The sequence below is a fragment of the Qipengyuania sp. SM2512 genome (genome assembly GCF_054954005.1).
The window spans coordinates 723,877-832,557 of the sequence record NZ_CM143134.1 but is presented as its reverse complement, the minus strand read 5'-3'; the positions used below and the strand labels follow the sequence as shown (position 1 = coordinate 832,557).

Here is a 108,681-nt window from a genome sequence, read left to right as displayed (position 1 = left end):
GCGACCGCGATCTCGGGCAGCACGGTGAAGTTCGAGAAGGTCGAGCAGCCCATGTAGTGATGGATCGTCCGGCCCTTGTAGGAAAAGCGGCTGGTCCCGTCGGGCATCAGCCCCTTGCCCTGCGTCTCGCGGATCGCGCTGCACAGATTGGTCTTGCCCGAGAGGCACATTTTGCACTGGCGGCATTCGGGGGTGTAGAGCGGGATGACGTGATCGCCTTCCTTGACGCTGGTCACCCCGGGGCCGATTTCGCGCACGATCCCGGCGCCTTCGTGGCCCAGGATCGAGGGGAACAGCCCTTCGGAATCCAGCCCGTCGAGCGTGTAGGCATCGGTGTGGCAGATCCCGCTGGCCTTGATTTCGACCAACACCTCGCCCGCCTTGGGTCCCTCGAGGTCGAGTTCGACCACTTCGAGCGGCTGCTTGGCTTCGAAAGCGACGGCGGCGCGGGTCTTCATACGGGGGGTCTCCAAGGCTTCGGTCGTGCCGAGGCCTAGGCGAGGCCCGCTGTGCTCGCAAGTCGGTAGCTTGCGGTTCAGGCTGCGGCGGCTACCACGGCGGGCATGACAGCTCTTCTTTCCGCAACGCTCCTGCTCGCGCTCCAAACCGCACCGGCACCGGCACCGATGCAAGCTCAAGCTCCGGCCCTCTCGCTCGAACAGCAGAGCGGGCTGCGCTGCGCCGCTGCTTTCGCGCTGGTCGCGCAGGCGCAGTCAGCCGGCAATGCCGAGGCGCTGAAATATCCGGCGCTGGGCCAGCGCGGGCGCGAGTTCTTCGTGCGGACCGCCGCGCGGCTGATCGACGAGACCGCGCTGGACCGCGACGGCGTGGCGCGGCTGCTGGCGCAGGAAGCGAACCGGCTGGCGCAGGAGGAAGGCGCGCTCGACCGCGCGATGCCGCCCTGCCTGATGCTGCTCGAGGCCTCGGGTCTCTAGCGGGCTGTCAGCGCCGGTTCACGGCCGACGCAGCAAAACGCGCTTCGCATTTCGCTGACGAGGTTACGATTCGCATGCGCCGCATCATCCTGGCTACGATGGCCTTCCCGCTCGCCGTTCTTGCCATGCCCGCGATGGCGCAGGACAGCGTCTCCGCTTCTCCCGCCGAGGCCGAGGCGCTCGACCGCATGGCGCCGAGCCTGTCCGATCCCGCGCGCCAGGCGCAGCTTGCCGGCACTCTCGCCGCCCTCACCGAAATCGTGCTCGACATCCCGCTGGCACCGCTGGTCGAGCCGCTCGCCGAGGCGGCGGGCGAGCCCGCCGGACGGGTCGATCCCGACCTGACCCTGCGGCGGATGACACCGCGCAGCGACGATCTTTCGCGCACCATTCAGGAGCGCCTGCCGCAGGCGATGGACCGCATTGCCGGCCTCTCGGGCAGCCTCGCCGCGCTGGTCCCGGCGCTGCGCGACATGGCCGATCAGCTCGAGATCGCGCTGCCGCGTGAAATCGGCGCGCCAACGCGCTGATCCGCAGCGTAAACTTGCATCGGCAAGGCTGGCATTCGCCGGCCCCATGCTTCATGGACGCTCCCCACCATGTGGCAATTGCACCAATTCCCCCTCTGTCCCTTCAGCCGCAAGGTTCGCCTCGTGCTGGGGGAGAAGAGCATCGCCTATGAACTCGTCCGCCAGGCACCCTGGGAGGCCAGCGACGAGCTGATCGCGCTCAATGCCGCGGGGCGCGTTCCCGTGCTGCACGACCCGGCGCGCGATCTCGCGATCAGCGACAGTCGCGCGATCTGCGAATATCTCGACGAGACGGTCGAGCGCAGCCCGCTGCTCGGCGGAACCGCGATCTACCGCGCCGAGATCCGCCGGTTGATCGCGCTGATGGACGAGAATTTCTTCGGCGACGTGATCGCGCCGCTGTTCCACGAAAAGGTCCACAAGCGCCTGGTGCTGCGCCAGCCCCCCGACGGGCGGGTGCTGCGCGAGGCGATGAAGCTGGCGCATGGCCATCTCGACTACATCGACTGGCTGGTCGACACCCGCAGCTGGATCGCCGGCTCGACCATGAGCCTCGCCGATCTCGCCGCGGCGGCGCAGCTCTCGGTGGCGGATTATCTCGGCGGGATCGACTGGTCGGGCCACGAGCAGACCCGCGGCTGGTATTCGGTAGTTAAGAGCCGCCCCAGCTTCCGCCCGCTGCTGGGCGAGAAGATGGAAGGCATCCAGCCCCCGTCGCATTACGCGCTGGTCGATGTTTGAGTGGAACTTGCCGGTTTGCTCACCATATCGCGAGGGAAGGAGACCGCTATGACCGACAAGCTCGCAATTCCCGATGCGCAATGGCGCGAGAAGCTGACCCCCGAACAATATCACGTGCTGCGCGAAGGCGGCACCGAACGCGCCTTCACCGGCAAATACGACAAGAACAAGCAGGCGGGCGAATATCTCTGCGCCGCCTGCGGCCAGCTTCTGTTCGACAGCACGCACAAATACGACAGCGGCTCGGGCTGGCCCAGCTTCACCGCGCCCGCCGACGAGGATGTGGTCGAGCAACACCGCGATGTCAGCATGGGCATGGTCCGCACCGAGGTGCTGTGCTCGAAATGCGACGGGCACCTGGGGCATGTCTTTCCCGACGGTCCCGGCGAGACCGGGCTGCGCTATTGCATCAACAGCGCGGCGCTCGATTTCGAGCCCGAGGACGACGCGTCCTGAGCTGCTGCGCGCGCGCCGGGGGAGGGTACGGCGGTTCGCCGTTCACGCATCGTTACAACTGCCCTATGCAACGCCCGGATCAGTGATCGGGTGACGCGAATTGGCGGGACGCAAACAGAACGATATGACCCAGCGGGGCAGCCGTCGCAGCGCGGGCAAGGCCCAGGCTGCAAAGCGCAGCGGTGGTGGCGGCGAACGGCCCGGGCGCCGCGGCTGGCGGCTGTGGCTGCGCCGGCTGATCCTGTGGGGTCTGGCGCTGGCGCTGCTGGGGGCGCTGTTCGTGGGGCTGGCGGTGGCTTTCGCCGCGCGCTCGCTTCCCTCCTTCTACCAGCTCCAGGCGACCCAGGTCGGACAGACGATCGTGGTGCGTGCGCGCGACGGCAGCGAGATCGTCGAACTCGGCCCCAGCTATGGCCAGTGGCTGAGCTCGGAGGAGATCCCGCAGGTCATGAAGGATGCGATGATCTCGGTCGAGGATCGGCGCTATCGTTCGCATTTCGGGGTCGATCCGATCGGTCTGGCGCGCGCGCTGTGGGTGGCGGTCACCGACGACACCCGCGTCGCGGCCACTTCGACGATCACCCAGCAGCTGGCGCGCAACGTCTTCCTCAACTCCAACCGCACCATCGACCGCAAGCTGCGCGAGGCGGTGCTGGCGGTGGCGTTGGAGACCAAGTTCACCAAGGAACAGATTCTCGAGCTCTATCTCAACAAGGTCTATTTCGGCGGCGGCGCCTACGGCGTGGATTCGGCCTCGCGCAAATTCTTCAGCCATCCCGCCACCGACCTCTCGATCGCCGAGGCGGCGATCATCGCCGGGCTGGTCAAGGCGCCGAGCCGCTATTCGCCCACCGCGGACGTCAACGCCGCGGTGGACCGCGCCAGCGTGGTCTTGCGGCTGATGCGCGAGCAGGGCCGGATCAGCGCCAGCCAGGCTTCGGTCGACGTCTCCGCGGTCAATCTCAAGGAGGAGACTGGGCAGAATTCGGTGCGCTATTTCACCGACTGGGCGCTGCCGCAGCTCGACCTGCTGCTGCCCGAGACTTTCGAGCCGATCGAGGTGTGGACCACGCTCGACACCGGCATGCAGCGCGCCGCCACCGCTTCGATCCAGGCCAACACCCCCGAGGGCGCGCAAGGCGCGCTGGTCAGCCTCGACCGCGACGGCGCGGTGCTCGCGCTGGTCGGGGGGACCGATTACGTCCAGACCAATTACAACCGCGCCACCGACGCGATGCGCCAGCCGGGCTCGGCGTGGAAGCTGTTCGTCTATCTCGCCGCGCTCGAGGCGGGCTATACGCCCGAGGACCGGGTGGTCGACGGGCCGGTGACGATCGACGGCTGGAGCCCGCGCAATTCGGGCGGCAGCTATGCGGGGGCGATCGATCTGCGCACCGCCTTCGCCTATTCGAAGAACACAGTCGCCGCCCAGCTCGGCAATGAAGTCGGCTTCGGCACCGTCGCCAGCATGGCGCGGCGCTTCGGCATCACCACCCCTGTCTCGACCTTTCCCTCCATGGTGCTGGGTTCCTCTGAGGTCCGGCTGATCGACATGACCCGCGCCTTCGCCGCGGTCTCGGCGAGCGGGCGCTCGGTCGAGCCCTATGGCATCCTCAAGGTGACCACCGGCGACGGCGAGCTGCTCTACCAGCACGAGCGCGCGCGCGAGGTGCAGCTGGTGCCCGACCATGTCGCCGCCGGGATCACCGACCTGCTACAGACAGCGGTCAACACCGGAACCGGCCGCGCGGCACAGATCGGACGCCCGGTGGCGGGCAAGACGGGCACCACCAATTCCAACAAGGACGGTTATTTCGTCGGCTTTTCGAGCGGCATCACCACCGGCGTGTGGATGGGCCGCGACGACAACGCCCGCGTCGCCAGCCTGCAGGGCGGGCGCGCGCCGGCAGAAGCCTTCGCCGCCTATATGCGCTATGCGGTCAGGGCGCGCCCGATCGAGGAATTCGACACCGATCTCGAACTGCCCGAATGGCAGCTGGAACCCGACGACGAGCAGATGTTCGGCGATCCCGACGATTATTATTTCATCGACGAGCAGGGCAATCTGATCGAGCCGGGCCGTCCGCAGGACGAGGGCGAGGGTTACTTCCCCTATCCCGAGCAGCCGGGCGTCGCCCCGGGTGCGGGCGAAGGAGACCGTCCCCGCCAGCCGGGTCAGCCGCCGAGACGCCCCGGCGGGCAGCCGCTGCCGGGCGAACCCGCGCCCGACGATCCCGCGGCGGCGAGCGACGATTTCCTCCGTCGCGCCATCGGCGAGGAGAGCGAAGAGCCGCCGCGCCAGCAGCAGCGCCAGCCCCGCCCGCCGAGCAGGCCGCCGATCGAATATTGAGGCTCGCGAAGGCGCTGCTTCAGCCAAACGAGAAAGGGGGGCCCCACCCGGCGGTGGAGCTCCCCTTTTACTTTGTTCCGCAGCTGGGCGGTACGCCGGCTAGCGGAGGCGAACCGGGAGATAGGCCGGCGGGCGTCCGCGCCGCTGGACGCGTAGCAGCACCGCGTCGCGGTCCTCGGCATCGGCTTGGGCGATCACGGCTTCGAGCCCGGCAATATCCGCCACTTCGCGGTAATTCGCGCTCAGGATGATATCGCCGCGCTGGAGACCCTTGCGCGCGGCATCCGAATTGGAATCGACCGCACCGACCGCGAGGCCTGTGGTCCCCGCAGACGCGCCGAGCTGGCTGGCGATCTGCGGGTTGAGCGGCACGACCTGAAGACCGAGACGCTGCTCGATCAGCCCGTCGTCGGGGCTCTCAAGCATCTCTTCCTCTTCGGCTTCGGGATCGAACATCTGCTGGCGCGCCAGCTCTTCGGCGCTGGGGCGGCTGCCGACCGTGACATTGGTGCGGACGCGCTCGCCGTTGCGGATGTATTCGACCGGGATCGTCTCGCCCGGCGCGACATTGGCGACCAGGAAGGACAGTGTCTGCTCGGGTGTCACCGGCTCGCCATTGATGCTGATGACGATGTCGCCCGCGCGAAGCCCGGCACGCTCGGCACCTTCTCCCGGCTGGACCGACTGGACGATTTCGCCGCGATTGCGCTCGATCCCGAGCGAAGCCGCGAGATCGTCGGTGACCGGCTGGATGCTGATCCCGAGATAGCCGCGCTCGATTGCCTCGCCGCGGCGCAATTGCTCAACGATCGGGGCCGCGATCTCCGCGGGGATGGCAAAGCCGATCCCCACGCTGCCGCCGGTCGGCGAGATAATCGCATTGTTGATACCGATCACATTGCCCTGCATATCGAACAGCGGACCACCAGAGTTGCCACTGTTGATACTGGCATCGGTCTGGATGTAGCGATCGTAGGCGCCGCCGACCATACCGGTGTTGCGCAGCACCGCGGAAACGATCCCGCTAGTGACGGTGCCGCCCAGACCGAAAGGGTTGCCGATCGCGACCACCCAATCACCAGGGCGCGCTCGGGTGGAATCGCCGAAGCGCACGAAGGGAAAGGCTTCGTCGCGACTAACCTTGAGGACCGCGAGGTCGGATTCGACATCGGTACCGACGATTTCGGCCTCGTATTCGGTGCCATCGGGCATGGTCACGGTGATCTCTTCAACCGTACCCCGGCCCCGCGGGCTGACCACATGGTTGTTGGTCACCACATAGCCGTCCGCCGAGATCAAGAAGCCCGAACCGAGCGACTGCCCCTCGCGGAACTGCGGTTCGGCGTCCTGCTGGCCCTGGCGGCGGTTGAACAGCCCTTCGAAGGGCGTTCCGCTGAACGGGTTGGAACTCTGCACCTCGACCCGCTGCCGGGTGGAGATGTTGACCACCGCAGGCTGCAATTGCGCGGTGAGGTCGGCGAAGCTCTCGGGCGCGCCGGCGCGCGGCACCGCCCGCGAGATCTGCATATCGTCGTTCTGCGCCACCTGGGCACCCGCGGGGTAGCCGGTCGCCAGCGATACGGCGGCACCGCCAACCAACAACACACTCGTCAATCCATAGGCATATCGCACTGGTTTCACGTCCTCTCGTTCCTTTGCATGAAGCGCGCCTGCGCCGGTGACCCGGTGCTGGCGAGCGCCTTTATAGGGGCTCGGCTCGTTTCAACCCTTATCCGCTGAACCGCCATTGAACGCCGATGGTTCCGCTCGACGAACGGTCAACGCTGTCCGCGGAACTGCCTCAGATACTCATTGTCGGGCGACAGGATAATGCTGTTCTCGCCGCCGTTCTGACCGGAAAACGTCGTGTCGTAGCTCTGCATGGCGCGGTAGAAATCGTAGAACGAGGGATCCTTGCCGAAGCTGTCGGCATAGATCCGCGCCGAATCCGCATCCGCTTCGGCGCGGATGATGCGCGCGTCCCGCTCACCCTGGGAGCGGATCGTGCGCGCTTCGCGCTCGCGGTCCGATTCCATCCTGCGGAAGGCCGAATTGAGCGGGGCGCCATCTGGTAGGTCGGTACGCTTGATCTTCACGTCGATCACCTCGGCCCCGTATTGCCGGGCCTGGCGGTCGAGGTTGGCGCGCACATTCGCCAGCGCCGTGCCGCGTTCGGCGGTCAGCATGTTCTGGAAGGTCCGGCGGCCGAGTTCCTGGCGCAGTACCGAGTTCAGGATCGGTTCGAGCGCGAGGCGCACGCCCTCGGTGGTACCGGCGCGCTCGACCATCCGCACCGGATCGAAGATCCGGAACCGCGCATAGGCATTGACCAGCAGGCGCTGCTGGTCGTTCGACAGCACTTCCTCGTCGGACATCTCGAGATCGAGGACCCGCTTTTCGATCCGGCGGACCGAATCGATGAAGGGCACCTTGAAATAGAGCCCGGCGTTGGTCTCGCCGCCGGGCGTATTGACCACGCCGATCGGCTCGCCGGTGCGGATCACCACCGCCTGTTCTTCCTCGGGCACGATATAGACGCTGGTGAAGAACAGCACGATCAGCACGGCCAGCGCGATCAACAATTTGCGATGCCTGTCCCAGATATTGCTCATGGTCACTGGCTCTCTCCCTGCGGCTGGGCGGGCTGCGCCGGTGCGGTCGCGGCTGGCGCAGCCGTGTTGCTGCGGCGACGCACTTCGGGCAGCGGCAGATAGGTGGTGACGCCTTCGTTCTCGACCACGGTGGTATCAGTCTGGCTCAGCACCCGCTCCATGGTTTCGTAATAGAGGCGGCGGCGGGTCACTTCGGGAGCGAGGCGGTATTCCTCGTAGACCTCGTCGAAAGCCTCGGCCTCGCCCTGCGCCTGCGCGAGGACCTGCTGGGCATAACCGCGCGCCTGGTTGCGCGAGGCATCGGCGTTCTGTTCGGCGACCGAAACGTCGCGGAACGAGTCGACCACTTCGGCGGGCGGATCGGCCTTGTCGATTTCGACACCCAGCACCTGGATGCCCGAATTATAGGCGTCGAGCGCGATCTGCATTCGCTGGCGCACGTCCTGTTCGATCTCGGCGCGGCCCTGGCCCGAGAAGGTCTCGTCGAGCGTCTTTTCGGCGACTTCGGCGCGCATCGCGGCCTCGGCCACTTCGCCCACGGTCTCGATCGGCTCGACCAGCGAGAATTTGAAATTCTCCAGGTTCTTGATGTTCCAGCGCACGATATAGCTCAGATCGACAAGGTTCTGGTCGCCGGTCAGGATGAGCTTGGCGTTTTCGCTCGAACCGGGGATCCGCAGGGCGCGGACGCCCTGAACGTCTTCGATGTCGACGGTCTCGATCGGGAAGGGCGCGGTGAAGTTGAGCCCGGAATCCAGCGTGCGGGTGTAATTGCCGAGTGTCTTGACCACGGCCTTTTCCTGCGCCTCGACCAGGTGGACGCTGGTTGCCAGCACCAATACCGCGACCAGGCCGATGATGGCGAAAGGCAGCCAGCTGCCGCCGCCGGGACGCTGCGGAAGGCGGAAATTGGGGCCGCCGGGCCCGCCGGTGCGGCGCGGACCTTCGGGGCCGCGGTTCTTGAAGATATCCTCGATATTGGCCGAACGGCGCGGGCCGCTCCCGCTGGCGCCGGGCGGCAGCCACGGGTTCTTGGGCCCCTTGGGTTTGGCGCCGGGATCTTGCGGGGGAGTGTCGCCACCCTCGCCGCCCTCGCCGCCGCCGTTGCTGGCATCGCCGGAACCCTTGCCGGGACCCTTGCCCCAGGGGTTGCGGCCGCCGGCCATAGCCAGCCCGATGTGTTTTCCAAACCCGTCCAATATTCGCATGCATTATCTATAGGGTCGTTCTGCAGGAAAAACAGGGGTTGTCGCGCGCTTTTTGATGCTACACGGCGCAGCGCATGGCCGATAATGCATTAACCGCTGCGCTCCCCGACCCGATCGCCGAACGCGTGACCTCTGCCACGGTGAAGGACGGGCGCGCGACGGTGGTGCTCGATGTCGCCGGGCTGGACCCGCGCGAGCGCGAGCAGATGGAAGCGGCGGTGCGCGAAGGGGTCGGCGCGCTTGCCGAAGTCGGCGATGTTCGCGTCATTCTCACGGCCGAGCGCCGCGCGCGGCGGATCGTCGCGGTGGGTTCGGGCAAGGGCGGGGTGGGCAAGTCCACGCTCACCGCCAATCTCGCGATCGCGCTCCACCGCATGGGGCACAAGGTCGGCGTGGTCGATGCCGATATCTACGGCCCTTCGCAGCCGATGATCCTGGGCAATCAGGACGCACGCCCCGAAGCGCGCGAGAACAAGCTGATCCCGGTCGCCAGCCCGGTCGGGGTTCCGGTGCTGTCGATGGGTCATCTGGTCAAGCAGGGTCAGGCGATCGCCTGGCGCGGGCCGATGGTGGGCAATGCGCTTAGCCAGCTGGTCGACGCGCATTGGGGCGACACCGAACTGCTGCTGGTCGATCTGCCGCCGGGCACCGGCGATGTCCAGCTGACCATGCTGCAGAAGTTCAAACCCGCCGGCGCCGTGCTGGTTTCCACTCCGCAGGATCTCGCGCTGATCGATGCCGCGCGTGCCGGGCAATTGTTCGATCAGGCGGGGGTGCCGGTGATCGGGCTGGTCGAGAACATGTCGGGCTATGCCTGCCCGCATTGCGGCGAAATCTCCGATCCCTTCGGCGCGGGCGGGGTGGAGGAAGCGGCGCAGCGCCTCGAACTGCCCTTTCTTGGGCGCATCCCGCTCGATCTCGCGATCCGCCAGGGCAGCGATGCCGGCCGGCCCCCCGCGGCCGGGGACGAGGCGTTCGCCGAACCGTTCCGCGCCATCGCCGCAAAGCTCGCCGCTTGGCTATCGAAGAGCGTCTGAACGAGGTTTCGCTTTCGCGCCGCCAGCTGCTTGCCGGAGCGGCGGTGGGCGGGGGCCTGCTGGTGGCGTGGTGGGCCTGGCCGCGCAGCTATGCGCCTGCCTTGCAGACCGGCGCGGGCGAGCATCGGTTCGGCGCCTGGTTGACCGTCGCCGCCGACGGGGTGGTGACGGTGGCGGTGCCGCAGCTCGAGATGGGGCAGGGGGTCACTACGGTGCTGCCGCAGATCGTGGCGCAGGAGATGGGCGCGTCGTGGCGGCAGATCGCGGTCGCGACGGTGCCCCCCAGCGGCGCGCAGGCCAATGTCCCGCTGGCCGCCAAATGGGCCCCGCTGTGGTCGGTTCTGCCCGCTCTGGCAGACGAACCCGACAGCTACCTTGCCGAGCGCTTCGCCCGCGCCGAGAATTTTGCCGCAACCGCCGAGGGATCGACTCTCGCCGCCTATGAGGCGGATTGCCGCGCGGCGGGCGCAGCGGCGCGCGCCATGCTCGCCATGGCCGCAGCCGAACGCTGGGGCGTCGGCTGGGAGGAATGCGAGGCCGAGGACGGCTTCATCTTCCACGGCGAAAAACGCCTCCGGTTCGGCGAACTGGCCGAAGAGGCCGCGCTGATGACCCCGCCCGACCCGCCGCCGCTGCGCCCACAGTCTCCGGGTGAGCGGCCGCTGGCAGGCGGGATTCCCGGCCCGGGCGAGTTGCCCCGGCTCGACCTGCCGGCAAAGGTCGATGGCACCTATCTCTTCGCTGCCGACATTCGCCTGCCCGGCATGGTCTATGCCTCCATCCGGCATGGCCCGGTGGGCCTGCCCGAACTGGTCGGTTTCGACGAAGCCGAAGCAGCCGGCATGGGGCTGGTCGCGCTGGTGAAATCGAAGCGCTGGATCGCGGCGGTGGCGGACAGCTGGTGGCGCGCCGAACGCGCGCTCGGCGGTATGGCGCTGCGCTTCGGCGGCCCGGGCGGGGTCGACAGCGAGGCGATCGACGAGGCGCTGGACCAGGGTGTCCGCACCGGGGATGCGGTGCGGATCGCGAGCTATGGAGATCCCGATGCCGTCCTCACCGGGCTCGACCTCGTCCAGCGCTACGATATCGCGCCCGCCGTCCACGCCGCGATCGAGACCGCCAGCGCCACCGCACATTATGCCGCTGGGAGGCTGGAGCTGTGGATCGCCTCGCAGGCGCCCGAAGCCACGCGCGAAGCCGCAGCGAAAGCGGTGGGCCTGTCTGCAAGCGACGTGGTGCTTTATCCGCTCGGCGCGGGCGGCAGCTTCGATGCCCGGCTGGAAAAGCAGCATGCCATCGAGGTCGCGCAGATCGCGCGGGAAGTGGGCAGGCCGGTCCAGCTGACCTGGCCGCGAGCGGAGGAATTCAGGGCCCTGCCGCCGCGCACGCCGGTTGCGCTGGTGCTCACGGCCAGGCTTTCGCCGGGCGAAGAGCGGACGCCGGTCGCCTGGCGGGCGCGGCTTGCCATGCCCGCCACGGTGCGCGAATTCGGCGAGCGGCTGTTCGCCAACGCCACTCCCGAAGCAGCGATCGAACGGGCCGCGGGCAAGCCCGATCCGCTGGCCTGCGAGGGCGCGGTGCCGCCCTACGCGATTGCCAATATCGCGGTTGATCACGTGCCCGTCGCGCTCGATCTGCCCACGGGATTGCTGCGCGGCAATTCGGCGGTTTACACCGGTTTTGCGAACGAATGTTTCGTCGACGAACTGGCGCGCGAAGCCATGCGCGATCCCTATCTCTACCGGATGACGATGCTCGGGCACGACGAACGCTCTGCCGAAGTGCTGCAGCGCGCGACCGAACTGGGCGAATGGGACGGCGGGGGCGAGGGGAGCCGGCAGGGGCTGGCGCTGATCCGGATGGAATTCGGCGATGCCAGCGGGTCGATCGCCTGTGTAGCGCAGGCGCAGTTGGGCGAGGGCGGCGTGCGGGTCTCGCGGCTGTCGGCAGTGGCGGATATCGGCCGGATCGTGAATCTCGACGTGGCCCGCCAGCAGATCGAGGGCGGGTTGCTGTTCGGGCTCTCCATGGCGACGGGTTCAAGCGTGACCTATCGCGGCGGCCGTCCGGTCAGCGCGCGGCTCGGCGATCTGGGCCTGCCCACGCTCGCGGATGCGCCCGAGATCGTGCTCGATCTGGTCGAGAGCGATGCCGAGCCGTTCGATCCGGGAGAGCTGGGTGTGGCGGTCGCGCCACCTGCCATCGCCAATGCACTGTTCGCTGCAACCGGAGTGCGCTTTCGCCGCGTGCCGCTGCTATCGGAGGGATTATGACCTGGCAGCCCCAGACCTTGCCGCACGACCATCCCCCCGTCCGCTCGGGCGGGGTCGGCGTGCTGCTGGTCAATCTCGGCACGCCCGAAGCGCCCGATCCAGGATCGGTGAAGCGCTATCTGGCCGAATTCCTCTCCGACCGGCGGGTGGTCGAGATCCCGCCGCTGCTCTGGCAGCCGATCCTGCGCGGGCTGATCCTCACCACCCGCCCCAAGAAAAGCGCCGCGGCCTATGCCAAGGTCTGGACCGAGGAAGGCTCGCCGCTGGCGGTGATCACCCGTCGGCAGGCCGAGGCGATGCAGGCTAGGATGGGTGAAAACGTGCGGGTCGACTGGGCGATGCGCTACGGCGCGCCGTCGATTCCCGACCGGCTCGACGCGATGATGGCGGCGGGCTGCGAGCGCGTGCTGCTGGCCCCGCTCTACCCGCAATATTCGGGCGCGACGACCGCAACCGTGGTCGACAAGGCGAGCGATGCTTTGAAGGCTATGCGCTGGCAGCCCAGCCTGCGGACGCTGCCGCCTTATCACGACGATCCCGCCTATATCGATGCACTCGCGCTCGATATCGGGCGCCAGATCGACGCGCTCGCCTTCGAACCCGAACTGCTGCTGCTCAGCTTCCACGGCATGCCCGAGCGCACGCTGCATCTCGGCGATCCGTATCACTGCCATTGCCGCAAGACCGCGCGGCTGCTCGAAGCCAGGCTGAACCGCCCCGGCCTCCGGCTGCGCACCACATTCCAGTCGCGGTTCGGCCGCGCCAAATGGCTCGAACCCGCCACCGACACCACGCTCGAGGAAGAGGCGCAGGCGGGCACCAAGCGGATCGCGATCGCCGCGCCGGGCTTTTCCGCCGATTGCCTCGAGACGCTCGAGGAGCTGGCGATGGAGGGCAAGGAGCAGTTCCTCGAAGCCGGGGGCGAGCAGTTCGCCGCGCTCTCCTGCCTCAACACCTCCGCCGCGGGGCTCGACATGCTCGAGACGATCCTGCGGCGCGAATTGTCCGGGTGGCTTTAGCCGGCGAGGTTGCTTACACGCAGGTAAGTATCAAGGAGCAACCTATGGCCAGCCTCGCGTCCGACCCGTCTGCCGAGTTCACCCCGAAGGACTGGCGCGAAAAGCTGCCCGGCGGTTCGCTCGACCATATTCCGGGCGAGAAGGGTTATCCGCTGGTCGGTCACACCTTCACCCAGCTCTCCGATCCGCATGCCTTCGCCAGGCGGATGCATGAGACCTACGGCCCGGTCTACAAGGTCAACTCGATGGGCGGCTGGCATGTCGCGCTGATCGGGCCAGAGGCCAACGAGCTGATGCTGTTCGACCGCGGCAAGATCTTCTCCAGCGATCAGGGCTGGAGCCCGGTGCTCCACCGCCTCTTCCCCGGCGGGCTGATGCTGCTCGATTTCGACCACCACCGCGCCGATCGCCGGGCGCTGTCGATCGCCTTCAAGCCCGGACCGATGCGGCATTATGCCGACAGCCTCAACCGCGGGATCGCCGCGCGGGTGGAGGAATGGGGCAGCGGTGCGATGGAATTCTACCCTGCGATCAAGCAGCTCACGCTCGATCTCGCCGCCGACAGTTTCATCGGCCTGCCCTTCGGCGAGGAGGCGAATAGGATCAACCAGGCCTTCGTCGACATGGTCCAGGCCTCGATCGCGCCAGTGCGGCGTCCGCTGCCCTTCACGAAAATGAAGAAGGGCGTCGATGGACGCGCCTTCCTGGTCGACTATTTCACCCGCGAAACGCAGCGTCGCCGCTCCGAGGGAGGCGGGCAGGACATGTTCAGCCAGTTCGCCACCGCCGAATTCGAGGACGGCAGCCTGATGGATGTCGAGGCGGTGGTCGATCACATGAACTTCCTGATGATGGCGGCGCACGACACCATCACCTCCTCCGCGACCTCGCTGGTCTATCTGCTCGCGAAGAACCCCCAATGGCAGGACCGCTTGCGCGACGAGCTGACCGCGATCACCGGGGGCGAGGGGGGCGGTCTCGCCTATGACGATCTCGGCAAGCCCGAGCTGACCGAGATGGCGTTCAAGGAATCGCTCCGAATGATCGCGCCGGTGCCCTCGATCCCCAGGCGCGCGCTGCGCAGCTTCGAGCATGGCGGCTACACAATCCCGGCGGGTGCACGGGTCGGGATCAACCCGCATCTGGTCCACCATATGGAAGAGCACTGGCCCGATCCCGAGCGTTTCGATCCCGAGCGCTTCACCCCCGAATTGGTCAAGGCGCGGCACAAATACGCCTGGGTCCCCTTCGGCGGGGGCGCGCATATGTGCCTCGGACTGCATTTCGCATACATGCAGATCAAACTGCTGATGGCGCAGATGCTGACCCGCTACCGGATCGAGGTCGAGCCGGGCTACGATCCCGACTGGCAGGCCTGGCCGATCCCCCAGCCCAAGGACGGGCTCAGGATCACGCTCAAGAAGCTCTGAGACCGGACGCGCGGTCAATCCGGCGATCAGAAATCGATCGCGATGCCGTCCTTGACCCAGTCGCCATAGCGCGTCGGACTGAGCTTTTCGTCCGTTTCGGGCGGTTTGGGCGCGGGCGCCGGCTCGTTGGTCCAGTGTGCGGGCTTCTCGAAGCCGTCGGGCCGCTTGGTTGCGCGTTTGTCCATCTCCATCAGATGCGCGGACTGGCGCGCGGTTTCAAGGGCGGGTAGGGGAGCCGCCATGGCCATGCCCCCCGGTTTCCCCGCGCGCCGCGCCGCGCTGCGCCTGCTCGATGCCGTGCTGCGGCGCGGCGAGACGCTCGATATCGCCTTCGGCTCCGCAACCGGCGACGTCCGCCGGTTCGAGGACAAGGCGCTCACCCGCGCCATCGCCAGCGAGGTGCTGCGCTGGCTGGTCGATTTCGACGCGCTGATCGACAGCGCCACCAAGGACAATCTGCCCCCCGACGCCAAGGTGCGCATGGTGCTGCGGATGATGCTGGCGCAATGGCTGCGGCTCGACACCCCGCCGCATGCGGTGCTGGCGACCGGGCTGCCGCTGCTCGCGGGCGGTCCGCGGCGGCTGGCGCATGGCGTGTTCTCGACGCTGGCGAAACGCCAATCCCCCCTCCCCGAGGGGGAGGGGCCGGGGGTGGGGGTTCCGTCATCTGCGGACGGGGGTACACCCCTCCCCAACCCCTCCCCTCAAGGGGAGGGGCTTTTGCCACATGCGCCGACCCTGCCCGCATCGGTCGCGGCCCGCTGGGGTGAGCGAGCCGAACCGATTGCCGCGGGTCTCGCCAATCCGCCGCCGCTCGACCTGTCTCTGCGCGACCCCGCGCGCACCGCCGATCTCGCCAACCAGCTCGCCGCTGACAGTCTGATGCCGGGCCGGCTCCGGCTGCCGCGCGGCGCCAGCGTCGAGAAGCTGCCCGGTTTTGCCGAGGGCGAATGGTGGGTCCAGGATCTCGCCGCCTCGCTGCCCGCGCGGCTGCTCGGGCCCGGAGCCAATGCAGGCGAAGGCCGTCACGCGCTCGATTTCTGCGCCGCGCCCGGCGGCAAGACGCTCCAGCTCGCCGCGGCGAGCTGGCAGGTGACCGCGCTCGACATTTCCAAGCGGCGGCTCGAACTGCTGCGCGACAATCTCAAGCGCACCGGTCTCAAGGCGGGCATCGTCCGCGCCGACGCGCTGGCGTGGGAGCCCAAGCACAGTTTCGACGCGATCCTGCTCGATGCGCCCTGTACCAGCACCGGCACCGCGCGCCGCCATCCCGACGTGCTCCACCGCATCGGTTCGCGCCAGATCGAGGAGATGGTCGAGCTGCAGGCCGCGCTGCTCGAGCGTGCCGTGACCTGGCTCAAGCCGGGCGGCACGCTGGTCTATGCGGTCTGCTCGCTCGAGCGCGAAGAGGGCGAGGAGCAGGCGGCTAAGGTCGACCTGACCCCCGCGCCCATCGCCGCAGAGGAACTCCCCGCCAGCCTCTCGCCCACGAGCGAGGGCTGGCTCCGGACCGATCCCGGGATGCTGCCCGAACTCGGCGGGCTCGATGGCTTCTTCATCGCCCGCTGGCGCAAGGCCTAGCCGCCAATACAAGACCGCCGGCGACGGTGTCGCCGGCGGTCCGGTTTTCAATATTTCGGAGCCGGTTCAGGGACGCTCGATGATCTGCATGTCGTCCTCGTCCACGACCAGGAAGACTTCCTGCTCCTCGGCAATCCGGCGCGTATCGGCATCGAGCTCGTCGCCCGGAAGATCACCGATCGAAGTAGGGCTGGTAACCGTGCCCGCGGAAATTTGCAGACGCTGGCCGGGATTGATATCCATCGGCACCTCTCGCGGACCGTCTTCGATCAGCGCGAACATGCGCTGGCCGTCGCTCTCGACCCAGAAGCCCCGGTCCGTCAGCGGTCCACCAACCGCGACCTCGCCCGAAAACTCGCTCCCGACATACTGCGCGGGGTTTTCTAGGATCGCGGCAAGCGTCGCTTCGCCGGCGGCGGGCAGCATCGGCTCGTCTTCGACGGCAACCTGCTCTTCGACAACCACAGGCTCGACAAGATCGCTGTCATCGTCTTCCGGGCTGAGAGCCCACCAGAGGATCAGCGCCAACAGGATCAGCGCAAGCAAGATCCATAGCCACGCGAGACTGCTTTTCTTTTCGACTGGTATTTCGGCCATTTCCCACCTCATTATTCATTCGACATCGCCGACAGACCGAACGTCCGCCATGTCCTGAAGAGCGGGCGGTCCGGAGCAACCGGACCAAAACCAATGAAGGTTAAGTTTGTGGCTCGCGGCCTGCGCATCTGCCCGGACGGGCCGGCCCGAAGGCTCAGTCGGACTTGACCTTCGATTGAAAGCTCTTGCGCAGCTTCAGCAGTTTGGGGGGGATAGTGGCCTGGCAATAGGGGTTCCGCTGACCTTCGCCGTCCCAATATTCCTGATGGTAGTCTTCTGCGGGATACCACTGCGCCGGCCCTTCGATCGTCGTTGCCGCCGTGCCCGAATTCTCCGCGTTCCAGCGCGCGATCGCCGCCTCTGCTTCCTCGCGCTGCGCATCGTCAAGCGGGAAGATCGCGCTGCGATACTGCGTGCCGACATCATTGCCCTGGCGGTTGAGCTGGCTGGGATCATGCGTCCCCATGAACACGTCGAGCAGGTCGGCGAGCGAAATCACGTCGGGATCGAAGCTCACCCGCACCGCCTCGGCGTGGCCGGTGGTGCCGCTGCAGACCTCCTTGTAGGTCGGATCGGGCCGATCGCCGCCGATGTAGCCGCTTTCGACCTCGGACACGCCGACGACATCGTTCATCACCGCTTCGGTGCACCAGAAGCATCCGCCCGCCATGATCATCTGTTGAGTAGCCATTGAATTCTCCTTTGCCTGCCAGATAGGAAGCCGGCCCCGGCTTGTCATCCGCGCTTGTCATGGTCCGCTTGTCATTGGCGGGCCGCGCGGGCAGGGTTGCGGACAGAGAAATCCCGGGAGAGAATCGATGCGTACCCTGCTTGCCGCCTGCGCCACTGCTGCGCTCGCCTCCGCCGCCCTTGCCACCCCCGCCATCGGCCAACACCAGCATGGCAGCGGCGATGCCGAACACGCCGCCCACGGCCCGGCGCAGCACGCGATGATGACCGCGCTGGCCAGCCCCAACCGCGCCGAGGACACAGCGCGCGACGAATGGCGCAATCCCGCCGAAACGCTCGCCTTCTTCCAGGTCGAACCCGGTATGACGGTGGTCGACTACATGCCCGCGGGCGGCTGGTACACGCGGGTGCTGGTCCCCTATCTCGGGCCGCAGGGCCGCTATGTCGGGCTGACCCCCGACCCCGCCGCCGCGGACGGTGAGCGATTCGCCAAATATTTCGAAGGACTTCCAGGCAGCTTCGCCGAAGCATCGCCCGGCTGGAATCTCTCCGGCGCGCCGGTCGCGCTCCACGCCTCGCAGGATATTCCCGAGGAGCTCGAAGGCACCGCCGACCGCGTGCTGGTGTTCCGCGAAATGCACAATCTGCTGCGCTCGGGGGTGATCTACACCGAGCTGACGCGGATCCGCGAACTGCTTGCCGATGACGGTATGCTCGGCATCGTCCAGCACCGCGCCAAAGCCGATGCCCCGGCGGATTACACGCTCGGCAGCAATGGCTATCTGCGTCAGGACGATGTGGTCGCGCTGGTCGAGGCGCATGGCTTCGAACTGGTCGATACCAGCGAGATCAACGCCAATCCCGCCGACACCGCCGATCACGAAGGAGGCGTCTGGCAGCTTCCCCCGTCGTGGAGCGGCAAGAAGCCCGAGCTGGAGAACGTCGGCGAGAGCGACCGGATGACGCTGCTGTTCCGCAAGCGCTGAGACACGCTAGCGGTGGACTTCGCGCATCGCGAAACCTAATTCGGGCGCCATGCGCACGCTCACCATCGCCGTCCTCCAATTGTCGCTCGCCGACCCCGACGAGGCGCGCAACATCGCCGCCGTTTCCGCCCTGGTCGAGGAGGCGGCGGGCAAGGGCGCGCAGGTGATCCTGCCGCCCGAGCTCTTCGCCGGCGAATACTTCTGCCGTGAGGAGGACGAGGCGCTGTTCGCCCGCGCTTGCGCCACCGATACCAATCCCTCGGTGCTCGCGATGCAGGAGCTGGCCGCGAAGCACCGCGTCTCGATCCCGACCAGCTTCTTCGAGCGCGACGGTCATCACTATTACAACACGCTGGCGATGATCGGCCCCGATGGCGGCCTGATGGGGACCTATCGCAAGAGCCACATCCCCGACGGACCGGGTTACGAGGAAAAATACTATTTCCGCCCCGGCAACGACGGCTTCAAGGTCTGGGAGGTGCCCTGCACTGGCGGCAGCGCGACGATCGGCGTCGGGATCTGCTGGGACCAGTGGTATCCCGAATGCGCGCGGGTGATGGCGCTCAAGGGTGCCGAGGTGCTGTTCTATCCCACCGCCATCGGTTCGGAACCCTACGATGCCGAGCTCGACACCAGCCGGATGTGGCGCCGCGCGATGGTGGGCCACGCGGTCTCCAACTGCATGCCGGTCGCCTCGGCCAACCGCATCGGTCCCGAAGGCCCCGAAGACCGCGTGCAGAGCTTCTACGGCCACAGCTTCATCTGCAACGAATGGGGCGATCTGGTCGCGGACTACGGCGCCAAAGAAAGCGGTGTGCTGCTCGCCACGCTCGATCTCGACCGCGCCGCGACCCACCGCGCCGGCATGGGCTTCTTCCGCGACCGCCGGCCGCAGCTCTACGGCCGGATCTGCGAGGACATCTGATCGCGCGCGCCGGAGTGAGCCATCGCTATCTGCTCGCGCTGGGATCGAACATGCGCGTGCCCGGGGTAGGAGCCCCGCGCGCAGTGCTGGCGGCGGCGATGGCAGCCTTGGCGGAACAGGGTGTCGAACTGCTCGAGACCTCGCCGATCATCGACAGCGCTCCGGTCGGCCCCGCGCTGCGCCGCTACGCCAACGCCGCGGTCCTTGCCGAGACGCGGCGCGACCCGCCCGCGATGCTGGAACTCGCCGCCGCGGTCGAGCGCACCTTCGCCCGCCGCCGCTGCGGCCAGCGCTGGCGCGCGCGCACGCTCGACATCGATATCGTGCTGTGGAGCGGAGGCGTCTGGCTTTCACCCGATCTCGCCATCCCCCACCCGCGCTTTCGCGAGCGCGGTTTCGTGCTCGGCCCGGCCAGTGCGGTGGCGCCCGACTGGGTCGATCCGCTGACCGGCGCGAGCCTCAGGCAACTCGATGCGCGCTTGACCCGGCCTCGCCCGCTGCCTAGGTGACGCGCCCGTGCCGGACACTCCGGCCGCCAAGGCATGCGTGCGGGCCCTTAGCTCAGTCGGTAGAGCAACTGACTTTTAATCAGTAGGTCGCTGGTTCGAACCCAGCAGGGCTCACCACCTTGACCCCAGCGTTGGCGCAATCTTGCATCAGCATTTTCCGGGCCATAAGTTTGCATTTTGTTTTATCGCTCCCAGAACCCCTTGTTTTTCAGTGATAAACGAAAGGGGAAAATCTTGCATTCCCGCTGACTAGGGCTGTGCGGTTCCACTTACCCCGCCCTGGAAGTGCATGTAATTGCACCGCCTTGCGTTCTGGTTGAAACGGTCAACCAGAACGCGACGCAGTTTGAGACCGCCTGCGACGTTCGCATCCCAGCAATTGCGGAAACTCGTTTTTTCCAACCGGCGGGCTGAACCGGTTCGTTGGCCTGTCTAGGAAACGAGCCGCCGACACATTTGCTCGCCCGATGCTGCTCGCGAAGGCAAACCCTCGAATGGCTTGAAAACCGTGCGGCGATGACCATCGTCGCGACCGTCGGTCGCCCCGGAGCCGGAATAATCCCGCTTTGCCAATGGAGCCCTCAAAACCGACGTTCGCCTGGACGGGTCAGTCAATTCGTTGCCAAGATTGCCTGACTGTAAAACGAGACCATTCCCCATCTCTCGACGCGCCCGTAATCTCGAGCTTTCCGAGAGAGCCTAGTCCGCCAATTAGATCCCCGATCTGCTTACCGGGTGCCGTGCTTATAACTGTAGCCGGAAGCGCTCTTAAGACACTAACCCCACACCTGTCCTTCAGCGTCTCATCATAATCGATCCGGGGCTCATTCCATTCGATGGAAAGCCTTATGAAACCATGGTCCCGGAATATCATCCAAACCGGAATCTTAGTCTTTTGGCGAATCTTCTTCACGAAGTAATCCGCTGGACCGATGGACGCGCGTTGCCCCCGCGCCAACTGCCTATCAAATTTGTAGTCGATGCGCCGGACATCGATTCGCGCCTCTTCAAAGATAAAGGCAGCGGTTGCGGATACCTTCGACCGACGTAGACTGGTTTTTACTTGCACTGACAATTTTGTTTCCGATGCGCGGTTCGAAAATATTGATACAGCTAGAGTATTAGATCATCTTTAAAAAATGGTAATCAGCCCTACCCATAAAACTGGCTGCAAAACGTGCCTTCACTGAACCTGCGGCCGAAGTCTGCAAAGCCCCGTAATTACGAGACGATCTAGCGAAATTCATATTAGCCGCTCAGAATGGTAAGGGCCGAGCCTTTTCGATGGCATGCCAGGCTTGGTATGCCGCGAACAGGTTGCGGGTCTCCTTCGGGCCCAGTTTCGACGCTACATACGCCAGCCAGACCAGTTGAGCACGAACCCCTGCCGCCCGGGCCTGCCCGAGGACATCTTCCTTGTCACAAATCAGTAGACCGAAGGTTTTTGCCAATTCGGCCATCGCCATTTCCGGTGCACCCATCAGATGCAGGTTGGATGGCTCGATGACCTCCAGCTCGCTCATGGCGTAGAAGTAGGAAAGCCCCGCCTCGAGGATGTGCCCACGGTCCCAGAACGTATGCTGTGCCCGGCTCGAACCCAGCACGACGTGGCTGTCATGGGATAAAGCGCCCAAATCCTTCAGCAGCGCCGCTCTAGGCGCATTCTCTGTTGTCGAAGCATGATGGCTCGTGAACGACGGACTGCCTTCCACGAAGTCCACCTCGAATGCACCGTAGCAAGTGAGGCGCTGGTATTGCCCGCCAGCGGTCAGAGCGCCATCGACCAAGACGACCGAGAGCAATCGCGCGGGATGCCGGTTAGGTGACTTGGTCGCATTTTCCATAGCGTGTTTCATCCTAAAATTTTGCGGACTGTGCCCCGACCGGTTGCGGCGATCATCACGACGATCAGCCATCGGACCGGTCCTCCTGCGCCAGACCACCGAGCCGATCGCAGAACGCGAGCTTCATGAAATGTTCGGTCAGCGCACGCGAGCCATGCTCGGTCACCATGTCGCTCCAGTCGTCCCAGCGATCGATGCGCTCAAGCAGCCAAAGGTAGAACTGGTTGCGCGCATGCACATCGAGTTCCGGCCAAGCCATCGTCCACAAGGTGCTGCGCACGGGGACGGCCTCGGTGATCCGCAGCCCGATAAGCTTGACGACAGGGATACCCGCGATCGCATCCGGCTTAAACCGGTGCGCCATGCGCGCGGCGACCTGCTCGCGCTGCTCGACCAGATCGGCTGCCGTCCGGCGTTCGCTCGACCGCGCTACGGTGCGGGTCGCCGCAATCCAGTCGAGGCCGACTTTCTCATTTGCGTCGTCGCGTGACCGCGTCGCGATCAGCATTTGCAGCACCGCACGACCTTCCAGCGTGAGCACGTGAGCGGACTGATCGGTCAACCCTGCCGCGAAAAGAAACGCTTCCAGGAAATCTGCGAAGTGCCGATGACCCATGAAGACGTCTTTGGCCTTCTCACCGGGCTCAACGAACCGGCCATCGATGATGGCCATGTAGGACATCAAGAAGTCGAGAACATTGCGATCCCAACCTCCATACGGAATGCCGATGCCGAGCCGCCCGACGCAGAAGGCTTCCCGCACCGACCCCCATTCCTCGCCGTCTTCATCGACCAGGGGAGGCTCTCCGGGCACCTCACCGGTTGAGGTCAGCCAATAACCCCAAGGCAGATCGGGATGCCTGTCCGCACCATAGCGATTGCGCGGCGGCTTCGGGATCAGGTCTTCGAAGGCGCCATTCATTAGTCATGCCCCTGATCGGACGAGGGGGCAGGCAGCTGGATGGGCGCAGTTTCGCCCTCGGTGTCGGAATCTTTCGCGTCGGCAAGTTCCCTCAAGCGACGAGCGAAGGCGGTGACCTGGCGATACACGAACGCCTGATCGCGGTAGACATCACCCTTGGCGGCGTGGTGATCATAACCTTTCGGAACGAGATCGCCGACATGATCGGTGTCGAACCCAAGCCACCACAGATCCTCGTGCTCGAACTCGTCCTTTGTAGCCTTCACGGTGCGGTAGTTCCGAACGACCCGCGTGACGGTAACATGGCACACGGTATACCGCTCGGTGCGCGGATCGCCGTATTCCTCCTGCTTGAAGCGGTTGACTTCGCACGCCTTGCCGTAAGTCACCCCGCCGTGGACAGGCCCGGCGATATCGATCGGCACGGCATCCGCGTTAAAGCCGAAAAGCGGATGATCAGGCCCGACCCCCACGTAACCGGACAAGGTCCCATTCTCCTGGCGCAGCATGATGCAGCCCAACCCCGACTTTTCATCGACCCAGGCGACCTTGTCCGCCTCATCGTCCCAAGGCCCATGCGAGGACGGCTTGCGACCGGGATTATGCCAGACCTGCAGGGCGGTGATCTGCGTGTCAGCGACTGCATATGTCACCGGCGTGAGACTGACGAGCCCGTCGGGAAGGTCGGTCTTTGTCATCTGTTTGGTGCTGGAGCGGGTCTTGGTCGGCTTTCTGGCCATGACTTCGTTTCCTTTTGGATATGCAGGGATTCAGGAGGGAAGGGAAAGGCCCTCAGCGATAGCGCTGGAAGGCGTTACGATGCGTAATCCGCGGCGCCATGCTCCGAGCCATCTTGCCTTCGGCATATACCTCGCGAGCCAGCCAGACCTGTTCAGCAAGAAGGTCGTTGTCAGTGACTTCGCGCCACCAGACCGCGTCATTGGCATTCCAGCGATAACCACGCAGGCGCAGGGTATCCTTCACCTCGAACGCGGCCCCGACTGCTTCGATCAGATGACTAGACGCATGGGCGTTCTCGTTGAGTTCATACATCAACGGCACGCCATCGGTCCCTTCGTGGCGCAGGAGCTGGACTACCGCATCCACGTCGTTCGCGGCACGATGCCCATCGAAATACCATCCAGCCTGCATGGCGAGGTAACCGAGCGAACGACCTTCGAAGCCAGCTTCGGCCCAGTCGATACCTTCGCAGGAACAAGCCCAAGGCCGTCCCGGAAGATGGGGCAGGCGCTTCTCCAACATGGGGCGGTCAAATCTCGCATGGTGCGCGATGAGGAGGTCGGCTTCGTTGACTATCTTCGTCACGACAGCGTCGTCGATGCTTTTTCCAGACACATCTGCGTCGACGATCCCCGTCAGACGGATGATGTCCTGGGGAAGGGCAAAACCAGGATCTTCCTTCCAGGTCCAGCAGCGCCCGATCTCAACGATGACGCCATCATCGTCATACCGGAAGCGGCGCATCGCCAGTTCGATGATGACGTCTTTCTCGTGGCAAAGGCCGGTGGTTTCCACATCGACGACCAAGGCCGTCATGGTGGGCCCATCAAGATTACCAGCACCGGTAACACCGTGCTGAAGATCGATCTTAGTGAGGAGGCGAGTATTCTGAGTGTCTGCACCGGGTATGCTGATTGGAAAAGCCATGATGAGCTCCTTGGCAATTCGGAATGGGATGAATTGGGCGAGGGCAGTCGTGCTCGAACTTCGAGGTTCAGCCGGCCGGTTCAAAATTGCCGCTCACATCCTCGAGATCGTCGTCGAGCAGCACATCCAAGTCTTCCGAGGCGATGTTCAAATCGAGCCCGAGGCCATGGATCAGAACCGCCCGTGCGCAATTGGACTGCATGATGCATGCCTCTACCGGGGGCAGGCCTCCGAACACGCGGCGGGGCGCGAGCATCCAGGCCATAGGGTCCGTGGTGATACCATCGCGCTGGAACCGGGCGCCGACTTCCGTGGCGACCAGCGTCACCCGCACAATCTCACGCAGAGTGAGGGTGATGCATTCGTCATCATCGGAATGATCCAGCGGATCCAGCATCCAGCGGTTAGTCGTCGTTTCGGTGGCCGGGCGGGAAGCGGGCCGCTCGATGTTCAACAGACCCATAATCGATACCTCCTTGCACGTGATCTGCAGCTCCTCGCCGCAGTCACGCCAAGCCATATAGCACGACACTTCAACACTTCAAGACCATTGAAGTATATTTTATGTGAGTCGCTGCCGAGCCGGAGCGTAGATCGCGCTCATGGCCACAGAGAGCATGCGTCACCACCATGACGAGCAGAAGCTTATCGACCTCAGGTTTAGCCCAGTGCCTTTGGGGTGGCCCAGCGACCGTGCAAGCTGTGAGCAACCTGGCGACTGCATCGGAGTTTTCCACAAACTTCATTACTCCAATGGTAATGGAATGTTGAAGTTGTGAGGGAGGGCTGATACCTCAGAGGTTATGAAAAGCAATTATGTCAAGGTTCTCAATGCCCTGTCCCAGCCCAACCGGCTTGCCTTGTTCGAGGCAATCGCAAATTCGGAAAACGGCCTTACTACGACAGAGGCGGCAAAGGCGGCGGGAACGTTGTTGAACACTGCAGCGGTCAATCTCACAGTCCTAGAGGCAGCTGGTCTTATATTGTCGAAAAAGTCGGGACGATCGGTCACTCATACCGCGAGGTTCACAACCCTCCACAATCTAGCTGATTACCTTGGGCGCATCGGCACATAGAACCAGCAGGCTTTTGATTGTTCGAACGGGGTCGCTCGTTTCGTCTTATCGTGGTCTGAGCGCGATGTCGTTCAGTTGGGACCGGCTGAGAGTGCCATCGAAAGGAGCCTTTCGTGCAGAACTTCACGAGCCGTCTGAACAAGCGTAGTCACGTCTAGTCTGGACGAGAGAATATTCTTTTGGAGCAGATCGCGAGAGGGATAGCGGTCGAACTTTTCGAACCGGAGATTTGTGTCCGCTTTGATCAGCTCGACGGAACCGCCTTTTGCCATCTATTCCAGTGCTTCAACCAGGCTCAGGTCGACGTCGGCATCGGACACACCATTGAGCCCATCGTGGATCTCCACACCAAAACCCGCAGCGCGCATGCGCTCTATCAAAGGTTCCGAGAAGACGGTCCTCAGTGTTTCGCCGTGCTGCGGGCAGCCAGCGCGAGCGCGATAAGCGGCACAGCGATCCACATCAGCACCGGCACCAGCCCGATTTCCCACAAAGCAGGCATTCGCTCCGAATAGCTCCAGCCCCATCGAACCCGCAGTGCCACGAACTCGACCGCAATCGTAATCATCTCGCCGGTTGCCAGAAAGGCTACTACGGGCTGCCACTTGGGGCGGTGCAACCAACACCGGTCCTTCGCCGCCAAGGAGGCGAAAAGGTAGGCGAACACCATGATCCCTGCATCGCCGAAACTGGCGAGGGCACAGCGAGTGGTGACCTGCCAAGCGGTCAGCGCGCCCATTTCGTAGAAGGGCATCTGCAGCATTTCCCAAAGGAAGGCCACGAGAAATCCGTGGATCGCCAGCCAGGTTTCGGGCCTGTCGATGTTCAATCCGATCCCCCCAGATTTCTTAGTTCGCCATACCGTCTGCCGTGGGCAGGTTCAGGCCTCGCAACCGCAGGGCGTTGCCGATGACCGACACCGAGGACAGGCTCATGGCCGCCGCCGCGATCATCGGATTGAGCAACAAACCGAAGAACGGGAACAGCAGTCCCGCAGCTACAGGGATTCCCAGCGTGTTGTAGGCGAAAGCGAAAAACAGGTTCTGCCGGATGTTGCGCATCGTCGCGCGCGACAAGACAATCGCCTGAACGACGCCGTTCAGATCGCCCCGAACCAGCGTGACGCCTGCGCTTTCTATGGCGACATCGGTGCCCGTGCCCATCGCGATCCCGACATCGGCGGCTGCTAGCGCAGGCGCATCGTTGATCCCATCGCCTGCCATGCCGACGCGGCGGCCCTGGGCTTTTAGCTCCTCGATCTTCCGGTGCTTCTCCTCGGGCGACACATTGGCGTGCACCTCGTCGATCCCCATTTCGCGGGCGACCGCTTCGGCCGTGCCGCGACTATCACCAGTCAGCATCACCACCCGAATATTGCGTGCGTGCAATGCCGCGATGGCCGACGCGCTCGTGGGCTTGATAGGGTCGGCCACGGCGATCAGGCCGGCCGATTGACCATCGAATGCCACGAACATGACCGTCTGGCCCTGCCTGCGACCGGCTTCCGCCGAACCGAGCCAGGCATCGTCATCGATCCCTACGCGCCGCATCATCTTCTCATTGCCGATTGCAATACGGCGACCGTCCACATTGGCCTCGACACCTTCGCCGGTGGTCGAAGCTAGACCGGTCGCGGTGGCGGGCGATACCCCGCGGCTGCGCGCGCCTTCTACGATCGCATGGGCCAGCGGATGCTCGCTTCCCATCTCGACGGCCGCAACGGCTGCAAGGAACTCGCTCTCGTCGATGCCTGGTGCAGGGCTCACGGCCACCAGATCGGGCTTGCCCATCGTCAAAGTGCCGGTCTTGTCGACCACCAGAGTGTCGATCTTCTCGAGTGTTTCTAGCGCCTCGGCATTGCGAATGAGGATGCCATGCTGCGCACCCTTGCCTGTGCCGGTCATGATAGACATGGGCGTGGCGAGGCCCAGGGCGCAGGGACAGGCAATGATTAGGACTGCGATCGCATTGACCAACGCATAGGCAAGGGCGGGCGCAGGACCCCAGATGGCCCAGACGACGAAGGTCACGATAGCGATGACCACCACAGCCGGCACGAACCATCCGGCAACCTGGTCGGCGAGCCGCTGGATCGGAGCACGGCTGCGCTGCGCTTCGGCAACCATCTGAACAATCTTGGACAGCATAGTGTCCTTGCCCACACCGGTTGCCTGCATCACGAAGCCGCCGGTCTGGTTTACCGTGCCACCGATAACGGTGTCTCCGACCTGCTTGGCAACCGGAAGCGGTTCGCCGCTGATCATGGACTCGTCGATGGCGCTCGCCCCCTCTTCGATGGTGCCATCGACTGGAACCTTGTCACCGGGACGGACGCGAAGAAGGTCGCCTGTGGCCAACTGGTCAAGCGGAACTTCGCGCTCGTCGCCCGCACCGAATATCTTGACTGCGCTCGGTGGGGCCAGCTCGAGCAGTGCGCGCAAGGCGCTGGACGTCGATCCCCTGGCCTTGAGCTCGAGGACCTGACCCAGCAGGACCAGCGTTGTGATGACCGCTGCGGCCTCGAAATAGACACCGACGCGGCCAGCGTGATCGTGGAATGCCGCAGGGAACACATGGGGCGCGATGGTTGCGACTATGCTGAATACGTAGGCAATAGCGACGCCGAACCCGATGAGAGTGAACATGTTGAGGTTGCGGGTCTTCAGCGACTGGATTGCCCGGACGAAGAACGGCCACGCACCCCAAAGGACGACTGGGCTAGCGAGCAGCAGTTGCACCCATTGTGCTCGGGCGGGTTCGATCAGCCGGTCGAAACTCATACCCGGAACCATGTCTCCCATCGCGTAGGCGAACAGTGGCAATGTGAGCAGCGCACTCCACCAAAATCGGCGGCGCATGTCGATGAGTTCGGGATCTGGTCCCTCGTCAAGACTGACCGTTTCGGGTTCGAGCGCCATACCGCAGATCGGGCAAGATCCCGGACCCTGTTGACGGATTTCGGGATGCATCGGGCAAGTATAGATTGTGCCTGCAGGCACATCCTCTACCGCATCGAGATGCGCGCCTGAAAGGTAGAGTTCGGGATCGGCGAGGAACTTGTCATGGCAGCGCGACGAACAGAAGTAGTGGTCGGAGCCCTCATGCATCGCGACATGCTCTGCGTCAGCGATGGTGACGCTCATGCCGCAAACCGGGTCGACCGCCACACCCTTGGGAGGGGAAGCGCTGATACCGGGATCGCAACAGGTGTTGTGGTCAGTCATTTCTCAGCTCCGAACCAGAGCCCTGTTAGCCGGCGCAGCGGGACGAGGAGGGCTGCTGTCCAAAACCCGTAGACCAAGCACCAGAAGAGGCCGGCCAGGATCCCCCCAAATGTCAGCCATTCGAACCCAGGGAGCCAAGGCGACCAGGCGCGATGCATCTCGAACCCGCCCGGCAACAAAAGGCCATAGAGTATACAGGCAAGCAAGCTGATCGTCAGGAACAGCGAGAAAGTCGTTCCCCAGATCAGGATCGCGCGGGCTGTCGAATGCTCAGCCATAATTGCTCCTTGGTAAAGCCCAATCAGTCTCGGCGGCTGCCCGCTTCACGTAAGGTAAAGAGGCAAGTCCGTCATCGATTCGCCGGTTGATCTAACAGGCAAAGCGCAGCTTGTAAACTATACCCCCGTAGGGTATAAAAAGCGGCCCCGTTTCAGTTCGTTACGAAGTCGATTAGGATTTTTGATATGAAATTCAGTAAGGAAATTGGCCGTCTGAAACGCGTGGAGGGTCAGGCCCGAGGCGTGATTCGTATGATGGAAGATGAGCGATATTGCGTGGACATTTTGCAGCAAATCGCCGCGATGGAAGCTGCTTTACGGGTGACCAGGAGCAAAGTTCTGACGCTACATGCGCAGTCCTGCGTCGCCGACGCGATCGAAAGTGGCGACAAAGAAGATCAGCAGAAAAAATTCGCAGAGCTCGCGGACCTTTTCGGAAAAATGGCCCGCTAGCCGCTGCGGACCTTTTCTTCATCGCGTCAAATTTGCCGGGAAGTCTCCATACCGCTGCCGAACAACAAGGACGGGCTGCTTGCCTTGCTGGCGTCATGATCTGAAATACTGAGCCTGCTCCGCAGCTGGCTCATCTCGATGGCCGCATGGATGGTCAGGGAATGTTGCCGGGTATCGGGTCATGGCGTGATCAAGTCCGCGAACTGGCCGGTGTGCTCGCATGCGGCGGAGCGCCTCCTGGACGGGGCCAGTCAGCCTGTCATTCGCAAGGCCCCGGATGGGGAGACACCGGCGCCGAAATGCAATTGGCCAGCCGCGGAACACCTGACCCGATAAACTCGAGGGCGTGTCCGCAACCTTCGTCGCTATTGTCCGCAGGTCGCGTAGCCACGGTAGCCCAGCTCGTCCTCGGCGCCAGGCGGCACGATGATGACCTCCTGCGCCTGCAATCCGGCGTTGCCCTCATCATCGAGAGTGCGCATCGTCAGCAGGAGCCCGTCGCTGACAAAGCGATCCGTCCCCTCGGCCTGCATCGGGATCAGCTTGCCGTTCAATTTCACGAAGGCCTTTGCGCCGGGCTCGTAGACCACGGTGGGGAACCCGACCTCGGTCAACCTATAGACGCATCGTCCGCTCGTTCCGCCGATTGCCGCGATATCGGCTGCGGTCATGGTTTCGGGCTTCACCAGCGCGGCCGCGACGTTCTGCAGCGCGCTGGAGGCGGGCTCGATCGGCGATGCTTCGGCTGGCGGATCGAGATGCGCTTCGCGATCATTGCCGATGGCGGTGTTCTGGTTGCATGCGGCCAAGGTCGCGGTCAGTCCGGCGATAAGGAAAAGGTTCGTCTTCATTGCGCGGCTCCTTCGTCTGGCGTTTCGGCGGATGCGGGGTCCGGTTGCGCCGTGGCGGCATCCGGGGCTTCGATCCCGACGGGAAGGCGCCTTTCGGTCCGCACGCCGTTCTCCTCGATATCGGCGATAAGATACTTCATCTGCGCAATCTCGCGGCGCTGGGCGAGGATGATGTCATGGGCGAGTTTGCGCACCCGCGGGTCCTCGATGCTGGCTCGTTCGCTGGTCATGATCGCGATCGAGTGGTGCGGGATCATCGCCGCCATGTATTCTTCGTCGTCAACGGTGGTCTGGCTGCGAACCAGCCACAGAGCGAGCGCGAATACGACTGCAGCCACGCCGAGGATGATGAAGTTCTTGGTCCGGTCCTTATACATCCCCCACATGAAGAGCAGCATGACGACCATCATCATCGCGCCCATCACGAACATCATCCAGAAGCGGGTTTCGCTCCAGAAGAAATGATCGGCATCGTAGGTGTTGGCATACATGAGGAAAAACATGATGACGGTCGAGGTCGAGACCATCGCCATGAAGCGCCAGTAATTGCCGCCCCCTCCATCGTGTTCGTGTTTCCTGCCTTGCGCCATATCAATCCTCCTGTTTGCTCATGGTTTTGTAAACGTATTGGGCGGTGCAACTGATCATCAGGAAGCCGGTGAGCGCTGCGATCCCGGAAATCGCGCGCATGTGACCGCCAGGTAAGATATCCCCCAGTCCGACAGTCGAGATCGTGATCAGCGCGAAGTAATAGTAATCCATCCAGCTATCGATGACGTCCTTCTCGAGACTGCCAAGGCCCCAGATCGACGCGAGATACATGCCGCCCGCAAAGATACCGGCGATCACCAGGTGACTGAGAAGAACAAGACTGGAACCGGCCAGCAGGCGCAGATGGCGCGGATCCTTGCCCGGCGGGGACAAAGCTTTCGCACCGCGCAGCATCCACATGTGGAAGTAGAGCGAGATCGCGAAGAGCGCGAAACCGAGGAGCAACGCCCAGATCACAGTATGATCCATCCCAGAGCCTTGGCACCCATCCACAGGCCCATGCCGATCATGAACAGGTTCTCGGTCAGCGAGACGAAGCCCAGCGGCACGTTGCTACTGCCTCCAACGCATGCGCATTTCAGCTCGCGCTTATCGATGTAGACCGCCTTGAACACGCTGACCGCGCCGACCGTTCCGATGAACAGCGATACGGGAACCGAGATGATCGGCAGCGCGTGGGCCACCATCAGGATGCCGGCGAGCGCTTCGCCGAAGGGATAGATGAAGCCGTAACGCACCCAGCGCTTGGCAAGCAGGTCGTAATTGAGGAACATGGTCGAGAAGCTGCGCACGTCCTGCAGCTTCTGGATCGCAAGTAATGCCATCGACAGGCTGACGAACCATTCGATCGCCTGGACAGTGAAGATCGTCTCGAACACATACCAGCTGATCGCGAGTCCCAGCAGGGCCGCCACGCCGAAAATGGCGATGACGGGCTGGTAGCTGGTCTCGCCTTCCCCGGGCTGGCTGCGCGACTTGCCGAAATGTTCGCGCAGATCGTCATAGCCGCCGATGCGCTTGCCATCGATGAATGTCTGCGGCGTAGTCTCGACGCCATGCTTCTCCTTGAAGGCGTCAGTTTCTTCCCGCGAGGACAAATGGTGATCCTCGACTTCGAAGCCCTGGCGCTTCAGCAGGTCTACGGTCTTCAATCCATAGGGACAGACATGCTCGTCCATCACCATCCGGTATACTTGCGCTTGTTTCATAGCGTTCCTGCCTCGTCAGATGGGGCGCCGCTGCCGCCATGATCGGGATTGTCACCCCGCGCGCCCTTCCGGCGAAGGAAGAGCGCTTCGAGTGCAAAGACGGCTGCGATTAGGGTCAGGGCAATCCCCACAATGAGCGGATCGGACTGCAATTTTATCCATGCGAAAGCTGCGAGAACAACAACATCGGCGGCAATCGCGGTAAGCAGAACGGAACCCCTGGCCCCGATCTCACCGCGAAGGTGACGGTAGACCCCCCAGTGCACCAGGATATCCATGACCAAGTAGAAGAACGCTCCAAGCGAAGCGATGCGGGAAAGATCGAACAGAACCGCCAGAGTGCCCGCGATCACCACGGTATAGACCAGCATGTGGCTTCTGATCCCACCAGTCATGCCGAAGTGGCTGTGCGGGATCATCTTCATCTCGGTGAGCATGGTCAGCATGCGCGACACCGCGAACACGCTCGCGATCACACCCGAAGTGGTCGCCGCGATGGCGATAACGATGGTGAACCAGAAGCCGAGTTCCCCAAGCGCTGGCCGGGCGGCCGCAGCGAGTGAATAGTCACGCGCCACGACGATCTCGCTGATCGTCAGACTGGAGCCCACCGCCAGCGCGACAAGGAGATAGGTCACCACGCAGATCGCGATCGAGATCATGATCGTGCGGCCGACATTGCGGTGCGGATCGACAATCTCGCCGCCGCTATTGGTGATCGTGGTAAAACCCTTGAACGCCAGAATCGAGAATGCCACCGATGCCAAGAACGCGCCGCCAATCGACAACTCGGGCCCTTGCGCAAAGGCTCCCGATGTAAACCCGCTCGCTGCAATGGCAGCGACCGCGAAAAGGGCGATACCGCCGATCTTGATTGCCGACATGACCAGCGAGAAACCGCTTACAGAGCGATTGCCCGCCTTGTTTACGATGTAAGCAAAAACGATCAGCGCCAGAGCGATGATGGACAATAGAATGGCGTTTTCCTCGAGCCCGAAGGGGCGCAGCGCGTAGGTCGCGAAGGTTCGCGCGACGAGACTCTCGTTGATGACCATCGACAGCGCCATGAGGAGCGAGGCCGATGCCGCCACGACCCCGGGCCCGTAGGCCTTCTGCAAGATCATCGCGATACCGCCGGAAGACGGCCAAGCGTTGGACATCTTTATATAGCTATAGGCTGCAAGCGCTGTAACGAGCGCGCCCAGGATGAAGGAAAGGGGAAACAACGGACCGGCCAGTTCGGCGATCTGACCGGTCAAAGCGAATATGCCTGCGCCGATCATCACGCCGGTGCCCATGGCAACTCCGCCAAGCAGACTTATCGTCCCCTCGCCCTCAGCAGCGGGATCATGAGCCATGTCACCTTCAGCGCCACCCTTCATCGCGCTAACGCCTTGTCCAACCGCTCGCCGGGAAGGGAGCGCTCCCGCCGCTGACTACCTGCTGCAGCAGGACGAACGGGCGGCCAAATTTGATGGGTTGGCTGGATAGTCACTGCTCCGGTTGTCTCACTGTGACCCGGGGTAACTGGCGTATACGCTTAGTCCGGTCGGCCCGAAGGCGATCACTTGATAAGGGTGGACCCTACCGCCGACCTCCATACCGGGTGAACCCAGAGGCATGCCTGCAACCGCCAAACCGTCGATGCCCTGGGGCCGCTCTTCGAGCAGGCGAGCAATCTCGCGAGCGGGCACGTGGCCCTCGATCACATAACCAGCCATCTCCATTGTATGGCAGGAAGACAGATCCCGAGGCACACCGAGCGCGGCTTTCACCTCGATCATGGGACGATCGTCGCGAACCGCAACTTCATGGTTCAGGCCTGCACGAACGTGCTTGGCCCATTCCTCGCAACAACCGCACTGCGGATCGCGGAACATCACGTAGGGGCTAGCCTGGGCTGCGCTTGTGCAAGCAGCCAGGAAAGCGATCGCGAGGGTCGCGCAAGCCATGCGAAATTTGCGAAGGGATTTACCCGTAGATGGTGCTTTCATCGTCAATCCTTTCACATGTTGTCCAAATCGTAGTCGGACATCGATCCCATATCGTGACCTGCATGCTCATCTAGCTGATCGGTATCGGAACTTGCGACCGGTGGCGCTGGCTCCGCATCCTTCGAAGGCGCACTCGTGACCCGGGCCGGAAGCGACCGTCCGGTTTCCGGCTCTGGCGCTGGAGGATCGACGGCTGGGACAGCGACGGTATCCGTCGCGGGTGGCTGCTCCGAAGATGTCTGTGCCGTCGGCACTGCCCCTGCAGTGAGCTCGGTTGGTTCGGAACCATCGTCCGGCGGAACAGATTCAGGCTCTCTATCGCACGCTGCCAAGCCCGCGAGCGCCGTCCCGAGCAACAAGGTTCGAGCTAGTCCAAAGGGGGTCGATCGCTTCATTACCTTCTCCTTCACGCCCACGAGAGGCCGAGATGATCAGACCCATGGGCGAGCTCACCGCCGAGGAACCCTTGGAATGATATGAGCGCGGCCATCATGAATAATCCGAACCGCAACAGGGTTCTGCCTTTGGGAGGACGGCGCACGATTGCTGCGAGTGCGAGCCCCAGGACGGCGATGAGCATTCCGGTCCAGCGATGAAGTTGCATCGCAGTGTCGCCGCCAAACCAGAGACCAGTATGGATCCAGCCGAAAAAGACCGCCAAGACGGCACCTGCGGCCCCGCCGTATACCATGACGCGAATGGCTGGTTCGATGCTGCCCCCTCTACCTGCCATGACGAAACCTTCGGCTAACGCTGCCATCAGGAAAAGTGCGATCGGGAAGTGAACCGTTGCAGGGTGCAGTTGTTTGAGAATGCCGACGAGGCCATCGCTGTTGCCAACACTCTCATGGCTTCCCGCGGACGAGTCATGACCGCCGGAAGGCTGGGCTTCCTGCGAGGAGGAGGCTGATGTAGGCTGATCTCGGCCTGCCATAGCGGCATTCTCGCTGTCTTGCGCTCCAACGACGGCGCTTGCTTCGCCGCGGTGCGCCTCATCGCCATGGGCGTAGGCCGGACTGCCCAGAAGAAAACCTGCACTAATGAGCATCAGGATATGAACAGCTTTCATAAAGACGGACGCCCTTTTCACGGCGGGTTAACGAGACCTATGCTGGCTGTTACGCAGCCGAGCCTCTCTTCCCTCATCAAAAATTGATAAGGGGGACTGGCCAATCGAACGTATCATGTAAGACGACGGGATAACGAAGGATCGAGCCGCGCCGATGAAACAGCAATTGGAACCCCTTCTGGACGCTTTTGCCGGTGACGCACCGAGCGGCGTGTCCAACGACTTCATGGAAGGAGTGTGGGAGCGGGTCGGGCACATTAGCGCACGGCGTGAAAGGACCATGCGCGGTGCGCTGTTCGCAGGCTTTTTAGTAGTTGGGCTTGGCGCGGGCGTCGCCACCGTGCAGACCCCGGCTTACGCCCTGGATAGAAACTATCCGCTGCTCAACGAGTCGCGCCTTTCTCCATCCGCGCTGCTTCACGTCAGCCCATGAAGAACGTGAAGCTGCTAATCGCGGTGGCCGTCCTGGTCGCCGCAGGAGCAGGGTGCCTAGGGGCGATCGCTGCCGACAGATGGTTCACGCCGACCCAGCAAGGTGGTCTCCACGAATTCGTTCACGAACAGCTCGAACTCGATGAGGAACAGGAAAGTCAGCTCGAGCGGCTCGAGGAGCGATACGCCATCGAGAACGCACAACGCGAGCTGGCGGTGCGGCGCGCCAATGCTGATCTCGCTGCAGCGATGGACAGCGAACATGAATACGGCCCCGAAGTCAGCGCTGCCATTGATGCTGTGCATGCCAGCATGGGGGAATTGCAGAAGGCGACGGTTCGCCACGTATTCGCCATGCGAAGCATCCTTGATGATGAGCAGCAACGACAATTCGATCAACAGGTGGCCCGGGCTCTGACCGGTTCGCCGCCGGATTGATTAGAGGGTGCTGGGGCAGCCCGACAGTCAGGAACATAATCTCGTCGCCAGGGTCGTTGCGGGGGACCGCCGTGCGTTCACGCAGCTTGTAGAGCCGCTGATTCCAAGATTGATGTCGACGGCCCAGCGAATGCTCGGCGCGCCGGACGAAGCCGAGGACGCCGTCCAAAGCGCGCTCGCATCGGCGTGGATCGCCCGTGAGAAGATCGATCCCGCAAGGCCTGTCCTACCATTTCTGACCACGATCACACTCAACAAATGCCGCGACAAGTTGCGGCGCAAGAAGGCTGCGCGATTCTTGGGGTTCGGGACGGCCGCAATGCCCGAGCTGGCTCGCGATGGGTCGCCATCACCGGAAACCGAGGCTGTCGATCGGCAGCTTCTCCAGAAGACCCGTGCCGAGATTGAACGCCTGCCCTTGCGACTCCGCGAAGCGCTTATCCTCGTGGCTGTCGACGGGCGAAGCCAGAGCGAGGCGGCCGACCTGCTAGGCATCTCCGAAAAGGCGCTGGAATCACTGGTGTATCGAGCGCGGAAGAGGTTGAGGGAAAAAATCCTGACCGAATGAGGGGAAATGCCCTTGGCTGCGTAAGACAAGGCAAACACCGGACAAGCAGGATTATTTTCATGCAAGCAATAAACCGCCGAAACTTCCTGGGTTCAAGCATCGCGGCAGGCGGTCTGCTGGGTGCGAGCACAGCGGTTCCAGCGTGGGCACGCGGTGCGTCGCTTCAACATGGCGGTGTGATCCGAACCGGTTTCGACGAAGTCTCCGGTCGCGACATTCGCCTGACCGTGGGCGAGGGCATGCGTGTTGTTCAAGGTCGTCGCGGTCATGCGGTTGCAGTCAATGGCACTATTCCCGGCCCACTGGTGCGGTTGAAAGAAGGTGAGCCGGTCCGGATTCACGTGACCAATTCCCTTCAGGAGGACACGTCCGTGCACTGGCATGGCCTGCTGGTCCCGTTCCAGTTCGACGGCGTTCCCGGTGTCAGCTTTCCGGGCATCCGCCCTGGCGAGACCTTCGTCTACGATTTGCCCGCCATCCGCCAGTCGGGCACTTATTGGTGGCATTCGCATTCCGGGCTGCAAGAGCAGTCTGGGCACTACGGCCCTTTAGTCGTTGATCCTGCGGGACCGGATCCAATCCAAGCTGACCGCGATTTCGTGCTCCTCCTTTCAGAATTCACGCCGCTGCATGGTCATACGATCATGGAGAAGCTCAAGAAGGGCGAGGCCTATTTCAACATGCAGCAGCGCAGCTGGACAGACGATTACGATCTGACCGGCGAGGAGCGGCGGATGTGGGCCAAGATGCGCATGATGCCGACCGACATCACGGACGTGTCAGGCTCCACCTACACCTACCTTGCTAATGGAATGGGGCCCGAGGAAGGGCTGGAATATATGTTCCGCCCCGGCGAACGCGTGCGCTTCAGGGTGATGAACGGCAGCGCAATGAGCTTCTTCAATATCCGCATCCCCGGCGCGAAGCTTACGATCGTCGCGGCCGACGGGATCGCAGTGCGCCCGGTCGAAGTCGATGAGTTCCAGATCGGCACCGCGGAAACCTACGATTTCCTCGTCGAGCCAACTGGCGAGGCGATGGCTGTAGTGGCCGAGAGCATGGACCGCTCCGGGATGGCGCTGGCACATCTGGTCAGCCGTCCCGGCGCGCGCGCAGCCGTTCCCGCGCTGCGCGAACCGCCGCTGCTGACGATGGCGGCGATGGGCATGGCTGGCATGGATCATGGCGGAATGGACCATGGCAGCAGCGACGCGGCTGGAACAGATCAAGCCACAATGGACCATTCGGCAATGGGGCACGGGACGGTTCCGGCCCAGACAACCGCGCCCGAGACCATGAGTGCAGCGGCCATGGGCGATATGAGCATGCGCGATACCTCGCTCCTGTCGCCTGACGTGCACGTGGGGCCGGGTATCGACATGGTGTCGATGAACCCGGTCGATCGGATGGGCGATCCGGGTATCGGCCTCGACAAAGTGCCGCACCGGGTGCTCACCTATAACGACCTCGTTGCGCTGGAAGCCAATCGCTATGCCCGCACGCCCTCTCGGCAAATGCAGATCCATCTCACCGGCAATATGGAACGCTACATGTGGTCGTTCGATGGCAAGAAATTTTCGGCCGTCACCGATGATCCGATCCGCTTCGCCTATAACGAGCGGGTTCGCGTGAAACTGGTCAATGACACTATGATGGCGCATCCGATCCACCTTCACGGGCACTTCTTCGAGTTGGTCAATGGGGCGCCGGCAGACCACCAGCCTTTGAAGAACGTGGTGATCGTCCAGCCGGGCGGCAGCGCTACCTTTGATTTAACCGCCAATGAAGAGGGTGACTGGGCGTTCCACTGCCACCTCCTCTACCACATGCACTCGGGCATGTTTCAGATCGTGACGGTAGCGCCGCGGGGCGCGCAAGCCGAGGAACCGCGCGTAGGGAGCGACAAATGAGAACCGTGCTGTTGACCCTGCTGCTGACCACCGCTGCGCCTGCTTTTGCGCAGGATCACGCTGGCCACGCCGGACATGAACCCGCGACTAGGTCGGTAGACACAGATTGCGAGAAGGAGGCCGAGCGCCACCGCGCGATGGGGCATCCCGTGCCTGAGGGGCAGTGTGAACCCGAAGGCCAAGCGGGAATGGATCACGGGGCGATGGACCATTCCCAGATGGCCCACGGGCAGATGGAAGGCATGGACCATTCTCAGATGGACCACGGGCAAATGGAAGGCATGAACCATTCGCAAATGGGCCATGGCCAGATGGAAGGCATGGCTCCGGACCCTCCCCGTTCGATGGACCACGGCGCTATGGATCATGGGGCCATGGACCATTCGCAGATGGACCACAGCCAAATGGAAGGCATGGACCCTTCTCAAATGGAACACGCAAGGATGGAGCAACCGGGCGCCGCCGAGATACCGTTCGCGCCGCCGCCGGCCGAGGCTGGCTCCGGCCCGCCGCTCGCCGCCGATGCGATCTGGGGCGCGGAAGCGATGCGCGCAAGCCGGGACGGTCTCCCGTCAGAACTCGGTGATACTCTCTACTATTGGTTCCAGGGCGATCGGGTGGAATACCGCGCACGGGAAGGCAAGGACGGATATCTGTGGGACCTGCAAGGCTATTACGGCGGAGACCTCGACAAGTTCTGGTTTAAATCGGAAGGCGAAGGAAGCTTCGACGAAGAGATTGAGAGCGCTGAGGTCCAGGCGCTCTACAGCCGTGCGATTGCGCCGTTCTTCGATCTCCAGGCCGGCATCCGGCAGGACCTCGCACCAATGGATCGCACCTATGCCGTGGTCGGCATCCAGGGTCTCGCACCTTACCTCTTCGAAGTGGATGTTGCTGCTTTCCTGTCGGACAAGGGCGACCTGACAGCCCGCATCGAGGCCGAACTGGACCAGCGAATAACGGAGCGTCTGATTTTGCAGCCCCGTGTGGAAGCCTCGTTCTCGGCACAAGACGTTCCCGAACTGGGTATCGGAGTCGGCCTGGATAAGGTCGAGGCCGGTCTGCGTCTGCGTTACCACCTCGCGCAGGAATTCGCGCCCTACATCGGGATCGATCAGGAATGGCGCATCGGTCAGAGCGCCGATTATGCGCGCGCCGAGGGCGAAGATCCAAGCGTGACCAATTATGTCGTCGGCATACGGTTCTGGTTCTGAGGAAAAGGAAAGTTCGATGCACATCATGATTGTTCGCAGCTTAATCGCTGCAGGCCTCGTAAGCGCTGCGGTCCCGACGATGGCACAGACAGTGGATCATTCGGCTCACGCGGGCCATTCGGCCGCCAAGCCAATGGATCATTCCGCCCAAGACATGAACCATGCAGACCACATGGCTGCCATGAACCAGGACATTTCCGGCGCGCAGGCTGCGCTGATCGCCTATCGGCGAGCGCTGACAGAGCGCGACGCGGATGCGATGACCGCCCTGTTCGCCGATGAATCCCGGGTCTTTGAAAACGGAAAGGCTGAAGGCAGTTTCACGCACTACATGGAGCATCATCTCGGGCCTGAACTAGGCGAAATCACCAGCTTCACTTTCCGCGAGCCGACGGTCGAAATTATCCGGATGGGGCATATGGCCTACGGACGTGAAACATACACCTATCGGATCGAACTTGCAGACGGGCGCGTCATCGAACGCGAAGGCGTCGCGACTTCGGTCCTTGTCCATGACGCAGAGGGATGGAAGATCGTGCAATATCATTCGTCCTCGCGCTCGCCGCGGGGTTAGCCTCCTATCGTGGGAGCGCCATCGGAGGAGCGCATGCCGTCTCGCAAACATCGCTTGCATGTATTCGGCAGTAAGCTCCACAAGTGGCTCGCATTGTTCATGGGCGTGCAGGTGCTGCTATGGATGGCCACGGGCGCGATTATGTCGTTCCTCAAGATCGAGCAGGTGCGCTCCGAGCACGTCATATCGCGGCAAGCCGAACCACTTGTTTCGGAATTTCCTGCACCGCAGTGGTTGATTGACCGGCGAGGTATCTTAGCCCTGACGACGAAGTCGGTTGGAGGGCATCCGGTCGTTCAAGTCGAACGAGAGGATGGCTCGACCTCCCTGCACCGGGCTGACACCGGGCGAAAGATATCGCCGCTACCTCGCGCGGCTGCCGAGGCCGTCGCGCTTGCTGCATGGACCGGACCGGAGACATCGATAGCCGGGGCAAAGCTGGTCGAGGACCCGATCGGAACTGAGTTTCGAGGCCCTTTTCCAGCATGGCAGATCACTTTCTCAGATGAAGACCAAGTAAGGCTCTACATCGATGTCTCCAGTGGGACGATCCTAGCGGCACGGAGCGATACCTGGCGCTTCTTCGACTTCGTCTGGGGGTTGCACATCATGGATTGGACCGAGCGGGATCGGATTAATAGTTGGTGGCTGCTGCTGTTCGGGGTCGGCGGCACGGTTATCGCGCTGTCGGGGTTCGTTCTGCTGGCGAACCGCTTCCCCAGAGTGCGACGCCGAAAGGTGCGGCGTCCTGCTACAGAAAATAGCCGATGAGGGTTCGGGATGCGAGGCCAAGTGCAACCGGGTAAGCAACCGTAGCTGATCATCCAGGCCGTTCAGTCATCATCCTGTAGTGTGCGGCATGATCTGTTTTGACAAATATCTTCTCGAAGACTTCCAAATACCTGCGTGCGGTGCCTTCGTTTGTTGCAACCGACAGATCATCCATGATGGAATGCGACCCGGCATTGATCCATGAGAAGAGCGATGCGCAGATCAATTTCTCGTCACCCTCGAAGTGCTTCACGATATCGTCACGGTCCACCCCGCCGAAGATCGTGAAGTAGTTTTCCAGGATCCGGCGCAGAGTGTTCTGAATGGTCACAATGTTGAGCGAGGGCGTGCGCACCTCTTCCCAAAGCAGTTCGTAGGAACTGCGGATCGGATTGCGCTCGAATCCGGTAATCTCGGATAATCCGCCTGTTTTCCGCACGATCCAAAACGTCTGCTTGTTGCTGCGCGTCTGCTTATGATCGAGAGATACTTCCTTATGAAAATAGATGTTGTGCGTGAGGATGAGGATCTGCTTCACCTGATCGTTGCTGCGGCAGGCTTCGTCTATTAAACTGCGGATCACTTCGTCCTGCGGCTAACTTAGTGGCGGGCCGAGAACAATCCCACAGTTCCGCCGGCCAACCGGGTAAAACTGTCCGAAAGTAGAGAATGTAGATCAGCAATGTCTACTCGCACCCAACGCCGTCATTGTCGCGGTCAAGATGCGGAGCATAGCCTGGATCGCCGCGTCTGACCGGGGCCGCACCTGCCGCGCGAGCAGCAGCGCAATTTGCATAATAGACATCCCCACGAGCCGACTGCCGGTCACGTTGCTGCGAGGTGGACGCGCGGTGGCAATGGCGGCCACCGTTCTTCCGATCGTTGTGACACCCATCTGCCGCTAAGCCGCCGGGATGCGCGGAAGCAGTGCCGGGCCAAAGGAGCGATAGCGCTGCCAGCGTAAGCGCTATCATCCCGAGGGCACACAGAAGCGCGAATTCCAGCTTAACTAGCCAGCTCCGCCGATGCTCGGCGCGATCACTCCAGGCTCTCAACGACATTCGTGTTCCCCCCAATACCGTTCCCAGCGGGCTGCCCAGCCGCCCGTAACCATGGCGCAGGATATATCGCCAGTCTTGGGCGAAACGCACCAAGCGCCGGTCCTGTTACCGCCGGCAGATCCCGTCGAGGTGCACCTCATGGTCGGTCCACGAACGAGGACATGACCATGGCGACCCAAGCCTGTGGGCCGACCCATAAGTTCGACCAGGGCATCGCGCGCCGCCAACGGATCCGCATCAGGACAAGGGTGGCCCGCCGAACAGGATCCGTCGAGTTCCCGCGCAGCAATCCCGGACAATCGAATCCGCGGCCCTTCAGCGCACCAGACCGGACCGTCACCGTCCCACACCGAAACTGGCGTGCATTCGAATACTTGGCCGTCAGATACGACCGCTGCAGCGAGCAGAAGAAACAGGGACATAAAGACTTCCTAACGCACTTCGCTCGGCGATCAACGATCTCAAGCCGACTGCGACCTGCCGATCCTGAATAGACATACAGGCTCACCGAATTGGTGGACGAAATTGATTAAATTGAAAGACACAGAAAGGAAAAACGATGAGCGATAATGAACCCGACCTGACGTTCGTCGATCCGCATAGGCGTGCGGTGGTGGCAGATCGTATAGCAGCTGTGAAAAGGTTCAACAGGCAACCCGGCAGGGTTCGGGCCGAGCAAGAGGCCGAGGCTCTGGGCATCAGCACGCAGCGGTTCTATCTGGTCGTGAAGGCCTGGAACACGCATCGCAACGCTGCACGCCTGCCGGGTTCGAACAGGCATAGAATGAGCACGCGCGTGCCGGATGAAATCCGCGACGAGATCGCGCGGTTGATTGCCGAGGATGCTCTCATCAAACCGGTGCGTGTGATCGAAGCAGTGAATGAATTCTGCGCCACAGCCGGCATCAAGGCACCAAGCGGACCAACCATCGCAAGTGAAATCAATCTTCAGCGCCGTGGACAATTGCCAGCGGTGGAACAAAACGTGAACTACGTCGTCGATCATTGCCACCTGACCGTTCCGGTGGCGGCCGGCCAGAAAATCACGTCCGTTACCTTGTCAGCGGTTATCGAGGTCGGTGAAGCTGCGATCGTGGGGCTGGCGTTGACGCTCGATGAACCCACCGCCGCATCAACGGCACGGGCGATTGCCCATGCTGCCGCGGCGGGACAACTGGAAAGCGGCGGCATAATTCTGATGGACCGGCCCGTCACGCATGATTGGGCGGCTCTCGCGCATGTGCTCGAGGACGCGGGCTTTACGGTTGAAGGAGAGACGGTGGATGCAGGTGAGATGCACCACGACCGCGGCATCTTGCGCAAGCGAGGCAATGGAAGGCTACTGCACGCCGTCGCCGGCAGATACATCGGTGGCTACACCATGCGGGTGCGAACCCGTGGCAGTCGGTCCAAACCGCCGGTGCAGCGCAAGGCAGGGGCTCCACCATTCGGATTGAGGGACGCCGAAAAGCTCCTCCGCGAGCGGGTCGCCGCGCGGGCGCCTGACGCCAACCCATCGCTTTGGCATAGGACTCTTGCTGGAACTCTGGAAGAACTCTCTGAAGATTAAGCGGCAGCATCCAAGATCGCCCCAACCTGCGTTAGGGTCTGTGTCATGACTCCTGATGACGATAGCGTCACCTGATCGACCAGCTTCTTCACTGCCTCCAGTAACGGCTGATTACGTCGGTCGATCTCGGAACGAGCGAGGGTCACGAACTGCTCCACCGTCAGCATCGGCTCAGTCGATTCCGGCAGGACCTTCCTTAGGTTACGATCGCCGCCCTCTTCGCCAATGCGGCTGAATAGCCGAACACGGTTTACCTTGTGGCCGATGATAGAGGTGGTGCGAACGCCGAAGCGCCTCGTTCCACGATCGAAGACATTATCCTTCCCGAGGGCCTCTCGCAAAGCCAGCCGAAAGGGTTCGGCCGGCCCGCGAGCGGACTGACGTCGCGGGAGGACAATACGACATCTCGCCTCACGTTCTGCTGCTCGATCAATCCCAAGGTGTTCGATATAGTCTAGGGCAGATCGTATCGAAGAAAGCTGGGATCGCTCCATCCGGGCTGGATCTCCTGCATCGAACCCCAGGATAAGGCCCGTAGCTCGCTCGAGCACCAACGCAGCCATGACCGGTTCGTCGGTATCGAGGGCAACGCCATCGATCCTGATACCGACGAGGTCGATCAGGAGCGATGATCCATACGTCTTGGCTAGAAGTGAAGGGTTCAACGCCGTGGCATTCCGTGTGCGCTGAATGGTTTTGACTGCGGTAGGTAGCGAAATGCTGTCTCCCAGTAGATCGCGCAATTTACGGCCCAGCGTTCCATTGGATTCCGATGGGTAATCTCCGATCAGCTCGGTCGCCCTTCTCTTCGCCAGGCGATCGGACGATCCCGCACGACCAAAAGATTGGCCCGCATCTTTTGAATCGATCCCGGGGGCGTCGGATGGCTTGAATCGGTAAGGTGTGATCGACCTGATACTTCGGTCAGCGAGCCAGCGCTTGCGCAGCTTGTGAAACGCCTGGCGCGAAAGTCCGGCGCGGTCGGCCGCTTGGCCGACCTGGACTTCATTGGCATCCAGTAGGGCCAATGCATGCAGCCTCATTAACACCGCTTCGCGCCTCGCATCGGGCACTGCTGCCCAATGGGCTTTCTCTTGGGCCGGAACGCCTTCAGGCCAGACCTTCAAGAAAATTTCTGCGATGTCCATGGACGGGACGTTAACCATCAATCGCGACAGTGTCATCAATTTTTTCTTGTTAACTCGGTCGTTCGTGCCGATAGAGTGTCATCAGAAATTCTTTGTTGGATTGCATGATGGCCCAGAAGACTTACGCGACCCCTAACAAGCTTCCGGAAGCCCGGTTGAGACCCCCCCCCAAGAAACCGGCCGTGGCGAACGTCCTCTTGGCGTCTGCACTCCCGGAGGATCGTGCCAACTGGAAGCAGCCGATGAAACACGCTCACAGAGATGAGTTCGGCGTCGGACAGCCGCCGACCGAGCACGGGTGCATACCGGACATTCCGGTCTCAGCTCCTTCCCATGGCGTAGGGTTGCCGAGACTGCGTCATCGCCGCGAGACCCTCGCTCATAGACCTCCGCGTGTTCCCCGTTGGCGTCCGACCGAACGTCCGCGTGGGCACGACCTGCCCAAGCCGATGTCCGAAGGATGGCACGACCCCAAGATAATTGTCGCTGATGATCTGGGGAACATCAGGATACCGTTCACCTATAATCAGATGGCCTCCGTCAGCGCTGTATATTCGGCGAAGGGACCCAAACGCGATGAGCGAACCATGAAGCTGCTGGAGAACAAGATCGCGCGATGGGTGAAAAGGCTTGGGGTGAGACTGCTTGTCGCTGACGAAATCCAGAGGCTCGCCGGTGCGAAGAAGATGAGCGGCGCTGTCATCGAACGATTCCAGACCTTCCTGGACCGCGGTGTCGTCCCGCTGCTTCTGATCGGAAACGAAAAGTCCTTAGCGTTCTTTTCAGAAAATAAGGATCTGGCGGTGCGTTTCGGACGCCCGTTGAAACTGGACCCCATGCGAACCAAAAAAGACACCGCTGAAGCAGGGCATTTTCAGGATTTCTGCAGATCCTTTGACGAACAGCTAGTCACTAACCATATCTTCGCAATCAACAGCGGGCTCTCCCAGCAACGCCTTCTCGACCCCATGATCACCGTAACGGGGGGGCATATTGGCCGCGTCGCCAGGATGATCCAGGAGTCCTACCCGATCGCGATCAGGCGCGGGGCCGCCTCGATCGAAGCACTCGACTTGAGCTTCGTGACCCGCGAATTCGCGATACCGCTTGGATGGGTCGACACTGACCCGTTCTCTACATCGACATGAGAGCGACGACTGCGTTCGGCGACGTAGATGTCCATGATCGGTTCGACGATTTGAAGCGGCTACGCTTTTCGAATGAAATGCACGTCCCAGAGAGCATTCCGGGGTTCATCGCCCGCTGCGCGAGCGACCATCCGGTTCCCCGACTTAAGGCCATCTACGACGAGATCGACTTCCAGGATCGCCGGCCCGGAAAACTGCAGGTCGCGGATGAGGCAGTTCTCGCGAAGGTCGCACACGTCACCCGAAGCGACATTCAATCACTGAAGAAATGTGCCGGCAAGCAAGCTCGTGCAAAGGTTATCGAGTTCGGTGATCTGCACATCCTTTCGGAGAGCATGGAATTCAACCTGCGCCGGATCGCTCCTGAAACGCTCCGAATCCAGCCTTTCCATCGCCACGACTGGCTCAGCCGAATGTTGCCATACTGCCCGGTGAGCGGCGAGCTTATGGTCTCGCGTTGTCCCCGATGCACTGAGGTGGTCCCGCCTTCTTGGACAGGTTGGCGGCGAAGTTAAGCTAATCCCGGATGTGATTATGCCGCCAGTCTGGTCATCAGATCATGGGGGGCATGCCCCCCATGATCTGGTTCGCTGATCCGCCCGTAGGCCTCTGCCGGGGTTCGCCCGGCCAGACCCGAGTGCGGTCGCTGCGTGTTGTAATAGGTGATCCAGCGCCGAAGGCCAGCGCGTAGCTCCGAGCCGGTCTCGAAGGCGTGGAGATAGACGCATTCGTATTTCAGGGAACGCCAGAGGCGCTCGATGAAGACATTGTCCATCCACCGGCCCCGACCATCCATGCTGATCCGGACCTCAGCATCGCGCAACACGCTGGTGAACGCGAAGCTGGTAAACTGGCTGCCCTGATCGGTGTTGAAGATTTCAGGACGACCGAAGCGCGCCAGCGCTTCCTCCAGAGCCGCCACGCAGAAGCCGGCATCCATCGTGTTCGACAGCCGCCAGGCCAGCACCTTGCGGGTTGCCCAGTCCATCACCGCAACCAGATACAAGAAGCCCCGCCGCATCGGGATGTAGGTCACATCTGCGCACCAGACATGGTTGGGCCGGTCGATCGCCAGCTTGCGCAGCAGATAGGGATAGACACGGTGCTGAGGGTGCGGATCGCTCGTGCGCGGCCGCTGGTAAATCGGCGACAAGCCCATCTTCGCCATCAGCCGCCGCACACGGCGGCGACCGACCTCGTGGCCCTCCCGGCGCAGGTGCCGAACCATCTGGCGACTGCCATACCACGGCATGTCGAGGAACGCCGCGTCGATCACCCGCATCAGCGCCAGCGTCTCCTCGGTCTCCGGGACCGGCGCGTAGTAATAGGACGAGCGACTGATCGAGAGCAGGCGGCATTGTGCCGCGATCGACAGGCGGTGGTGAGCAGGTTCGATCATCGATCGCCTCCGTGCCACGCTCATCGACCGGAGGCTTTGGCTAAAAAATCCCGCTCCACGACCAGCTGGCCGATCTTCGCGTGCAGTTTCTCCACCTCGGCCTCGCTGGCCGCCTTGGCTGCTTCGCCTGCCCCGGAGAACGTGCTCCCCATTCCCTCGATGGCCTGGCGCTTCCAAGCCGCGATCATTGTGTGGTGGATGCCATGCTTCGCGGCCAGCTCCGCCAGCGTCAGGTCACCCCGGATTGCTTCCAGCGCCACCTTCGCCTTGAAATCCGCGCTGTAGCGCTTCCTCGTCTTCTTCATTTCCCGTCCATTCCTCAGGTCGGGATTAGCTTAGCACCCTGTCCGAAATTCCGGGACCACCTCACACCCTCAACCTTGGTTGGTCGTTCGCCGCCGGTATCGCACATTGCGAATATTGCGAGGAGTTAGTTCCTCCATCTTCCGAACCGCGTCTCCTAAAAGAACATGCCGCTCGATATCGCCTGTTCAGCGAGCTGATCTCGTTAGATGCCGGTATCAGGTCAGAAGCTTGGTCCAAATTTCCGACCGAACTGAGCGATTACTCCCCGGCTGCGGTTACGGGCCTCGCCATACGGCTCCATCGTCATCTGCGAGATAGTTGCGGCACGAAGCTGAGGGCAAGACTGGAAGCACTCGCGCCTGCCGACATCGCTGCGATAGTTGCGGAAGCGGTAGCGCTTCTCGAAAGTTGGCCGCACTCCGTTCAGAGCGCTGTTCGCGCGAAGGTGGATGACATGGGAGAGGACCATAAGGCCTTCGTGTCCCTGTGGAGGCGTCTCAAGGCAATGACTGTGCCGAATAGAAATGTCAGTTTAGAGCAGGCCGACCTATTGCTTAGCGCGCTACCGGACCTCGCCAGACCCGTCTGGCGAAGTTTTGCTCCGCCATACCGGGTCTATCTTCAGCAAGAAGCCCGAATGAAAACCGGTCTCAACGGGAGCCAGTTGTCGGCCGCTCAATTGGCCGGGCATCTGACGGTTACGCAATTGCCCTCGGCGGGTAAGCGCAACATCAACTATAAAGCTGAAGAGATCGATCATCTCCGCGCGCTTTGCGAACAGACCAAGCCGATCACCCATGTCGCCGGGAAGTGGAAGCTACCGATATACGCCGTCGAACAGTTCGCATCGAAGAATGTGCTAGAACATTCGGATGAACCCATACTTGCCGCAACCCACGCACTTCCGAGAATACGACAAGATTCGATCGAAAGCCTTTCGACTCATCTGCTCAACGCGCGTTCGAGAAGCGATAAGCCCACCGGTGCCAGATCGCTGTCGCTGACCATTCGAATGCACGGTGGGGCAGAGAAGCCGTGGGCGTCAGCATTCGAAGCGCTGTTGCGCAAAGACATTCCATGGTGGATCGATGGAGCGAATATCGACGTTTCGACGATTCTTGTGCTGCCAGAAAATATCCGGGAGTTCAGCGTTCGTGATATCGAACGAGACAGGATAGACGCCTTGAACCGGCAGCTCATTTCGAAAAGGGATGCATCCGAAATTCTCAATGCGACGCCCGCTCAGTTTCAGCGTATTGACAAAGAGCAGACCCTCTCTTTCACTCGCGTCTCGAAAGCGGATCTCACCGCGAAGACCATTATACTCGCTCTAGCCAAGGACTACATCTGCTCTGCCGAAATTGACGAGCGGCTTAGAGGCGTCGGGAGAAAAATCGAATGGATCGGGAGACTCAAGGATCTCGATAGGAGAAGCTTAGGTTGGCCGCGGGAAGAAACTATTCGGCGCCTCGAAATTGGATAATTCTCGCCTGTAGGGGGATGCAAATCTAAGCTTGCGCCAACGCCCAGCCGCCGCGCATGTCCGGGTGCAAGCGCGCTTGAGCGTCACGCGCACCCACGCAAAAACTGAAGTTTATCAGTCCCATAATGCGTGCCGATCGGGAACGAAACCGGGCGTGCGGCGTCCTCCAGGGACATCGGCCGCCGTTGCGATGTCGGGTTTGCCCGCCAAGCGGGCGCGCGCTTGGGAGTATGCGATGGCGACCGCCGCGAGCTGCACAATTTTCGATCCGGCGATCCCCCGTTCAGACAGCGCGTTCTTCGCAGCGCTGTCCGGCCTGCGCGAGCGCGTCGCGGCGGCGCCGTTCGGCGGCGCGCTGCTGTCGCTCGACTGGGGGGCGGGCGACGGCCGTGCTTTCGCTTACGCCGTCGGTATCCCGGTCAACAACGAGGCCGAGCGCTTGCCCGGCGTGCTCGCCGCGCTGTCGCGCGCGGCGGCGCGGGTCGAGGGGCCGGGACTGTTCGTCTTCGTGGTCAACGACACGCAGGATGCCTCGCGCAACCTGATCGCGCGATGGGCCGCGCGCACCGGCGTGGCTCATCTGCTGCTCGATCTGAGCTTCGCTCCCGCCGCGCGCAACGCGCCGCATGCCCGGCGGCTGGCGCTCGATATCGCCCACGCCTGCGCGCCCGCGGCGGCGCTGCTGACCACCGATGCCGACACGAGCGTGGGGCCCGGCTGGATCGCGGACAATCTCGCCGAACTGGCGCGCGGCGCGGCGCTGGTGTGCGGCAGCATCGGCTTCGACGAGGCCGAGCTGCGCCTGCTGCCCGCGCATGTCCGCGCGATCGGCGAGGCGGAGGACGAATATTTTGCGCTGACCGAGACGCTGTGGCGGATCTGGGCGGGCGCCGGCGCCAACCCGCTCAACATCCGCCCCTGGGGGGCTAGCCTGGGCATCGCGCCGGCGGTCTATGCGGCGCTCGGCGGCTTGCCCACGCCCGCGGCGGGCGAGGAGCGGGCGCTGTGCGCGCTGATGCGCCAGCACGGCCTGCCCGTCGTGCAGATGCCCGCCCACGATACGATCTCCTCGGCGCGGCAGGCGGGCCGCGCGGCGCAGGGTTGCGGCGAGACGCTGCGGCAGCGCGCTCTCGCGGTGGATCTGCCGTGCGACGAGATGCTGCTGCCGGTTGGGGGCCTGCGCCACCTTGCCGGGGTGTGGAACGCGCTTGAGGCTGGACCCGATCGCCCCCGGCTGTTCGCGCTCTATCGCGAGCGATGGAGCCGCGGGGCCGCGCCGCTGCATCACCGGGCGCTGCTGGTCGAGCTCGAACGCGCGCGGCGCGAGATCGATCTGCTGCTGCCGCACCGGGCCGTGGCATGAGCGCGCCTGCCCCCTTCCCCGATCCACACGACGCGCTGTTCTCGGCGATCGCGGCGCGCGCGGCGGCGAGCGACCGGCCGGGCGGAGACCTCTCCGCGGATATCGCGGCGCTGCACGAGGCGGGCTGGCTCGCCGCCTGCCTGCCGCTCGAGCGCGGCGGACAGGGCTGGGGATGCGCGCAAGAGGGCTTGGCGGGCGCCTTTGCCGCCCTGCGCGGCCTGGGGCGCGCCAATCTCTCGGTCGCGCGCCTGTTCGAGGGGCATATGAACGCGGTCAAGCTCGTGATGCTCTATGGCAGCGAGCAGGCGCAGGCACGGGTCGCGCACAGCGTCCATGCGGGCGAGTTGCTCGGGGTCTGGGGCGCCGACGATCCCGGCCATCCGCTGACGCTTTCGCGGAGCGGCGCGGGCCTGGTGCTCGGCGGTGCCAAGCGCTTCGCCTCGGGGCTCGCGCTGGTGCGCCATGCGGTGGTCGCGATCAATGGGGACGAGGGCCCGCTGCTGGCGCTGGCACCCACTGACAATCCTTCGCGCGCGGACCCGTCGGGCTGGGCCGTCGCGGGGATGCGCGCGACGCAGTCGGGACGCTACGATTTCGCCGGGGCCGAACTGCCCGCGGATGCCGTGCTGGGCGAGCGCGGAGACTACACACGTGAGCCGCATTTCGAGGGCGGGGTGTGGCGCTATTGCGCGGCGCATTGCGGCGGCGCCGAGGCGCTGGTCGCTCTGTTCCGCGCGGCGTTGCTCGAGCGCGGCCGGATCGAGGACCCGCACCAGCTGGACCGGATCGCCGCCTGCGCCACCGCGATCGAGAGCATGCGGCTGTGGCTGTGGCGCGCGGCGGAGGCAGTCGAGGCGCACGATGCGTCGCCGGACGCGGCCACGCTCTCGCTGCTGGCGCGGCAGGTGACCGAGGACAATTGCCGCGCGGTGCTGTCTCTGGTCGAGCGCGGGCTGGGAATGGCGGCGCATGAGGAAGGCACGCCGATCGAGCGGATCCGCCGCGATCTCGGGCTGTTCCTGTGCCAGGCGCAGCCCGACGCCAAGCGCCAGCGCGCCGCGCGCACACTGGTCGGGCTCGGACTGCGCGCGGAGGATCTGTGAGCGTCCCGCTTGCTGCAGAGGGCAGCGTGCTGCGCGCCGCCGCAGGGGCGGCCACGGTCGAGCTGGCGGAGCTGTCGCCGCCGGGCGGGCTGCTGCTGGTGATGCCGCATCCCGACGACGAGACCCTGGGCTGCGGCCAGGCGCTGGCCGCCGCTGCCGATGCGGGGCGCGATATCGGGCTCGTGCTGGTGACCGATGGCGAAGGCTCGCATCCCGGCTGCCACCCGGGCGACATCGTTGGCCTACGCCAGGCGGAGCTCGAAGCGGCACTGGCGGTTCTGAGCCCGGGGCGGGCGATCGCCGTGCTTCGGCTCGGTCTGCGCGACGGGCACGCTCGCCGCGATGCGCTCTCGGGGGAGCGCTGGCAGGCGCTGCTGGGTTTCGCGCAGTCCTACGACCCGCGGGCCGTCTGGACCACCTCGCCGCTCGACCCGCATTGCGACCACCGCGCCGCGCATGCGATCGCGCACGATCTGGCGGAGCATTGCGGCGCGGCGCTCTGGAGCGTCCCCGTCTGGGGCCGCTTCGGCGAACGGGCGCTGCCCGAAAGCGAACTGCGGCTGTTCGAGGCTTCGGCGCTGGCAGAGCGCAAGCGGTGCGCGCTCGCCGCCTACCGATCGCAATTCACCGAGCTGATCGCCGATCCGGAGGCCTTTCGCATGCCCAAACCGCTGCTCGCGCATTTCGCCGCGCATCCGGAGATCTTCCACCGTGGGTGAGGCTCCCGGCGAGCGGCAGGCGCGGTTCGACCGCCTGTTCGCCGACGATCCCGATCCGTGGGACATCGACACCAGCCCCTACGAGCGCGGCAAGCGCGAGGCGGCGCTCGCCGCACTGGGCGAGCGGCGCTTTACGCGGCTGCTGGAAGTGGGCTGTGCGGGCGGGGCGCTGACAGAGAGATTGGTCGAACGCGCGGATTCGATAGTCGCCGTCGATGTTTCGACAAAAGCGCTCGAACTGTCGAGTAGAAGGCTAAGTCGATTCGACAGTGTCGAATTCATCGCCGCCGAGGTGCCAAGCTATTGGCCTCACGGGAAATTCGACGCGGTGATCCTGTCCGAAGTGCTCTATTTCCTCGGCGCGGAGGAAATCCGCACAGTCTCGCGGCTGGCGCGTGCAAGCTTGACCGCGGACGGGATCTGCCTGCTGGTCAACTGGACCGGACCCAACGACCTGCCGGTCGATGGCGACAGAGCGGTCGAACTGTTCCTCGACGCCGCGCCCTGGCAGATCGCCAAGGCGCGGCGCGAGGAATGCTATCGGCTCGATCTGCTCGCGATCCGCTAGGGCAGGTGCCCGGCGGCTAGCTGGCCGCCGCCATCTCCATGCCGGGCTTGAGCACCACCTTGGTCCAGCTGTCCTGCTCGGTGCGGAAGCACTCGTAACCGCGCGCCGCATCCTCGAGCGGGAGGCGGTGCGAGATCAGGAAGGTGGTGTCGAGCGTGCCGTCCTCGATCTTGTCGAGCAGAGCCTTGGTGTAGCGCTGGACATGGGTTTGGCCGGTGCGAACCTGCAGGCCTTTCTCCATCAGCGCGCCTAGCGGAAATTTGTCGGTCATCCCGCCATAGACGCCGGGGATCGAGACGCGGCCACCGGGCCGGACCGCGAGGATCGCCTGCTTGAGCGCGCTGGCGCGGTCGGCGCCCATGCCGACCTTCTGCTTCACGACATCGACCATATTGTCGATCGCGAAACCGTGGCTCTCCATGCCGACCGCATCGATCACCGCGTCGACACCGATCCCGCCCGACATTTCCATCAACGCTTCGCGCACGTTCGTCTTGCGGAAATCGATCACCTCGGCGCCGAGCTGCTTGGCCAGCGCCAGCCGGTGGGGATAATGGTCGATGGCGATCACCTTGCTCGCGCCCATCACGATCGCGGACTGGATCGCGAACAGGCCGACCGGGCCGCAGCCCCAGACCGCGACGGTGTCGTCGGGCTGGATCTCGGCGTTCTCCGCCGCCATCCAGCCGGTCGGCAGGATGTCCGAGAGGAACAGCACCTTGTCGTCGTCGAGATGGTCGGGGATGACGATCGGGCCGACATCCGAATAGGGCACGCGGACATATTCCGCCTGACCGCCCGAATAGCCGCCGGTCAGATGCGAATAGCCGAACAGCGCCGCCATCGAATGGCCGTAGAGCTTGGCCGACATGTCCTGCTTTTCTGCCGGATTGGAGTTCTCGCAGGCCGAGAACTGCTGGATCTGGCAGTGGAAGCAACCGCCGCAGCTGATGGTGAAGGGGACGACGACGCGCTGACCCTTCTGCAGCGTGCTGTCGCTCCCGGTCTCGACCACCCGGCCCATGAATTCATGACCCAGCACATCTCCGGGGAGCACGCCGGGGATCACCCCGTCGTAAAGGTGAAGGTCGCTGCCGCAGATCGCGGTCGAGGTGACCTCGATGATCGCATCGCGCGAGTTGATGATTTCGGGATCGTCGACCGTGTCGACGCGGACGTCGTGCGTCCCGTGCCAGGTGAGGGCTCTCATGATTGCTTCTCCTGCTGCTTGGCAGCGCGGGTGTTGTCCTTGCGGTGGGCCGAGGTGGCGATCTCGCCGGTTTCCATCAGCCCCTTGAAGCGCTTGAGGTCGTGGCGTGCCTGGACCTCGGGTTCGCGCTGGAACAGCTTGGCGACGGCGCGGCCGAGCTCTCCGGCGGGGGGCTCGTAGGACATTACCAGCGACACGCGGGTGCCGCGCTCCCCGGGGGCGTCGGCGAATTCGACGCTGCCGCTGGTCGCGATGTCCGAACCCTCGACCGAACGCCAGGCGATCCGCTTGCCCTCGACGTCCTCGGAAATCTCGGTCTTGACCTCGACCGTCCGGCCCGCGGGAGCCTTGATGACCCAGACGCGGTGGTCGCCCTCGGCCCGGATCGTTTCGACATTTTCCATGAAGCGCGGAAGATTATCGAATTCGCGCCAATAGGCATAGAGTTCGGCGCGCGGCTTGCGGATCGTCACCGTCCGACCGAGCACCGCCTGGTCGCGGTCGGGGCTCTTGCGGGTGTAGAAGGGCGCGTCGTCGTCGCCGGCCTTGCGCCGCTGCGACAGGAACGCCCCGAAGGCGACCCCGCCGAGTGCGATGCCCAGCCCGGCGACAGTGCCGGCAAGGCCGAGTGGTTTGTCATGCGTCATGTTAGCTCCTCAGTCCTTCTTCACCGCCTCGCGGTCCCAGAAACGCAGCTTGGCGCAGCGGGCGATGAAATCCTTGGCGGAGTCGGGCTTCGACAATTCGATGAAGCCGTCATCCATCCGCTTGGCGACCCCGGCGCCCTCGAGCAGCGCCATCGCCTCCGGGACAAAAGCGATGAACTTGGCGTGGGCGAAGGCGTCGTTGACGAAATCGATGCTGGGCTTGTCCATGCCGAACTTCTCGGCGGCATCCGCGCCCATCACCAGCGCCACGGCGTCGTAGACCACCGAGGGGCCGCCATCGATTTTCTGGTCGGCCGCCATCATCTTGCCGTCGGACAGCTTGGCACCCGCGACATGCGGGGCGATGATCTCGGCCATCGCTCCGGCCCCCGTGGCGGCGTCCTTGAGCGCCTTGACCACGCCCGCATCGCCGCCCTCGGCGATATAGATGCCCAGCTTGCGTCCCTTGAAATTGTCAGGACCGTTCTTGAGGATCGACAGCGCCGGGCTTTCGGGCAGATCATCGACCGGCTTGCGTGCGGGGGTTGGCTTGGGCGGCAGTTCGGTCAGACCGATGCCGTCGGCGACTGTCTGGGCTAGGCCGTCGTCGATATGCCGCAGATGGCCAACCATCCGCTGGCGGATATCCATCCGCTCGACCTTGGACAGTTCGAACACCAGCGCATTGCCCATATGGGTCTGCTCGATTGCGGTCTGCGAGATGTAGAACTGGCGCGCCTGGCTGTAGTGATCGGCGAAGGTCTCGCTGCGCACGCGCAACTTGGGCCCCGCGACCGGGGCAGCGTAGCTGGTGAAGCCGTGCTCGGGGCTGGCGCGGGGGCCGCGCGGCTCGCGGTTGTCGTCCATATCGCCCGACCAGCTGTTGGGCTCGTAATTCGCCCGGCCCTTGGGATTGGTCATCGCCATGTGCCCATCCTGCTGGAAATTGTGGACCGGGCATTTGGGCGCGTTGATCGGGATATGGGTAAAGTTCGGGCCGCCCAGCCGCTTGAGTTGGGTATCGAGATAGGAAAAATTGCGTCCCTGCAGCAGCGGATCCTCGCTGAAATCGAGGCCGGGGACGATGTTCTGCGTGCAGAAAGCCACCTGCTCGGTCTCGGCGAAGAAATTGTCGACATTGGCATCGAGCGTGAGCGTGCCGATGATCTCGACCGGAACCTGCTCTTCGGGGATGATCTTGGTCGCATCGAGCACGTCGAATTCGAAGCGTTCGGCGAACTCCTCGTCGAACACCTGGATGCCCAGATCCCATTGCGGGAAGTCGCCCGCCTCGATCGAATCCCACATGTCGCGGCGATGGAAATCCGGATCCATGCCGTTGATCTTGAGCGCCTCGTTCCAGATCACCGACTGCAGCCCCTGCCTGGGCTTCCAGTGGAACTTGACGAATTTCGCCTCGCCCTCGGCGTTGATCATGCGGAAGGTGTGGACCCCGAAGCCCTCCATGAAGCGGAAGCTGCGCGGGATGGTGCGATCGGACATGATCCACATCACCATGTTCATCGATTCGGGGCTGAGCGAGATGAAGTCCCAGAAATTGTCATGCGCGGTCTGCGCCTGCGGGAAGCCGCGGTCGGGCGCGGGCTTGGCGGCGTGGATGAGGTCGGGGAACTTGATCGCGTCCTGGATGAAGAACACCGGGATGTTGTTGCCGACCAGATCCCAATTGCCCTGCTTGGTGTAAAACTTGGTCGCGAAGCCGCGCACGTCGCGCGCCAGATCGGGCGAACCCTTGTTGCCCGCCACGGTCGAGAAGCGGGTGAAGGTCGGGGTCTTCTCGCCGACCTCGTTGAAGATCGCGGCGTGCGAATATTCGGGGATCGCCTTCTTGAGTTCGAAATGGCCGTGGATGCCGTAGCCGCGGGCATGGACGACGCGCTCGGGGATGCGCTCGTGATCGAAGTGGAAGATCTTCTCGCGGGCGATGTGATCCTCGAGCAATTGCGGACCGCGCGGACCGGCGCCGAGCCAGTTCTGGTTGTCGGCGATCGGCGCTCCTTGTGCGGTGGTCAGGACATCGTCCTCGCCGCGGGGCTTCTGATGGGGCGCGCCACCCTTGGATAGCTCGAGTTCGTCCGACATAGGCATGCTCCGATTTGGCTGGAATATGTTTAGCCAACGAGGAAGGAGCAGATCGGTTGCCCGAGTGAACAATAATTAACGAAACAAACTATTGTTAATAATGCGATTGTTGGGCGGTTGAGAATTCAGGGCTTCGATGGTTTTGCACTTGTTTCAAACCCGTCTGTTCCGCCGGCGCTCGCTTGCATTTTATGCACCTCCGCCTGCGGCATTTCCGCTACGGAGAAAAATGGCGTAGGCTTATATCCTCGTCATGTTCGACCAATTCGACGCCCTGCTCCTGGCCCGCATCCAGTTCGCCTTCACGGTGAGCTTCCATTTCATATTCCCGTCGTTCTCGATCGGGCTGGCGAGCTATCTGGCGGTGCTCGAGGGTCTGTGGCTCAAGACCGGCAAGCCGATCTATCTCGACCTGTTCAAGTTCTGGCTCAAGATCTTCGCGATCACCTTTGCCATGGGCGTCGTCTCGGGCATCGTGATGAGCTACCAGTTCGGGACCAATTGGTCGGTCTTCTCCGACCGCGCGGGGCCCGTCATCGGCCCGCTGATGGCCTATGAGGTGCTGACCGCCTTCTTCCTCGAGGCGGGGTTCCTGGGGGTCATGCTGTTCGGGATGAACAAGGTCGGCAAGAAGCTGCATTTCGCCGCTACGCTGATGGTGGCGGCCGGTACCTTCATCTCCGCCTTCTGGATTCTCTCTGTCAACAGCTGGATGCAGACTCCGGTCGGCTTCGAGATGGGCGCCAACGGCCAGTTTCTCCCCGGCGACAGCTGGGCGGCGATCGTCTTCAACCCCAGCTTCCCCTACCGGCTCGCGCACACGCTGCTCGCGACCTATCTCACCACCGCCTTCGTGGTCGGCGGCGTGGGCGCCTGGCACCTGCTGCGCGACAGGACCAATCTCCACGCGCGCAAAATGTTTTCGATGGCGCTGTGGATGGCGGCGATCGTCGCTCCGGTGCAGATCTTCGCTGGCGATCTGCACGGGCTCAACACGCTCGAGCACCAGCCGCAGAAGGTCATGGCGATGGAGGGGCATTACGACAGCCACCCCGATGGCGCGCCGCTGATCCTGTTCGGCATTCCCGACAGCGAGGAGAAGCGGGTCCACTATGCGCTCGAGATTCCCAAGCTGTCCTCGCTGATCCTCAAGCACGATCTCGACGCCCCGCTGGCCGGGCTCGACACCATCCCCGACGACGAAGAACCGCCGGTGGAGATCGTGTTCTGGTCGTTCCGGATCATGATCGGCATCGGCTTCGCCATGCTCGGGCTGGGCCTGTGGAGCCTGATCGCGCGCTGGCGCGGCAGACTCTACGACTGGCGGCTGCTGCACCGCGCGGCGCTGGTGATGGCGCCCTCGGGCTTCGTCGCGGTGATCGCCGGCTGGATCACCACCGAGGTCGGCCGCCAGCCCTATGTGATCTACAATCTGATGCGCACCGCCGATGCCGCCAGCCCGCTCGACGCTCCCGCGGTCGGCGCATCGCTGGTCGCCTTCGTGCTGGTCTATTTCGCGGTGTTCGGCGCGGGCACCTGGTATATCCTGCGGCTGATGAGCCATTCCCCGCATACCGGCGAGACCGGGGTCAAGCGCGGCGACAGCGGGCCGATCCGCACCGCGGGCATCACTCCCGGCCCGGCGCAGAACCCCGGCCATTCTGAGACGCTGCCGCGCAATCGCGAGGAGGCGGAATAATGGCCGTGAACGTCGATCTCACCACCGTCTGGGCCTTCATCATCGCCTTCGCGGTCTTCGCCTATGTCGTGATGGACGGGTTCGATCTGGGGATCGGCATCCTGTTCCCGACCTTCGAAGTGGGGCCCGAACGCGACCGCGCGATGAACTCGATCGCGCCGGTGTGGGATGGCAACGAGACCTGGCTGGTGCTGGGCGGCGGCGGGTTGTTCGCGGCCTTTCCGCTGGCCTATGCGGTGATCCTGCCCGCGACCTATCCGCTCATCATCGCCATGCTGCTGGGGCTGGTGTTCCGCGGGGTGGCGTTCGAGGCGCGCTGGCGCGACCCGGGCCACCGGCGATACTGGGACGCCGCCTTCACCGGCGGCAGCATCGTCGCGGCGATGGCGCAGGGGATGACGCTGGGCGCGCTGCTGCAGGGGATCGAGGTGGTCGATCGCGGCTATGCCGGCAGCTGGCTCGACTGGCTGACCCCCTACACGCTGCTCACCGGGGTCGGCACGGTGGCGGGCTATGCGCTGCTGGGTGCCGCCTGGCTGGTGTGGAAGCTCGACGGGCCGAGCCAGGAGCACAGCCGCAAGCTGGCCAAGCGCGCCGCATGGGCTACGTTCGTCCTGATGGGCGCGGTCTCGCTCTACAATCTGCTGCTCAATCCCGAATACGCCGCGCGCTGGCTGAGCGCGCCCGAGATCTATTACGCCGCGCCGATCCCGATCCTGACCGGCATCATCGCGCTCGCGCTGCTGCGTGCGCTGAGCGTGGAGCGGCACAGCAAGCCGTTCTGGCTGTCGCTGGCGCTGTTCCTGCTCGGCATGGCGGGGCTGGGGGTGACCATGTGGCCCAATGTCGTGCCGCCCGACATCACCATCTGGGATGCCGCCGCGCCCGAGCGCAGCCAGATCTTCATGCTAATCGGGGTGGCGATCACCATGCCGCTGATCATCGGCTACACCGCCTGGGCCTATTGGGTGTTCCGCGGCAAGGTCGGCCACGAAGGCTACCACTGATGGCGGCTCCCGAAGAGCGACCGCCAGAACGTCCTCTATGGCAAAGGCTGGGCTGGATGGCGGCGATCTGGCTGGCGAGCGTCAGCGTACTGGGCGCGGTGGCCTGGGTGATCCGGTTCTGGCTCAACGGCTGAATTCCCGAGGCTGGAAGGCCTTTGCAACGTGGCTGCCCTGTGCAATCGGCCTGCGATGATCCCCGCACCCACCTGCACGCCGCGAGGCGCGCTCCAGCCATGAGCGCGGCACGGCTCACGATCTTCGCGCGCTGGCCCGAGGCGGGGCGGGCGAAGACGCGGCTGATCCCCGTGTTGGGGGCCGAGGGTGCTGCCGCGCTCTATCGCCGCCTGCTCGAACACACGCTGCGCGAGGCGCGCGCCAGCGGGTTGCCGATCGAATTGCGCGTGACCGGGAGCGAACCGGCGCGGTTTCACGACTGGCTCGGCGGCGATCTCGCAGTCGTCGATCAGGGCGAGGGCGATCTGGGTGCGCGGATGGCGCGGGTGCCGGCGCCCGCGATCCTGATCGGCAGCGACTGCCCCGATTGCGACGCCGCCATGCTGCGCCGCGCCGCCACCGCGCTGGAGCGTTCGCCCGCGGTGGTCGGCCCCGCCAGCGACGGCGGCTATTATCTGCTCGGCATCAAGCGCCCCATGCCCTTCCTGTTCCACGAGATGGAATGGAGCACCGAGCAGGTGCTCCCCGAAACGCTGCGCCGCCTCGCGCTGCAGCGGATCACGCCCGCCATGCTCCCCGAGCTCGGCGATATCGACACGCCCGCCGATCTCGCGCGCCATCCGCGCTTCGCGCCATGAGCGTCACCCTGCTGGTTGTTGCGCTCGACGAGGAACGGGCGCTGCCCGCGCTGGTCGAGCGGCTGGCCGCGCTCGAACCGAAGCCGGCGGAAGTGCTGCTGGTCGATGGCGGCAGCATGGACGGCACCGTTGCGATCGCGCGCGAGGCGGGCTGGCGGATCCTGGCGGCGGAGCGCGGCCGCGCGCTGCAGATCAATCGCGGGGTCGCGGCGGCGCGCGGCGATCTGGTCTGCGTGCTCCACGCCGACACGCTGCCCCCCACCGACATGGTCGCGGTGATCGAGCGGACGCTCGCCGACCCGCAGACCGCGTTGGCGAGCTTCACCCCGGTGATCCGCGGGCCGCAGGGCACCCGCTGGGTTACGACCGCGCACAATTGGGCCAAGACCTGGTACGCGCCGCTGCTCACCCGCCCGCATCTGTTCTTTCAGGGGGTACGGCTGCTGTTCGGCGACCACGCGATGTTCTTCCGCCGCGCCGAATTCCTCGCGCTGGGCGGCTGCAACCCCGGCGACGCGGTGATGGAAGAGGCCGATCTGTGCGTCAAATTCGCGCGGCTGGGGCGGATCCGGATGGTCCCCCGCATCGTCGAAACCTCAGACCGCCGCATCGCCGCCTGGGGGCCGCTCAAGGCTAACTGGATCTATTTCAAGGTCGGCATGCTCTGGGTCTTCGGGCTGCGCAGCCGGATGGCCAAGCATTACCCTGACTTGCGTTGACCGAAAGCCGATCCGCAGTCACTCCGCCGGGAGGAAGCCCACTTCGATGCAGTGGTCGATCAGGCGGCGGATGTAGGCTTCGCCGGTCGGCGGACAGGCGCGACCTGTGAGGGTGCGGAAAGCCGCGTCGTCGAAGCGCGGGTCGCGCTGGAAATAGCTCGCGTAGAGCCCGGCGATGCGGCGGAACAACCGGCGTTCGAGCGGGGCGAGCGCGGCGGGGTCGAACTGCTCGGGCGGCACCAGCGCGGGCTGGTGGAAATGCGGATAGGAGCCGATCGCTTCGGCGAAGCGCTCGACGGGGAGCGGCTGGCCCGAGACGAGGTGGTAGGTGCCGCCCGCGGCCTGCGCCATGCGTTCGGCGATTGCGATCACGCCATGCGCGACATGATCGATCGGCACGAAATCGAGCGTTGCGCCCTGGGTCGCGGGCATGGCGCGCACGCGGCCCTCGGCGATCAGCTTGAAGGCCGCGTAGGTGGTGTCGAACTGGCGGACCACGCCGCTGGTGCTGTCCCCCAGGACGATCGAGGGGCGCGCGACCGCCCAGCGCAAGCCGCTTGCCCGCACCAGCCGCTCGCCCGCCGCCTTGCTCGCCTCGTAGCCGTTGGCGAAACCGCCCTCGGGCAGCGGATCGTCCTCGCGCACCACGCCGTCGCGGGTGCCGCAGACATAGGCGGTGCCGATGTGGAGATAGGCCATGCTGCCGGCCTCGGCCAATGCCAGCGCGTGGCGCGTGCCCTCGACATTGACGGCGCGGTAGTCGGCCTCCTCGAGATCGAAGCGCACCGTCGCGGCGCAATGGATCAGCAGCTCGTGCGCGGCCGCGACCTGCGCAAACTGCGCCGCGTCCCAACCGAAGCGTGGCAGCGCGACATCGCCCGGCAGCGTACCGGCAACCGGCACAGGCGACGCGTCGTTGGCGCGGATTTCGCGATTGGTGTGGACCAGCGCGGTGACGCCATGCCCGCCCGCCACCAGCAGCCGGCACAGCTCGCCGCCGAGCAGACCGGCGGCGCCGGTGACGAGGATCTTCATCGCCGCGCGCTCAGCAGCAGGGCGCAGCGGGGCGGGGATCGCTGCCGGCCGCGCCGAAGGGCACCGCCACGCCGCAATCGGGGAAGACCCCGTAATGCGTCGAGAAATCGCCGATGAAGTCGAAATGCCCGGCAAAGCGGGTGTCGGCGAGCATCATCCAGCTGTTGCCGCAGATCGGGAAGATGCGCCCCGCCTCGATATTGTGGTGGCCGTCGAGTTCGAACATGCGCTCCTGCCCCGGGACGGTCCCCTTGTAGCGCACCACCTGACCGTAATCCTCGCACTGGCTTTCCAGCCCCTCGAGCTTGAACAATCGGTAGGTCGCCGAATGGAACGCGATCCCGGCCAGCTTGTCCTGCAGCGCGGGATCCTCGATCCCTAGCGGGCGGCTGGTCACCAGCCGCGGATCGCGGAACCCCGCGGCCTTCGCCAGCGCGACGAAATCGCCCCAGTAGAGCGCACCCGACAGGCATTCTCCGTGCAGCACCGGGTCGTCGCGCAGATCATCGGGCACGCGGCGTTCGGCGTAGACATCGGAGAAATAGAGCTCGCCGCCAGGCTTGAGCAGGCGCCAGGCGGCGTCGAACACCGCGCGCTTGTCGGCGACCAGATTGATCACGCAATTGGAGACGATGACGTCGAAATGTCCCTCGGGCAAGCCGAGCTCCAGCAGCTTCTCGATATCGCCCTTGAGAAAGCGGGTGTTGGCCTGCGCATAGCCAAAGCGCTCGCGGTGCCAGTCCTCGTGGCAGCGGGCGACATCAAGCTGCTCAGGCGTGGCGTCGATCCCGGTGACCGAGCCTTGCTCGCCGACCATCTGCGCGAGCACATAGGCGTCCTGCCCGCTGCCCGAGCCCAGATCGAGCACGTGACAGCCCGCGATCGCCTGCGGCGCAACCAGGCCGCAGCCGTAATAGCGCGCGCGGACGTCCTCGTGGACGTTGCGCAGCGCGGCGAGCACCGCAGTCGGCGGCGCCTCCGCGGTGCAGCAGGCATCGGTCCTCAGATCGGCGGAGCTGGCGAGCACCTTGCCGTAGTAATCCTGCGAGTTCTGGAGATTCATCGGGCGTGCGGGTCCTGCCGTCGTGAAGGGGGGCTTCGGGCTCGCTTTGTCAGCATAATCGGCTAGGGGGCAAGCCATGAACTTCACCCATGATGTTATCGTGATCGGCGGCGGCGCTGCCGGGCTCACCGCGGCGGGCGGCTGCGCCCTGTTCGGGCTCGAGGTCGCGCTGATCGAGGCGCGCGAAATGGGCGGCGAATGCCTCAACGACGGCTGCGTGCCGTCCAAGGCGCTGATCGCCGCCGCCAAGCGCGCGCAGGAAGCGCGCACGCCCCTGCGCCACGGTGTCCTGCTGGCCAAGCCGCGGGTCGACTGGCGCGGGGTCCATGCGCATATCCACGACGCGATCGCGAAGATCGCCCCGCATGATTCGCAGAGCCGCTTCGAGGAGATGGGCTGCGAGGTCTTCCGCGACTGGGCGAAAGTGACGGGCAAGCACACGATCAGGGTCGGAAAGCGCACGCTGTCGGCGCCGCGGATCGTGATCGCCACCGGATCGCGCCCCGCGCTCCCGCCGATCGATGGGCTGGCCGCTGTGCCCTATCTTACCAACGAGACGCTGTTCGACCTGACGCAGCAGCCCGAGCATCTGGTGGTGGTCGGCGGCGGCGCGATCGGGATGGAGATGGCGCAGGCCTTCCGCCGTTTGGGGAGCGCGGTCACGCTGGTAGAGCCCGGGCCGCTGCTCGCGCGCGACGACGCCGACCATGTCGCGATCGTCCGCAAGGCGATGGAGGGCGAGGGCGTGCGCTTCGTCGCTGGCAAGGCAAGCAAGGTCGAGCCGCAGGGCGAGGGCATCCGGCTGCATGTGTCAGGTGGCGAGGCGATCGAGGGGTCGCACCTGCTGATCGCGACCGGGCGCGAGGCCAACGCCAAGGGGTTCGGGCTGGAGGAGATCGGGGTCGAGATCGGCCCCAAGGGGATCGTGGTCGACGAGCGGCGGCGCACCTCGCTCAAGCACATCTACGCCATCGGCGATTGCCGCGACGGGCCGCGGCTGACGCATGTCTCGGGCTACGAAGGCTCGAACGTCGCGCTCGAGATCACGCTGGGCCTGCCCACCAAGGTGAACTGGTCGGCGCTGCCATGGTGCACCTATACCGACCCCGAGGTGGCGCAGGTCGGGCTGACCGAGAAGGCGGCGCGCGCGAAGCATGGCGACGCGGTGAGCGTGGTGGTCGAGCGCTTCGACGACAACGAACGCGCGATCGCCGATGGCGACACCCTTGGCCAGCTCAAGCTGGTGCTCAAGGGCAAGAAGGTGCTGGGCGCGAGCATCGTCGGCAAGCATGCGGGCGAAATGCTGCTGCCCTTCAGCCAGTCGATCACCGGTAAGAGCAGCACTTTTGCGCTCGGCTCGGCGGTGATCGCCTATCCGACGCGCAGCGAGATTTCCAAGGCCGCGAGCTTCGCCGCCTGGGAACCCACCGTGTTCGGCGAATGGCCCAAAAAATGGGCGGGCACGCTGGCGAAGCTGCGGCGGCGGATGGCGTGAGCCGGGTTGCGACCCGCAACGCGCCCAGCGGCCCTTCGCCCTTCCAGGTCGAGGCCCCCGCGCTGCCGGTGGCGAAATTCGCCGATCCGAACTGGACCGCTCAGGGCGAACCCCGCGCCAGCGTGCCGCTGACCCGCCTGGAGACACTGTGGCTCAACACCGGCACGCTGTGCAATCTCGCCTGCGCGAGCTGCTATATCGAGAGCAGCCCGACAAACGATGCGCTGGTCTATCTGACCCGCGCGGCGGCGCTGCCCTTCCTCGACGAGGCGGAAGCGCTGGGTACGCGCGAGATCGGCTTTACCGGGGGCGAGCCCTTCATGAACCCCGACTTCCTGCCGCTGCTCGAGGATGCGCTGGCGCGGGGCTTCGCTGCGCTGGTGCTGTCCAACGCGATGAAGCCGATGCGGCGGCACGAAGCGGCGCTGCTCGCCCTGCGCGCGCGATACGGCGCCAAGCTGGTGCTGCGGATCAGCCTCGATCATCACACGCAGGCGGTGCACGAAGGCGAGCGGGGGCCGCGCAGCTGGGGCCCGGCGATGCAGGGACTGCGCTGGCTCTCGGACAATCGCTTTGCGGTCGCGGTCGCGGGGCGGCTGGTGCCGGGCGAGGACGAGCGGGAGGCCCGCGCTCATTACGCCGCGCTGTTCGCACGCGAAGGCATCGCGGTCGATGCGCTGGACCCCGCACGGCTGGTGCTGTTTCCTGAAATGGACGAGGCAGCGGATATCGCCGAGATCACCACCGGGTGCTGGTCGATCCTCGGCAAATCGCCAGCCGAGGTGATGTGCGCGACCAGCCGGATGGTGGTCCACCGCAAGGGCGAGGCTGCCCCGCGCGTCGCGGCCTGCACGCTGATCCCATACCACCGCGATTTCGATCTCGGTGACAGTCTCGCCGAGGCCTCGGGCGAGGTCGCGCTCAACCACCCGCATTGCGCGCGCTTCTGCGTGCTCGGCGGGGCGAGCTGCTCGGCCTGATCGCGCCCACGCGCGGATAGCTTTGACGCCTCGTGGATTAAGCTGTCAGGCGAACAGAAGAGGGGGCGAGACCATGTTTTTCGACGACATCATACTGGATATAGCGAGCCGAGCGCTGGTGCTGTCAACCATCGGCGTGGCCTGGGTGGTGGTGCTGATCCGCATCGTCGGGCTGCGCACGCTCTCGAAGATGACCAATTTCGACTTCGTGATCACCCTCGCGACCGGGTCCCTGCTCGCGGGGCTGGTCCAGGCGACGGCTTGGACCGGCTTCTTCCAGGCGCTGCTGGCGATGGCGGCGCTGATCTTCCTGCAGTTCCTGCTGGCAAGGCTGCGGCGCAGTTCCGATCGCATCGAGGCCGCCATCCAGAACGGACCGATGTTTCTGATGTACGACGGCGAATTCATCGAAGAGGCGCTCGAGGTTTCGCGCGTGGCCAAGAGCGACGTTCTCGCCAAGCTGCGCGAATCCAACGCGCTCGAGATGGGCAAGGTCCGCGCGGTGGTACTGGAGACGACCGGCGACGTCTCGGTGCTCCACGGCGACCGACTGGATGAGCGCGTGGTCGAGGGCATCGAGCGGCCCTAGGCGCGGTCAGCCCTCGCTGCGGTCCAGCCGCTTCGCCAGCGCCACCGCGCCCACGATCAGGAACGGCACCAGCACCATGCTGAGCACGACCTTGGCGATCGCCTGACCGATGATCAGCGGCACGATATCGCGTTCGCCGCCGAATGCGAGCGTGATGAAGATCACCGAATCAAGCGCCTGGCTCAGCGCCGAGGCGATCGCACCCCGGATCATGAGGCTGACTCCGCCGCCGGAACCGCCCGTGCCGCGCAGGCGCGAGAACAGCCAGATGTTGAGCAGCAGCGAGACGGCGTAGGCGACGGGGCCCGCCGCCATGATCCGCGGCGTGGTCGCATGGATCAGCTGGAACGCGGCCAGCCCTTCGGGCCACATCGCGGGATCGGCGGGCAGTTGCAGCACCAGCAGGATCAGCATGATCGACACCGCCAGCGGCAGGAATCCCCACATAACCAGCCGGTTCGCGACTTTCGCTCCGTGCAGCTGCGCCGTCGCACTCGACAGGACCACAAGCACCAGGAAGGCGAAGATCCCCGCCTCGACGGCCAGTTCGGTCGGCCAGAGTCGCACCTGCTTGGCTGCAAGGAAGCCCGCCAGCACGGTCATTCCGCCATAGAGCAGAGCGAACACGAACAGCGATCGGGGGATCGACCCTGCTCCGGCGATGCGGGTCGTATCGGCAGCTTGGGTCATCTGGTCGGGTCCCGTTCGCGGAATGGGTGGAAGATCGGTCGGTTAAAGCAGGCTCGAAATTGACTAATGGGGCCATGCACGCAAGACAGCGCGCGATTTCATCCGCAATTGCCCTTACCGGAAGGCTCCGCATGCCGCCCATCGTTGCCAGTCTTATCGGTATCGTGGTGATCCTCGCGATCGCCTTCCTGCTGTCGGTGGGCAAGCGCCGCATCCGGCTGCGGGTGGTCGCCGCAGCCTTCGCGCTGCAGGCGCTGATGGCCTTTCTGGTGCTGGCCACCAGCGGCGGGCGCGCGGTGATCCAGGCGATGTCCAACGGAGTGGCGGCGCTGCTCTCCTATGCCGACCAAGGCACGCAGTTCCTGTTCGGGCCCAACGAGACCAACCCGCTCGCCAACACCTTTGCGCTGGGCGCGCTGCCGGTGATCATCTTCTTCGCCGCGCTGGTCTCGATCCTCTACCATCTCGGCGTGATGCAGCGGGTGGTGCGCTGGGTCGGCGGCGCGATCGGCTGGGTGACGGGGATTTCCAAGGTCGAATCGCTTGGCGCCGCCGCCAATATCTTCGTCGGCCAGTCGGAGAGCCCGCTGGTGGTGCGCCCCTATCTCGCCGCGCTGTCGCCCTCGCGGCTCTTCACGCTGATGACCGTGGGCATGGCGGGCGTCGCAGGGACCATCCTCGCCGCCTATGCCGGGCTGCTGGGCAATGAATACCTCCCCTTCCTGCTGGCCGGCGCCTTCATGTCGGCACCGGGCGGGATCCTGATGGCCAAGATCATCATGCCCGACGAGGACGAGCCCTCGCCCGAGGCGGAGGGGCGCCTCGACCTCCCCGAAAACCGCATCAGCGCCGATGGTCCAGCCGCGCTGGTCGAAGGCGGCAAGGCGCACGAGGTCGAGATCGCCGAGACCTTCGAGGAAGGTCACAAGCCCGCCAACATCATCGAGGCGGCGGCCCAGGGCGCGCAGACCGGGGTCAAGCTGGCGGTCGCGGTCGGCGCGATGGTGCTCGCCTTCGTCGCGCTGGTGGCGCTCGCCAACGGCCTGCTCGGCTGGGCCGGCGGACTGTTCGGCTATCCCGCGCTCTCGTTCCAGATGGTGCTGGGCGCGCTGTTTGCTCCGGTCATGTTCCTGATCGGCATTCCGTGGGAGGATGCCGGGATCGCCGGCGGATTGTTCGGCACCAAGATCGTGCTCAACGAATTCGTCGCCTTCATCGAACTGGGTGCGCTCGATGTCGGCACCATCTCCGACCGCAGCCGCGCCATCGTCATCTTCGCGCTGTGCGGCTTTGCCAATTTCAGTTCGATCGCGATCCAGATGGCGGTCACCGGGGGGCTTGCGCCCAACCAGCGCCCCGTTATTGCGCGGCTCGGCCTGCGTGCGCTGGCCGCCGGTTCGCTCGCCAATCTGATGAGCGCGGCGCTGGCGGGGCTGTTCCTGCCGTATTGATAGGGTTTGTGCCATGTCCGACATCGCCAGTGTTTCGATTGCCCGCCCGCTCGAGGAAGTGGCGCAGGAACTGGGGCAGAGCTTCGAGGAATACGGCTTCGCGGTGATCCGCGATCACGGCATCCCGCAGGCGCTGATCGATCGCGCGGAGGAAATGTCCAAGGCCTTCTTCGCGCTGCCCGACGAGGACAAGCGCGCCTACCACATCCCCGGCGGCGGTGGTGCGCGCGGCTACACCCCCTTCGGCACCGAAAAGGCCAAGGGCGCCGAAGTGCAGGATCTCAAGGAGTTCTGGCACGTCGGTCGCGAACTGCCCGAGGGGCATGAACTGAGCGAGTTCATGGCGCCCAACATCTGGCCTGGCGAAGTTGATGGCTTCCGCGCGACCTTTACCGAGCTCTACGCCGCCTTCGAGGAGGCCGGCGCGCGCGTGCTCGAGGCGATCGCGCTCCATCTCGGCCTGCCGCGCGGCTTTTTCGCGCCCACCGTCGAGGACGGCAATTCGGTGATGCGGCTGCTGCGCTACCCGCCGCTCGAGGGCGAGGGCGCCGAGGGCGCGATTCGCGCCGCGGCGCATGGCGACATCAACACGATCACGCTGCTGCTGGGCGCCGAGGAAGCCGGGCTCGAATTGCTCACCACCTCCGGCGAATGGCTGGCGATCGATCCCCCCGAGGGCGCGCTGGTGGTCAATATCGGCGACATGCTCGACCGGCTGACCAACGGGAAGCTGCGCTCGACCACCCACCGCGTGGTCAACCCGACCGGCGAGGCCGCCTACCGCGCGCGCTATTCGATGCCCTTCTTCCTGCATTTCCGCCCCGACTACGTGATCGAGACGCTTCCCTCCTGCATCAATCCCACCGCACCCGAGGCGCACCCCGAGCCGATCTCGAGCCATGATTTCCTGATGCAGCGGCTGCGCGAGATCAATCTCGCCTGAGGGGATTCGCGCTCGGGCCATTGTGGCTGCGGTGCAACACCGCCGAAAGTTCCCGCGGTGTGTCCCGTCGGGCACACTTTCAACGCACTGAAATACCGTCCGTTTTTGCGGCCTTTCGCTCTTGCAGCATAAACCCACGGCGCGTGTCTTTATCATGTCACATAAGAGTCGCTTGGGAGCGGCGAGCCCGCTAACGGCGGGACGCGAATTTCGTTCCCCAGTCCCATTCTCGAGTAGAAGGTCCATCTCGATGAAGATCAAATATCTCCTGGCGGCTTCTGTAGTCAGCCTCTCCGCCGGCTTCATGAGCTCCGCGGCACACGCCCAATCCACCGGGTCGGTCGATTTTGAGGAAGACAATGTCATCATCGTTTCCGGTGCGCGCGAACAGGGCGTCGGCGGGATCGAGCTTCCCAACACAACCAAGGCAACGCAGGTACTCGGCGAGGAAATCATTCGCCGCCAGCGCCCCGGTCAGACCGTAAATGACATTATCAACCTGGTGCCGGGCGTAAGCTTCCAGAACAACGATCCCTGGGGTTCGGGGGGCGGTGGCTTCACCATCCGCGGCTTCGGCTCCGACCGCGTTTCGCAGACAATCGACGGCCTGCCTCTCAACGATTCCGGCAATTACGCGCTCTACACGAACCAGCAGATCGATCCCGAGATTCTGGAAGAAATCAGTGTGAACCTCGGCGTCACGGACGTCGACAGCCCGACCGCATCGGCAACAGGCGGCACCATCGCTCTGCGCACCCGTGAGCCTAGCGACGAATTCGGCGTCATTGCCAATGCGAGCTACGGCAACATCCTCGCTGACGGCGCAGGCGACCGTCCTTATACCCGCGCATTCGGAATGATCGACACCGGTGATCTCACCGGGAAGGGAACGAAAGCTTTCGCTTCGGCCTCCATTACCAAATACGACAATCCGTTTAACAATTACGGCAAAGTCGAAAAGCAGCAGTATAACGGCCGTATCTACCAGGAACTCGCCAATGGCGATTTTATCTCGGTGGCGGGCCACTACAATGAGAACCGCAACAACTTCTTCGGTTCTTTCCCGATCCTCGCTATCCAGGAAGCAGTGGACGCCGGGGACAAGGATGGTCGTTTCTACGAGATCAACTATCCGTGCCAAATTCCCGCGACGCAGGTCGGCGGGGCTTTCGGTGCTGGCACGCCCGGTCTGGCCGACACGTGGTCCGACAGCAGCAGCAGCGGAAATTGCGGCGTCGAGTTCGACCGCCGGTACAACCCGTCCAACACGGGCAACATCCGCGGCGCGTCGCTGTTCACTCTGAACGACAAGCTGACACTCACCATCGATCCCAGCTATCAGTATGTCAAAGCCAATGGCGGTGGTGTGGAAGATCTCCGCGAAGGTTTCAGAACGATCGGCGGCGTTGATTACACCGGATTCCTTGGTGGCGGCTACTACTACGGACGGGACCTCAACAATGACGGCGATCTGCTCGATCGCGTCGCGGGTCTCGACCCCAGTCAGACCATAACGAATCGCTATGGAGTGGTCGCCAACCTCATCTACGAACTCAACGACACCAACCGCTTCCGTGTCGCCTATACCTGGGATCGTGCGCGTCACCGCCAGACCGGCCAGACGACGTTCCTGTTTCCCAATGGCGAGCCCTACGATGTATTCCCGGTCAATGATCCGCTCGAGACATCCGATGGGTACGCCCTGAACAAGCGGGATCGTCTGTCCTATGCGATCCTCCATCAGGTTTCCGGCGAATATCGCGGTGAGTTCGGCGATCTGACAACGGTGGCGGGCCTTCGCGTTCCTTTCTTCAGCCGTGAACTGAACCAGAACTGCTACACGACGTCGGCATCGGGCTTCGTCGATTGCATCGGCAATCAGGACGGCACTGCCTACGAAGCAGCAAATCCCAATGCGGCGCTGCCGCAGTCGCGTGAATACAATTACGACGACATTCTGCCCAACATTGGTTTGACGTATGATCTGGGTGCAGCGTCGCTGTTCGCCAACTACGCAAAGGGACTTTCGGTGCCCGGCACCGATCCGCTGTACGACTCCTTGTTCGTGGCCGATATCCGGGAAGCGGAGCCGGTTCCCGAAACCACGGACAGCTTCGATCTCGGCGTGCGCTATCGTCTGGGCCAGTTCACTGCGCAGCTGGCCGGCTGGTATACGCGCTACGACAATCGTCTGGCATCGGCATACGACCCCATCCTGGACGAGACTGTCTTCCGTAATCTCGGCCGCGTCGACAAGTACGGACTCGATGCCTCGATCGCATGGAGCCCGACCTCGAACACGCTGCTCTATGTTTTCGGCTCGCTCAACGAGTCGGAGATCAAGGACGATGTCGAGGGCGAAGACGGTATCCTTGACACCTCGGGCAATCGCGAGAGCGGCACTCCCGAGTTCACGGTCGGTGCCCGCGGTCAGATCGCACTTGGCCCGGTCGAACTTGGCGCTCAGGTGAAGCACACCGGAGAGCGTTTCGTGAACGATCTGAACACCGATGTGATCTCCGGTTACACTCTCGTCGATCTCGATGCGCGTTTCGTGATGGGCGAATATCTGCCCGGTCGTGAAGCCGCGATCCAGATCAACGTGTCGAACCTCTTCGACGAGTTCTATGTCGGCAGCTTCGGTGGCTCGCTGGACGGCGTTCCCTTTGCCCAGCTCGGGGCCCCGCGTGCCGGCAGCATCTCGCTGATCATCGGCTACTAACCCGAACCATCCGTTCTGCACTCGGGCGGATGAAAATAGGCGACGTCACCTTAGGGTGACGTCGCCTTTTCCGTTCTGTCGCCCAGGGATTCTTGTGACCTCGAAAAAGGAACCGGAAGCGAGAGTCATTGGTTTGCTCATGATATGCCTTCGGCCAGCCAATCCTTTTCGACCGGACGCAAGCCGCGCCCGGTCATTCTCGCAGTCGTCGCTCTGATCCATGTCGCGCTATTCTACGGGCTGATCCGCGCGCTCGCCCCCGGCGCGGTGCAGAGGGTCGAAAACTCCGTGGTCGCTGCTTTCTCGGTCACTGTGACCACGCCCGAGGAAACACCCCCGCCGCCGCCGCCGCCCGAGGCCGAACCCGAGCCCGACGAGGGCGAGCAGGGCGATCCGGGGCGCGATGCCGTTCCGGCGCCGATCGCCGCGCCAATCCCCGAAATCCGCCTGCGCGAGGATCCGCCAATGCCGCGCGCCACCTCTACCGGCACCGCTCCCAGTTCGGGCGCGCAGCAGGCGGGCGAGGGTACGGGTGCGGCAGGCAGCGGTCAGGGGACCGGCAGCGGGCGCGGCGGGCAGGGCCGCGGCGGGATCGTCGCGACGCGGCCGGTCAAGATAGCCGGCGACATCAATGCGGCTCGGGACTTCCCGATCCCCGAGGGCGGGCGGCAGGCGCGGTTCGGCAATTCGGTGACCGTGGCGATGACTGTGGGCACCGATGGCCGCGCGCGCGATTGCCGTATCGTGCGGCCAAGCCCCGACCCGGAAGCCGATGCGATCGTCTGCCGGCTGGCGCTCGAGCGCTTCGTCTTCCGCCCCGCCACCGACGAACAGGGCAATCCGGTGCCCGCCACCTATGGCTGGCGGCAGGACTGGTTCGCGCGTTAAAGCGGGCTTTATCATCCGGTGCTAGGCACTGGCGCAGTTCGCAGGAAGGGCGCTAGAGGCGGGGCATGTCAGCAATTCATCCGGTCATATTGTGCGGGGGCAGCGGCACGCGGCTGTGGCCGCGCAGCCGGGCGGCGCGGCCAAAGCCCTTCCTCGATCTGCTCGGTGGACGGACGCTGTTCCAGCGCAGCCTCGACCGGGTGTGCGATCCGGCCCGCTTTGCGCCGCCGCTGATCGTGGCGGGGGCGGCGCATGTCGCCGCGATCGAGGAGCAGGCGGAGACGAGTGCCGGCGCGCGTTTGATGGTCGAACCGGAACCGCGCAACACCGCGCCTGCCATCGCGCTGGCGGCGCATGCGCTGGCACCCGACGACATCATGCTGGTCTGCCCCAGCGATCACCACATTGCCGACGAGGCGGCGTTCCTGGCCGGGACCGAACGCGCCGCGCATCTCGCCCGCGAAGGCTGGCTGACCGCCTTCGGGATCGCTCCGACCGAGCCTGCGACCGGCTATGGCTACATCCGGATCGGCGAGGCGCTGGCGGGCGGTCACCGGGTCGACCGCTTCGTCGAGAAGCCCGACCGCGCCACCGCCGAGGCCTTTCTGGCGAGCGGCGATCATGTCTGGAACGGCGGCATCTTCTGCATGCAGGCCGGGCGCTATCTCGAGGAACTCGCGCGCCACCGCCCGGCGCTGGCGGCCAGTGTCGCCGCAGCAATGGCGCAAGGCGAACACCGGGGCTGGCAATGCCATCCGGCGCCCGCCCCCTTTGCCGCGATCGCCGGAGAATCGATCGATTACGCGGTGATGGAGAACACCGATCGCGCCGCAGTGGTCTCCGCCGACATGGGCTGGTCCGACATCGGCAGCTGGGATGCGGTGCTGGCCGCGCGCGCGCGCGATGCTGCGGGCAATTCCGCCACCGGCCGCGCCGATCTGGTCGATTGCCGCAACGTCCTGGTCGAAAGCGACGGGCCGCGGGTCTCGGCGATCGGGCTCGAGGATGTGGTGATCGTGGTCGATGGCGACGAGGTGCTGGTGACCACGCGCGCGGGGGCGCAGGCAGTCGGCAGGTTGACGGGAGCGAGCGGCAAATGAACCGCGATGCCGACAGGCCCGGACCGCGGCTTGCCACGCGCAGCGTCGCCAAGGTCTGGGGCCGCACGCAGCTTCCCGCGCCCTTCGCACGGGTCGAGAGAGAGCCGGTGGGTGAAATCTGGTTCGAGCCCGGAGCGATGCTGCCCGACATCCTGATCAAATACCTCTTCACCAGCGCCAGGCTGTCGGTGCAGGTCCACCCGCGCGCAGGCGAGGCGGGCGCAGGCCTGCCGGGCAAGGACGAATGTTGGCTGGTGGTCGATGCCGAGCCGGGCGCGCGGCTGGCGATCGGCTTCGACCGGCAGGTTTCGCGCGAGGAGATGCGCACGGCGGCGCTCGACGGTTCGATCGCGGAGCGGCTGGTCTGGCACGAGGCCGCGCCGGGGGATTTCTTCTACCTGCCCGCGGGCACGGTCCATGCGATCGGCGCAGGCATATCGCTGATCGAGGTGCAGCAGAACACCGACATCACCTACCGCCTGTTCGATTACGGGCGCCCGCGCGACCTGCATCTCGACCAGGCGCTCGCGGTGGCGTCGGGCGAGGTCTATCGCCGCAATCTGCAGCGCCGGATCGATCCGGCCGCGAGCGCCTGCCTGGTCGAGGGCCCGCATTTCCGTGTCGACCAGCTGGTCGGCAGGCCGGGCGACGGCTTGATGGCGGTGCACCGGGGGGCGCGCCAAGTGCTCCCGCTCGAAGGCTGGGTCGCGGTGAGCGGCGTCCCCGTCGGTCCGGGCGAGAGCGCGGTGGCACCTTCGCTGGGCGCGGTGGATTTCGCCGCCAGCCAGCGCTGCCTGGTGGTCGGAGCGGTCTAGATCGGGATGACGTGAGGGTGAATCTCCCCTCCCCTCGGGGAGGGGGCGGGGGTGGGGGAGCGCGCCGCAGGCGCGCGTCCGGGCCAGTGGCGCCGTACACCCCCACCCGGCCTCCCCCTCAAGGGGGAGGAGCAGGTCAAGTCAATCCAAGGGCATAGTCCTCTAGCCCCGCGCTTCGAACTCGGTCAGGATCCGCGCCAGCTCCTCGCGGCCATAGGGTTTTACCAGCAGCCCCGAGGCGCCCATCTCCTCGAGCTTGTCCGCCATTTCGCCATAGCCCGTCGCCAGCCAGAAGGGCACGCCCAGCGCCTTGAGCCGCTCGGCCACCGGTTCGCTCGATTCGGTACCGAGATTGTAGTCGAGCAAGGCCAGATCGAAGCGGGTCTTCTCGATCGCGTCGAGCGCCGCGCCCACCGAGCTCTGTACCGTGACCGTCTCAACCCCGAGTTCGCGCAGGCTTTCCTCGGTGTCGAGCGCGATGATCATGCTGTCCTCGACCAGCAGCATCGAACCGATCGCCGATGCGAGCGTGTCGCCGCCCTTGTCGCGCAGCCTGGCGCCCGCGGCGCGGGCCGGGGCGGGCTGGTCGTCGGGCTCGCGGCAGGTGACGAAGCGCCCGGGCACCCAAAACTCCGCCTCGACCCCGCTCAGCCGGTAGTCGAGCTGCGCGCGGCCGTTGAGTTCGAAGGGAATCGACTTCTCGATGATCGTGCTGCCGAAGCCGCGGCGCTCGGGCGGCTTGACCGGCGGGCCGCCGCGCTCCTTCCAGCGCAGCGTCATCCCGCTGTCGTCGCAATCGACCTCGATCTCGAGCGAGCCGCTGCGATCGCAGAGCGAGCCGTATTTGGCCGAATTGGTCATCATCTCGTGGATCACCAGCGCCAGCACGGTGTAGGCCTCGGGCGCGACCATCGCGTCGTCGCCGGCGATCCGCACGCGGTCCATCTTGCCGCTGACATAGGCTTCCGCCTCGGTCTCGATCAGCTCGCGCAGCGAGGCGGGCGACCAGTTCTGGCGGGTGATGTTGTCATGCGCCGCGGCGAGAGCGTTGATCCGCCCCCCGACCAGACCGGCGAATTCGTCGATCGACACCGCATCGTGGCGCGACTGGTTGATCAGCCCGCGGATCAGATTGAGGATGTTGCGAACCCGGTGGTTGAGCTCGGCTATCAGCAGCTCCTGCTGCTGCTGCGCCTTGGCGCGCTCGGCGGCAACCTCGTCGGTCAGCCGCAGGATCACCTCGATCAGAGTGACGCGCAGATTTTCGGCCAGCCGCAATTCGCCCTCGGTCCAGGCGGCGCTGCGGCCGCTGACGGTCTGCTTCCAGCTGGCGAAGCTGCGCCGCGGCGAGAGCCGGTCCCCGTCCGGACCGGCTTCGACGGGCTTTTCCGGATTGCCCGCCCAGTTTACGGTCTGCTGCAATTCCTTGCGCCACAGCACCACATAGTCACGCGGACTGCGCGAGACCGGGATGATCAGCGCGCCCGCCGCGCGGTCGGCGAAGGCCTGTGCCTGGTCGAAGCGCTCCGACAATCGCTGGCTGGCGATCACGGTGCTCGGCGCGGCGGCGTTGAGCTGCGGCCTGAGCGCGTGGAACTCCTCCTCGGTCGGTGCCGAACCGATCGCCTGGTAGTGCCCCTCGACATAGGCGCTGATGCCGTTGTGCGGCAGCGAGCGCTGGATGATCGGGCGCAGCGTGGGGAGCGCCTCGATCACCGACTGCCCGCCCACCACGGCGCGCATCAGCCGGTCGTGCAACTCGCGGCCCAGAGCGACCAGCTCGGTCTGCCGGCGACCCAGCGTGCGTTCGACCGCGAGCGAGAACAGTTCGGAGAACAGCTCGGCACCGGTGCGCAAAGTGTAGGGCAGCACCCGCGGGGCGTAGTGATGGCAGGCGAACAGCCCCCACAACTTGCCCCCGACCACGATCGAGATCGAGAGCGAGGCCTCGACCCCCATGTTGGTGAGATATTCGATATGCACCGGCGAGACCGAGCGCAGCGTGCTCAGCGACAGGTCGATCGGCTCGCCGTCCTCGGCCACTCCCGGCTCGATCGGAACCGGCGCGGCGCGGACGTCGCTGATGATGCGGAAGCGGTTGCGGATGTAGAGTTCGCGCGCCTGCTGCGGGATGTCGGTGCGCGGGTAATTGAGCCCGAGAAAGCTGTCGGTGCCCTCGGCGACCGATTCGGCGATGACTTCGCCGCTCTCGTCCGAGCGGAAGCGGTAGACCATCACCCGGTCGAATTCGAGCAGGCCGCGCAGCTGTTCGGCGGCGGTCTGGCACAGAGCGACCAGATCCCCGGCCTTCTCGAGCTGGCGCAGGATCGGCTGGACCAGCCGCAGCTGGCGGTCGATGTGATCGCCCGAATGCGGCTCGATCTCGATGATGGTCAGACCGCCGCTGGTGTGCAGCGCGCAGTCGTAGGACCGGCCGTCGCCAGTGAGATCGATATCGAACAGCCGCTCGACATCGTCGGGCCCGACCAGCAGCGAGACCGCCTTGGAGAGCTGCGCGATGGCGTTCGCGCCGAACAGCGTTCCCACCGGGTCGCCGGGCTCGGGCAGCGCCTCGAGCGCCAGCAGCGCGGCGAAATTGGCCGAACGGTGCGCCACCATCCAGTCGCCCGTCAGCGCCAGCAGCGCGCCGAAATCCTGGATCATGCCGAGCCGGTGAATCGGCTCGCGATCGCAATTGGTCCGGTCGACGGGGCGGCGTGGTTCGTTCATGTATCGGCGTTCCGGGTCTGATCGGGCAGGGCGGCGATGAAGGCCGCGAAGACGGCTTGCGCTCCGGCCACGGCGCGGCTCGCGAGCTCGTCGGAAGCGGGGCGTTCGATGCGCGCGCGCAGCCGGGTGAAGAATTCGGTCATGGCGGTGTCGGACAGGAAATGCTCCGGCCCGGTCGCGCCGATCGTCCTGCGGTGGTGTAGCATGGCGCGGTTGCCAAGCGATGAACCCGCCAGCGCCCAGACCAGGCCGATCGGGTCGGCGGTTTCGGGCAGCGCGAAATCATCGGTCGCCGGCAGCGCAACCCCGAGTTCGGCAAGATCGTGCGCGATCAGTGGCGCCTGTGCGGGCGGCGCTTCGTCGGCGGGAAGGGTCTGGGCGATCCAGCGCTCGATCGGTTCGCGTGAGCGGTACTGGGTCTGGAGGAACAGCGCGTAGCCCTCGACCGAGCCCACCGGCCAGTCGCCCATCGCCGAATCGAGCCGGTCGTGCGCAGCGCGCGTCTCGCGTTTCAAGACACGGCGAAGCGTGGAGTCGCCGGAGCGTTTCGTTTCGCGATTCGATTGCATGGCAGTGCTTCCCCAAGAACAGGGGAACCGGACGACGTCAATGCCAAGGGACCCGAGATCGCACGCCTGCGGCGTGCAACGGGCTAGAGCGCCTAGGGTCCCGATCGGTTCCGATAAATTTGGGGCTATTCTCGCAAAAAGGGGGCGCAAAGACGGTGCGCGGCTATTTCTTGGCGAGCAGTTTCTGGCCCTTGTCGCGGATCGCGCCCGCCACCATCGGTTCGACGAAGGACAGCGCTAGCGGCAGATTGACCTCGAACACCACCTGGTGATCCTCGATGATGACCTGCCCGTCGATGCCCTGACCCATCGCGCGCACGGCCAGCGTCATATGGTCCTCGTCGGGCCAGGCGGTGGTGACGTCCGCGATCCCGCCGGGAACGAAGCTGGCGATCTCGGGGCTGCGTTCGCGCAGGCGGCGGCGCACTTCCTCGCGCGGGAGGTCGTGGGCGATGGGAACGCGCATCAATTGGCTCCGGTCGGTTTGGTCGTGAGGTCGGGTTTGTGCTCGAGTTCGGGAGCGGGCGCGGTGCCTTCGCCGAATTTGTAGTCGAGAAAGCGGTGCCTGATCGCCAGATCGTCGAGCGAACCCTCGGCCAGCTGGCGGGTGATCGAATCGATCTCGCCGCTGATCTTGCCGAGGCTGTCGGTCAATTGCTCGTCCGGGGTCCCGCCCATCCGCGTCTCGCGGCGCAATTGCGCGGGGATGCGGCGATAGCTGTCGATCATCTCGGGCAATTGCTCGCCCACCAGCGCGCGGATCTCGCGCGCCTTGGGGTGCTGCTGGTCGAGCCCGTCGAGCTGCAGGCCGAGCCCGTCGAGCTGAACCCCGATCTGGTCGACCAGCGTCACCGCGGGCGGCGGCAGCGCGGGGCGCTGCGCCTCGAGCCACAATTCGGTGCGGCTGACCATCTGCTGGACATCGCCCTTGTTGATGTCCGAACGCTTGGGCGTCTTCATTTTCGGGAAGCTGGAAAATACCGCCACCGCCACGATGCTGGCCAACAGGACGGCCATCACGCCCCAGAAGCCGATCCCGCTGAACATGGCCCCGGCGATGCCGGTCGCGACCCAGATCGTGAACAGCGCGATCACGATGTTGCGGATCTTGGTGATCCAGTGCTTCTGCTTGGCCGCCGCCGAGCCTTTGCCGATCGAGACCGCGCGCCGATGGCGCCCGCCCGAGCGGTTGTCGTCGCGCAAGGCCCGGCCTTCCTCGATCAACCGGTCGCTGTTGTGGGTCAGATCGCTCAAACCGTCTCTCCCGCGCTCAATACCGCCTTCAATCTTCGATGCTCAGGAGGCTCGATTCCGAAACCTGCCTCTGTGCCTGTGCCTGGCCCTCGGCGCGGGCGATGTAGCCCTTCGACTTCTCCATCTCGTCCGACAGGACGTTGACCGTCTGTTTCATCGAATCGAGCGCGCGCAGCTTGAACTGGTCGACCTCGTCCATAGTGTCGTAGATGTTCTGGAAGGCGCGCTGGAGCGTCTCGAGCGGGATGGTGCTGGCGGCGGCCTGTTCGTGGATCTTGCCGGTCTGGTCGCGCAGCATGGCGCTGGTGGAATCGATGATCCCCGCAGTGGTCTGGTTGAGCGCAGTGATCTGGCCCAGCACCAGCCGCTGATTGGTCATCGCCTCGGCCACCGTCACCGCGGTGCGCAGCGCGCCCACGGTGGTGGTGCTGGCGCGGTCGACGCCCTTGACCAGTTCGACATTGTTCTTCTTGACCAGATCGAGTGCGAGATAGCCTTGCACGCTGACCGCCATCTGGGTGAGCAGGTCCTGCGTGCGCTGGCGGACATAGAACAGCGCAGTCTCGCGGATCGCCTTGGCTTTGGCCGGATCGGTCGCGTCGAGCTCGGCGGCCTTTTCCTCCAGCCTGGTGTCGAGCGTCTTGGAGATGTGGATCATCTGCTCGAGGTTGCCCATCGCCTCCCACAGCTTCTGGCGTTCAACGTCGATCGCGGCATTGTCCATCAGCAGCTCGTCCTTGCCGCTGGCGAGATTGGTGAGGATCGACTGGATGTGCGTCTGCGCGCTCTGATAGCTGCGGAAGTAGTTGTTGAGCTTGTTGCCGAAGGGGATGATCCCGAGGATCTTGCGCGTGCCGGTCAGCTTGCCGCGCTTGCCGGGATCGAGATCCTCGACCACGCGGCGCAATTCGGCGAGATCGGTGCCCACGCCCTCGTCCTTGTCCATCGCGCGGACCGGGCGATCGAGGAAGCGGTTGGACATGCCCGCCGCCGCGGCGATTTCCTTGCGCCCCATGTTGGTCAGCTGATCGACCTTCTTGCCGAATTCGGGCGAATTGGCATCGACCGAGACCAGATCGTCGACGAAGCCGTCGACCTTGGCCTGCAGCTTGCTCTTGTTCTCCTCGGAGACCGGCACGAGGCCCGCAGCCTTCTCGGCCGCGACGCGCGGGACCGGATCGGGCGGGGTGAGGTCGAATGCGGGTTCGGGCGCGGTCGCCGTCGCTGCCTGCCCTGCTGCTTGCGGGGCGGCCTGTGGGGCGGGTTGGGATTTCAACTCGTCGGTCATCTGGTGTCCCTCGTTCCTGTTCGCGGCAATATGGCATCGCGCAGTGTGTTATGCAAATAGAACGGCTTGCGCCCGGGTCGTTCCCGACCTTTCCAAGTCCGCTTTCCCTTGCCCCCTGCGCCGCTTAAGGCAAGGGCTGGCAGCCGGATGCGCAGGGGAGCACAGTGACAGGCGAAGCGACGACAGGTCAGGCGGCAGCGAAAAGCGCTGACGATAAGCCCGATCAGATGGGGTCGGGGACCAGATCCGACGGCGGCTCGCGCGCCGCTCACCGCTTCGACGAGAACGAGGATTTCGGCGTCTCGCTGGCCTATTCGCTCGAGGTGTTCCGGCGCTGGTGGCGTATCCAGGTGGTCGAGACCGTGGATCAACCCGCGGTGATCGCCGCGCGGCGCGAGGAAGCCTATACCTCGCCGCGCTTCCTGTTCATGCTCGCCATGTCGGCGGGCATCGCCATTCTGGGCATGCTGCTGTCCTCGCCGGCGGTGGTGATCGGCGCCATGCTCATCGCTCCGCTGATCGGGCCGATCATCGGCGCGGGCTTCGCTCTCGCCATCGGCGACTACGGCTGGCTGGCGGGATCGGTCCGCGCATTGGTCGCCGGGACCGCGCTGGGGATCGGCCTGACCGCGCTGATCGTGTTCGTCTCGCCGCTGCAGACCATCACCCCCGAGATCGCCTCGCGGACCCAGCCCAATCTGTTCGATCTCGGGGTGGCGGTTTTTTCGGCGCTCGCGGGCTCCTATGCCATGATCCGCGGGCGCGAGGGCACCATCGTCGGCGTCGCCATCGCTACCGCGCTGATGCCGCCGCTCGCGGCGGTCGGGTTCGGGCTGGCGACGGCGAACTGGACCGTCTTCTGGGGTGCCAGCCTGCTCTACGTCACCAATCTGATGACCATCGCGCTGGTGGCCACGCTGATGGCGCGGCTCTACGGCTTCAGCCACACGCTCTCGGAACGCCAGACCAATTGGCAGACGGTGATGATCGTGGTGATCTTCGTCGCGCTGGCGACTCCGCTGTTCTTCTCGCTGCGGCAGATCGTGTGGGAAACCAATGCAGCGCGGCAGATCCGCGCGACGCTGGTCGCAAGCTTCGAGTCCGATGTCCGTATCTCGCAGATCGATTTCGACCTCGATTCCGACCCCATCACGGTGGAGGCGACCGTGCTGACGCCCGAGACGAGCAGCGTCGCCGAACGCCAGAGCGAGGAATCGCTTTCGGTGCTGCTGGGCAAGCCGGTCTTGCTCGATCTGACGCAGTTCCTCGTGGGAACCGAGCTCGAGGCGGAAACCGCGGAAATCGCCGCTGCCCGGGCCCGCGAGAGACGCGACGATGTCGTGGCGGCGCGCGAACTGGGAAAAAGCCTCGCGCTGCTTGCCGGTGCGGATGACCGTTCGGTGGTCGTCGACCGGGAGAACCGGCGCGCCGTCGTCCGCGCCGGAAGGCTCGAAGCCGCCGGGCTGGCCACCTACCGCTCGATCGAGCAGCGGGTTGCGGAGGACTATCCGGAGTGGAGGGTGGAACTCATCCCGCCTCCGATCCCGCTCCCGACGATCCCCTTCGCCGAGGGCGAGCTCACTCCCGATGGCCTCGCGAACCTCGAGCTGGTCGCCTGGGCGGCGCAGCGGCTGGGATTGCCGCTGGCGCTCGATGGCGGCAGCCCGGAGACCCGCGAGATCGCCGCCGAGATCCTCGCCGAAGCGGGGGTCGAGCCGCAATTGGTGATCGGCGGACCGGTCATGCAGGCGCGCTGGGCCACCGACGCCGGGGAGTAACGGGCAAGCGCCCTCAGGCGGCGAGCTCGAGCGGCTGAATCTCGCCCGCGAGGTAGAGCTTCTTGGCCTTGGCGCGGCTGAGCTTGCCCGAGCTGGTGCGCGGCAGCGTGCGCGGCGGGACCAGTTCGACCACGCAGTTCATGCCGGTGACGCCGCGAACCTTGTCGGCGATCTGGTCGCGCAGCTTGATCCGCTCCTCGGGGTCGGAGATGCGGCAATGGACCAGCACCGCCGCGGTTTCCTCGCCATTGTCGGTCTCGACGGCGAAGGCGGCGATGTCGCCGTGGTTGAAGCCGGGCAATTGCTCGACCGCCCATTCGATATCCTGCGGCCAGTGGTTCTTGCCGTTGATGATGATCATGTCCTTGGCGCGGCCGACGATGAACAGATAACCATCGGCCATATAGCCCATGTCGCCGGTGTCGAGCCAGGCGCCCTTGCCATCATCGCTTGGGACGAGGCATTCCTGGGTCGCTTCGGGATTGCGGAAATAGGAGTGCATCACGCTTTCGCCGCGGCACCAGACCTTGCCGATCTGGTGGTCGGTGCGCGGCAAATCGTCCTCGCCGCGGATCTCGACCTCCATCCCGGCGATTGGCTTGCCGCAATTGACGATGGCGCGGTAGCGCGCGGGTCGGCGGATATCGCGCGGGCGGCCCGAGAGCCGCTCTTCCTCGACCAGCTCGACGCGGATCCCTTCGCCAGGCGGCATGACCGTCACCGCCAACGTGGATTCCGCCAGCCCGTAGCTCGGGGTGAAGGCGGAGGCCTTGAACCCGGCCTTGGCGAAGGCGTTGACGAAGCTCTGCATCACGTCGGGGCGGATCATGTCCGCCCCATTGCCCGCGATCCGCCAGCGCGACAGGTCGAAGCGCTCCTCGACCGGGCTCTGGCTCGAGATGCGCCGCGCGCAGATGTCGTAGCCGAAGGTCGGGGAATAGCTCAGCGTGGTGCCCGGATTGCGGCTGATCAGATCGAGCCAGGCGAGCGGGCGGCGCGCGAAATGCTCGGTCTTGAGATAATCGACCGACATCTGGTTGGAGATCAGCGACAGGAAACACCCGACCAGACCCATGTCGTGATACCACGGCAGCCAGCTGACCACCCGGTCGCTGCCCTGGGCCTGCATCGAGGTCGCATGGCCGCGCAGATTGTGCAGCAGCGCGCGGTGCGTCACCGCCACGCCGGTGGGGAAGCGGGTCGAGCCCGAGGAATACTGCAGATAGCAGATGTCGTCCGGCTGCGCCTCGGGCAGGTCGCATTCGGGCGCGGGGCGGGCGGCGAATTCGTCCCAGCTCTCGCCCATGCAGCCCTGCCGGTCGGCGCCGGCCTTGGCCATCGCGCCGATCTCGCCGGGGTAGAGCAGGATCGTGGGGTCGCTGCTCTCCAGCTGCACCGCGAGCTGGTCGATATAGCTTTCCTTGCCCCCGAAGGTGGTCGGCAGCGGCAGCGGAACCGGCCAGGCCCCGGCGTAGACGCAGCCGCAGAACAGCGCGGCGAACTCGGGCCCCGTCTCCGCGATCAGCGCGACGCGGTCGTCCTTGCCGATCCCCATCGCCACCAACCGGCGTGCCGCCTCGAGCGCATCCGCGCGCATTTCGGAGAAGGGATAGGCGTGGATCAGCGTCCCGCGCATATCGTGAAAATTGAGGCCCTTTTTGCTGCGCGCAGCGTAGTCGATCGCCTCATTGAAGGTGGCGAAGTCCGACCGGCGGCGCGGCAAGTCGCAGGTGTTCGGCGTCGGCGTCAATGCGTCGTCACTCATAAGCACTATGATATCCGTGAAAAGTCAGGGCCTTGCGGCATTCCCTCGTGAACCCCCGGCAACGCGGCGTCGTTCGGCGCGCCGCGATAAACTTTCCCATTCGATAACGAGTGTGGCACCATTATGGCAAATGGACCATGCCGATCGTCCCCAGAAGACCAAGCGGCGCCCGCCCAGACCGCTCGATCCCGCGCGGCTGGAGGAGCTGGCGCTGGCCTATGTCGCGCGTTTCGCGACCACCGCGGGCAAGCTGCGGACCTATCTCCAGCGCAAGCTGCGCGAGCGCGGCTGGGTCGGCGACGAGATGGAAGACGGGAACGAGGACGCGCCGCCGCGGCCCGATCTCGAGGCGCTGATCGAACGGTTCGCCGCGCATGGCTATGTCGACGATGCCGGCTATGCGCGGATGCGCAGCGCCGATCTGTTGCGGCGTGGCTATGGCGCGCGGCGGGTGTCGCAGCAATTGATGCAGGCGGGCATCGCCGAGGAAGTGCGCGCGGATGTCGCTCCCGAGGAGGCCGAGCGGCGCGCTGCGGCGCTGGCGCTGGCGCGCAAGCGGCGCTTCGGCCCGTTCGGTCTGCACAAGGCGCTGGCGGGCGAAGAAGCGCACCGCCAGCGCGAAAAGCAGCTTGCGGCGATGGTCCGCGCGGGCCATGATTTCGACCATGCCCGCCGGGTGCTCGACGCAGCCACCCCGGACGAGCTCGCGCAATGGGTCGCAGAGGCCCGGGAGGATTCCCAGTCATGAAATTCATCGTCGCCCCGCTCCTGTTGGGTCTGCTCGCCGCCTGTTCGCCGCAGCCTTCGGCCGAAGCGACGCCGAGCGCCGCACCCACCGCGAGCGTCCACCCGGTCTCGGGGCTTCAGGTGATTCCGCTCACGGTGACCAGCGGCGCCAGCGTCCATCGCTTCGACGTCGAGCTGGCGGCATCGCCCGAAGCGCAGCAGCGCGGGCTGATGTTCCGCACCGAGCTGGGCGATCAGGAAGGGATGATCTTCCCCTCCGATCCGCCGCAGGTGCGCAGCTTCTGGATGAAGAACACCCCGCTGCCGCTCGACATCATCTACATCGGCGAGGATGGCCGGATCCTCAATATCCATCCGATGACCACGCCCTATTCGCTCGATTCGCTCTATTCGACCGGGATCACCAGCGGCGTGCTCGAACTGCGCGGCGGCCGCGCCGAGGAACTCGGCATCGAGCAGGGCGATCTGGTCGAGTGGTGATCGCAGATATGCTTGGCGACGATATGCTTGGCGACTCCGGTCAAATCGGCTAACCGCGCGGCCCATGGGCATCCTCGCGAAAATCTTCACCTGGTGGAACGGCGCCACCATCGGCACCTCGCTGCACACTGCGCGCAAGGGCATGAAAGTGGGCACCGACGGGCAGGGCAATGTCTATTACCGCGGCAAGCACAAGCACGGCGATGGCCGCGAGCGGCGCTGGGTGATCTACAACGGCGCCAACGACGCCAGCCGCGTGCCCAGCGAGTGGCACGGCTGGCTCCACGGCTCGTTCGACGATGTGCCCGAGAGCCATCTCCCGCCGCCCAAGATCTGGGAAACCGAATATTCGCCCAACGCCACCGGCACCGCCGCGGCCTATCGCCCGGCAGGCGCGCTGGAGCGTGGCGGCAAGCGGGCGCGCGCGACCGGCGATTACGAAGCCTGGTCGCCGGACGCCTGATCGCATGACGCGCCTATCCGCGCTGCTTCCGGTGCTGCTCGGGCCGGCCCTGCTGCTGGCGGGCTGCACCGAGGAACCGCCCGAGCCCGATCCGGTCGCCACCACCATTCCCGAAGGTTTGCGCGATTCCGCCACGCCTCCGTCCGATGCCGCCGACGAAGCGCAGCTCGGTACCCCGCTGGCCGAGCGGGTGGCGACGATCGGCCTGCTCAACAAGCGCAACAATCTGTCGCAGGACCTGGAAATGTCGCCCGGCGAATCGCGCCGCGTCGGCGATGTGATCGTGCGGCTTCAGACCTGCGAGCGCACCGCGCCGTGGGAATTGCCGCAGGAGGTCGGGGCCTTCGTCCAGGTGCTGGTGCTCGAACGCGGCTCGCAGGATAATTTCCGCCGGATATTTTCGGGCTGGCTGTTCGAGAACGCGCCCAGCGTCAATGTGGTCGAGCACCCGATCTACGATGTCTGGGTCAAGGATTGCACGATGGAATTCCCGGGCGAGGCCGGGGAGTCCGAAGCCGAACCCGCGCCCGCAGGCTGAGCGAAGGCCTGCCACGCTTGCGGCAGCGTCCGCTCGGGCGCCCCGCGCGCCCCGGCAACCAGTTGCAGATAGCGCGCCTGCGGCATGGCCACCGCGCCCAGCGAAGCGAGATGGCCGGTCATGAACTGGCAGTCGAGCAGCCGGTAGCCCGCCGCTTTCATGCAGGCGACCAGCCAGGCGAGCGCCACCTTGCTGGCGTTGTCCGCGCGGCTGAACATGCTCTCGCCGCAGAACACCCGGTCGAACGCCACCCCATAGAGCCCGCCGACCAGCTCGCCGTCCAGCCGGCATTCGACCGAATGCGCGTGGCCGGCGCGGTGCAGCGCGCGGTAGCTCGCTTCGATCCGCAGGCTGATCCAGCTTTCGGCATGCTCCTCGCGCGGCTGGGCGCAGGCATCGATCACCGCATCGAAATCGCCATCGACCGTGACCGCGAAATGCTCGCGGCGGATCAGCTTGCGCAGGCTCTTCGAGGCATGGAAGCCGTCCAGCGGGATCACCGCGCGTTCGCGCGGCTCGACCCAGAAAACCTCGTCGTCCTCGCGGTGATCCGCCATCGGGAACACCCCGGCGCGGTAGGCACGCAGCAGCAGGTCGACCGGGATCGGCTCCGGCACGGTGGCGGGATTGGGCGGCGACGCGTGCATCGAGGCTCCCTAGCAGGGACGCTTCGAAAAGCCCGCCCAAAAGCGCGCCCGCAAAACCATTGCCTTGCCTTCGCGCGCCGCTAGGGTTACGGGCCGCGACCGGCTGCAGGGGTGTAGCTCAGTTGGTAGAGCATCGGTCTCCAAAACCGAGGGCCTGCGGTTCGAGTCCGCACACCCCTGCCATTTCCTCCCGACCCTCTCCCGATTCCGCCTGGCGCATGCACCGCGTGATTCGTCTCCCGTAATTCCCCGCGCCGTTTCCGCGGGCGCATCGGATCGGCCGCGCGTTCGCTCGGGGAACCCGGCTGCGATTCGCCGGTTGAGAGAGGCCGGGCCGCAGTAATAGGTTTGAAGAGGAAGCACCCATGTCGAGATTGTCCTTCCGCAGCAGCAGCCCCGATCGCTGGACCGTGCCCAAGGGCACCGGGGACACCAGCGTGCGGCGCCAGACCCATGGCCGGATCCAGCCGATGCACCCGCCCGGCTTCCTCGAGCGGCTGTTCGGCGCGCGCTGAGCACGACTTCGGTTTGCCGCTGCAAGCCGATGCAAAAGGGGCCGGAAGCGCAGTGCTTCCGGCCCCTTTTTCTATGCGCCCGCGCGCGGTGCGCGGATCAGTATTCCTCGGGTTCTTCCGGCGTATCCTTGTGGAAGTCCTTGCCCGCGGTGCGATCGCCGCGCGAGAGCTTGAACACCACGCCCGAGAGCAGCGCCAGCGCCAGCAGGTTGGGCAGCGCCATCGCCGCGTTGGAAATGTCGCCCAGCCGCCAGACCAGCTGCGAGGGCTGGGTCGCGCCGATGTAGATCGCGATGCACCAGATCACCCGCCAGCCGATGTGGAGCATCTTCTCGCCGCGGCGGGTCGAACCGGGAACGCGGTCGTAGAGGAAGGTGATCGCCCGCTCGCCGTAATAGCTCCAGGTCAGGAGCGTGGTGAAGACGAACAGGATCAGCGCCACCGAGGCGATCAGCGTGCCCAGCGGGATCGAGGCGATCTCGAAGGGGAAGGCCGCGGCGAAGGCGCCCGAGGTGGTGACGAAGCCGCTTTGCGCGGTGGTCCCCAGATCGGATTGCCAGACATGCGCGACCGCCTGGCCCTGATAGGTGAAGTCGCCCTGCACGGTGAGGATAACCAGCGCGGTCATGGTGCAGATCACCATCGTGTCGATGAAGGTGCCGAGCATCGCCATGCGGCCCTGCTGCTCGGGATCGTCGGTCTGCGCCACCGCGTGCGCGATCGGGGTGGAACCCTGGCCGCTCTCGTTGGAGAACAGCCCGCGCGCCACGCCTGCGCGGATGGCGATGATGATCATCGCCCCGGCAAAGCCGCCGCTGGCGCTCTGGAGGTTGAAGGCGCCGTAGAAGATCCGCCCGAAGGTCTCGGGCAGATCGCCGAAATTGAGGATCAGCGCGATCACCGCCATCACGATATAGGCCGCGGCCATGAAGGGCACGACGCTCTCGGCGACCTTGCCGATCGACTTGATCCCGCCGATGATCACCACGAACACCGCGATGGCGATCACCAGTCCGCCCAGCCAGCGCTCCCAGCCGAACAGCTCGTTGAGCCCGCTGGCGACCTCGTTGGCCTGGATCGAATTGCCCGTCACCAGCGCGCTGAACAGCGTGCCGAGGCAGAACAGGATCGCGAGCCAGGTCCATTTGGGGCCCAGTCCCATCATGATGTAGGTCATCGGCCCGCCGCGATAGACCCCGTCGGAGGTCTTCTCGCGGTAGCGGATCGCCAGCGCGCCTTCCGCAAAGCCCAGCGCCATGCCGAAGATCGCGGTCACCCACATCCAGAAGATCGCGCCCGGACCGCCCAGCGCGATCGCGGTGGCAACGCCCGCGAGATTGCCGGTGCCGACCTGGCCCGACAGCGCGGTCGAGAGCGCGGCGAAGGGCGAGATCTCGCCCGCGCCCGCGCTCTTGCGGCCGCGGAACAGCCCCGCGAAGGCGCTGCCCAGCTTGACGATGGGGTAGAACCGCAGGCCGATCATGATCCACAGCCCGATCCCGAGCAGGACCAGCGTCATCGGCGGGAAGGGGATGACCTCGACCCCGTTCCAGGTGCCGCCCCAGATGAAGTCGGAAATATTGGTGACGCGGTCGATCAAAGAGAACGACCCGGTATCGCTTGCGGCCATCAAGGCACCCCCATGTTCGGCCCCCTGCTCCCGGGCCATTGTTCGAAGCGCGGCACGCTATCGCCGCACCGGCGTAAAAACCACCCCCAAACTCGCGCTTTCCCGCGGCGCGCTGCGGCGCGCTTGCAATCGCCGGCGCATGGCCCTAGATGCCAGACGTCTTCCGACATCGATGGCACGGTTCAGCCCCTCCCGACTTGAAACGGGGCGGCGCTCCCCCCATCCCGGAAGGCGAACAGTTCCGATTGCAGATGAGGGCGTCCCGGATGGCCGAGAAGACCAAGAAGACATCGCCGGCAGAATTCGTGAACCAGGTTCGCGCGGAAACCAGCAAGGTCGTGTGGCCGACGCGCGAAGAGACCGTGCGCACGGCGATCTTCGTGTTCATCATGGTGATCGTCCTCTCGCTCTTCTTCCTCGGGGTCGATTCCGTTTTCGGCGCCGTGGTCGCCTGGCTGCTGACGCTGGGCTGAGCGCCCTTTTCCCTCCATCGCCGCTCCGGCACGCGACAGGTCACTCTTCGACAAGGTAATCCATGGCACGCTGGTACATCATCCACGTTTATTCGGGCTTCGAGAACAAGGTTCGCGATTCGATCCTTTCGGAAGCGGAACGGCTCGGCCTGTCCGACGGGGTCGAGGACGTCCAGGTCCCCACCGAGACCATCACCGAGGTCAAGCGCGGCAAGAAGGTCCAGACCGAGCGCAAGTTCATGCCCGGCTACGTGCTCGCCAAGCTGCAGATGACCGACGACGTCTATCACCTCGTCAAGAACACCCCCAAGGTCACCGGCTTCCTGGGCAATGACAACAAGCCGCAGCCGATCTCGGAAAAAGAGGCGGCGCGCTATTTCGGCGGGGTCGAGGAAGCCAAGTCCGCGCCCAAGCAGCAGATCTCGGTCGATTACGAGATCGGCGACCAGGTCAAGGTGCTCGACGGCCCCTTCGCCAGCTTCAACGGGCTGGTCGAGGAGCTTGATTTCGACAAGCAGAAGGTCAAGGTCGGCGTCTCGATCTTCGGCCGCGCCACCCCGGTGGAGCTCGATTTCGAGCAGGTCGAACTGAGCAAGTAAGCATTCCGGCGACGGAGCGGCCGGCCACGCCGGCCGGCCTGCTCCCTCGCCGCATCCGGCAGTCCTACAATCCGGCCCTACAATCCAAAAGTGCGGTCGACGATCTCGGCTGCGTTGCCCGTATCGCCGCTCTGGGCGGGGTCGGGGCGGATCGCGGTCAGCGGCGCCTCGATCCGGTAGAACAGCCCTTCTGCAGTGAACTCGCGCTGCGCGCTGCCGCGCAGCATGGTCGGGATCACCCGCGTCAGCAGCTTGGTCCCGAAGCCGCGCACCTGCGACGCCGCATCGCTGGTGGAGCTGGCGCCGCGCTCCTGCCAGGTCAGCTGGAAGCTGCCCGCCGCGGGGTGCGCGCCGTGGCCATGCCCGGCCGGCACCGGCTCCACCACCGACCAGGAAATATCCACGCTGGCTTCGTCCACCAGGCCGAGGCTGTATTTCTGCGCATTGGTCGCCAGCTCGTGCAGCGCCAGGCTCAATTGCTGCGCCGCTTCGGAGCCGATCGCCACCGCGGGCCCGGCGATCGTCACGCGCTCGCGGATGTTTGGGAGCAGCTTCTCGAGCTGGGTGCGCACCACCGTCTCGACATCGCTCGCCGGCCGCTCGCCCGCCTCCATCACCGTGCGGGTGGCATCGGCCAGCGCCACGATGCGGCCCAGCAGCGCCTCGAGGAACTCCTCCTTGCTCTGCGCCGACCGCGCGCTTTGCTGCGCGATCGAGGTGACCACCGCGAGCAGATTACCGCTGCGGTGGACCGCCTCGCGCGCCTGCACCGCCAGCGTGGCGTTGACCCGGCTGAGTTCGGCGGTGCGCGCCTCGACCGTCGTCTCGAGCGAGGCAGGCGTGGTCTCGAGCGAGGCGAGGGTGGTCTTGTGCGCCTCGACCTCGCCGCGCAGCCGCTCGTTGGCCTCGGCCATGTCGGCGGGCGAGGGCAGCGCGGCCAGCGTCGGGATCATCCGGAACAGCACCACCGCGGTGATGCAGGAGACCACGCCGGTGGCCAGCTTGACCACCCCCAGCTGCGGGTAGATCGGGATCCACAGCGTCACGATCGAGAGCGCATGGGTGATCCCGCACAGCAGGATGAAGGAGGCGAACAGCAGCACCAGCCCGCGGTGCGGCACGTCCTTGCGGCGCCTGAGCACGGTGAGCAGCGCGACCGGGATCGCGAAATAGGACAAAAAGATCAGCAGGTCCGAACCGGCCCACAGCACCACCAGCCACGGCTGCCACAGCAGGCACATGCCATGGGGCATATATTGCCAGATATCGGAAAACCCGGTCATTCGCGTCCCCTCCGGAAGCGTGCGATCGCTCCCGTACCGGCGGCCATGCGGGCACCGATCATGTCTTTGTTCAAACTGCTGCGCAGTTTAGACGATCGCGAAATGCCGCGATAGTAGGGTTTTCTACCTATTGGTCGGCGCGGGCGCGGCGCGGGGAGGGCGCTGGGGGCCGAAGGGCACAATAGGCGGGAGGCGGGTCCAGGTCATCCCGGAATGCACCGCCAGCCGCTCAATGCGCGGTCTCTTAGTGCGCGGTCTGGTTCTCGAGCGCGGTTTCGAGATCGCGCGCCTCTGCAGCGCGTTCCTCGACCGCCTCCGCTTCGGCGGCGCGTTTGACGGAGCGTTCGTGCTCGGCCTTGACCCGGTCTTCGGCGACCTTGCGCGCCTGTTCGGCAAGGCCGCGCCAGGTGGCTTCGGAGCGCAGCGCGCGGTCGCGGACATTGTCCAGCTGCGCGGCTTCGGCTTCGGTGGCGGATTCCTCGGCGCGGGCGTGATAGAATTCGAAGGTCTGGCTCATCGCGTCGGGCTCCGGCTAGCAAGGGGGCTGGAAGGGGGGCGGCGGGTGTCGGACGTCAGCCAGGCTGAACGGTCCGCAAATATGCCGCGCGCCGCACCCGCAAAAGCGGATGCGGCGCGCAGGCGGTGTCGCAAATCAATCGGCAGGCGAGAGGTTCACGGCGCTTTCCTTGCCGTTACGGCCCTGCTCGACGTCGAAGTTCAGACGCTGCTCTTTGTCGAGCGTCTGCATGCCGGCAGCCTGGACGGCCGAGATGTGAACGAAGCTGTCGGCGGAGCCGTCGTCGGGCTGGATGAAACCGTAGCCCTTGTCGGCGTTGAAGAATTTGACGGTGCCGGATTTGGCCATGGGTGATTCCTTTCAGAAACCTTGGTTTGCCCGGGCGGCGGAAGTGCCGATCGGGCCGTGCGTCTGGTCGTCAGATGAAAGGGAATCGTCGCCTGGTTTACGCCGGGGCTCTTGCGAGCATGCGGCGGTCGTCAACTTCGGAGTGTCGCAACTTTCGACTTCTGCCCGAGCCTTATGGCACAGGTCGCGGGGATTACCTAATGAAACCGGCCTGCCTCTGGACCTAACTTAATCATGAGAAGCTTTTCCTAGGTTCTCGGGCTAATCTAGAAATCGACATCTGCTGCGATCCCGCCTCTAATTCGGGCTCCTCTAGCGGGCGATCGTCGATCATGTGCGCGGATTAGTCGCACGGTGAGCACATCAAATTTTTCCATCAATTCGGGATGGCGGGCAAGCCGTTGATAGAATTCTCGAACTTTCTCATCTATCAATGAGAACGCTTTGATGATGTCGTCGACCTCTTTGAGTTCGAGATGTTGGCCGTCCGGCTTTGAGCCAGTTTCTGACCACCAGCCCGGACTGCCGTAAGGAGGCATCAAGCGAGAACTATTTTCGATACCCTCGTCATAGTATGCTGGCGTCACAGTCCAATGCGCCAGCTTGTTCCGCTTGAGAGAGAGTTTTCGAACTTTCTCACTGAGCAGCGACCATTCATCGCGGATGTCTTTGGCCCATGACGCCCTCTCTGAAATCCGAGTGCATAAGGCTCTGTCGAGCATCCGCAATTTGGCGCGGAAATTCTCAATCGAATAGAAAATCGCTGTCGGCACCTCAGAATCTACAAATGATATTCCTTTGTCGGCGTCGGAGGCCGCTGCGCAGGGGGTAATGCAAATGGTAAAAAGATTGCAGAGGGAAAGTTCAACGAAACTCCATTCGCTAATGGCCTCACCGACGAGCGCGAGCATTCGCCTTGTTTCGTCATGGGCTCGATTGTCGATGTCCATTTGCAGGCCAATTTATGTGTTGTTGGTAAGCCTCGGTTTAGGCGTATCATTCCGTTAGGGCAATTGAGATGGCGTCTGGTCCCACCCTTGCAAATCCCCCCGTTCCCCGCTATCGGCGCGCCTCCCAAGCAACAGTTCGGGAATCCGCGGGAGGTCCGGTCAGCCGGATCGCTCAACCGCTTACCATGAGCCTGCAGTCTAGCGACTCGGGCGACAGTGAGAACAGGAGGCCATAATGGCCAAGAAGATTACAGGTTACATCAACCTGCAGGTGCCCGCCGGCGCCGCCAATCCCAGCCCGCCGATCGGCCCCGCGCTGGGTCAGCGCGGCGTCAACATCATGGAATTCTGCAAGGCCTTCAACGCGGCCACGCAGGAGCTCGAGAAGAACGCCCCGATCCCGACCAAGATCACGGTCTATGCGGATCGCAGCTTCACCTTCGTCACCAAGACCCCGCCCGCCAGCTTCCTGCTGAAGAAGGCCGCCAAGCTCAAGTCGGGTTCCAAGGAGCCGGGCAAGGTTGCCGCCGGGACCATCAAGATGAGCCAGGTCAAGGAAGTGGCCGAGATGAAGATGGCCGACCTCAACGCGAACGATATCGACCAGGCCATCAAGATCATCAGCGGCAGCGCCCGTTCGATGGGCCTCGAAGTGGTGGAGGGCTGATCATGGTAAAGCTGACGAAACGCCAGAAGACGCTCGCCGAGCTCGACAACGAGAAGCTGTACAAGTTCGACGAGGCGCTCGCGACCTTGCGCGAATACGGCTCCAAGAAGTTCGACGAGACCGTCGAGGTCGCGATGAACCTCGGTGTCGATCCGCGCCACGCCGACCAGATGGTCCGCGGCATGGTCTCGCTGCCCTCGGGCACCGGCAAGGACGTCCGCGTCGCGGTCTTCGCGCGCGGCGACAATGCCGACAAGGCTACCGCCGCGGGTGCCGACAAGGTCGGTGCCGAGGATCTCATGGAAGACATGCAGAACGGCAATCTCGACTACGACCGCGTCATCGCCACCCCCGACATGATGGGTGTGGTCGGCCGGCTCGGCAAGCTGCTCGGTCCCAAGGGCCTGATGCCCAACCCCAAGCTGGGCACGGTTACGCCCAATGTGGAACAGGCCGTGAAGGACGCCAAGGGCGGCCAGATCGAGTTCCGCGTCGAGAAGCAGGGCATCATCCACTCGGGGATCGGCAAGCTCAGCTTCGACGACGCCGCGCTCAAGGCCAATTTCGAGGCCATGACGCAGGCCATCGTCAAGGCCAAGCCGACCGGTTCGAAGGGCAAATATGTCCGCAAGATCTCGCTCACCTCGACCATGGGCCCCGGCCTCAAGGTGGATCTGGCCGAAGTCGAGGGCGCCTGATTTCAGGAACCGCGCTTTCCGGTTCGCCCGGGGAGCCAAAGATACAGCAAAGGGCCGGGGGGAAACCTCCGGCTCTTTTGCCGTGCGCGGAACCTTTGCGGAAAAATCGCGGGTCTCGACCGTTGATGGGGTGAAACCAGGAAGGACACACCATGGAACCCGTACTCGCCGCCGCCACCGTCATCGGCCCGATCCTGCTGCTTGCCGCGATGATCTGGGCCTGGCAGCGCAACCGCCGCGCCAGCCGCAGCAACGAGATCGAGGCCGAGCGCGGCGCGCGCGATCTGCGCCACGATATCGAGGATCGCCCGCAGAAGGACGTCGATCTCTAGCTGACTATAGGTGTGCGCGGATCAGCCGTAGAGCGTGTTGGAGGCCAGCTGCTCGGCGATCCGCAGCGTTTCCGCCACCGCATCGGCGGGGGCGAGCGTCTCTGCGGGATCTAGCGCGACCACCCCGGGCGGGTCCGCGGCATAGGTCCCGGTGCGCACGCCCTTCATCCGCGCGATCGCGCCGCACAGCCGCTCGAACCGGCTGCGCACGATGCGGTTGACCTTGCCGCGGCGGCGATTGACCAGTTCGAAACTGTGCGAGACCATCGTGAAACACGGCTTGCCCGCATCGCGCGCATGGCGCAGCGCCCGCACCATCTCGCGCGCCGAAAGCGCGGTGATCTGCGCGTGGCGCACCCCTCCGCCCACCGTGGCGATGCAGCCGATCGGCACCTCGGTCACGCCTTGGTGGCGTAGCGGCACGCGGTCCTCAGGGCCCAGCGCGATCGCGCAGTCGCCCTCGGCGATCCCCGGCGTGTGGCTGGTGTCGTAACCGATCCCGCAGTGTGCGAGCGCCTGCAGCGTGGTGTCGCTGGCACCGTAATTGCCCGCGCGGAACGCCACCGGCGCCGCCGCGCCCGCGCTCATCAGCGTCTCGCGCGCCCAGTCGATCAGCGCGCATTGCTGCTCAAAGGTGAAATCCTTGATGTTGCGCCCCGTCGCGCCGCCCAGTTCGCGGCGCAGCGGATGCCCGGCGTCGGCCAGTTCGAGCCATTCGGTGTGGAGATGCAATTGCACATCGTGCCCGCGCGCGAGGATCGGCCCGACGACATCCTCCACCGCCGCGACGCCCCACAGCAGCGCGGGCATCGGATCGACGAAACACACCCCGCGGTGGCCATGATGTGAACATGTCGAGCTTGTAGCCCAGCCCGTATTCGCCCGCCTCGGTCCGCCCCGAGATCGCGCAGGCGAAATTCTCCGCCCGGCACCCGGCCCCCAGATCGCGCGCCATTCCGGACGAATATTCGGTGTCTATGGTAATATAAGCCAGCATCCCGGGTTCGGTTGCTAGCACTATTTGGTTAAGAGGGGAATTACTCCCCCGGCGCGGGCCGGGCGGACAATTGCCTGGTGTAGAACCACCCCAGCGCGATCAGGCTCAGCCCCAGCGCCGCGAAGGAGGCGATCCGCAGCAATCCGTCCAGTTCCGCGGCATCCACCAGGAAGACCTTGAGCACCGCGGCGAGCATCAGCACCAGCGAGCCGATCCGCCAGCTGCGCTGCCCCAGCCTACTGCCCAGCAGCAGGAAGCCCAGCGCCAGCACGATCCCCACCAGCGAGCGCAGCAGATCCTCGGTCTCGCCCAGCGGCACGGCGGCGGGCAGCGAGCCGGCATAGGCCTGCCGCAGCAGCGCCACCGCGCCCACGCTGGCGAGCGCCATGATCGCGCCGTCGTACCACGGGCGCAGCCTCTCGCCCGACCAGCGCCGCGCCAGCCATGCCGCCGCGATTCCCGCGCCGAAACCGGCGGTGAGCCAGTTCGCCAGCGGCAGCGCGCCCACCGCCTGCCGCGCGAACAGCGGGTTGTGCCAGAGCAGCGTGAAGAGGGCGAAATGCGCCAGCGCGGCGAGGGCGAAGCCGCGCGCCAATGTCAGGCTGGCCCCCAGTCGCGGGATCCCCGCCGCCGCGAGTCCCGCCGCGCCCAGCAGCGCGATCTGCCACACCGTGCGCTCCGCCATGCCGAGAACGATGAAGCGCGCCAGACCGTCGATTGCGAAGACCTGCTTGTAGAGCGTGTGCGCGACGACCAGCAGCAATCCGGCCGCCAGCCATTCCGCGCGCCAGCGGGAACCCGGCAGCACCGGCGCGCGCAGCCGCACTGCCGCCAGCGCCGCAGCGGCTGGCAGCAGATAGGCCAGCGCATCGCGCCAGCCCGGCGCGCCGCCGACGAAGAACGGATCGCCCACCAGCGCCCGCGCGCCCGCGCCGAGCCATTCGCCCAGCGGGTCGAGCGTCCATAGCAAGGCGACCGCGATCAGAGTCAGCCGCGCGAGCACGCGGGCGGGAGCCAGCCAGGCCAGCGCGATGGCGAGGGCGGCGGCGCACCATGCCAGCGCAATCGCGGGGAGCACTTGCGCCAGCGCGCCATAGACCAGGATCGCGGCGAGCGCTTCGGCCCCGCGCCGCCAGGCATCGCGCCGTTCGAGCAGCGCCAGCGCGACGAAGGGCGCGGCGGCGGCGGCCCAGCGCAGCACTCCTCGCAGCGGCGGCGAGACATCGCCGCCGCCCGCCAGACGGATCGCCTCGGGCAGGAAATGCGGCGTCCCGATCAGCACCAGCGCCAGCACCGCCGCGCCCGTCCACAGCAGTTTCGCCAGCGCCTCGTTAGGCTCGCGCCGCAGCAACCATACCGGGAAGGCCAGCACCGGCAGCGCCAGCAGCGGCGCGCTCCAGCCCGGCGTCAGCAGCAGCAGCGCACCATAGACCAGCGCGAGGGCCGACCCGAGCAGCCGCGCAAAATCGCTGGGCACCGCCGTGCGGTCGATTCGCGCCGCCGCAGCCAGCGGAAAGCCCGCGAGCAGCGCGCAGGCCAGCGCCAGCCATGGCTCCACCGGATCGGCGTCGAACTGGCCGAACTTGCCATAGGCGACCAGCGCCAGCGCGGGGGCGACCCCGGCGATCTGCCACAGGTCGAAACTTCGCGCCTGACCGCGCAGCGCCAGCGCCAGCGGCACCGCGGCGAAGACCAGCGCCAGGCCGGCGCCCACCGCCGCGAACAGCGCGGGATCGGGCGCGCTCCATTGCGCGAGCAGCAGGATACCCACCGCCGCGGCCACGCCATTGGCTTCGCGCAATTCGGGCCGCCGCCAGCCGAACCCCGCCAGCGTGGCGCCCAGCAGCAGATAGAAGCCCCAGGCGAGCGGCGCATGGCCGCCCTGCGCGACCAGCACCGCAAGCTGCAGGCTGGCAAGCCCGGCCGAACCCAGCCGCAGCATCCGTCCGAACCGCGTCGCCCCCGCCAGCGCGGGCAACACCGCGCCCAGCACCACGAAGTAGAGCCCCAGCGCGAGAATATCGACGAAGCCCGGATCGCCCGCGATCAGCAGCAGCGCGCCCCAGCCGAGCCCGCCGACCAGCGCGGTCGCCCCCATCCACGGACGCTGCTGGCTGCGCCCCGACAGCGTCAGCCCGGCGGTGACCAGGCCGAGATAGAGCGCCAGCAGCGGCAGGTTCGCTTCCTCGCCGCCGACCAGCGCGGGCGCGGCGAACCCGCCGACCAGCCCCAGCACCGCGCTGGGCAGGCCGAAGCGGAACGACAGCGCGATCGCGCCCGCGGTCACCAGCGCCAGCCCGACGAAGGCCAGCGTCTGGCCCATCAACCCGTACTGGCTGCCCGCGAGATAGAACCCGGCATAGAGCGTCGCCAGCCCGGCGCCCGCGAGCGCCTGGCGCACGCGCGGATCGGCGACGCGGCGCTCGAAGCGATAGGCGAGTTCCGCCCCCGCCAGCAGCAGCAGGCCGAACGCGAACGCCAGCGCGACGCGCACCGAGGGCGTCAGCAGACCCGCCTCGATCGAATAGCGCACCGCGAACACGCCCGCGACCGCAAGCGCCACCCCGCCGCCCCAGATCGGCAGCCGCCGCCCGAAGATATCCTCGAAATCGAGTTTCTCGCGCCAGGAGCGCGGCGGTGCTTCGGTTGCCCCCTGCGCGTGGACGTCGCCAGGTTCAGGCTCGGATACCGGCGGCTCGGAAACGGGCACGGCCTCGGTCCGCGCGGCGGCGTCTTCGTCGGATCGCGTCAGCGCGACGCTGGGGACCGAGACCCATGGATTGCGGGCCTTCCGTGCGGCGGTTTCTGCAGCGGCGTGTTCGGCAGAGGGCGGCGCGACGCCCGATCGGTCGCCCGCTCCGTCGCCCGTCAGCCCGGCCAGCGCGGCGTCGATCCGGTCCTGCTGCCGCGCGAGCACGACCAGCGCGCGTTCGGCGCGGGCGAGGCGATGCCAGAGAACGGCTGCGGCGCCGCACAGCGCGATGATGACCAGCCATTCCACGCGCCACGTCCCCTCTTCGCCGCTACGCTAACCGGCTTTGGTTTCCCCGCAAAGCTTCGATGCCACCCGCCCGGTGTTTAGATCCCGCCGGGGGTGAAATCATAACCCGCGGTGGCGAGCCCGTCGCACAGGCTGTCGACGCAGCTCGCCAATTGATCGGCATCGGTCGAACGGACCACGAAATTGGCGCCGACCCGGCCTTCGCGAAAGAAGGGATAGCTGCCGATCTGGCAGGCAGGATGCGCCTGCTCGACCTCGCGCAGCACTTCGGCCACCTCGCTCTCGGCAGTCCAGCAGCCGATCGTCTCGGTTATCAGCACCGCGCCGCCCTCGAGGCTGCCGGTGAGCGCATCGAGCATCCCGGCGGTGATATGCGGCACCCCCGCCATCAGATGGATATTGCCCAGCTTGATGCCGGGCGCGCCCGACATGCGGTTGGGGATCAGCTCGGCGCCCTCGGGAACCCGCGCCATGCGCAGCCGCGCATCGGTCAGACCGCCGGGCTTGTCGGCGTAGTAGCGCTTGAGCAGCGCGCGCGCCTCGGGGTGGACGACTACCGCCACACCCAGCGCCTCGGCCACCGCATCGACGGTGATATCGTCATGTGTCGGGCCGATCCCGCCGGTGGTGAACAGATAGTCGTTTTCGCTGCGCAAGGCGTTCACCGCTGCCACGATCCGCGCCGTGACATCGGGCACCACGCGCACTTCGGACAGGCGGATGCCCTGCACCTGAAGCCAGCTCGCGACCTGCGCGATGTTCTTGTCGTGGGTGCGACCCGAGAGAATCTCGTCTCCGATGACGACGAGACCGGCGGTCCAGATGCGTTCGCTCATGCCGACAGGCTTAGCCCGGAGCAAAGCCGCTGGCTACTGTTCGGAAAGTGTGCAGCCCGAGGCCACCGACAACATCGGTTTCACCGCTAGGCGTCATTGACGCATATGTGACACAGGATGAGAAGAGGGCGGTGGCGGCCTTTGCGGCGAGCATCAAGTCCGCTGCGGATCGAGGAGACGAATGATGACGGGCTTTGGCAAGGACCTGATTGCGGCGATGGAAGAGGCCGCAACGCATGCCCGGGGCAAGGGCAAGGCGGCGCGCGTACACACCATCGAGGTGCCGGACGTGAAGGCGATTCGCGCGGAATTGGGGCTGTCGCAGCAGGCTTTCGCCAGCGCCTATCGCATTCCGTTGGCCACCCTGAAGGGCTGGGAACAGGGCCGCCGTCAGCCCGATGCGACCGCCAGCGCCTATCTCTCGGTTATCGCGCGGCTGCCCGAGCAGGCCCGCGAGGTGCTGAAAGCCGCCTGATCCAGAGCCGGCGCGCTGGCTACTCCGCCGCTTCGAGCCGTTCCTCCCGGTGTGCCGCATCGGCGTCGGCGCGGCGCAGGGCGAGCACGCCGTCCTCGATCGGATCGCTCGCCATCCGCTTGCGGTCGACGACATATTCCTGGTTGAGCCGCCAGGGATAGGCCACCGCGTTCTTCGGCATGATCTGCTTGGCGCGCTGGATATAGCCGCTGGAGAAATCGAAGATGTCGTCCTCGACCAGTGCGTGATCCTCGGCCAGCACCGGCACCGCGATATCGGCGCCCTTGGCCTTCATCGCATTGAGCACCCGGCAGATATAGTCGGAGTTGAGATCCGCGCGCAGCGTCCAGCTGGCGTTGAGATAGCCGAACACCACCGCCAGATTGGGCAGGTTCGAGAACATCACCCCCTTGTAGTAGAAGCGCTCGGCGAAATCGACGCTATCGCCATCGACCGAGACCGCGATCTTGCCCGCCACCGCCAGCTTGAGCCCGGTCGCGGTGACCACGATATCGGCGGGCAGGAAGCGGTCGTCCGCCAGCCGCACGCCGCCCTGCTCGAAGGCCTTGATCTGCCCGGTGACGATCTCGGCCTTGCCGCTCTTGATCGCATTGAACAGATCGTCGTCGGGCACCAGGCACAGCCGCTGGTCCCACGGATCGTAGGGCGGGGTGAAGGTGGCGCGGTCGAATTTGTCGCCCAGCGCCTTCTCGATCTTCTTGTAGAGGAACTCCTTGACCTTCTCGGGCTTGGTGCGCGCGCGCTTGAAGCCGATGTCCTGCATCTTGATGTTCTTCCAGCGGGTCAGGCGGTAGGCCATCTCCTCGGGCAGGAACTTGCGCAGCAGATTGGCCAGCCGGTCCTTCGCCGGGCGCGAGAACATCCAGGTCGGGGTGCGCTGGAGCATGGTGACCTTGGCGGCCTTGCCCGCCATCGAAGGGGTGATCGTCACCGCAGTGGCGCCCGAGCCGATCACCACCACCTGCTTGCCGGCATAGTCGAGATCGTCGGGCCAGAACTGCGGATGGATGACCTGGCCTTCGAAACTGCCGAGATCGAAGCCTGGGTCGTAGGGCTCGTCGTAATCGTAATAGCCCGAGCCGAGGTAGAGGAAATTGGCCGTGAGCCGTTTGTGCTCGCCCCCATTCTCTTTGGCACCGGTCTCGACCTGCACCGTCCAGCGGGCGGTGGCGCTGTCGAAATCGGCGGCGATCACCTTATGGCCCAGCCTGATGTGCTGGCGGATGCCGCGCTCGTCGACGATACGGTCGAGATAGTCGAGGATCGCGGGCGCATCGGCGATCGATTTCTCGTGCTTCCAGGGTTCGAAGTCGAACCCCAGCGTGTGCATGTCGCTGTCCGAGCGGATCCCGGGATAGCGGAACAGGTCCCAGGTGCCGCCCAGATTGTCGCGCCGCTCGAGGATCGCATAGCTGGCATGGGCTGCCTTCTTGGTCATATGCGCGGCCATCCCGATCCCGGAAATCCCCGCGCCCACGATCAGAACGTCGAAATGGCTGGCCTGTTCGGTCATCTTTGCTCTCCTAATCCCGGGAGCGAAGGTAACTCACTGCTCGCCGCGGCGCCAGCCCCGTTGCGCAATGCAACCCGTCTGCGCTAGCGGCGGGGCATGAAAGCCCATTTTCTCGCCGCTTCCGCGCTTTGTCTCGCCTCCATGGGTCTTGCCGGACCCGCCTTCGCGCAGTCGGCGGAGGCGGAAGAAACGCGGGCGGAGCCGGGGACCGCCCCGGAGACCGCGCCACTGATCGTGGTCACCGGCGAGGGCCTGCCCGACACACCCTCGGTCACCGCCTATGCCAGCCGCGAGATTTCGCGCGAGCAGATCGTCTCCGCGCCCTCGGGGCGGATCGAGGAGGTGCTCGGCGCGGTCGCGGGGTTCCAGCAGTTCCGCCGCTCCGACAGCCGCTCCTCCAACCCCAGCGCGCAAGGCGTGACGCTGCGCGCGTTGGGCGGCAACGCGACCAGCCGCGCGCTGGTGCTGCTCGACGGGGTGCCGGTGAGCGATCCCTTCTTCGGCTATGTCCCCTTCACCGCGTTGGCGCCCGAGCGGCTGGAAAGCATCCGGGTGACGCGCGGCGGCGGGGCGGGGCCCTTCGGCGCGGGCGCGCTGGCGGGGACGATCGAGCTTGAAAGCGCGGGGCCGGCGACGCTGCCGCCGCTGGGCGCCACCGCGCTGGTCAACGACCGCGGCGGGACCGAGGCCTCCGCGCTGCTGGCGCAGGAACTGGGCGCTGGCTTCTTCACCGCCTCGGCGCGCTGGGACCGCGGGCCGGGCTTCTTCACCACACCCGAGGACCAACGCGTCCCCGCCTCGGCGCGTGCAGGCTACGAGAGCTGGTCGCTGGCGCTGCGCGGCGTCGCGCCGCTGAGCGAGACGCTCGAGCTGCAGGCGGCGGGCCTCGTCTTCGACGACCAGCGCACGCTGCGCTTCGAGGGCGCCGACAGCAGCGCCAGCGGCGCCGACGCGAGCCTCCGCCTCGTCGGCCGCGGGGCCTGGGCCATCGATGCCCTCGCCTATGTTCACACGCGCAATTTTACCAATCTTGTCATCAGCTCCTCCCGCTTCACCCGCGTCCTCGATCAGCGCAACACGCCCACCACCGGGATCGGCGGCAAGCTCGAACTGCGCCCCCCGGTGGGCGACGCCAACGTGCTGCGGCTCGGGGTCGACTACCGCCGCGCCGAGGGCGAATTGCAGGAGGACGCCTACAGCGCCTTCACCGGCGCGCTGACCGAGACCCGCCGCGCGGGCGGTGCCACCAGCGACGTCGGCCTGTTCGTCGAGAACGACTGGACCCGCGGCGCGCTAGTGCTGACCGGAGGGCTGCGGCTCGACCGCACGCATATCGGCGAGGGCTTCTACATCGCCCGCGATGCCGACCGCGCGTTGGTCACCGAAGAGCTGACGCCTTCGCGCACCGACTGGACCCTGTCGTGGCGAGCGGGGGCGACCTACGCGCTCGACGAGCAATTGCGCCTGCGCGCAGCCGCCTATCGCGGCCTGCGCCTCCCGACGCTCAATGAGCTGCTGCGCCCCTTCGTGGTCTTCCCGGTTGTGACACAGGCCAACGCGGGGCTCGAGAACGAGCGGCTGGTGGGCTACGAGGCAGGCATCGACTGGTCCCCCCTCGCGGGTGTCGAGCTCGCGCTGACGGCGTTCGACAATCGGGTGAAGGGTGCGATCGCCAATGTCACCATCGGCCCCGATCTGCGCCAGCGGCAGAACCTCCCCGCGATCGATGCGCGGGGCATCGAAGCGGGGCTGCGATTGGAGAGCGGCGGGCTGAGCTTCGACGGGACACTGGCCTACACCGATGCGCAGGTCGCGGGCAGCGGAGCGACACTCGCGCTCGACGGCAACCGTCCTTCGCAGACCCCGCGCTGGGCGGCCGCGGCGTCGCTGGCCTACGAACCGGCGGCGGACTGGCTGGTCTCGGCGACGCTGCGCCACGTCGGCGCGCAGTTCGAGAGCGATGTCGAGACCGATCGCCTCCCCCCCGCGACCACGCTGGGCGCCTATCTGCAGGCCCCGCTGGCGGGCGGCTTCGCGCTGGTGCTGCGCGGCGAGAACCTGTTCGACGAGCGGATCGTCACGCGCAATTCGGGCGGGGATATCGATCTTGGCACGCCGCGCACGCTGTGGGCGGGTCTGCGCTACGGGTTCTGAGAGCCCCCAGCGGGGTCATTCGCCGGCGCCGGGTTCGTCCATCGTCCGGACGATATGTTCGAGCACGCTGGGGTGGAGCGGGGTGTCGAACTGGATCCCGATCACGCTCTTCTCGCGCCACCGCACCCGCGCCGGGATCGGACCGATCGTGCCGACGCGAAAGGTGATGTTGCTGTCGACCGGGAGCACCGAGAACTTGTCGAAGAAGCGGCAGCCGGTCTCCGAGATATCCTTGATCCAGATGTCGCGCGAAGCGCCCACGCGCGAGCGGTAGCGTCCTGCGACCTGCACCTCGTGGCGCGGCTCGCGACGCTGGTTCGGCGCTTCGTGCGCTTCTGTGTCGTTGGTTGGTTCGGACATGGGCTGTGCGATGCGGGCATCGTCCAATCGGTTTGCGACCTGATTCGACAGACCATCTACCACCGCGGTCTTAATACGAAGTGAGCGGGCGCCCGGACAAGCGCGGCCCCGCCACCGCCTCCGCGCCGTGCGGAAGGCAGTGACGGGGCGCCGCAGCCTAGAAGCTGAGCCGTGCGGACAGTTTGATGTTGCGGCCGGCCAGCGGCACGAAGTCCTTGGTGAAGCTGGCATGGCGGCGGGCGTCGACATCGAACAGATTGTCGCCCGAGAGGATCAGCATCGTCTCGTTGCGGCCGCCGAAAGGTTTCCACGATACCGAGGCGTTGACCATGGTGTAGCCGTCGGTCGGCATTTCGAAGGATGCGGTCCGATCCTGATCGGCGACCCATTCGGCGTCCACCCGGGCGCCGAAGGCGTCCTGGCTGGCTTCGACACCGCCCAGCACCCGCAGCGCAGGGATCCGCGGGGCGGGGCCGTCATCCTCGATTTCCGCCCTGGTGTAATCGGCCACACCGTCCACCGTTACCGTCAGCCCGTCGCGATCGATCAGATCGTAGGCCGCCTGAGCTTCGACGCCATAGTAGTCGGCATCGGACTGCAGGAACTGGAATAGCGGCAGGCCATCGGCTTCGAGCCCGGTGTCTATCTCGTAGATGAAATCGTCGAACCGGCTGTAATAGGCCGCCAGCTGGAAACGCGCCGCGCCGGTCGAGCCGCGCAGATAGGCTTCGACCCCGAGACTGCTCTCCTTGCCGAGTGCCGGATTGCCGATTTCGAAAGCCTGGGTCGCGATATGCGGACCGTTGGAGAACAGTTCCTCGGCCGAGGGCGCACGTTCCACGCGGCTCAGGTTGAGCCCCAGCTTCACATCGGGAGCGATCTCGTAATTGGCCCCGCCCGCGATCGAGAAGGCGTTGAAGCTGCGATCGACGGCGGTGATCACCGCATCGTCCTCAAGCCCGATCGCCACGCTGTCGGAACTCACGTCGGTGCGCTCGTAGCGGCCCGACAGTTCCACGCCAAACAGGCCGAGGTCGAATTCCTGCAGCGCGAAAACGCCGTACTGGTCGGTGACATTGGGCGGTACGAAGGCTTCGGCGCCGACCGCGGAGAAGTCACGGGTCGAAGCCTGGAAGCCAGTTACGCCGCGCCATCCGTTGCGCTCGGCCTGGACCAGTTCGAGGCGGGTTTCGAACCCTTGCGTCTCGAACACCGTGCCGACCTCGTCGCCTTCGAATTCGGTGTGCTGATAATCGGAGAAGCCGGCGCGGAACTTGATCTTCTCGAGGAAGCCCTTGGTGAAGACCTCGCCGCGCAGATCGGCGCGATACTGCTTGAGATCGATCGACACCGGAGCTTCGCCATGTTCTTCGTGGCCTTCCTCCTCCTCGTCGTGCTCCTCCTCGCCCTCTTCGCCATGCGCATGCTCGGCACCGGGCCGCGCCGGAACACCGTAACGACTGTCGAAATAGCTCACCGAGGCGCCCAGGCTGCCGCCTTCGTTGATCAGCGCGAAGCCGGCACCCAGCGTGTAGGTCTCGGTCGCGCTGTTGGGCAGCACGCCGCGCAGATCGGCGAATTCCTGCGCTTCCTCGGCCTCTTCGAGATGGCCTTCCTCGAATTCCTCCTCGGCGACCGCCAGTTGCTCGGCGCGAAGCAGCGGCGAGAGGACATAGCCGCCGACCTCGACGTCGTCGGTCTTGCGATAGCTGCCATCGACATGGACGACGAATTGATCGCCCAGCGCGACATCGGCAGCGGCGCTGCCGCTGGTGCCGTCATAGGCCGAGGAATAGGAGCCGATCGCGTCGATGTGATAGCCGTTCTCGGGCACTGCGCGTGGGATCCGCCGGTCGAGCGCATTGACCGCGCCGCCGATCGCCTGGCTGCCGAACAGCAGTGCGGCGGGCCCGCGGAAGATCTCGATCCGCTCGGTGACCAGCGGATCGATCGTAACCGCATGGTCGACCGAGGTGTTGGACACGTCGAGCGTCCCGATCCCGTCGGTCAGCACCCGGACACGCTCGCCCTGAAGCCCGCGGAGTACCGGACGCGAGGCGCCGGGGCTGAAGGAGGTCGCGGAGACGCCCGGCTGGTCGGCGAGAATGTCCCCGATCTGCGGCTCGAGATCGCGCAGCAGATCGTCGCCGGTGACGACGGATGTGCCGGCCAGAATGTCGAGCTCGTCGATGAAATCGGCGGTTACGATGATCACGCGATCCTCATCGCCATGGACCGGGTCGCGAGTCGTCTCGGGGGCAGACTGGGCAAGTACCGGGCTGGCAAGGACAGTGGTCGCCAGCAGCGCAAATTTCTTCAAAACGAATTCTCCGGGGCATAATGTTACAACATCCCATTCTGGATAGGCGCGTTCTCCGCTTTCTGCAAGGTTTGACTTGCGAACGTGCGCGCCGGGAAGGGCGGTTTTCGCGCTTGCTGTTGATCTCGCCGACGTCACCCGACATGAAGGGCCGTGGAGAAGCGCCGCGCAGAAGGTGCGTCGTGGGGCCGAAGACGCCTTCGGCCATTCAGGGGGAAATCGCATGGGTCGCATGTCACGCAAATCGGCTGCCGCAGCTTCGGGCTTCGCTATCGCAATCGCCTTGTCGCTCGCGGCGGGCGTGCCGGCTGCGGGGGCACAGGAAACCGGTGCAGCGGCATCCGTGGCAGAAGCCGGTGCCGCCCCGGGCATTCCGGAATGGGGCATCGTCAGCAGCGAGCCAGTCCAGATTCGCGTGATTCCGGAAACGGCAGGGCCGGACTAGCCCTGCCGCTGGCAGGCCGGGTATGGGGGACAAATGTCGAAAATCGACCACACACGGGGCAGCGATGCGCTTGCTTTCCTTGTCGACCAGCACCTTCCGCCGGTTCCGGAGAACTATACGCTCGCCTATATTGCGCTGACCGATCCCGAATCGCCGATCGGCCAGATGGTCAAGGCGTTCACTGCCGACGGGTTTCGCCTTCGCCAGAACGACGCCGACGAGATCATCCGGCTTCACCTGAGCGGCGCGGTGCGGGCGAGGGCGAGGCCGGATCGCGCACAGCAGGATGCGCTGCGGCATCAGGCGATCAAACTCGGCGAGGCGGCGTCCTCGGCTGCAGCGGCAACGGGTGCCTTCGCGCGCGAATTGAGCGCCGAAGCGGGCAGCATCGGCGCAGAGGAAGCGCGCACGGTCCAGATCGTCGCCCGGATGATCGAGCAGTCCAGATCCACCGAGATCGATCTCAACGCCACGGCGAGCGAAGTCGCCGCCTTGCGCCAGGAGCTGGAAACCGCCCGCGACGATGCCCAACGCGATCAGCTCACCGGACTGGGCAACCGCCGCGCCATCGAGCGCCACCTTCAGCGCCTCGCAAACAAGGGAAGCACGCGTCTGGTCGGATTGTGCGACATCGACTTCTTCAAAAGCGTCAACGATCGCTACGGCCACGGGGTGGGGGACCGGGTTCTCAAACAGGTCGCATCGTCACTCGCGAATGCCTGCGCCCCGCACTTCGTCGGCCGTTGGGGCGGCGAGGAGTTCCTGGTCGTAATGGAAGGCGGCGACACGGCAGCCGGCGTTGCGCTGCTCGACAAGGCCCGCGCCGATCTCGCCAAACGCGAATTCAAGCTGCGCGAGAACGATGAGCCGATGGGCCAGATCACCTTCTCCGGGGGCGTGGCCATCGCGACTGGCGACCATGCCGACAGCATCGCCGCGATCCACCGCGCCGACGCAGCGCTCTACCGCGCCAAGGCCGAAGGCAGAAACCGCATCCGCTCCGCTTGAGGCGAGCTCGGAACACCGCATAGTCGTTCCTGCTCGAACGACTCTTCAATCGCCGGGCCATCGGTACTTTCTGGCGCGCTCGGGCCCATCGCCTTGGCGGCCAAATGCTTCAGACGATCGGCCTGTTGTTCTTCTCCATCATCGTCTCTTTTCTTCTGGATTGCGTTCATGCAGTCGCCGGAATGGGGACAAACGCTTTCAGGCCGGGCGATGCGTCAATCTCATAGTTATCCCCTTTGCTTTCCGTCACTTCCAGCTCTGCCGCGAACCAGTCGAAGGTCCTGCGAAGGCCGACCGAAAGCGGAGTGACGGGCTGCCAATCCAGCAGGTCGCGTGCCAGGCTGATATCCGGGCGACGGCGTTGCGGATCGTCGGTGGGAAGCGGGTGGCGAGTTGGCGACAGCGGCGCTCCGGCGATCTCGGCCAGAGAATCGATCAGTTCGGCAATCGTGAGTTCGTGTGGATTGCCGATGTTGACCGGAACGAGCTCCGGCATTTCGGCCTCCATCAACCGCATCA

At 65.0% G+C, this 108,681-nt stretch carries 111 protein-coding genes and 2 tRNA genes (2 of these 113 cut by a window edge); 61 read left to right on the top strand and 52 right to left on the bottom strand.

The window, feature by feature from the left end; all coding sequences use genetic code 11:
* Nucleotides 1-458, bottom strand: partial view of an S-(hydroxymethyl)glutathione dehydrogenase/class III alcohol dehydrogenase gene (locus tag ACQ5J0_RS04275; protein WP_462569282.1) — the 5' end (the start) only. It extends 652 nt beyond the left edge of the window; the window shows 458 of its 1,110 coding nt (coding positions 1-458); it begins with the start codon at nt 456-458; its stop codon lies beyond the left edge, outside the window.
* 105 nt (nt 459-563) lie between these two features.
* Here ACQ5J0_RS04275 and ACQ5J0_RS04270 point away from each other — a divergent pair, with 105 nt between their 5' ends.
* From ACQ5J0_RS04270 to ACQ5J0_RS04250, 5 genes are all read left to right on the top strand, one after another.
* A complete protein-coding gene (locus ACQ5J0_RS04270) occupies nt 564-935 on the top strand; it encodes a hypothetical protein (RefSeq protein WP_462569281.1) in 372 nt (123 codons plus the stop codon).
* 74 nt (nt 936-1,009) lie between these two features.
* Nucleotides 1,010-1,465 (top strand): hypothetical protein, encoded by a 456-nt coding sequence (locus ACQ5J0_RS04265; protein ID WP_462569280.1) that lies wholly within the window; start codon nt 1,010-1,012, stop codon nt 1,463-1,465.
* A gap of 69 nt (nt 1,466-1,534) precedes the next feature.
* Nucleotides 1,535-2,206 (top strand): glutathione S-transferase family protein, encoded by a 672-nt coding sequence (locus tag ACQ5J0_RS04260; protein WP_462569279.1) that lies wholly within the window; start codon nt 1,535-1,537, stop codon nt 2,204-2,206.
* A gap of 48 nt (nt 2,207-2,254) precedes the next feature.
* Nucleotides 2,255-2,662 carry a peptide-methionine (R)-S-oxide reductase MsrB gene (gene msrB, locus ACQ5J0_RS04255; protein WP_462569278.1) on the top strand — a complete coding sequence of 136 codons (408 nt, stop codon included), beginning with the start codon at nt 2,255-2,257 and terminating at the stop codon, nt 2,660-2,662.
* A 124-nt stretch (nt 2,663-2,786) separates the two neighbouring features.
* Nucleotides 2,787-5,012 carry a PBP1A family penicillin-binding protein gene (locus ACQ5J0_RS04250; RefSeq protein ID WP_462570054.1) on the top strand — a complete coding sequence of 742 codons (2,226 nt, stop codon included), beginning with the start codon at nt 2,787-2,789 and terminating at the stop codon, nt 5,010-5,012.
* A gap of 99 nt (nt 5,013-5,111) precedes the next feature.
* On the opposite strand, the gene ACQ5J0_RS04245 is transcribed toward ACQ5J0_RS04250, so the two are convergent.
* From ACQ5J0_RS04245 to hflK, 3 genes are all read right to left on the bottom strand, one after another.
* Nucleotides 5,112-6,644, bottom strand: a complete 1,533-nt coding sequence (locus ACQ5J0_RS04245) for a Do family serine endopeptidase (RefSeq protein ID WP_462570053.1) — start codon at nt 6,642-6,644, stop codon at nt 5,112-5,114.
* A gap of 146 nt (nt 6,645-6,790) precedes the next feature.
* The gene (gene hflC, locus ACQ5J0_RS04240) at nt 6,791-7,624 is read right to left on the bottom strand and encodes a protease modulator HflC (RefSeq protein ID WP_462569277.1); all 834 of its coding nucleotides are present in this window, start codon (nt 7,622-7,624) and stop codon (nt 6,791-6,793) included.
* A gap of 2 nt (nt 7,625-7,626) precedes the next feature.
* Complete coding sequence (gene hflK, locus ACQ5J0_RS04235; RefSeq protein WP_462569276.1) at nt 7,627-8,790, bottom strand: protease modulator HflK; 1,164 nt, start codon at nt 8,788-8,790, stop codon at nt 7,627-7,629.
* A gap of 116 nt (nt 8,791-8,906) precedes the next feature.
* Between hflK and ACQ5J0_RS04230 the strand changes: the two genes are divergently transcribed.
* From ACQ5J0_RS04230 to ACQ5J0_RS04215, 4 genes are read left to right on the top strand one after another with little or no spacing between them, the layout of a single operon-like run.
* On the top strand, nt 8,907-9,869 hold the full coding sequence (locus tag ACQ5J0_RS04230) for an Mrp/NBP35 family ATP-binding protein (protein WP_462569275.1): 963 nt from the start codon (nt 8,907-8,909) through the stop codon (nt 9,867-9,869).
* Nucleotides 9,848-12,142 carry a xanthine dehydrogenase family protein molybdopterin-binding subunit gene (locus ACQ5J0_RS04225; protein ID WP_462569274.1) on the top strand — a complete coding sequence of 765 codons (2,295 nt, stop codon included), beginning with the start codon at nt 9,848-9,850 and terminating at the stop codon, nt 12,140-12,142. The genes ACQ5J0_RS04230 and ACQ5J0_RS04225 overlap by 22 nt, the downstream gene beginning before the upstream one ends.
* Nucleotides 12,139-13,161, top strand: a complete 1,023-nt coding sequence (gene hemH / locus ACQ5J0_RS04220) for a ferrochelatase (protein ID WP_462569273.1) — start codon at nt 12,139-12,141, stop codon at nt 13,159-13,161. The genes ACQ5J0_RS04225 and hemH overlap by 4 nt, the downstream gene beginning before the upstream one ends.
* Nucleotides 13,162-13,205: 44 nt before the next feature.
* The gene (locus ACQ5J0_RS04215) at nt 13,206-14,591 is read left to right on the top strand and encodes a cytochrome P450 (protein ID WP_462569272.1); all 1,386 of its coding nucleotides are present in this window, start codon (nt 13,206-13,208) and stop codon (nt 14,589-14,591) included.
* A 26-nt stretch (nt 14,592-14,617) separates the two neighbouring features.
* Here the strand turns inward: ACQ5J0_RS04215 and ACQ5J0_RS04210 are convergent, their stop codons facing one another.
* Nucleotides 14,618-14,776, bottom strand: coding sequence for a DUF1674 domain-containing protein (locus ACQ5J0_RS04210; RefSeq protein WP_462569271.1), 159 nt, complete (start codon nt 14,774-14,776; stop codon nt 14,618-14,620).
* A 55-nt stretch (nt 14,777-14,831) separates the two neighbouring features.
* Here ACQ5J0_RS04210 and ACQ5J0_RS04205 point away from each other — a divergent pair, with 55 nt between their 5' ends.
* Nucleotides 14,832-16,172 carry an RsmB/NOP family class I SAM-dependent RNA methyltransferase gene (locus ACQ5J0_RS04205; protein ID WP_462569270.1) on the top strand — a complete coding sequence of 447 codons (1,341 nt, stop codon included), beginning with the start codon at nt 14,832-14,834 and terminating at the stop codon, nt 16,170-16,172.
* A gap of 66 nt (nt 16,173-16,238) precedes the next feature.
* Here the strand turns inward: ACQ5J0_RS04205 and ACQ5J0_RS04200 are convergent, their stop codons facing one another.
* Together ACQ5J0_RS04200 and msrA are read right to left on the bottom strand one after the other, a co-directional pair.
* Nucleotides 16,239-16,700 carry a hypothetical protein gene (locus ACQ5J0_RS04200; RefSeq protein WP_462569269.1) on the bottom strand — a complete coding sequence of 154 codons (462 nt, stop codon included), beginning with the start codon at nt 16,698-16,700 and terminating at the stop codon, nt 16,239-16,241.
* 223 nt (nt 16,701-16,923) lie between these two features.
* Entirely contained in the window at nt 16,924-17,460 is a 537-nt protein-coding gene (gene msrA / locus ACQ5J0_RS04195; RefSeq protein ID WP_462569268.1) for a peptide-methionine (S)-S-oxide reductase MsrA, read from the bottom strand.
* A 127-nt stretch (nt 17,461-17,587) separates the two neighbouring features.
* Here msrA and ACQ5J0_RS04190 point away from each other — a divergent pair, with 127 nt between their 5' ends.
* From ACQ5J0_RS04190 to ACQ5J0_RS04175, 4 genes are all read left to right on the top strand, one after another.
* Nucleotides 17,588-18,445 (top strand): class I SAM-dependent methyltransferase, encoded by an 858-nt coding sequence (locus ACQ5J0_RS04190; RefSeq protein WP_462569267.1) that lies wholly within the window; start codon nt 17,588-17,590, stop codon nt 18,443-18,445.
* A gap of 49 nt (nt 18,446-18,494) precedes the next feature.
* A complete protein-coding gene (gene aguB, locus ACQ5J0_RS04185; protein WP_462569266.1) occupies nt 18,495-19,370 on the top strand; it encodes an N-carbamoylputrescine amidase in 876 nt (291 codons plus the stop codon).
* A gap of 14 nt (nt 19,371-19,384) precedes the next feature.
* Entirely contained in the window at nt 19,385-19,879 is a 495-nt protein-coding gene (gene folK / locus ACQ5J0_RS04180; protein WP_462569265.1) for a 2-amino-4-hydroxy-6-hydroxymethyldihydropteridine diphosphokinase, read from the top strand.
* A 41-nt stretch (nt 19,880-19,920) separates the two neighbouring features.
* Nucleotides 19,921-19,996: transfer RNA gene (locus ACQ5J0_RS04175), tRNA-Lys, on the top strand.
* Nucleotides 19,997-21,135: 1,139 nt separating this feature from the next.
* On the opposite strand, the gene ACQ5J0_RS04170 is transcribed toward ACQ5J0_RS04175, so the two are convergent.
* From ACQ5J0_RS04170 to ACQ5J0_RS04150, 5 genes are all read right to left on the bottom strand, one after another.
* Nucleotides 21,136-21,795: a hypothetical protein gene (locus tag ACQ5J0_RS04170; RefSeq protein WP_462569264.1), complete on the bottom strand. Its 660-nt coding sequence runs from the start codon at nt 21,793-21,795 to the stop codon at nt 21,136-21,138.
* Nucleotides 21,788-22,645 carry a hypothetical protein gene (locus ACQ5J0_RS04165; RefSeq protein ID WP_462569263.1) on the bottom strand — a complete coding sequence of 286 codons (858 nt, stop codon included), beginning with the start codon at nt 22,643-22,645 and terminating at the stop codon, nt 21,788-21,790. Before ACQ5J0_RS04165 ends, ACQ5J0_RS04170 begins: the two co-directional genes overlap by 8 nt.
* Nucleotides 22,645-23,385: a hypothetical protein gene (locus ACQ5J0_RS04160; protein WP_462569262.1), complete on the bottom strand. Its 741-nt coding sequence runs from the start codon at nt 23,383-23,385 to the stop codon at nt 22,645-22,647. The genes ACQ5J0_RS04165 and ACQ5J0_RS04160 overlap by 1 nt, the downstream gene beginning before the upstream one ends.
* Nucleotides 23,386-23,437: 52 nt before the next feature.
* A complete protein-coding gene (locus tag ACQ5J0_RS04155; RefSeq protein WP_462569261.1) occupies nt 23,438-24,313 on the bottom strand; it encodes a 3'-5' exonuclease in 876 nt (291 codons plus the stop codon).
* Nucleotides 24,314-24,380: 67 nt separating this feature from the next.
* Nucleotides 24,381-24,776, bottom strand: coding sequence for a hypothetical protein (locus ACQ5J0_RS04150; RefSeq protein ID WP_462569260.1), 396 nt, complete (start codon nt 24,774-24,776; stop codon nt 24,381-24,383).
* 340 nt (nt 24,777-25,116) lie between these two features.
* Here ACQ5J0_RS04150 and ACQ5J0_RS04145 point away from each other — a divergent pair, with 340 nt between their 5' ends.
* Nucleotides 25,117-25,389: an ArsR/SmtB family transcription factor gene (locus tag ACQ5J0_RS04145; RefSeq protein WP_462569259.1), complete on the top strand. Its 273-nt coding sequence runs from the start codon at nt 25,117-25,119 to the stop codon at nt 25,387-25,389.
* 400 nt (nt 25,390-25,789) lie between these two features.
* Here ACQ5J0_RS04145 and ACQ5J0_RS04140 read toward each other — a convergent pair whose 3' ends face one another.
* Genes ACQ5J0_RS04140 through ACQ5J0_RS04130 form a run of 3 tightly spaced genes read right to left on the bottom strand, consistent with a single transcriptional unit; the run spans nt 25,790 to nt 28,891 of the window.
* Entirely contained in the window at nt 25,790-26,218 is a 429-nt protein-coding gene (locus ACQ5J0_RS04140) for a hypothetical protein (protein ID WP_462569258.1), read from the bottom strand.
* Nucleotides 26,219-26,237: 19 nt separating this feature from the next.
* Nucleotides 26,238-28,613 carry a heavy metal translocating P-type ATPase gene (locus ACQ5J0_RS04135; protein WP_462569257.1) on the bottom strand — a complete coding sequence of 792 codons (2,376 nt, stop codon included), beginning with the start codon at nt 28,611-28,613 and terminating at the stop codon, nt 26,238-26,240.
* Nucleotides 28,610-28,891 carry a hypothetical protein gene (locus tag ACQ5J0_RS04130; RefSeq protein WP_462569256.1) on the bottom strand — a complete coding sequence of 94 codons (282 nt, stop codon included), beginning with the start codon at nt 28,889-28,891 and terminating at the stop codon, nt 28,610-28,612. The genes ACQ5J0_RS04135 and ACQ5J0_RS04130 overlap by 4 nt, the downstream gene beginning before the upstream one ends.
* Nucleotides 28,892-29,077: 186 nt before the next feature.
* On the opposite strand from ACQ5J0_RS04130, the gene ACQ5J0_RS04125 reads away from it, so the two are divergent.
* A complete protein-coding gene (locus ACQ5J0_RS04125) occupies nt 29,078-29,344 on the top strand; it encodes a metal-sensitive transcriptional regulator (protein ID WP_462569255.1) in 267 nt (88 codons plus the stop codon).
* Nucleotides 29,345-29,709: 365 nt separating this feature from the next.
* Here ACQ5J0_RS04125 and ACQ5J0_RS04120 read toward each other — a convergent pair whose 3' ends face one another.
* The 7 genes from ACQ5J0_RS04120 to ACQ5J0_RS04090 all read right to left on the bottom strand — a co-directional run bounded on the left by ACQ5J0_RS04120 (nt 29,710) and on the right by ACQ5J0_RS04090 (nt 35,018).
* Nucleotides 29,710-30,195: a DUF6692 family protein gene (locus ACQ5J0_RS04120; RefSeq protein ID WP_462569254.1), complete on the bottom strand. Its 486-nt coding sequence runs from the start codon at nt 30,193-30,195 to the stop codon at nt 29,710-29,712.
* Nucleotides 30,192-30,722, bottom strand: coding sequence for a DUF305 domain-containing protein (locus ACQ5J0_RS04115; RefSeq protein WP_462570051.1), 531 nt, complete (start codon nt 30,720-30,722; stop codon nt 30,192-30,194). Before ACQ5J0_RS04115 ends, ACQ5J0_RS04120 begins: the two co-directional genes overlap by 4 nt.
* 64 nt (nt 30,723-30,786) lie before the next feature.
* Nucleotides 30,787-31,203, bottom strand: a complete 417-nt coding sequence (locus ACQ5J0_RS04110) for a potassium channel family protein (RefSeq protein ID WP_462569253.1) — start codon at nt 31,201-31,203, stop codon at nt 30,787-30,789.
* Complete coding sequence (locus ACQ5J0_RS04105) at nt 31,200-31,955, bottom strand: glutaredoxin family protein (protein ID WP_462569252.1); 756 nt, start codon at nt 31,953-31,955, stop codon at nt 31,200-31,202. Before ACQ5J0_RS04105 ends, ACQ5J0_RS04110 begins: the two co-directional genes overlap by 4 nt.
* Nucleotides 31,952-33,253: an APC family permease gene (locus ACQ5J0_RS04100; protein WP_462570050.1), complete on the bottom strand. Its 1,302-nt coding sequence runs from the start codon at nt 33,251-33,253 to the stop codon at nt 31,952-31,954. The genes ACQ5J0_RS04105 and ACQ5J0_RS04100 overlap by 4 nt, the downstream gene beginning before the upstream one ends.
* 210 nt (nt 33,254-33,463) lie before the next feature.
* On the bottom strand, nt 33,464-33,835 hold the full coding sequence (locus tag ACQ5J0_RS04095) for a DUF411 domain-containing protein (protein WP_462569251.1): 372 nt from the start codon (nt 33,833-33,835) through the stop codon (nt 33,464-33,466).
* A 520-nt stretch (nt 33,836-34,355) separates the two neighbouring features.
* Nucleotides 34,356-35,018 (bottom strand): DUF2231 domain-containing protein, encoded by a 663-nt coding sequence (locus tag ACQ5J0_RS04090; RefSeq protein ID WP_462569250.1) that lies wholly within the window; start codon nt 35,016-35,018, stop codon nt 34,356-34,358.
* A 154-nt stretch (nt 35,019-35,172) separates the two neighbouring features.
* On the opposite strand from ACQ5J0_RS04090, the gene ACQ5J0_RS04085 reads away from it, so the two are divergent.
* The 7 genes from ACQ5J0_RS04085 to ACQ5J0_RS04055 all read left to right on the top strand — a co-directional run bounded on the left by ACQ5J0_RS04085 (nt 35,173) and on the right by ACQ5J0_RS04055 (nt 40,925).
* Nucleotides 35,173-35,451 (top strand): hypothetical protein, encoded by a 279-nt coding sequence (locus ACQ5J0_RS04085; protein WP_462569249.1) that lies wholly within the window; start codon nt 35,173-35,175, stop codon nt 35,449-35,451.
* On the top strand, nt 35,448-35,888 hold the full coding sequence (locus ACQ5J0_RS04080; protein WP_462569248.1) for a periplasmic heavy metal sensor: 441 nt from the start codon (nt 35,448-35,450) through the stop codon (nt 35,886-35,888). The genes ACQ5J0_RS04085 and ACQ5J0_RS04080 overlap by 4 nt, the downstream gene beginning before the upstream one ends.
* Nucleotides 35,889-36,000: 112 nt before the next feature.
* Complete coding sequence (locus ACQ5J0_RS04075) at nt 36,001-36,456, top strand: RNA polymerase sigma factor (RefSeq protein ID WP_462569247.1); 456 nt, start codon at nt 36,001-36,003, stop codon at nt 36,454-36,456.
* A 59-nt stretch (nt 36,457-36,515) separates the two neighbouring features.
* Complete coding sequence (locus tag ACQ5J0_RS04070; protein WP_462569246.1) at nt 36,516-38,366, top strand: copper resistance system multicopper oxidase; 1,851 nt, start codon at nt 36,516-36,518, stop codon at nt 38,364-38,366.
* Nucleotides 38,363-39,580, top strand: a complete 1,218-nt coding sequence (locus ACQ5J0_RS04065) for a copper resistance protein B (RefSeq protein ID WP_462569245.1) — start codon at nt 38,363-38,365, stop codon at nt 39,578-39,580. The genes ACQ5J0_RS04070 and ACQ5J0_RS04065 overlap by 4 nt, the downstream gene beginning before the upstream one ends.
* Before the next feature lie 16 nt (nt 39,581-39,596).
* Nucleotides 39,597-40,154 carry a YybH family protein gene (locus tag ACQ5J0_RS04060; RefSeq protein WP_462569244.1) on the top strand — a complete coding sequence of 186 codons (558 nt, stop codon included), beginning with the start codon at nt 39,597-39,599 and terminating at the stop codon, nt 40,152-40,154.
* A 33-nt stretch (nt 40,155-40,187) separates the two neighbouring features.
* Nucleotides 40,188-40,925: a PepSY domain-containing protein gene (locus tag ACQ5J0_RS04055; RefSeq protein WP_462569243.1), complete on the top strand. Its 738-nt coding sequence runs from the start codon at nt 40,188-40,190 to the stop codon at nt 40,923-40,925.
* A gap of 49 nt (nt 40,926-40,974) precedes the next feature.
* On the opposite strand, the gene ACQ5J0_RS04050 is transcribed toward ACQ5J0_RS04055, so the two are convergent.
* From ACQ5J0_RS04050 to ACQ5J0_RS04040, 3 genes are all read right to left on the bottom strand, one after another.
* Nucleotides 40,975-41,508, bottom strand: coding sequence for an AAA family ATPase (locus tag ACQ5J0_RS04050; RefSeq protein WP_462569242.1), 534 nt, complete (start codon nt 41,506-41,508; stop codon nt 40,975-40,977).
* Nucleotides 41,509-41,611: 103 nt separating this feature from the next.
* Nucleotides 41,612-41,899 carry an excalibur calcium-binding domain-containing protein gene (locus tag ACQ5J0_RS04045; RefSeq protein ID WP_462569241.1) on the bottom strand — a complete coding sequence of 96 codons (288 nt, stop codon included), beginning with the start codon at nt 41,897-41,899 and terminating at the stop codon, nt 41,612-41,614.
* Nucleotides 41,900-41,976: 77 nt separating this feature from the next.
* Nucleotides 41,977-42,408 (bottom strand): hypothetical protein, encoded by a 432-nt coding sequence (locus ACQ5J0_RS04040; protein WP_462569240.1) that lies wholly within the window; start codon nt 42,406-42,408, stop codon nt 41,977-41,979.
* A gap of 137 nt (nt 42,409-42,545) precedes the next feature.
* Between ACQ5J0_RS04040 and ACQ5J0_RS04035 the strand changes: the two genes are divergently transcribed.
* Nucleotides 42,546-43,556 (top strand): hypothetical protein, encoded by a 1,011-nt coding sequence (locus tag ACQ5J0_RS04035; RefSeq protein WP_462569239.1) that lies wholly within the window; start codon nt 42,546-42,548, stop codon nt 43,554-43,556.
* On the opposite strand, the gene ACQ5J0_RS04030 is transcribed toward ACQ5J0_RS04035, so the two are convergent.
* Nucleotides 43,553-44,704: a hypothetical protein gene (locus ACQ5J0_RS04030; protein WP_462569238.1), complete on the bottom strand. Its 1,152-nt coding sequence runs from the start codon at nt 44,702-44,704 to the stop codon at nt 43,553-43,555. The genes ACQ5J0_RS04035 and ACQ5J0_RS04030 overlap by 4 nt on opposite strands.
* Nucleotides 44,705-45,291: 587 nt before the next feature.
* Here ACQ5J0_RS04030 and ACQ5J0_RS04025 point away from each other — a divergent pair.
* Together ACQ5J0_RS04025 and ACQ5J0_RS04020 are read left to right on the top strand one after the other, a co-directional pair.
* Entirely contained in the window at nt 45,292-45,852 is a 561-nt protein-coding gene (locus ACQ5J0_RS04025; protein WP_462569237.1) for a TniB family NTP-binding protein, read from the top strand.
* A complete protein-coding gene (locus ACQ5J0_RS04020) occupies nt 45,849-46,367 on the top strand; it encodes a hypothetical protein (RefSeq protein ID WP_462569236.1) in 519 nt (172 codons plus the stop codon). The genes ACQ5J0_RS04025 and ACQ5J0_RS04020 overlap by 4 nt, the downstream gene beginning before the upstream one ends.
* A 17-nt stretch (nt 46,368-46,384) precedes the next feature.
* Here ACQ5J0_RS04020 and ACQ5J0_RS04015 read toward each other — a convergent pair.
* Nucleotides 46,385-47,556, bottom strand: a protein-coding gene (locus ACQ5J0_RS04015) for an IS3 family transposase (protein ID WP_462567201.1) whose coding sequence is annotated in 2 segments (ribosomal slippage) — nt 46,385-47,292 and nt 47,292-47,556 — 1,173 coding nt in all. Because the reading frame shifts where the segments join, the coding sequence is not laid out codon by codon here.
* Nucleotides 47,557-48,194: 638 nt separating this feature from the next.
* Here ACQ5J0_RS04015 and ACQ5J0_RS04010 point away from each other — a divergent pair.
* The 5 genes from ACQ5J0_RS04010 (at nt 48,195) to ACQ5J0_RS03990 (ending at nt 52,793) form a co-directional block, all read left to right on the top strand.
* Complete coding sequence (locus tag ACQ5J0_RS04010) at nt 48,195-49,040, top strand: hypothetical protein (protein WP_462569235.1); 846 nt, start codon at nt 48,195-48,197, stop codon at nt 49,038-49,040.
* Between the two features lie 235 nt (nt 49,041-49,275).
* Nucleotides 49,276-50,403, top strand: a complete 1,128-nt coding sequence (locus ACQ5J0_RS04005; protein WP_462569234.1) for a glycosyltransferase — start codon at nt 49,276-49,278, stop codon at nt 50,401-50,403.
* A complete protein-coding gene (locus ACQ5J0_RS04000; protein WP_462569233.1) occupies nt 50,400-51,506 on the top strand; it encodes an acyl-CoA dehydrogenase family protein in 1,107 nt (368 codons plus the stop codon). The genes ACQ5J0_RS04005 and ACQ5J0_RS04000 overlap by 4 nt, the downstream gene beginning before the upstream one ends.
* The gene (locus tag ACQ5J0_RS03995; protein WP_462569232.1) at nt 51,503-52,225 is read left to right on the top strand and encodes a PIG-L deacetylase family protein; all 723 of its coding nucleotides are present in this window, start codon (nt 51,503-51,505) and stop codon (nt 52,223-52,225) included. Before ACQ5J0_RS04000 ends, ACQ5J0_RS03995 begins: the two co-directional genes overlap by 4 nt.
* Nucleotides 52,218-52,793 carry an SAM-dependent methyltransferase gene (locus ACQ5J0_RS03990; RefSeq protein WP_462569230.1) on the top strand — a complete coding sequence of 192 codons (576 nt, stop codon included), beginning with the start codon at nt 52,218-52,220 and terminating at the stop codon, nt 52,791-52,793. The genes ACQ5J0_RS03995 and ACQ5J0_RS03990 overlap by 8 nt, the downstream gene beginning before the upstream one ends.
* Nucleotides 52,794-52,809: 16 nt before the next feature.
* Here the strand turns inward: ACQ5J0_RS03990 and ACQ5J0_RS03985 are convergent, their stop codons facing one another.
* From ACQ5J0_RS03985 to ACQ5J0_RS03975, 3 genes are read right to left on the bottom strand one after another with little or no spacing between them, the layout of a single operon-like run.
* The gene (locus ACQ5J0_RS03985; protein ID WP_462569229.1) at nt 52,810-54,003 is read right to left on the bottom strand and encodes a zinc-dependent alcohol dehydrogenase; all 1,194 of its coding nucleotides are present in this window, start codon (nt 54,001-54,003) and stop codon (nt 52,810-52,812) included.
* On the bottom strand, nt 54,000-54,650 hold the full coding sequence (locus tag ACQ5J0_RS03980; RefSeq protein ID WP_462569228.1) for an SRPBCC family protein: 651 nt from the start codon (nt 54,648-54,650) through the stop codon (nt 54,000-54,002). Before ACQ5J0_RS03980 ends, ACQ5J0_RS03985 begins: the two co-directional genes overlap by 4 nt.
* Nucleotides 54,651-54,659: 9 nt before the next feature.
* Nucleotides 54,660-56,753 carry a catalase gene (locus ACQ5J0_RS03975; RefSeq protein WP_462569227.1) on the bottom strand — a complete coding sequence of 698 codons (2,094 nt, stop codon included), beginning with the start codon at nt 56,751-56,753 and terminating at the stop codon, nt 54,660-54,662.
* Nucleotides 56,754-57,006: 253 nt separating this feature from the next.
* Here ACQ5J0_RS03975 and ACQ5J0_RS03970 point away from each other — a divergent pair, with 253 nt between their 5' ends.
* The 5 genes from ACQ5J0_RS03970 (at nt 57,007) to ACQ5J0_RS03950 (ending at nt 60,990) form a co-directional block, all read left to right on the top strand.
* The gene (locus ACQ5J0_RS03970) at nt 57,007-58,452 is read left to right on the top strand and encodes a cytochrome ubiquinol oxidase subunit I (protein WP_462569226.1); all 1,446 of its coding nucleotides are present in this window, start codon (nt 57,007-57,009) and stop codon (nt 58,450-58,452) included.
* Entirely contained in the window at nt 58,452-59,459 is a 1,008-nt protein-coding gene (gene cydB, locus ACQ5J0_RS03965) for a cytochrome d ubiquinol oxidase subunit II (RefSeq protein WP_462569224.1), read from the top strand. The genes ACQ5J0_RS03970 and cydB overlap by 1 nt, the downstream gene beginning before the upstream one ends.
* Nucleotides 59,459-59,593, top strand: coding sequence for a DUF2474 domain-containing protein (locus ACQ5J0_RS03960; RefSeq protein WP_462569223.1), 135 nt, complete (start codon nt 59,459-59,461; stop codon nt 59,591-59,593). The genes cydB and ACQ5J0_RS03960 overlap by 1 nt, the downstream gene beginning before the upstream one ends.
* Nucleotides 59,594-59,692: 99 nt before the next feature.
* The gene (locus tag ACQ5J0_RS03955) at nt 59,693-60,271 is read left to right on the top strand and encodes a TIGR04282 family arsenosugar biosynthesis glycosyltransferase (RefSeq protein WP_462569222.1); all 579 of its coding nucleotides are present in this window, start codon (nt 59,693-59,695) and stop codon (nt 60,269-60,271) included.
* Nucleotides 60,268-60,990 carry a glycosyltransferase gene (locus tag ACQ5J0_RS03950; protein ID WP_462569221.1) on the top strand — a complete coding sequence of 241 codons (723 nt, stop codon included), beginning with the start codon at nt 60,268-60,270 and terminating at the stop codon, nt 60,988-60,990. The genes ACQ5J0_RS03955 and ACQ5J0_RS03950 overlap by 4 nt, the downstream gene beginning before the upstream one ends.
* Before the next feature lie 18 nt (nt 60,991-61,008).
* On the opposite strand, the gene ACQ5J0_RS03945 is transcribed toward ACQ5J0_RS03950, so the two are convergent.
* Both ACQ5J0_RS03945 and ACQ5J0_RS03940 read right to left on the bottom strand, forming a co-directional pair.
* Nucleotides 61,009-62,025 (bottom strand): SDR family oxidoreductase, encoded by a 1,017-nt coding sequence (locus ACQ5J0_RS03945; RefSeq protein ID WP_462569220.1) that lies wholly within the window; start codon nt 62,023-62,025, stop codon nt 61,009-61,011.
* A 10-nt stretch (nt 62,026-62,035) separates the two neighbouring features.
* Nucleotides 62,036-63,088: a methyltransferase domain-containing protein gene (locus ACQ5J0_RS03940; RefSeq protein WP_462569219.1), complete on the bottom strand. Its 1,053-nt coding sequence runs from the start codon at nt 63,086-63,088 to the stop codon at nt 62,036-62,038.
* A gap of 76 nt (nt 63,089-63,164) precedes the next feature.
* On the opposite strand from ACQ5J0_RS03940, the gene ACQ5J0_RS03935 reads away from it, so the two are divergent.
* The 3 genes from ACQ5J0_RS03935 to ACQ5J0_RS03925 all read left to right on the top strand — a co-directional run bounded on the left by ACQ5J0_RS03935 (nt 63,165) and on the right by ACQ5J0_RS03925 (nt 66,152).
* Nucleotides 63,165-64,583 carry a dihydrolipoyl dehydrogenase family protein gene (locus ACQ5J0_RS03935; RefSeq protein WP_462569218.1) on the top strand — a complete coding sequence of 473 codons (1,419 nt, stop codon included), beginning with the start codon at nt 63,165-63,167 and terminating at the stop codon, nt 64,581-64,583.
* Entirely contained in the window at nt 64,541-65,563 is a 1,023-nt protein-coding gene (locus ACQ5J0_RS03930) for a radical SAM protein (protein ID WP_462569217.1), read from the top strand. Before ACQ5J0_RS03935 ends, ACQ5J0_RS03930 begins: the two co-directional genes overlap by 43 nt.
* A gap of 73 nt (nt 65,564-65,636) precedes the next feature.
* Nucleotides 65,637-66,152, top strand: a complete 516-nt coding sequence (locus tag ACQ5J0_RS03925; RefSeq protein WP_462569216.1) for a DUF421 domain-containing protein — start codon at nt 65,637-65,639, stop codon at nt 66,150-66,152.
* Nucleotides 66,153-66,158: 6 nt separating this feature from the next.
* Here ACQ5J0_RS03925 and ACQ5J0_RS03920 read toward each other — a convergent pair whose 3' ends face one another.
* A complete protein-coding gene (locus tag ACQ5J0_RS03920) occupies nt 66,159-66,842 on the bottom strand; it encodes a queuosine precursor transporter (RefSeq protein ID WP_462569214.1) in 684 nt (227 codons plus the stop codon).
* Between the two features lie 131 nt (nt 66,843-66,973).
* Here ACQ5J0_RS03920 and ACQ5J0_RS03915 point away from each other — a divergent pair, with 131 nt between their 5' ends.
* The 6 genes from ACQ5J0_RS03915 (at nt 66,974) to ACQ5J0_RS03890 (ending at nt 74,761) form a co-directional block, all read left to right on the top strand.
* Nucleotides 66,974-68,293 carry a NupC/NupG family nucleoside CNT transporter gene (locus ACQ5J0_RS03915; protein WP_462569213.1) on the top strand — a complete coding sequence of 440 codons (1,320 nt, stop codon included), beginning with the start codon at nt 66,974-66,976 and terminating at the stop codon, nt 68,291-68,293.
* Between the two features lie 13 nt (nt 68,294-68,306).
* Nucleotides 68,307-69,236: an isopenicillin N synthase family dioxygenase gene (locus tag ACQ5J0_RS03910; RefSeq protein WP_462569212.1), complete on the top strand. Its 930-nt coding sequence runs from the start codon at nt 68,307-68,309 to the stop codon at nt 69,234-69,236.
* Nucleotides 69,237-69,486: 250 nt separating this feature from the next.
* Nucleotides 69,487-71,958, top strand: a complete 2,472-nt coding sequence (locus ACQ5J0_RS03905; RefSeq protein ID WP_462569211.1) for a TonB-dependent receptor — start codon at nt 69,487-69,489, stop codon at nt 71,956-71,958.
* 144 nt (nt 71,959-72,102) lie between these two features.
* Nucleotides 72,103-72,846, top strand: a complete 744-nt coding sequence (locus tag ACQ5J0_RS03900) for an energy transducer TonB (RefSeq protein ID WP_462569210.1) — start codon at nt 72,103-72,105, stop codon at nt 72,844-72,846.
* A 65-nt stretch (nt 72,847-72,911) separates the two neighbouring features.
* Nucleotides 72,912-73,946, top strand: coding sequence for a mannose-1-phosphate guanylyltransferase (locus tag ACQ5J0_RS03895; protein WP_462569209.1), 1,035 nt, complete (start codon nt 72,912-72,914; stop codon nt 73,944-73,946).
* On the top strand, nt 73,943-74,761 hold the full coding sequence (locus ACQ5J0_RS03890) for a class I mannose-6-phosphate isomerase (protein WP_462569208.1): 819 nt from the start codon (nt 73,943-73,945) through the stop codon (nt 74,759-74,761). The genes ACQ5J0_RS03895 and ACQ5J0_RS03890 overlap by 4 nt, the downstream gene beginning before the upstream one ends.
* Before the next feature lie 162 nt (nt 74,762-74,923).
* Here ACQ5J0_RS03890 and ACQ5J0_RS03885 read toward each other — a convergent pair whose 3' ends face one another.
* From ACQ5J0_RS03885 to ACQ5J0_RS03865, 5 genes are all read right to left on the bottom strand, one after another.
* Nucleotides 74,924-77,491 (bottom strand): HWE histidine kinase domain-containing protein, encoded by a 2,568-nt coding sequence (locus ACQ5J0_RS03885; protein ID WP_462569207.1) that lies wholly within the window; start codon nt 77,489-77,491, stop codon nt 74,924-74,926.
* Entirely contained in the window at nt 77,488-78,006 is a 519-nt protein-coding gene (locus tag ACQ5J0_RS03880) for a biliverdin-producing heme oxygenase (RefSeq protein ID WP_462569206.1), read from the bottom strand. The genes ACQ5J0_RS03885 and ACQ5J0_RS03880 overlap by 4 nt, the downstream gene beginning before the upstream one ends.
* 217 nt (nt 78,007-78,223) lie before the next feature.
* The gene (locus ACQ5J0_RS03875) at nt 78,224-78,526 is read right to left on the bottom strand and encodes a polyhydroxyalkanoic acid system family protein (protein ID WP_462569205.1); all 303 of its coding nucleotides are present in this window, start codon (nt 78,524-78,526) and stop codon (nt 78,224-78,226) included.
* The gene (locus ACQ5J0_RS03870; protein ID WP_462569204.1) at nt 78,526-79,314 is read right to left on the bottom strand and encodes a hypothetical protein; all 789 of its coding nucleotides are present in this window, start codon (nt 79,312-79,314) and stop codon (nt 78,526-78,528) included. Before ACQ5J0_RS03870 ends, ACQ5J0_RS03875 begins: the two co-directional genes overlap by 1 nt.
* A gap of 28 nt (nt 79,315-79,342) precedes the next feature.
* Nucleotides 79,343-80,602, bottom strand: a complete 1,260-nt coding sequence (locus ACQ5J0_RS03865) for a toxic anion resistance protein (protein ID WP_462569203.1) — start codon at nt 80,600-80,602, stop codon at nt 79,343-79,345.
* A 164-nt stretch (nt 80,603-80,766) separates the two neighbouring features.
* On the opposite strand from ACQ5J0_RS03865, the gene ACQ5J0_RS03860 reads away from it, so the two are divergent.
* Nucleotides 80,767-82,380, top strand: coding sequence for a DUF389 domain-containing protein (locus ACQ5J0_RS03860; protein WP_462569202.1), 1,614 nt, complete (start codon nt 80,767-80,769; stop codon nt 82,378-82,380).
* Nucleotides 82,381-82,393: 13 nt separating this feature from the next.
* Here the strand turns inward: ACQ5J0_RS03860 and ACQ5J0_RS03855 are convergent, their stop codons facing one another.
* Nucleotides 82,394-84,145 carry a fatty acyl-AMP ligase gene (locus ACQ5J0_RS03855; protein ID WP_462569201.1) on the bottom strand — a complete coding sequence of 584 codons (1,752 nt, stop codon included), beginning with the start codon at nt 84,143-84,145 and terminating at the stop codon, nt 82,394-82,396.
* A gap of 130 nt (nt 84,146-84,275) precedes the next feature.
* On the opposite strand from ACQ5J0_RS03855, the gene ACQ5J0_RS03850 reads away from it, so the two are divergent.
* The 4 genes from ACQ5J0_RS03850 to ACQ5J0_RS03835 all read left to right on the top strand — a co-directional run bounded on the left by ACQ5J0_RS03850 (nt 84,276) and on the right by ACQ5J0_RS03835 (nt 86,373).
* Nucleotides 84,276-84,893 (top strand): regulatory protein RecX, encoded by a 618-nt coding sequence (locus tag ACQ5J0_RS03850; RefSeq protein WP_462569200.1) that lies wholly within the window; start codon nt 84,276-84,278, stop codon nt 84,891-84,893.
* The gene (locus ACQ5J0_RS03845; protein ID WP_462569199.1) at nt 84,890-85,372 is read left to right on the top strand and encodes a DUF192 domain-containing protein; all 483 of its coding nucleotides are present in this window, start codon (nt 84,890-84,892) and stop codon (nt 85,370-85,372) included. The genes ACQ5J0_RS03850 and ACQ5J0_RS03845 overlap by 4 nt, the downstream gene beginning before the upstream one ends.
* Nucleotides 85,373-85,436: 64 nt before the next feature.
* Entirely contained in the window at nt 85,437-85,835 is a 399-nt protein-coding gene (locus ACQ5J0_RS03840) for an NADH:ubiquinone oxidoreductase subunit NDUFA12 (protein ID WP_462569198.1), read from the top strand.
* A gap of 4 nt (nt 85,836-85,839) precedes the next feature.
* On the top strand, nt 85,840-86,373 hold the full coding sequence (locus ACQ5J0_RS03835) for a DUF2155 domain-containing protein (RefSeq protein ID WP_462569197.1): 534 nt from the start codon (nt 85,840-85,842) through the stop codon (nt 86,371-86,373).
* Here ACQ5J0_RS03835 and aat read toward each other — a convergent pair.
* The gene (aat, locus tag ACQ5J0_RS03830) at nt 86,289-87,020 is read right to left on the bottom strand and encodes a leucyl/phenylalanyl-tRNA--protein transferase (protein ID WP_462569196.1); all 732 of its coding nucleotides are present in this window, start codon (nt 87,018-87,020) and stop codon (nt 86,289-86,291) included. The two genes, ACQ5J0_RS03835 and aat, sit on opposite strands and share 85 nt — an antisense overlap.
* A 107-nt stretch (nt 87,021-87,127) precedes the next feature.
* Between aat and ACQ5J0_RS03825 the strand changes: the two genes are divergently transcribed.
* Together ACQ5J0_RS03825 and ACQ5J0_RS03820 are read left to right on the top strand one after the other, a co-directional pair.
* Nucleotides 87,128-87,203, top strand: a tRNA-Trp gene (locus ACQ5J0_RS03825).
* Between the two features lie 182 nt (nt 87,204-87,385).
* Complete coding sequence (locus ACQ5J0_RS03820; RefSeq protein WP_462569195.1) at nt 87,386-87,535, top strand: hypothetical protein; 150 nt, start codon at nt 87,386-87,388, stop codon at nt 87,533-87,535.
* A gap of 97 nt (nt 87,536-87,632) precedes the next feature.
* Here the strand turns inward: ACQ5J0_RS03820 and ACQ5J0_RS03815 are convergent, their stop codons facing one another.
* A complete protein-coding gene (locus ACQ5J0_RS03815; protein ID WP_462569194.1) occupies nt 87,633-89,165 on the bottom strand; it encodes an alanine/glycine:cation symporter family protein in 1,533 nt (510 codons plus the stop codon).
* Between the two features lie 266 nt (nt 89,166-89,431).
* Between ACQ5J0_RS03815 and secE the strand changes: the two genes are divergently transcribed.
* Both secE and nusG read left to right on the top strand, forming a co-directional pair.
* Nucleotides 89,432-89,638: a preprotein translocase subunit SecE gene (secE, locus tag ACQ5J0_RS03810; RefSeq protein ID WP_462569193.1), complete on the top strand. Its 207-nt coding sequence runs from the start codon at nt 89,432-89,434 to the stop codon at nt 89,636-89,638.
* A gap of 62 nt (nt 89,639-89,700) precedes the next feature.
* Nucleotides 89,701-90,237 (top strand): transcription termination/antitermination protein NusG, encoded by a 537-nt coding sequence (nusG, locus tag ACQ5J0_RS03805; protein ID WP_462569192.1) that lies wholly within the window; start codon nt 89,701-89,703, stop codon nt 90,235-90,237.
* A 77-nt stretch (nt 90,238-90,314) separates the two neighbouring features.
* On the opposite strand, the gene ACQ5J0_RS03800 is transcribed toward nusG, so the two are convergent.
* From ACQ5J0_RS03800 to ACQ5J0_RS03785, 4 genes are all read right to left on the bottom strand, one after another.
* Nucleotides 90,315-91,520: an HWE histidine kinase domain-containing protein gene (locus ACQ5J0_RS03800; protein ID WP_462569191.1), complete on the bottom strand. Its 1,206-nt coding sequence runs from the start codon at nt 91,518-91,520 to the stop codon at nt 90,315-90,317.
* A 244-nt stretch (nt 91,521-91,764) separates the two neighbouring features.
* Nucleotides 91,765-92,037 carry a hypothetical protein gene (locus tag ACQ5J0_RS03795; RefSeq protein WP_462569190.1) on the bottom strand — a complete coding sequence of 91 codons (273 nt, stop codon included), beginning with the start codon at nt 92,035-92,037 and terminating at the stop codon, nt 91,765-91,767.
* A gap of 135 nt (nt 92,038-92,172) precedes the next feature.
* A complete protein-coding gene (locus tag ACQ5J0_RS03790) occupies nt 92,173-92,385 on the bottom strand; it encodes a cold-shock protein (RefSeq protein WP_462569189.1) in 213 nt (70 codons plus the stop codon).
* Between the two features lie 266 nt (nt 92,386-92,651).
* Nucleotides 92,652-93,296, bottom strand: a complete 645-nt coding sequence (locus ACQ5J0_RS03785) for a hypothetical protein (RefSeq protein ID WP_462569188.1) — start codon at nt 93,294-93,296, stop codon at nt 92,652-92,654.
* Nucleotides 93,297-93,570: 274 nt separating this feature from the next.
* On the opposite strand from ACQ5J0_RS03785, the gene rplK reads away from it, so the two are divergent.
* The 3 genes from rplK to ACQ5J0_RS03770 all read left to right on the top strand — a co-directional run bounded on the left by rplK (nt 93,571) and on the right by ACQ5J0_RS03770 (nt 95,032).
* Nucleotides 93,571-94,002, top strand: coding sequence for a 50S ribosomal protein L11 (rplK, locus tag ACQ5J0_RS03780; protein ID WP_462569187.1), 432 nt, complete (start codon nt 93,571-93,573; stop codon nt 94,000-94,002).
* A gap of 2 nt (nt 94,003-94,004) precedes the next feature.
* On the top strand, nt 94,005-94,700 hold the full coding sequence (gene rplA, locus ACQ5J0_RS03775) for a 50S ribosomal protein L1 (RefSeq protein ID WP_462569186.1): 696 nt from the start codon (nt 94,005-94,007) through the stop codon (nt 94,698-94,700).
* 152 nt (nt 94,701-94,852) lie between these two features.
* A complete protein-coding gene (locus ACQ5J0_RS03770; RefSeq protein WP_305928567.1) occupies nt 94,853-95,032 on the top strand; it encodes a hypothetical protein in 180 nt (59 codons plus the stop codon).
* A gap of 21 nt (nt 95,033-95,053) precedes the next feature.
* On the opposite strand, the gene ACQ5J0_RS03765 is transcribed toward ACQ5J0_RS03770, so the two are convergent.
* The 3 genes from ACQ5J0_RS03765 to ACQ5J0_RS03755 form a co-directional block, all read right to left on the bottom strand.
* Nucleotides 95,054-95,842 (bottom strand): polysaccharide deacetylase family protein, encoded by a 789-nt coding sequence (locus tag ACQ5J0_RS03765; RefSeq protein WP_462569185.1) that lies wholly within the window; start codon nt 95,840-95,842, stop codon nt 95,054-95,056.
* A 227-nt stretch (nt 95,843-96,069) separates the two neighbouring features.
* On the bottom strand, nt 96,070-99,030 hold the full coding sequence (locus ACQ5J0_RS03760; RefSeq protein ID WP_462569184.1) for a DUF2339 domain-containing protein: 2,961 nt from the start codon (nt 99,028-99,030) through the stop codon (nt 96,070-96,072).
* A gap of 77 nt (nt 99,031-99,107) precedes the next feature.
* Nucleotides 99,108-99,866 (bottom strand): competence/damage-inducible protein A, encoded by a 759-nt coding sequence (locus tag ACQ5J0_RS03755; RefSeq protein ID WP_462569183.1) that lies wholly within the window; start codon nt 99,864-99,866, stop codon nt 99,108-99,110.
* 184 nt (nt 99,867-100,050) lie between these two features.
* On the opposite strand from ACQ5J0_RS03755, the gene nadS reads away from it, so the two are divergent.
* On the top strand, nt 100,051-100,341 hold the full coding sequence (gene nadS, locus ACQ5J0_RS03750) for a NadS family protein (protein ID WP_462569182.1): 291 nt from the start codon (nt 100,051-100,053) through the stop codon (nt 100,339-100,341).
* Between the two features lie 19 nt (nt 100,342-100,360).
* Here nadS and ACQ5J0_RS03745 read toward each other — a convergent pair whose 3' ends face one another.
* Nucleotides 100,361-101,875 (bottom strand): flavin-containing monooxygenase, encoded by a 1,515-nt coding sequence (locus tag ACQ5J0_RS03745; RefSeq protein WP_462569181.1) that lies wholly within the window; start codon nt 101,873-101,875, stop codon nt 100,361-100,363.
* A 96-nt stretch (nt 101,876-101,971) separates the two neighbouring features.
* Here ACQ5J0_RS03745 and ACQ5J0_RS03740 point away from each other — a divergent pair, with 96 nt between their 5' ends.
* Nucleotides 101,972-104,029 carry a TonB-dependent receptor gene (locus ACQ5J0_RS03740; RefSeq protein WP_462569180.1) on the top strand — a complete coding sequence of 686 codons (2,058 nt, stop codon included), beginning with the start codon at nt 101,972-101,974 and terminating at the stop codon, nt 104,027-104,029.
* Between the two features lie 15 nt (nt 104,030-104,044).
* On the opposite strand, the gene ACQ5J0_RS03735 is transcribed toward ACQ5J0_RS03740, so the two are convergent.
* Nucleotides 104,045-104,389 carry a PilZ domain-containing protein gene (locus tag ACQ5J0_RS03735; RefSeq protein ID WP_462569179.1) on the bottom strand — a complete coding sequence of 115 codons (345 nt, stop codon included), beginning with the start codon at nt 104,387-104,389 and terminating at the stop codon, nt 104,045-104,047.
* 157 nt (nt 104,390-104,546) lie between these two features.
* Nucleotides 104,547-106,709 carry a TonB-dependent receptor gene (locus ACQ5J0_RS03730; protein ID WP_462569178.1) on the bottom strand — a complete coding sequence of 721 codons (2,163 nt, stop codon included), beginning with the start codon at nt 106,707-106,709 and terminating at the stop codon, nt 104,547-104,549.
* A 232-nt stretch (nt 106,710-106,941) separates the two neighbouring features.
* Between ACQ5J0_RS03730 and ACQ5J0_RS03725 the strand changes: the two genes are divergently transcribed.
* The gene (locus ACQ5J0_RS03725) at nt 106,942-107,154 is read left to right on the top strand and encodes a hypothetical protein (protein WP_462569177.1); all 213 of its coding nucleotides are present in this window, start codon (nt 106,942-106,944) and stop codon (nt 107,152-107,154) included.
* Between the two features lie 33 nt (nt 107,155-107,187).
* Entirely contained in the window at nt 107,188-108,162 is a 975-nt protein-coding gene (locus ACQ5J0_RS03720; RefSeq protein WP_462569176.1) for a GGDEF domain-containing protein, read from the top strand.
* Nucleotides 108,163-108,328: 166 nt separating this feature from the next.
* Here ACQ5J0_RS03720 and ACQ5J0_RS03715 read toward each other — a convergent pair whose 3' ends face one another.
* A protein-coding gene (locus ACQ5J0_RS03715) for an NAD-dependent epimerase/dehydratase family protein (RefSeq protein WP_462569175.1) crosses the window boundary here: on the bottom strand, nt 108,329-108,681 show its end. It continues 631 nt past the right edge of the window; the window shows 353 of its 984 coding nt (coding positions 632-984); the start codon falls outside the window, past its right edge; the stop codon is at nt 108,329-108,331.

Excerpts from the sequence above, each read along its gene's own strand:
- ACQ5J0_RS04270 (WP_462569281.1), top strand. The coding sequence starts at position 564 with ATGACAGCTCTTCTTTCCGCAACGCTCCTGCTCGCGCTCCAAACCGCA.
- ACQ5J0_RS04265 (WP_462569280.1), top strand. The coding sequence starts at position 1,010 with ATGCGCCGCATCATCCTGGCTACGATGGCCTTCCCGCTCGCCGTTCTT.
- ACQ5J0_RS04260 (WP_462569279.1), top strand. The coding sequence starts at position 1,535 with ATGTGGCAATTGCACCAATTCCCCCTCTGTCCCTTCAGCCGCAAGGTT.
- msrB (WP_462569278.1), top strand. The coding sequence starts at position 2,255 with ATGACCGACAAGCTCGCAATTCCCGATGCGCAATGGCGCGAGAAGCTG.
- ACQ5J0_RS04250 (WP_462570054.1), top strand. The coding sequence starts at position 2,787 with ATGACCCAGCGGGGCAGCCGTCGCAGCGCGGGCAAGGCCCAGGCTGCA.
- hflC (WP_462569277.1), bottom strand. The coding sequence starts at position 7,624 with ATGAGCAATATCTGGGACAGGCATCGCAAATTGTTGATCGCGCTGGCC.
- hflK (WP_462569276.1), bottom strand. The coding sequence starts at position 8,790 with ATGGCCGGCGGCCGCAACCCCTGGGGCAAGGGTCCCGGCAAGGGTTCC.
- ACQ5J0_RS04230 (WP_462569275.1), top strand. The coding sequence starts at position 8,907 with ATGGCCGATAATGCATTAACCGCTGCGCTCCCCGACCCGATCGCCGAA.
- hemH (WP_462569273.1), top strand. The coding sequence starts at position 12,139 with ATGACCTGGCAGCCCCAGACCTTGCCGCACGACCATCCCCCCGTCCGC.
- ACQ5J0_RS04215 (WP_462569272.1), top strand. The coding sequence starts at position 13,206 with ATGGCCAGCCTCGCGTCCGACCCGTCTGCCGAGTTCACCCCGAAGGAC.
- ACQ5J0_RS04210 (WP_462569271.1), bottom strand. The coding sequence starts at position 14,776 with ATGGACAAACGCGCAACCAAGCGGCCCGACGGCTTCGAGAAGCCCGCA.
- ACQ5J0_RS04205 (WP_462569270.1), top strand. The coding sequence starts at position 14,832 with ATGGCCATGCCCCCCGGTTTCCCCGCGCGCCGCGCCGCGCTGCGCCTG.
- msrA (WP_462569268.1), bottom strand. The coding sequence starts at position 17,460 with ATGGCTACTCAACAGATGATCATGGCGGGCGGATGCTTCTGGTGCACC.
- ACQ5J0_RS04190 (WP_462569267.1), top strand. The coding sequence starts at position 17,588 with ATGCGTACCCTGCTTGCCGCCTGCGCCACTGCTGCGCTCGCCTCCGCC.
- aguB (WP_462569266.1), top strand. The coding sequence starts at position 18,495 with ATGCGCACGCTCACCATCGCCGTCCTCCAATTGTCGCTCGCCGACCCC.
- ACQ5J0_RS04170 (WP_462569264.1), bottom strand. The coding sequence starts at position 21,795 with ATGGCTGATCGTCGTGATGATCGCCGCAACCGGTCGGGGCACAGTCCG.
- ACQ5J0_RS04165 (WP_462569263.1), bottom strand. The coding sequence starts at position 22,645 with ATGAATGGCGCCTTCGAAGACCTGATCCCGAAGCCGCCGCGCAATCGC.
- ACQ5J0_RS04160 (WP_462569262.1), bottom strand. The coding sequence starts at position 23,385 with ATGGCCAGAAAGCCGACCAAGACCCGCTCCAGCACCAAACAGATGACA.
- ACQ5J0_RS04155 (WP_462569261.1), bottom strand. The coding sequence starts at position 24,313 with ATGGCTTTTCCAATCAGCATACCCGGTGCAGACACTCAGAATACTCGC.
- ACQ5J0_RS04150 (WP_462569260.1), bottom strand. The coding sequence starts at position 24,776 with ATGGGTCTGTTGAACATCGAGCGGCCCGCTTCCCGCCCGGCCACCGAA.
- ACQ5J0_RS04145 (WP_462569259.1), top strand. The coding sequence starts at position 25,117 with ATGAAAAGCAATTATGTCAAGGTTCTCAATGCCCTGTCCCAGCCCAAC.
- ACQ5J0_RS04135 (WP_462569257.1), bottom strand. The coding sequence starts at position 28,613 with ATGACTGACCACAACACCTGTTGCGATCCCGGTATCAGCGCTTCCCCT.
- ACQ5J0_RS04130 (WP_462569256.1), bottom strand. The coding sequence starts at position 28,891 with ATGGCTGAGCATTCGACAGCCCGCGCGATCCTGATCTGGGGAACGACT.
- ACQ5J0_RS04125 (WP_462569255.1), top strand. The coding sequence starts at position 29,078 with ATGAAATTCAGTAAGGAAATTGGCCGTCTGAAACGCGTGGAGGGTCAG.
- ACQ5J0_RS04120 (WP_462569254.1), bottom strand. The coding sequence starts at position 30,195 with ATGAAGACGAACCTTTTCCTTATCGCCGGACTGACCGCGACCTTGGCC.
- ACQ5J0_RS04115 (WP_462570051.1), bottom strand. The coding sequence starts at position 30,722 with ATGGTCTCGACCTCGACCGTCATCATGTTTTTCCTCATGTATGCCAAC.
- ACQ5J0_RS04105 (WP_462569252.1), bottom strand. The coding sequence starts at position 31,955 with ATGAAACAAGCGCAAGTATACCGGATGGTGATGGACGAGCATGTCTGT.
- ACQ5J0_RS04100 (WP_462570050.1), bottom strand. The coding sequence starts at position 33,253 with ATGGGCACCGGCGTGATGATCGGCGCAGGCATATTCGCTTTGACCGGT.
- ACQ5J0_RS04095 (WP_462569251.1), bottom strand. The coding sequence starts at position 33,835 with ATGTTCCGCGATCCGCAGTGCGGTTGTTGCGAGGAATGGGCCAAGCAC.
- ACQ5J0_RS04090 (WP_462569250.1), bottom strand. The coding sequence starts at position 35,018 with ATGAAAGCTGTTCATATCCTGATGCTCATTAGTGCAGGTTTTCTTCTG.
- ACQ5J0_RS04085 (WP_462569249.1), top strand. The coding sequence starts at position 35,173 with ATGAAACAGCAATTGGAACCCCTTCTGGACGCTTTTGCCGGTGACGCA.
- ACQ5J0_RS04080 (WP_462569248.1), top strand. The coding sequence starts at position 35,448 with ATGAAGAACGTGAAGCTGCTAATCGCGGTGGCCGTCCTGGTCGCCGCA.
- ACQ5J0_RS04075 (WP_462569247.1), top strand. The coding sequence starts at position 36,001 with ATGTCGACGGCCCAGCGAATGCTCGGCGCGCCGGACGAAGCCGAGGAC.
- ACQ5J0_RS04070 (WP_462569246.1), top strand. The coding sequence starts at position 36,516 with ATGCAAGCAATAAACCGCCGAAACTTCCTGGGTTCAAGCATCGCGGCA.
- ACQ5J0_RS04065 (WP_462569245.1), top strand. The coding sequence starts at position 38,363 with ATGAGAACCGTGCTGTTGACCCTGCTGCTGACCACCGCTGCGCCTGCT.
- ACQ5J0_RS04060 (WP_462569244.1), top strand. The coding sequence starts at position 39,597 with ATGCACATCATGATTGTTCGCAGCTTAATCGCTGCAGGCCTCGTAAGC.
- ACQ5J0_RS04055 (WP_462569243.1), top strand. The coding sequence starts at position 40,188 with ATGCCGTCTCGCAAACATCGCTTGCATGTATTCGGCAGTAAGCTCCAC.
- ACQ5J0_RS04045 (WP_462569241.1), bottom strand. The coding sequence starts at position 41,899 with ATGATAGCGCTTACGCTGGCAGCGCTATCGCTCCTTTGGCCCGGCACT.
- ACQ5J0_RS04040 (WP_462569240.1), bottom strand. The coding sequence starts at position 42,408 with ATGTCCCTGTTTCTTCTGCTCGCTGCAGCGGTCGTATCTGACGGCCAA.
- ACQ5J0_RS04035 (WP_462569239.1), top strand. The coding sequence starts at position 42,546 with ATGAGCGATAATGAACCCGACCTGACGTTCGTCGATCCGCATAGGCGT.
- ACQ5J0_RS04030 (WP_462569238.1), bottom strand. The coding sequence starts at position 44,704 with ATGGACATCGCAGAAATTTTCTTGAAGGTCTGGCCTGAAGGCGTTCCG.
- ACQ5J0_RS04025 (WP_462569237.1), top strand. The coding sequence starts at position 45,292 with ATGAAGCTGCTGGAGAACAAGATCGCGCGATGGGTGAAAAGGCTTGGG.
- ACQ5J0_RS04020 (WP_462569236.1), top strand. The coding sequence starts at position 45,849 with ATGAGAGCGACGACTGCGTTCGGCGACGTAGATGTCCATGATCGGTTC.
- ACQ5J0_RS04010 (WP_462569235.1), top strand. The coding sequence starts at position 48,195 with ATGAAAACCGGTCTCAACGGGAGCCAGTTGTCGGCCGCTCAATTGGCC.
- ACQ5J0_RS04005 (WP_462569234.1), top strand. The coding sequence starts at position 49,276 with ATGGCGACCGCCGCGAGCTGCACAATTTTCGATCCGGCGATCCCCCGT.
- ACQ5J0_RS04000 (WP_462569233.1), top strand. The coding sequence starts at position 50,400 with ATGAGCGCGCCTGCCCCCTTCCCCGATCCACACGACGCGCTGTTCTCG.
- ACQ5J0_RS03985 (WP_462569229.1), bottom strand. The coding sequence starts at position 54,003 with ATGAGAGCCCTCACCTGGCACGGGACGCACGACGTCCGCGTCGACACG.
- ACQ5J0_RS03980 (WP_462569228.1), bottom strand. The coding sequence starts at position 54,650 with ATGACGCATGACAAACCACTCGGCCTTGCCGGCACTGTCGCCGGGCTG.
- ACQ5J0_RS03975 (WP_462569227.1), bottom strand. The coding sequence starts at position 56,753 with ATGTCGGACGAACTCGAGCTATCCAAGGGTGGCGCGCCCCATCAGAAG.
- ACQ5J0_RS03970 (WP_462569226.1), top strand. The coding sequence starts at position 57,007 with ATGTTCGACCAATTCGACGCCCTGCTCCTGGCCCGCATCCAGTTCGCC.
- cydB (WP_462569224.1), top strand. The coding sequence starts at position 58,452 with ATGGCCGTGAACGTCGATCTCACCACCGTCTGGGCCTTCATCATCGCC.
- ACQ5J0_RS03960 (WP_462569223.1), top strand. The coding sequence starts at position 59,459 with ATGGCGGCTCCCGAAGAGCGACCGCCAGAACGTCCTCTATGGCAAAGG.
- ACQ5J0_RS03955 (WP_462569222.1), top strand. The coding sequence starts at position 59,693 with ATGAGCGCGGCACGGCTCACGATCTTCGCGCGCTGGCCCGAGGCGGGG.
- ACQ5J0_RS03950 (WP_462569221.1), top strand. The coding sequence starts at position 60,268 with ATGAGCGTCACCCTGCTGGTTGTTGCGCTCGACGAGGAACGGGCGCTG.
- ACQ5J0_RS03945 (WP_462569220.1), bottom strand. The coding sequence starts at position 62,025 with ATGAAGATCCTCGTCACCGGCGCCGCCGGTCTGCTCGGCGGCGAGCTG.
- ACQ5J0_RS03940 (WP_462569219.1), bottom strand. The coding sequence starts at position 63,088 with ATGAATCTCCAGAACTCGCAGGATTACTACGGCAAGGTGCTCGCCAGC.
- ACQ5J0_RS03935 (WP_462569218.1), top strand. The coding sequence starts at position 63,165 with ATGAACTTCACCCATGATGTTATCGTGATCGGCGGCGGCGCTGCCGGG.
- ACQ5J0_RS03930 (WP_462569217.1), top strand. The coding sequence starts at position 64,541 with ATGGGCGGGCACGCTGGCGAAGCTGCGGCGGCGGATGGCGTGAGCCGG.
- ACQ5J0_RS03925 (WP_462569216.1), top strand. The coding sequence starts at position 65,637 with ATGTTTTTCGACGACATCATACTGGATATAGCGAGCCGAGCGCTGGTG.
- ACQ5J0_RS03920 (WP_462569214.1), bottom strand. The coding sequence starts at position 66,842 with ATGACCCAAGCTGCCGATACGACCCGCATCGCCGGAGCAGGGTCGATC.
- ACQ5J0_RS03915 (WP_462569213.1), top strand. The coding sequence starts at position 66,974 with ATGCCGCCCATCGTTGCCAGTCTTATCGGTATCGTGGTGATCCTCGCG.
- ACQ5J0_RS03910 (WP_462569212.1), top strand. The coding sequence starts at position 68,307 with ATGTCCGACATCGCCAGTGTTTCGATTGCCCGCCCGCTCGAGGAAGTG.
- ACQ5J0_RS03905 (WP_462569211.1), top strand. The coding sequence starts at position 69,487 with ATGAAGATCAAATATCTCCTGGCGGCTTCTGTAGTCAGCCTCTCCGCC.
- ACQ5J0_RS03900 (WP_462569210.1), top strand. The coding sequence starts at position 72,103 with ATGCCTTCGGCCAGCCAATCCTTTTCGACCGGACGCAAGCCGCGCCCG.
- ACQ5J0_RS03895 (WP_462569209.1), top strand. The coding sequence starts at position 72,912 with ATGTCAGCAATTCATCCGGTCATATTGTGCGGGGGCAGCGGCACGCGG.
- ACQ5J0_RS03890 (WP_462569208.1), top strand. The coding sequence starts at position 73,943 with ATGAACCGCGATGCCGACAGGCCCGGACCGCGGCTTGCCACGCGCAGC.
- ACQ5J0_RS03885 (WP_462569207.1), bottom strand. The coding sequence starts at position 77,491 with ATGAACGAACCACGCCGCCCCGTCGACCGGACCAATTGCGATCGCGAG.
- ACQ5J0_RS03875 (WP_462569205.1), bottom strand. The coding sequence starts at position 78,526 with ATGCGCGTTCCCATCGCCCACGACCTCCCGCGCGAGGAAGTGCGCCGC.
- ACQ5J0_RS03865 (WP_462569203.1), bottom strand. The coding sequence starts at position 80,602 with ATGACCGACGAGTTGAAATCCCAACCCGCCCCACAGGCCGCCCCGCAA.
- ACQ5J0_RS03855 (WP_462569201.1), bottom strand. The coding sequence starts at position 84,145 with ATGAGTGACGACGCATTGACGCCGACGCCGAACACCTGCGACTTGCCG.
- ACQ5J0_RS03850 (WP_462569200.1), top strand. The coding sequence starts at position 84,276 with ATGGACCATGCCGATCGTCCCCAGAAGACCAAGCGGCGCCCGCCCAGA.
- ACQ5J0_RS03845 (WP_462569199.1), top strand. The coding sequence starts at position 84,890 with ATGAAATTCATCGTCGCCCCGCTCCTGTTGGGTCTGCTCGCCGCCTGT.
- ACQ5J0_RS03840 (WP_462569198.1), top strand. The coding sequence starts at position 85,437 with ATGGGCATCCTCGCGAAAATCTTCACCTGGTGGAACGGCGCCACCATC.
- ACQ5J0_RS03835 (WP_462569197.1), top strand. The coding sequence starts at position 85,840 with ATGACGCGCCTATCCGCGCTGCTTCCGGTGCTGCTCGGGCCGGCCCTG.
- aat (WP_462569196.1), bottom strand. The coding sequence starts at position 87,020 with ATGCACGCGTCGCCGCCCAATCCCGCCACCGTGCCGGAGCCGATCCCG.
- ACQ5J0_RS03820 (WP_462569195.1), top strand. The coding sequence starts at position 87,386 with ATGTCGAGATTGTCCTTCCGCAGCAGCAGCCCCGATCGCTGGACCGTG.
- ACQ5J0_RS03815 (WP_462569194.1), bottom strand. The coding sequence starts at position 89,165 with ATGGCCGCAAGCGATACCGGGTCGTTCTCTTTGATCGACCGCGTCACC.
- secE (WP_462569193.1), top strand. The coding sequence starts at position 89,432 with ATGGCCGAGAAGACCAAGAAGACATCGCCGGCAGAATTCGTGAACCAG.
- nusG (WP_462569192.1), top strand. The coding sequence starts at position 89,701 with ATGGCACGCTGGTACATCATCCACGTTTATTCGGGCTTCGAGAACAAG.
- ACQ5J0_RS03800 (WP_462569191.1), bottom strand. The coding sequence starts at position 91,520 with ATGACCGGGTTTTCCGATATCTGGCAATATATGCCCCATGGCATGTGC.
- ACQ5J0_RS03795 (WP_462569190.1), bottom strand. The coding sequence starts at position 92,037 with ATGAGCCAGACCTTCGAATTCTATCACGCCCGCGCCGAGGAATCCGCC.
- ACQ5J0_RS03790 (WP_462569189.1), bottom strand. The coding sequence starts at position 92,385 with ATGGCCAAATCCGGCACCGTCAAATTCTTCAACGCCGACAAGGGCTAC.
- ACQ5J0_RS03785 (WP_462569188.1), bottom strand. The coding sequence starts at position 93,296 with ATGCTCGCGCTCGTCGGTGAGGCCATTAGCGAATGGAGTTTCGTTGAA.
- rplK (WP_462569187.1), top strand. The coding sequence starts at position 93,571 with ATGGCCAAGAAGATTACAGGTTACATCAACCTGCAGGTGCCCGCCGGC.
- rplA (WP_462569186.1), top strand. The coding sequence starts at position 94,005 with ATGGTAAAGCTGACGAAACGCCAGAAGACGCTCGCCGAGCTCGACAAC.
- ACQ5J0_RS03770 (WP_305928567.1), top strand. The coding sequence starts at position 94,853 with ATGGAACCCGTACTCGCCGCCGCCACCGTCATCGGCCCGATCCTGCTG.
- ACQ5J0_RS03765 (WP_462569185.1), bottom strand. The coding sequence starts at position 95,842 with ATGCCCGCGCTGCTGTGGGGCGTCGCGGCGGTGGAGGATGTCGTCGGG.
- ACQ5J0_RS03755 (WP_462569183.1), bottom strand. The coding sequence starts at position 99,866 with ATGAGCGAACGCATCTGGACCGCCGGTCTCGTCGTCATCGGAGACGAG.
- nadS (WP_462569182.1), top strand. The coding sequence starts at position 100,051 with ATGACGGGCTTTGGCAAGGACCTGATTGCGGCGATGGAAGAGGCCGCA.
- ACQ5J0_RS03745 (WP_462569181.1), bottom strand. The coding sequence starts at position 101,875 with ATGACCGAACAGGCCAGCCATTTCGACGTTCTGATCGTGGGCGCGGGG.
- ACQ5J0_RS03740 (WP_462569180.1), top strand. The coding sequence starts at position 101,972 with ATGAAAGCCCATTTTCTCGCCGCTTCCGCGCTTTGTCTCGCCTCCATG.
- ACQ5J0_RS03735 (WP_462569179.1), bottom strand. The coding sequence starts at position 104,389 with ATGTCCGAACCAACCAACGACACAGAAGCGCACGAAGCGCCGAACCAG.
- ACQ5J0_RS03725 (WP_462569177.1), top strand. The coding sequence starts at position 106,942 with ATGTCACGCAAATCGGCTGCCGCAGCTTCGGGCTTCGCTATCGCAATC.
- ACQ5J0_RS03720 (WP_462569176.1), top strand. The coding sequence starts at position 107,188 with ATGTCGAAAATCGACCACACACGGGGCAGCGATGCGCTTGCTTTCCTT.